Origin of the sequence: Pseudomonas sp. Root401 (assembly GCF_001425105.1) — a bacterium.
Lineage (GTDB): Bacteria > Pseudomonadota > Gammaproteobacteria > Pseudomonadales > Pseudomonadaceae > Aquipseudomonas > Aquipseudomonas brassicacearum.
This window is the reverse complement of sequence record NZ_LMDO01000018.1, coordinates 32,124-136,384: the sequence shown is the minus strand read 5'-3', so window position 1 is coordinate 136,384 and position 104,261 is coordinate 32,124. Positions and strand designations below refer to the sequence as shown.

General features: G+C 62.6%; 55 protein-coding genes and 6 pseudogenes. 20 read left to right on the top strand and 41 right to left on the bottom strand.

Annotated features, from left to right (window positions below; genetic code table 11):
* Window positions 1-481: 481 nt before the first annotated feature.
* The 6 genes from ASC85_RS15745 to ASC85_RS15720 all read right to left on the bottom strand — a co-directional run bounded on the left by ASC85_RS15745 (window position 482) and on the right by ASC85_RS15720 (window position 9,553).
* On the bottom strand, window positions 482-2,902 hold the full coding sequence (locus ASC85_RS15745; protein WP_057450311.1) for an efflux RND transporter permease subunit: 2,421 nt from the start codon (window positions 2,900-2,902) through the stop codon (window positions 482-484).
* Between the two features lie 52 nt (window positions 2,903-2,954).
* Complete coding sequence (locus tag ASC85_RS15740; protein ID WP_057450304.1) at window positions 2,955-4,058, bottom strand: WD40/YVTN/BNR-like repeat-containing protein; 1,104 nt, start codon at window positions 4,056-4,058, stop codon at window positions 2,955-2,957.
* A gap of 69 nt (window positions 4,059-4,127) precedes the next feature.
* Window positions 4,128-5,489, bottom strand: a complete 1,362-nt coding sequence (locus ASC85_RS15735) for a DUF1329 domain-containing protein (RefSeq protein WP_057450302.1) — start codon at window positions 5,487-5,489, stop codon at window positions 4,128-4,130.
* Between the two features lie 15 nt (window positions 5,490-5,504).
* Window positions 5,505-7,154, bottom strand: coding sequence for a DUF1302 domain-containing protein (locus ASC85_RS15730; protein ID WP_057450300.1), 1,650 nt, complete (start codon window positions 7,152-7,154; stop codon window positions 5,505-5,507).
* Between the two features lie 89 nt (window positions 7,155-7,243).
* The gene (locus tag ASC85_RS15725; RefSeq protein ID WP_013693262.1) at window positions 7,244-8,011 is read right to left on the bottom strand and encodes a coniferyl-alcohol dehydrogenase; all 768 of its coding nucleotides are present in this window, start codon (window positions 8,009-8,011) and stop codon (window positions 7,244-7,246) included.
* Between the two features lie 69 nt (window positions 8,012-8,080).
* Window positions 8,081-9,553 carry a benzaldehyde dehydrogenase gene (locus ASC85_RS15720; RefSeq protein WP_057450299.1) on the bottom strand — a complete coding sequence of 491 codons (1,473 nt, stop codon included), beginning with the start codon at window positions 9,551-9,553 and terminating at the stop codon, window positions 8,081-8,083.
* A gap of 284 nt (window positions 9,554-9,837) precedes the next feature.
* Between ASC85_RS15720 and ASC85_RS15715 the strand changes: the two genes are divergently transcribed.
* Window positions 9,838-11,613: a sigma-54-dependent Fis family transcriptional regulator gene (locus ASC85_RS15715; protein WP_024618520.1), complete on the top strand. Its 1,776-nt coding sequence runs from the start codon at window positions 9,838-9,840 to the stop codon at window positions 11,611-11,613.
* A gap of 53 nt (window positions 11,614-11,666) precedes the next feature.
* Here ASC85_RS15715 and ASC85_RS15710 read toward each other — a convergent pair whose 3' ends face one another.
* Complete coding sequence (locus ASC85_RS15710; protein ID WP_057450298.1) at window positions 11,667-12,296, bottom strand: hypothetical protein; 630 nt, start codon at window positions 12,294-12,296, stop codon at window positions 11,667-11,669.
* A gap of 11 nt (window positions 12,297-12,307) precedes the next feature.
* Entirely contained in the window at window positions 12,308-13,210 is a 903-nt protein-coding gene (locus ASC85_RS15705; RefSeq protein ID WP_057450295.1) for a helix-turn-helix domain-containing protein, read from the bottom strand.
* 273 nt (window positions 13,211-13,483) lie between these two features.
* Here ASC85_RS15705 and ASC85_RS15700 point away from each other — a divergent pair, with 273 nt between their 5' ends.
* The 3 genes from ASC85_RS15700 (at window position 13,484) to ASC85_RS15690 (ending at window position 16,774) form a co-directional block, all read left to right on the top strand.
* On the top strand, window positions 13,484-14,797 hold the full coding sequence (locus tag ASC85_RS15700) for an ABC transporter substrate-binding protein (protein ID WP_057450294.1): 1,314 nt from the start codon (window positions 13,484-13,486) through the stop codon (window positions 14,795-14,797).
* A gap of 157 nt (window positions 14,798-14,954) precedes the next feature.
* The gene (locus ASC85_RS15695; protein WP_057450291.1) at window positions 14,955-15,728 is read left to right on the top strand and encodes an L-iditol 2-dehydrogenase; all 774 of its coding nucleotides are present in this window, start codon (window positions 14,955-14,957) and stop codon (window positions 15,726-15,728) included.
* Between the two features lie 194 nt (window positions 15,729-15,922).
* Window positions 15,923-16,774 carry a CAP domain-containing protein gene (locus ASC85_RS15690; RefSeq protein ID WP_003201475.1) on the top strand — a complete coding sequence of 284 codons (852 nt, stop codon included), beginning with the start codon at window positions 15,923-15,925 and terminating at the stop codon, window positions 16,772-16,774.
* 131 nt (window positions 16,775-16,905) lie between these two features.
* Here ASC85_RS15690 and ASC85_RS15685 read toward each other — a convergent pair whose 3' ends face one another.
* Complete coding sequence (locus ASC85_RS15685; protein ID WP_057450290.1) at window positions 16,906-17,790, bottom strand: LysR family transcriptional regulator; 885 nt, start codon at window positions 17,788-17,790, stop codon at window positions 16,906-16,908.
* A gap of 100 nt (window positions 17,791-17,890) precedes the next feature.
* On the opposite strand from ASC85_RS15685, the gene ASC85_RS15680 reads away from it, so the two are divergent.
* The 3 genes from ASC85_RS15680 to ASC85_RS15670 are packed head-to-tail and all read left to right on the top strand — an operon-like array spanning window position 17,891 to window position 20,923.
* A complete protein-coding gene (locus ASC85_RS15680; RefSeq protein WP_057450289.1) occupies window positions 17,891-19,240 on the top strand; it encodes an acyclic terpene utilization AtuA family protein in 1,350 nt (449 codons plus the stop codon).
* On the top strand, window positions 19,240-19,563 hold the full coding sequence (locus ASC85_RS15675) for an AtuA-related protein (protein WP_003201468.1): 324 nt from the start codon (window positions 19,240-19,242) through the stop codon (window positions 19,561-19,563). Before ASC85_RS15680 ends, ASC85_RS15675 begins: the two co-directional genes overlap by 1 nt.
* Window positions 19,564-19,615: 52 nt before the next feature.
* Window positions 19,616-20,923, top strand: a complete 1,308-nt coding sequence (locus ASC85_RS15670; RefSeq protein WP_057450288.1) for a CitMHS family transporter — start codon at window positions 19,616-19,618, stop codon at window positions 20,921-20,923.
* 888 nt (window positions 20,924-21,811) lie between these two features.
* On the opposite strand, the gene mqo is transcribed toward ASC85_RS15670, so the two are convergent.
* The 10 genes from mqo to pedF all read right to left on the bottom strand — a co-directional run bounded on the left by mqo (window position 21,812) and on the right by pedF (window position 33,893).
* On the bottom strand, window positions 21,812-23,455 hold the full coding sequence (mqo, locus tag ASC85_RS15665) for a malate dehydrogenase (quinone) (RefSeq protein ID WP_057450287.1): 1,644 nt from the start codon (window positions 23,453-23,455) through the stop codon (window positions 21,812-21,814).
* A 520-nt stretch (window positions 23,456-23,975) separates the two neighbouring features.
* Complete coding sequence (locus tag ASC85_RS15660; protein ID WP_057450286.1) at window positions 23,976-25,346, bottom strand: hybrid sensor histidine kinase/response regulator; 1,371 nt, start codon at window positions 25,344-25,346, stop codon at window positions 23,976-23,978.
* Window positions 25,330-26,487, bottom strand: a complete 1,158-nt coding sequence (ercA, locus tag ASC85_RS15655) for an alcohol dehydrogenase-like regulatory protein ErcA (protein ID WP_085982611.1) — start codon at window positions 26,485-26,487, stop codon at window positions 25,330-25,332. Before ercA ends, ASC85_RS15660 begins: the two co-directional genes overlap by 17 nt.
* A 132-nt stretch (window positions 26,488-26,619) precedes the next feature.
* Complete coding sequence (pqqA, locus tag ASC85_RS31280) at window positions 26,620-26,691, bottom strand: pyrroloquinoline quinone precursor peptide PqqA (RefSeq protein ID WP_003243383.1); 72 nt, start codon at window positions 26,689-26,691, stop codon at window positions 26,620-26,622.
* Window positions 26,692-26,969: 278 nt separating this feature from the next.
* Window positions 26,970-28,490 carry an acetaldehyde dehydrogenase ExaC gene (exaC, locus tag ASC85_RS15650; RefSeq protein ID WP_057450285.1) on the bottom strand — a complete coding sequence of 507 codons (1,521 nt, stop codon included), beginning with the start codon at window positions 28,488-28,490 and terminating at the stop codon, window positions 26,970-26,972.
* 284 nt (window positions 28,491-28,774) lie between these two features.
* The gene (locus ASC85_RS15645; RefSeq protein ID WP_057450283.1) at window positions 28,775-30,550 is read right to left on the bottom strand and encodes a PQQ-dependent methanol/ethanol family dehydrogenase; all 1,776 of its coding nucleotides are present in this window, start codon (window positions 30,548-30,550) and stop codon (window positions 28,775-28,777) included.
* A gap of 285 nt (window positions 30,551-30,835) precedes the next feature.
* Complete coding sequence (locus tag ASC85_RS15640) at window positions 30,836-31,765, bottom strand: quinoprotein relay system zinc metallohydrolase 1 (RefSeq protein ID WP_057450282.1); 930 nt, start codon at window positions 31,763-31,765, stop codon at window positions 30,836-30,838.
* Between the two features lie 16 nt (window positions 31,766-31,781).
* Window positions 31,782-32,540 (bottom strand): quinoprotein dehydrogenase-associated SoxYZ-like carrier, encoded by a 759-nt coding sequence (locus tag ASC85_RS15635; protein WP_057450281.1) that lies wholly within the window; start codon window positions 32,538-32,540, stop codon window positions 31,782-31,784.
* A 10-nt stretch (window positions 32,541-32,550) separates the two neighbouring features.
* Entirely contained in the window at window positions 32,551-33,426 is an 876-nt protein-coding gene (locus ASC85_RS15630; RefSeq protein WP_057450280.1) for a substrate-binding periplasmic protein, read from the bottom strand.
* Between the two features lie 5 nt (window positions 33,427-33,431).
* Window positions 33,432-33,893, bottom strand: a complete 462-nt coding sequence (gene pedF, locus ASC85_RS15625; protein ID WP_018604055.1) for a cytochrome c-550 PedF — start codon at window positions 33,891-33,893, stop codon at window positions 33,432-33,434.
* A 253-nt stretch (window positions 33,894-34,146) separates the two neighbouring features.
* Here pedF and exaA point away from each other — a divergent pair, with 253 nt between their 5' ends.
* Complete coding sequence (exaA, locus tag ASC85_RS15620; protein WP_057450279.1) at window positions 34,147-36,012, top strand: quinoprotein ethanol dehydrogenase; 1,866 nt, start codon at window positions 34,147-34,149, stop codon at window positions 36,010-36,012.
* Between the two features lie 131 nt (window positions 36,013-36,143).
* The gene (locus ASC85_RS15615; protein WP_057450273.1) at window positions 36,144-36,788 is read left to right on the top strand and encodes a pentapeptide repeat-containing protein; all 645 of its coding nucleotides are present in this window, start codon (window positions 36,144-36,146) and stop codon (window positions 36,786-36,788) included.
* 173 nt (window positions 36,789-36,961) lie between these two features.
* On the opposite strand, the gene ASC85_RS15610 is transcribed toward ASC85_RS15615, so the two are convergent.
* Window positions 36,962-37,600, bottom strand: coding sequence for a response regulator (locus ASC85_RS15610; RefSeq protein WP_057450270.1), 639 nt, complete (start codon window positions 37,598-37,600; stop codon window positions 36,962-36,964).
* Window positions 37,600-38,853: a HAMP domain-containing sensor histidine kinase gene (locus ASC85_RS15605; protein WP_057450269.1), complete on the bottom strand. Its 1,254-nt coding sequence runs from the start codon at window positions 38,851-38,853 to the stop codon at window positions 37,600-37,602. The genes ASC85_RS15610 and ASC85_RS15605 overlap by 1 nt, the downstream gene beginning before the upstream one ends.
* 377 nt (window positions 38,854-39,230) lie before the next feature.
* Between ASC85_RS15605 and ASC85_RS15600 the strand changes: the two genes are divergently transcribed.
* From ASC85_RS15600 to ASC85_RS15575, 6 genes are all read left to right on the top strand, one after another.
* Window positions 39,231-40,397, top strand: coding sequence for an ABC transporter substrate-binding protein (locus ASC85_RS15600; protein WP_057450268.1), 1,167 nt, complete (start codon window positions 39,231-39,233; stop codon window positions 40,395-40,397).
* 27 nt (window positions 40,398-40,424) lie between these two features.
* Window positions 40,425-41,429: a YVTN family beta-propeller repeat protein gene (locus ASC85_RS15595; protein WP_057450263.1), complete on the top strand. Its 1,005-nt coding sequence runs from the start codon at window positions 40,425-40,427 to the stop codon at window positions 41,427-41,429.
* Entirely contained in the window at window positions 41,426-42,157 is a 732-nt protein-coding gene (locus ASC85_RS15590; RefSeq protein ID WP_057450262.1) for an ABC transporter ATP-binding protein, read from the top strand. The genes ASC85_RS15595 and ASC85_RS15590 overlap by 4 nt, the downstream gene beginning before the upstream one ends.
* Complete coding sequence (locus ASC85_RS15585) at window positions 42,154-42,948, top strand: ABC transporter permease (RefSeq protein WP_057450260.1); 795 nt, start codon at window positions 42,154-42,156, stop codon at window positions 42,946-42,948. Before ASC85_RS15590 ends, ASC85_RS15585 begins: the two co-directional genes overlap by 4 nt.
* Window positions 42,949-43,201: 253 nt before the next feature.
* Window positions 43,202-43,735 (top strand): PQQ-dependent catabolism-associated CXXCW motif protein, encoded by a 534-nt coding sequence (locus ASC85_RS15580; RefSeq protein WP_057450259.1) that lies wholly within the window; start codon window positions 43,202-43,204, stop codon window positions 43,733-43,735.
* Window positions 43,736-43,794: 59 nt separating this feature from the next.
* On the top strand, window positions 43,795-44,460 hold the full coding sequence (locus ASC85_RS15575; RefSeq protein ID WP_057450315.1) for a response regulator transcription factor: 666 nt from the start codon (window positions 43,795-43,797) through the stop codon (window positions 44,458-44,460).
* Between the two features lie 128 nt (window positions 44,461-44,588).
* On the opposite strand, the gene nahK is transcribed toward ASC85_RS15575, so the two are convergent.
* From nahK to nosR, 8 genes are all read right to left on the bottom strand, one after another.
* A complete protein-coding gene (nahK, locus tag ASC85_RS15570; protein WP_082534392.1) occupies window positions 44,589-47,231 on the bottom strand; it encodes a hybrid sensor histidine kinase/response regulator NahK/ErcS' in 2,643 nt (880 codons plus the stop codon).
* Window positions 47,161-48,324: a nitric oxide-sensing protein NosP gene (gene nosP / locus ASC85_RS15565; RefSeq protein WP_014338439.1), complete on the bottom strand. Its 1,164-nt coding sequence runs from the start codon at window positions 48,322-48,324 to the stop codon at window positions 47,161-47,163. The genes nahK and nosP overlap by 71 nt, the downstream gene beginning before the upstream one ends.
* A 347-nt stretch (window positions 48,325-48,671) precedes the next feature.
* Window positions 48,672-49,199 (bottom strand): nitrous oxide reductase accessory protein NosL, encoded by a 528-nt coding sequence (locus tag ASC85_RS15560; protein WP_057450255.1) that lies wholly within the window; start codon window positions 49,197-49,199, stop codon window positions 48,672-48,674.
* Window positions 49,200-49,229: 30 nt separating this feature from the next.
* A complete protein-coding gene (locus tag ASC85_RS15555; RefSeq protein WP_057450253.1) occupies window positions 49,230-50,060 on the bottom strand; it encodes an ABC transporter permease in 831 nt (276 codons plus the stop codon).
* A complete protein-coding gene (locus ASC85_RS15550) occupies window positions 50,057-50,974 on the bottom strand; it encodes an ABC transporter ATP-binding protein (protein ID WP_057450251.1) in 918 nt (305 codons plus the stop codon). The genes ASC85_RS15555 and ASC85_RS15550 overlap by 4 nt, the downstream gene beginning before the upstream one ends.
* Window positions 50,971-52,284, bottom strand: coding sequence for a nitrous oxide reductase family maturation protein NosD (locus tag ASC85_RS15545; protein WP_057450249.1), 1,314 nt, complete (start codon window positions 52,282-52,284; stop codon window positions 50,971-50,973). Before ASC85_RS15545 ends, ASC85_RS15550 begins: the two co-directional genes overlap by 4 nt.
* 25 nt (window positions 52,285-52,309) lie before the next feature.
* Entirely contained in the window at window positions 52,310-54,229 is a 1,920-nt protein-coding gene (gene nosZ, locus ASC85_RS15540) for a TAT-dependent nitrous-oxide reductase (protein ID WP_057450247.1), read from the bottom strand.
* A gap of 53 nt (window positions 54,230-54,282) precedes the next feature.
* Complete coding sequence (nosR, locus tag ASC85_RS15535) at window positions 54,283-56,451, bottom strand: transcriptional regulator NosR (RefSeq protein ID WP_236712363.1); 2,169 nt, start codon at window positions 56,449-56,451, stop codon at window positions 54,283-54,285.
* A gap of 630 nt (window positions 56,452-57,081) precedes the next feature.
* On the opposite strand from nosR, the gene ASC85_RS15525 reads away from it, so the two are divergent.
* Together ASC85_RS15525 and ASC85_RS15520 are read left to right on the top strand one after the other, a co-directional pair.
* Window positions 57,082-59,739 (top strand): excinuclease ABC subunit UvrA, encoded by a 2,658-nt coding sequence (locus ASC85_RS15525; RefSeq protein WP_057450243.1) that lies wholly within the window; start codon window positions 57,082-57,084, stop codon window positions 59,737-59,739.
* Between the two features lie 387 nt (window positions 59,740-60,126).
* Window positions 60,127-60,855: a helix-turn-helix transcriptional regulator gene (locus tag ASC85_RS15520; protein WP_057450240.1), complete on the top strand. Its 729-nt coding sequence runs from the start codon at window positions 60,127-60,129 to the stop codon at window positions 60,853-60,855.
* A 93-nt stretch (window positions 60,856-60,948) separates the two neighbouring features.
* On the opposite strand, the gene ASC85_RS15515 is transcribed toward ASC85_RS15520, so the two are convergent.
* On the bottom strand, window positions 60,949-61,548 hold the full coding sequence (locus ASC85_RS15515; protein ID WP_057450238.1) for a LysE family translocator: 600 nt from the start codon (window positions 61,546-61,548) through the stop codon (window positions 60,949-60,951).
* Between the two features lie 616 nt (window positions 61,549-62,164).
* Here ASC85_RS15515 and ASC85_RS15510 point away from each other — a divergent pair.
* Both ASC85_RS15510 and ASC85_RS15505 read left to right on the top strand, forming a co-directional pair.
* Window positions 62,165-62,938, top strand: a complete 774-nt coding sequence (locus tag ASC85_RS15510; protein WP_057450237.1) for an acyl-homoserine-lactone synthase — start codon at window positions 62,165-62,167, stop codon at window positions 62,936-62,938.
* 29 nt (window positions 62,939-62,967) lie between these two features.
* Window positions 62,968-63,834, top strand: coding sequence for a helix-turn-helix domain-containing protein (locus ASC85_RS15505; RefSeq protein ID WP_057450236.1), 867 nt, complete (start codon window positions 62,968-62,970; stop codon window positions 63,832-63,834).
* Between the two features lie 69 nt (window positions 63,835-63,903).
* On the opposite strand, the gene ASC85_RS15500 is transcribed toward ASC85_RS15505, so the two are convergent.
* From ASC85_RS15500 to ASC85_RS15490, 3 genes are read right to left on the bottom strand one after another with little or no spacing between them, the layout of a single operon-like run.
* A complete protein-coding gene (locus ASC85_RS15500) occupies window positions 63,904-66,978 on the bottom strand; it encodes an efflux RND transporter permease subunit (RefSeq protein ID WP_057450234.1) in 3,075 nt (1,024 codons plus the stop codon).
* A complete protein-coding gene (locus tag ASC85_RS15495) occupies window positions 66,975-68,078 on the bottom strand; it encodes an efflux RND transporter periplasmic adaptor subunit (RefSeq protein ID WP_430458895.1) in 1,104 nt (367 codons plus the stop codon). The genes ASC85_RS15500 and ASC85_RS15495 overlap by 4 nt, the downstream gene beginning before the upstream one ends.
* A complete protein-coding gene (locus ASC85_RS15490; RefSeq protein ID WP_057450233.1) occupies window positions 68,075-69,505 on the bottom strand; it encodes an efflux transporter outer membrane subunit in 1,431 nt (476 codons plus the stop codon). The genes ASC85_RS15495 and ASC85_RS15490 overlap by 4 nt, the downstream gene beginning before the upstream one ends.
* Before the next feature lie 294 nt (window positions 69,506-69,799).
* On the opposite strand from ASC85_RS15490, the gene ASC85_RS15485 reads away from it, so the two are divergent.
* Entirely contained in the window at window positions 69,800-71,140 is a 1,341-nt protein-coding gene (locus ASC85_RS15485; protein ID WP_057450231.1) for a diaminobutyrate--2-oxoglutarate transaminase family protein, read from the top strand.
* Window positions 71,141-71,900: 760 nt separating this feature from the next.
* Here ASC85_RS15485 and ASC85_RS15475 read toward each other — a convergent pair.
* From ASC85_RS15475 to ASC85_RS33135, 8 genes and pseudogenes are all read right to left on the bottom strand, one after another.
* Window positions 71,901-73,862, bottom strand: coding sequence for a MacB family efflux pump subunit (locus tag ASC85_RS15475; protein WP_057450228.1), 1,962 nt, complete (start codon window positions 73,860-73,862; stop codon window positions 71,901-71,903).
* 2 nt (window positions 73,863-73,864) lie between these two features.
* Window positions 73,865-75,016 carry a macrolide transporter subunit MacA gene (gene macA / locus ASC85_RS15470; protein WP_057450227.1) on the bottom strand — a complete coding sequence of 384 codons (1,152 nt, stop codon included), beginning with the start codon at window positions 75,014-75,016 and terminating at the stop codon, window positions 73,865-73,867.
* Window positions 75,017-75,094: 78 nt separating this feature from the next.
* Window positions 75,095-81,683: pseudogene (locus ASC85_RS32630) on the bottom strand (amino acid adenylation domain-containing protein); the annotation flags it as partial.
* A 1-nt stretch (window position 81,684) separates the two neighbouring features.
* Window positions 81,685-84,510: pseudogene (locus ASC85_RS33150) on the bottom strand (AMP-binding protein); the annotation flags it as partial.
* 1 nt (window position 84,511) lies between these two features.
* Window positions 84,512-90,244 (bottom strand): annotated as a pseudogene (locus tag ASC85_RS33845) (amino acid adenylation domain-containing protein); the annotation flags it as partial.
* Window positions 90,241-97,036: pseudogene (locus ASC85_RS33840) on the bottom strand (amino acid adenylation domain-containing protein); the annotation flags it as partial. The pseudogenes ASC85_RS33845 and ASC85_RS33840, both read right to left, overlap by 4 nt.
* A 1-nt stretch (window position 97,037) precedes the next feature.
* A pseudogene (locus ASC85_RS33140) lies at window positions 97,038-97,266 on the bottom strand (hypothetical protein); the annotation flags it as partial.
* Between the two features lies 1 nt (window position 97,267).
* Window positions 97,268-104,261: pseudogene (locus tag ASC85_RS33135) on the bottom strand (amino acid adenylation domain-containing protein); the annotation flags it as partial.

Here is a 104,261-nt window from a genome sequence, read left to right as displayed (position 1 = left end):
ATAGCTACTTTGTTCATGGCAATGGTCTCCGATAGGCCCCCTGCGAAAGCTTAGTGGGCAATCGCAGGGGGCGGCGGGGGTAGCCATTTCATTAGGGGAAACGCGGTCCCACCAAGAACTAGGTCGGCTATAAGGCCGCCTCGCGGTGGATGTTGATCTCGGCGCCCCGTTAACCACGCTGGCTGAACGAAGGTATTGCGCAGTGGCCACGGAGCAATGCCTTCGCTCAGGCATGCCGAGCCTAGGCGAGGCACCGAGTGGTGGGGCAAAAGCGCTTTGGTTACTTTCGACTGGGCCGGCTTCCGGGCTTTTCGAAAGTGACCCGNGCATGCCGAGCCTAGGCGAGGCACCGAGTGGTGGGGCAAAAGCGCTTTGGTTACTTTCGACTGGGCCGGCTTCCGGGCTTTTCGAAAGTGACCCGCCGTTGGGCGGAACCATAAGCCGCCGTTACCTAAATAACGGATATACCCCCCAAAAGCCGTCAGCCCCGAACCCACCACCCCTGCCGACTCAACTCAAGCTTTTTTAAAAACACCCTCTGCGGCAACAGCAACCAAGCCAACGCCGGCAGCAAGATCAAGGCCCCCAGCATGTTCACCAAAAACATGAAGGCCAGCAAAATCCCCATATCGGCCTGAAACTTGATCGGCGAGAACGCCCAGGTCGACACCGCCACAGCCAATGTCATGCCCGTCAACAACACCACTTTGCCGGTGAACAGCAGCGCCTGGTAATACGCCTGGGCCAGGGTGTCGCCGGCACGCATCCGCGCCAGGATCACGCTCAGCACATAGAGCGCATAATCGACCCCGATGCCCACGCCCAGTGCGATGACCGGCAGTGTCGCGACTTTCACCCCCATGCCCAGCCCCACCATCAGCGCCTCGCACAGGATCGAGGTGAGCATCAGCGGCAGCATCGCGCACAGGGTTGCGCGCCAGCTGCGGAAGGTCACCAGACACAGCAGACTGACTGCGCCATAGACCCAGAACAGCATCTCGCGCATGGACTTCTTCACCACGATATTGGTCGCCGCTTCGATCCCCGCGCTGCCGGCCGCGAGCATGAACTTGACCTCCGGCATCTGGTGCCCGGCAATAAACTGCTCACTGGCCTCCACCACCCGGTTCAAGGTGTCAGCCTTGTGATCGGCCAGGTAAACGTACAGCGACAGCATCGAGCAGCCCTGATTGAACAGCTCTCGCGGGGCGCGGGTTTGCACGGCACCCAGTGCGCCGTCATTGGGGATCAGTTCATACCATTTGAAGTTGCCTTCGTTATACCCGGCCGTGGCGATCTTGCTCAGCGCGGCCATCGAGGTGGTCGATTCCACGCCGGGCAATTGCTCCAGTTGCCAGGCCAGCGCGTCTACCGCGGACAGGCTGGCATAACGGGTGCATTGATCCTCGGGGGTCTTGATCATGACCACGAAAATATCCGAGCTGGCCGCATAGTTCTGGGTCATGAACAACGCATCGCGGTTGTAGCGCGAGTCGGCACGCAACTCTGGAGCACCGGGGTCCAGGTCGCCGATTTTCAGGTGCAGGCTCACGGCAAAACCAAACGCGGCCAACAGCAAGCCAGCCAACATGGCGACAGTGGCCCAGCGCCGTTGAGTGAACAGATCAAGTACACGCCACAGGGGATGCTTGATCTGCGCCTGCTGTTCGGAGGTTTCCGCACTCAGGCTGCGTTGCGCCGCCGCCGGGCTGACGCCGATATAGCTGAGCAGGATCGGCAGCAGGATCAGGTTGGTGAAAATCAGCACCGCCACCCCGAGGCTGGCGGTGATTGCCAGGTCCTGGATCACCCGAATGTTGATCAGCAGCAACACCGCGAAGCCCACCGCATCGCAGAGCAAAGCGGTGATGCCGGCGGCGAACAGTCGGCGGAAGGTATAGCGCGCGGCAACCACCCGGTGAGTACCGCGGCCGATGTCCTGCATGATGCCGTTCATCTTCTGCGCGCCATGGCTCATGCCAATGGCGAACACCAGGAACGGCACCAAGGCCGAGTAGGGATCGAGTTCATAACCGAGCAGGGCCAGCAGCCCCAGCTGCCAAAGCACCGCCGCCAGTGAACAGATCACCACCACCAAGGTGCTTCGCGCGCAACGGGTGTAGCCAAACAGCACCAATACCGTCACCAGTACCGCCACCACGAAGAACAGCAGTACCTGGGTCATGCCCTCGATCAGGTCGCCGACAATCTTGGTAAAGCCGGTGACATGAATCCGCAGGTCATCGGTCTGGTACTTGTCTCGCAGCGCCTCCAGTTGCCGGGAAAACTCGCCATAGTCCAGCGCCTTGCCCGTCTGCGGATTGATTTCCAGCAACGGCACGAAGATCACGCTGGACTTGAAGTTGCCGGCGACCAATTGCCCGACTTCCCCGGAGCGGGCCACGTTGGTCCGCACCTGCTCAATGCTGGTGGCCGAGCCATCGTAGTCGTCGGGGATCACCGTGCCGCCGTCGAGCCCGTCTTCGGTCACGGCGGTCCAGCGCGTGGTCGGGGTCCACAAGGATTTCATGTAGGGGCGGTCGACACCGGGCAGCAGATAGAGCTCATCGTTGAGCCTGGCCAGGGTGTCGAGGTAGTCCTTGGTGAAAATGCTCCCCTGCTTGACCTCCACGGCGATGCGCAGCGAGTTGCCCAGGCCGCTCAGTTCCTTGCGATTCTCCAGGAAATTGGCGACGTAGGGATGCCCCGTGGGGATGGTCTTCTCGTAGCTGGCATTGATGCCGATGCGCGTGGCTTGCCAACCGAGCACCAACGTCACCAACAGACACAGCAGGATCACCAGCGGTCGATGGTTGAAGATCGCCCGCTCAGCGAAGTTGCCTGACGCCCGGTCGAAGTCTTCCTGGCGGCCGATCACGGTTTGGGTTCTGTCGTCTTTCAAGTTTGACTCCTGTTGCACGAGCCGTGGCCCGATAGCGCTACACCGTGAAGTTTCAAGGTTGACCTGCGGCCCGCGGATCCTGGTCAGCGGCCACGCCGGTCAAGCCGACGCTGGTCAGGCTGCCGTCGACCGCCTGTTGCACGGCAGCGAGCGTCCCGCCGCTGCGGCTCTGACGCTTGTCAAAGCTTCGCCCCTGGTCATGACTGAATAGAAGTTCACCACTCTGGCTGGCCAGCAACAGGCCGCCGTCGCGCAGTTCGACGGCGCTCGCCAGTGTCGACTCGATACCGGTGTCAAGGCGTCGCCAAGTGTTGCCACGATCCCCGGACCACCAGGCGTTTCCGCGTAAGCCATAGACCACCAAGGCCCCGTCGCGGGTGCCGAGCAGGCCGAAGAAGCTGCCCTCATACGGTGACTTCAAGGCCTGGAATGACTGCCCGGCGTCGGTCGAACGCAACAGCAAACCGCGCTCCCCCACCAACCACAGATCGTTGCCCAAGGCGCGGATGCCATACAGGTTCAAGCCCTGCGGATTGTCCACATGCCGCATCCACGGCTGCCAGCTTCGCCCACCGTCGTCGGTACGGAAGATCTGGTTGTAGGCGCCCACGACGTAGCCGTGCAGGCGGTCACTGAAGTACAGGTCGAGAAACGGTTTATCCGGTCCGTCATCGAGCATGCGCCGTGCCTGCGCCAAGTGGCTGGCACCGTCGGGTTGATTGACATCGCGCTCAGCGAACTGCACCGCCGAGGCGATGGCACGCTGACCGTCGAGTTGCTTTTGCCAGGTTTCCCCGCCGTCCCGGGTGTGCAGCACCACGCCCAGATGACCGACCGCCCAGCCCTGCTCGGCATCGACGAATTGCACCGCCGTCAGGCTGACGCTGACCGGCACCTTGGCCTGGCGCCAATTGACTCCAGCGTCATCGGAGAGCAGCACGATTCCGCGCTCACCAACCGCCACCAGACGCTCGCCGGCCCGGGCCAGCCCGAGCAACACCGAGCGCTGGGCCTTGGCGGTCGGCAATGCCGGTTGTTGCAGCACGGCCAATGTCGTGGCCTGTGCAACCAAGGGCACGCTCACCAACAGGCTTCCCACCAAGGCGAAAACACCCCAAAGCGGACTGCAGCGCGCAAAGATTTTTTCAACGTTCATATCGTTATTCCGCCCGGAAAATCGTAAGCGACCGCGGCGAACCTCCTCCTCGCCACGGCCGCCACAGGTTCAACGCATGTTTTCGTTGGCCATGGCATCCGGCGTGTAATAGGACGCCGAAGGTCTCGCGATCTTCTGGTACTGAACCGCCAGGTCATTGCTCGATGCGTTGAGGAAGTAGGCCCCGGTGTCGAGGTTGTAGCTGCCCCACATGACCTGTGCGGTGAGGACCGGCATGTCCGGCGCCAGCAGCGTCAGCGAATACATCTGCCGGCCGAGCTTGCCCTGGGCGTCATAACCGTCGGCCATCAGGATCTGCCAGGAGTCTTCGTCGACGTAGTAGGTCCGACGCGGCACGACATGGCGCTTGCCGGATTTGAGCGTGGCCTCGACCACCCAGACCCGGTGCTTCTCCCAACGCACCAGATCAGGATTGAGGAAGTTCGCCTTGACCAGGTCGTCGCTCTTGGCCAGCGCGGCGCGGTTATTGTTGTAGCCGACGATCAGCTCTTTCTTGCCCACCAGCTTGAGGTCATAGCGATCGGTAGGCCCGAACAGCATGAACGCTTCGTCGAACAGGCCGACGCCGGAGGTCACGAAGTCCGGCGTGTCATAGGCAATGTTCGGCGCCCGGCGAACCCGGCGCTGGCCGACCAGATACTGCCAGGCCGCCCGATTGGCCGGGTCCATGTCCCAATGGGTCATCAGGCCTTCGCCGGCCTTGGATGACGGCAACTCGGTCAGCAACTTGCCCACCTGGTACTTGCCCGCATAGTTTTCCAGGCTGCCGCCTTCGAAGTAGTAGGGAAACTGATAGGAGAACTGGGCCCGGGTCGCCTGGACTTTCTTGCCACCGGCGGTCATCAGCCAGGTATCGAAAGGCGCGCTGATGGTGTCGCCACCCTGCCAGGACAACCGGTAATTCCACAGCACTTGCGCACCGTTTTCCGGGATCGGGAACGGGATACCACCATAGGCGTTGGAGACTTTCTCGCTGGCCACGTCCAGTGTGGCGCGGGTGGCATTTTTGCTGGTGTTGTCATACACCCATTGCGGAGCGGCGGCCGAGCGATGGGTCGGGTACACGTCCAGGCGATAGTCCGGGTATTTCTTCAGCAGCAGCTTGGTCCCTTCGGCCAATTCGCTGGCGTACTGCTCCATGTTCGAGGCTTTGATCGAATACAGCGGCTTTTCGCCAGCGAATGGATCGGGGCGCTTGTCACCCGGTTTGTAGCCAGGCGTGACTTGGGTATAACCGCCCTGCCAAGCCGGGATACTGCCATCGGCATTGCCGGCGCGCTCGCCACCCAAGGGGGTCAGATCGGTTTTCAAGCGTGCGGCCTGTTCAGGCGACACCGCCGCCTGCGCCAGCCCCATGCCAGCAAGGGCCAGGGTCAGGACGCATGTGTTGAGGAATGCTGTGTTCTGCATGGCGAATCCACCTTATTAGAATGAGGTTTTCACGTAGAGCGAGACGAAGTCGCGATCGGCCAACGACTGTCCGTAACTGAAATTGCCGTCCTCGCGCAGCCCGGCTTTCGGTGCGCCGAAGAAGTTCACGTAGTTGAGGCCGACATCCCAGCGTTGCAGGTAGGTGGCTTTGAGCCCGACACTCCAGTCACCGGAATGGGTGTTGCCGAAGCCGGATTTGTTGACCGCCGATGAACGCCCATCGAGCACTATCCCCATGCCGATCGGCACGGTCAGGTCGATTCCGTCGACAATCTGGAAGTACGCCGGCTCGATCAATACCCGCAGCGCGGTGGCATCGCGGGTGGTGTTGGAATCCAGCGCGGCAGCGTTCTTGGTTACGCTCAGGGTGCGGTTCCAGGCCAGTTCAGCCAGGGCCGAGCCGCCGTCCCAGAACGCGGTGGGCGACAGCAGGTAGATCGCCGACAAGTTGGCGTGGGCGGTCTTGCCCCTGGCGAACAACTCATTGTCGCCACCATCGGCCGCCATGCCGGGGGTCACTACTTGCAGATTACTCACCAGCGGCGCGTTCCAGCGCACCGACGTTTCACCGGCAAAGTTGAACGGACCGTAGGCAGTTGAGAAGCTGACGCCTGCGGTCTTGATGTCTTCGGCGTAGACCTGACGATAGGAACCCAGGATCGGCAAGCCGCTGGCCGCAGACGCCGGACCGTCCAGGTAGGCGTACAACCCGATCGGCGCTTTGTCGTGATACTGGGCTGCGTAGAAACCCAGCTCCAGCTCGGTGCCGGTCGGCTTGAAGCGGATCTGCATGCCGCCCTGCCCCGAATTGCGCGGTTTCAAATCGCCGCCATTCACCGTGTCGTTGCCGAACACTTCGCGCAGAGGGCCACTGCCGTAGCCGATGGCATCGACATCGCTCAGGTAGCTGCCGGCGCCGGGCAGATTGGAACGTTCCCACTCAAACTGATAGTAGGCGCCCACCGACAGTTGCGGGTTGATCTGCAACTGCCCGGAGATCTGATTGACCGGGCGCAGGATCTCCTTGAACTGAGTCCCCGGCACGCTGAGCAACTTGACCACATCCGTCGGGCCCTGGGCATTGGCAATGCCGTTGCCACCGTAGAACAGGCTTTCCCCATAGATCAGGCTGTGTCGGCCCAGGCGCGCCACGCCCTGGGAGTCTTCACCCAGATCCCCGCGCAAGAACACGAAGGCGTCGAGGATTTCCGCGTCACGACCATGGAGCTTGCGGGTTTCACTGAGGAAATGCGTTTGCTCGCTGCTGTCGGTGTCCTGGTTGTAGATATCGTCGTACCAGGCTGCGCCGCTCACGCGCAGCCCATAGTTTTGCCGGCTCAGGTCCATTTCGGAAAACAGGTCCAGGCGGTTGGAGACCAGGCCACGGCTGAAATTCTTGTCGCCCTGGCTCTGGATCGAGGGGTACAGGCCGTTGGCGGTTGGCGCGTTGACCAAGCGGCTGTCCTGTCCATGCAGGCGCCAGGCCTGGCTGTACTTGATGGTGTTGTCCCAGCGCAGTTTCCAGTCGGAGTCACCCAGGTCCATTTGCATGGCCTGGACCCTTTCGACCATCACACCGGTGCTGCATAACGCCAGGAACAGGGCGCAATGCTTGAAACCAAAGCAATCTTTGAGGTTATCCATGGACGCTTCTCATTATTGTTATTTTTTGGCATGGCTTTGCAGCCAACACGCTCGGGTAGCGGCTTGCGCCGCGTTCTACGGATGCGCATTCAGATGTAGGTAGAGGCCAATCCACCATCGACCGGCAGGTTGACGCCGTTGATCCAGCGCGACTCGTCGGCACACAGGAAAGCGATCACCGCCGCCACCTCATCGGCGTAAGCAGGACGTTTCATGCGATGGGCATCGGCCTGGGTCCGGGCCTCGCCGAGCATGCTCACGAAGTCGTCGAGGATGGGCGTGAACACCGGGCCTGGTGCAACGCTGTTCATGCGCACCGAATGCTCGAGAAACCAGGGTTGTGCCTGCAGATAGGTCCAGACGATCAAGGCTTCCTTGAAGTACTGGTAGCAGGTCTGGTCCGGCACCCGGTGGTCGGCCAGCCAGGCTTGCGCGGCGGTAAAATCTTCGATGCGCGCCAGCGCCTTGTGCTGTTCCAGGCGTAACGGCCATTCGGCGCCGAGGATCGAGGCGATATTGACGATGCTGCCGCCAGCGTTGATGCGCGGCAGCAGCGCACGGCTCAAGTGGCGCAACCCAAGGTAGTTGACCCGCGCCAGCAGTTGCGGGTTGGCAGTGCCCGGCACCCCGGCGATGTTGCACAGGCTGTCGAGCCGTGCGGGCAGCTGCGGCAGCAGCCGTTCGATGTTTTCGGCGCTACTCAAATCGCCTTGCACAAAACCGTCCAGAGTCATGTGCGGCGCCTTGAGGTCGACGCCAATCACCTGGGCGCCATGAGTGCGCAGCAGGCTTGCCGTGGCAGCACCAATGCCTGACGAGACACCGGTGACCAGCACAATCTTGTTGTCGAGTTTCATGTTGAGTCCTCTTATTATTTTTGTGTACTCGCAGGGCCCTCAGCTCATCGGGCCCTGTAAACCTGCCGGTCAGAAGGGGTAGACCGGCGCCTGGTCCTTGACCGTCACCCACTGCCATTGCGTGTATTCGTCCCAGTCCGCCGGGCCGCCGACGCTGCCGCCATTGCCCGAGGCGCCGCGTCCGCCGAACGGGTTGACGCACTCATCGGCGACGGTCTGGTCATTGATGTGCAACATGCCGCACTGCAACCGCTCACCGATGGCCATGGCCCGGCCCACCGACGGCGAAATGATCGCCGCCGCCAAACCGTACTCGGTGCGGTTGGCCAACTCGACAGCTTCATCATCGGTGGCGAAACTGACCACCGTTGCCACGGGCCCGAAGACCTCCTCATCGAAGGCCCGCATGCCCGGCTTCACGCCGCTGAGCACGGTGGCCTGGTAGAACAGCCGATCGTGCTCGCCGCCAGCCTCCAGCCGGGCGCCGGCGCGCACGGAGTCGCTGACGATATCGTGCACCCGTTTCAACTGCCGCTGATTGATCAGCGGCCCCAACGCGGCTTCGCCCTGGGCGGCGTTGCCGACGGTCAAGGCCCGGGCCTTTTCCACCAGTTTGCGGGTCAGTTCTTCGGCGATGGATTCATGGGCGAGGATCAACCCGGTGGCCATGCAGATCTGCCCTTGATGCAGCCAGGCGCCCCAGGCCGCGTTGCGGGCGGCGAGGTCGAGATCGGCGTCTTCCAGAATGATCAGCGGGTTCTTGCCACCCAACTCCAGCGCGACCTTCTTCAGGTTGCGCCCGGCCACTTCAGCGACCTTGCGACCGGCGCCGGTGGAACCGGTAAAGGCGATCATGCGCACGTTAGGGTCGCGGCACAGCGCCTCACCGGCATCCGCCGCGCCGGGCAACACTTGCAACAAGCCCTTGGGCAGCCCTGCCACCTCGAACAACCGGGCGATGAGGAAACCGCCGCTCACCGGGGTCTGCGGATCCGGCTTGAGCACCACCGCATTGCCCGCCGCCAGGGCTGGCGCGACGGAGCGCATGGACAACACCAGGGGAAAGTTGAAGGGCGAAATCACCCCGACCACGCCATGGGGCTGGCGCCGCGCGTAGGACAGGCGCCCCGCCTCGCTGGGCAGGACCACCCCATGGGCCTGGGACAGCAGGCCGGCGGCCTGATGCAACAGCACGATGGCTTCGCGCACTTCGTGTTGGCCCTTGAACAGCGCGGCGCCGGTCTCCCGGGCCACGTACAGCGCCAGTTCTTCGAAGGACTGCTCAGCCACGTCGGCGGCCTTGCGGAAGATCGCCGCGCGTTGCCGCGGGCCCAGCGCCGCCCATGCCGGCTGCGCCAGGGCTGCGTCACGACTGGCCTTGGCGATGTCGGCGCTGTCGGCCGTGGCAGAGCGCATCAGCCGCTCACCAGTGGCCGGTTCAATGATCCATTGCAGCAGACCCGACGCAGGCACCCAGTCACCGTTGAAGACACATTCCGACTCGATCACCTGGGACAACAGGTGGCTTTTGGATGCAGACATTTAACACTCCCGGCTCTTTGTTGTTGTCATCGTTTGCCGCACCTGGAAGGTATCGACGCAAACGCCGTGCAAGTGCTTGAGCAAGCGCTGTGCCGGTTTTGCCCGTAGACCTTGATAAACCTGACGCAGGGCTCTGGATCAACGCTCTGCATCGAGTGCAGGACTGATGACGCAACCGCCGACGTGGCCGTTGGCCAGCTGCCGCTTGTTCATTTGATAAAGTTATGCTTAATAACTATCTCGTCAGATGATCATTTCGATCACCCGCCATCAGGGGCATAACAATGAATAATCCCCACTGCCAGTTGCCGGATCACCGGATCGCCACCGAGCACTTCCGTCCACGGGGTGACAGCAACGAGCTGACCGACAGCAGTTCGCCTACAACGGCAGAACTCACCGCGTGCCTGTTTTTCTCCCCCGACGACGGCCGTATCTGGCTCAACGACCAGCGCATGTTGCTGCTGCACAGTTCATCCTTCGGTGCGTTGCGCCGGGAAATCATCGAACGTCAGGGGCTGGAGCAGGCCCGTGGCATGCTCACCCGCACCGGCTATTCCTCCGGCGCCCGGGACGCCCGGCTGATTCGCGAGCGCTGGCCCCACGCCGATGCCGCGGCGGTGTTTCGCGCCGGCACGCATCTGCACACCCTTGAAGGCATGACCAAGGTCGAGCCGCTGCATTTCAAGTTCGATGCCGATTCGGGGTTCTATGAAGGGGAATTTCTCTGGCACCACTCCTGTGAGGCCGACGAGCATGTCGCCGCCTATGGCACCGGGCAGGATCCGGTGTGCTGGACCGAATTGGGCTATGCCATCGGTTTCGTCAGTGGGCTGTTCGGGCAACTGGTGATCTTCCGCGAAGTGGAATGCCGAGGCATGGGGCACGAACGCTGCCGAGTCGTCGGCAAGACCGCCGAGCAATGGGGTGATGTCGAGCAGGACCTCAATTACCTCAACGCCTCACCGCCAGCGGTCGTCGCGCGCACCGACAGCCAGTCCGACAGCGTTGCCGGAACCGCCCCGCTGCCGGACAGCGAACAGCCGCTGATCGGTGCCAGCGCCGCCTTCAACGCCGCGACCCAGGCCTTGCAACGGGTGGCCTTGACCCCCGCCACCGTGCTGGTCAGCGGCGAATCCGGCGTCGGCAAGGAGATGTTCGCCCGCCAGCTGCACCAGCTGAGTCGCCGACGCGATGGTCCGTTCATCGCCCTCAACTGCGCGGCCATCCCCGACAACCTGATCGAGGCCGAACTGTTTGGCGTCGAACGCGGTGCCTATACCGGGGCCACCCATTCACGCCCCGGTCGTTTCGAGCGAGCCCATGGCGGCACGTTGTTCCTGGATGAGATCACCTGCCTGAGCCTGGCCGGGCAAAGCAAGTTGCTGCGCGCCTTGCAGGAACGGGAAATCGAACGGGTCGGTGGTGGTCACGGCATCAAGGTCGATGTGCGGGTCGTGGCGGCTACCAACATCGACCTGCGCAAGGCCGTGGCCGACGGCGCATTCCGTGAAGACCTGTTCTACCGACTCAACGTCTACCCCATCGCCCTGCCGCCCTTGCGCGAACGTCGCGATGACATCCCGCTGCTGATCAATGCCTTCCTCAAGCGCTTTTGCCAGGAATACGGCCGCACCCCGATGGGCCTGACCATGCGCGCCTTGAAGGTGCTACTGCGCTATGACTTTCCGGGCAACGTGCGGGAATTGCAGAACCTCATCGAGCGCGGCCTGATCGCCAGCGAAGAAGGCCAGGCGATTGACCTGGTCCACCTGTTTCGCAATGAACAACTGCCGGTGGATGCGTATTCCGTGGACCTGCACGGCGGTCTCTCACCGATGGGCCTGGCCGCCAACGACGCCGCGGAAAAACCGGCGCTGCTGCAGTCCCTCAGCCAACTGGACTCGGACTTCTCCATTGACGGCCTGGAGTCACGACTGATCAACGAAGCCCTGCAACTGAGCAGCGGCAACCTGGCAGCAGCCGCACGCTCGTTGGGACTGAGCCGGGCACAGTTCGCCTATCGGTTGAAAAAGCATCAGCGGGGCGTCCCGGACTAACCCCCGAACCTGGGGTCACCACAAATCCCCTATGGGAGCGAAGTGAGTGCAACTCAATCCGTCGTGCTCGCCGCCAGCACGGCAAGCGTTCGGCGCTTGGGGTTCCAGATGCTCAGGCACCAGACGCCCCACCACTCCAGGCCATCGTCGAAATAATCGCTCCAGGGGGCTAGTGCCGGATCGTACTCGTCGCTGGCCGTCCAGTTGAGGTTGAAGTTGTCGACCCAGCTCAACACCACCCCATCAGTACCGTCCTCGAGCCCAAGCAGGTCGAGCCATTCCCTGAACAGCGCTTGCGGGGTGTCGTCGCTGAAACGGGTGCCATAGGGCGGGTCGCAGAAGGCCGCGTACAAGGCATAAGTGTGCTGATCATCTTTGTCGATCCGCATGAGTCGAGCCCGTTCGTCCCGGTTCAGCGGCTTGGCGACGGCCTTGCTCAAATCCCAATCCATGGTGGGGGGCGCGGCCTCGGTATAGCGAGGGTCCAGAGTCAGTTGGCGATGACGCTCCAGCCATTGAGCCTTGAGATGCTGGAACAACAGGTCCACAGCCTGGCGATGAAGCACCTCATCGGCGGTATCACTCGCCTCGGGCACAAGCACCAGGAAATCGAAGGCGCAACCGGCCTTTTCCATCCTCTGGCGCAGGGATGCGCTGGCTTGCTGTTCCACGATGCGCAACATGACCGTCTCCATCAAGCGGGGGGAAAAGCGCCCCGCCGGTACTCGCTGGGGGTCTGGTTCATCTCTATCCGAAAATGCCGGTTGAAGTTGGACAAGTTGTTGTAGCCCACTTCAAAGCAGATATCGGTCACGGGCATTTCACTCTGCAACAGCAAGCGACAGGCACGCTGGACCCGCAGCTTGCGCATCAGGTCGATGAAGCCGTGCCCGGTGATGCGCTTGAAGAACCTCGAGAAACCCGGCTCGCTCATGTCCAATTGACGAGCGATCACCGACAGACGCAGGTCGCCGGTGAGTTCGGCTTGCAGGTACTCGAAGGCTTTATGGATGCGCTCGGAGCTGCGCGCATCGAGGGTCGGCGCGTAGCAAGGGCTAGCCAGGCTCAAGGCTTCGTCGCCAGGGGCTTGGTTGAGGGTGTGCAGCAGTTCCAGGAACAGCGCCAACCGCGCCAGTCCCTGGGCCGGGCCGATGGCTTCCAGCAGCTGCGCGGCCTGCCGCGCGGTGTTGCCGCCGAAGGCCAGGCCGCGGCGGGCGCGTTCGAACAGGCCCTGCAGATCGCCCAGTTCGGGCAGGGTTCGGCGCAAGGTCAGCAGCGTGGCACCATCGAATTGCAAGACCACGTCGCGCCCGGGCAGGTACTCGCCCGGTGCCAGGTCGCCCATCCAGTCGTGGGGCAAGTCCGGACCAATCATCGCTACATGGCCAGGGCCGAACGGGCCGATGTAATCGCCCGCCAGCAGTTTGCCGCTGCCCTGGCGGATCAGGTGGATTTCAAATTCAGGGTGATGGTTCCAGCGCGCCATCGGGTACGGGTAATCATGCTCGTACCAGCGAAAACTGTGTTCGGGCTCAGGCAGGATGACTTCCAGTTCGGCTGGTCGCTGCTCGAACAGGGGCGTTCGGTGATCAGGCATGTCGCGCCTCTTTTATCGTTATAGCGGGCACCTTACGCCGAGCGCGCAGCGGTTCGCCAGCCTCGGCCTGACCGGCCACTGATACTTTTTTAACACCCGCCTGCCGCACTCAAGGGCGTTAAAAAAGTATCAGCGCACGATCCTCCCTGCGTTTGTCGGCCTCCACGGGCGCTGCTGTAATCGGCTTGCCATTGGCGACGAACCGCTCAGCCCGACGCCACGGCCCCCACAACAATAATAATTCTGCGCCCAGGCGCAGCTCTGGAGAAGCTCATGAAAACAGTGCCCAAGGCGCTTGTCATGTTTGCGGGATTGTCGTTTGCCCTGGCCGGACAGGCCGCCGAGACCCTCACCATCGCTACGGTGAACAACGCCGACATGATCCGCATGCAAAAACTCTCGAAAACCTTCGAGAGCGAGCACCCGGACATCACGTTGAACTGGGTGGTACTCGAAGAAAATGTCCTGCGCCAGCGCCTGACCACCGACATCGCGACCCAGGGCGGGCAGTTCGACGTGCTGACCATCGGCACCTACGAAACCCCACTGTGGGGGGCCAAGCACTGGCTCGAGCCGATGACCAACCTGCCTGCCGAGTATGACCTGGAGGACATTTTCCCTGCCGTTCGCCAAGGCCTCTCGGTCAATGACACGCTCTACGCCCTGCCCTTTTACGGCGAAAGCACCGTCACCTATTACCGCACGGACCTGTTCAAACAGGCCGGCCTGAGCATGCCCGAGCAACCGACCTGGAGCCAGCTCGGTGAATTCGCTGCCAAGTTGCACCAACCTGACCAGGGCCAGTACGGCCTGTGCCTGCGGGGCAAGGCCGGTTGGGGCGAGAACATGGCGCTGCTCAGCACCCTGGCCAACACCTTCGGCGCCCGTTGGTTCGACGAACAATGGAAACCGCAGTTCGACAGCCCGCAATGGAAGGCCGCCGCGCAGTTCTACGTCGATACGCTGAAAAAATACGGCCCGCCGGGCCTGACCAGCAACGGGTTCAACGAAACCCTGGCGCTGTTCAACAGCGGCAAATGTGCGATCTGGGTCGATGCCAGCGTCGCCGGCTCCTTCATCACCGACACCAGCCAAAGCAAGGTCGCTGACCGTGTGGGTTTCGCTGCCGCCCCCATCGAAGTGACCCATAAAGGTGCTTCCTGGCTGTATGCCTGGTCACTGGCGATTCCCACCAGCTCCCGGCACAAGGACGCCGCCAAGGCGTTCGTGGCCTGGGCCACGTCCAAGGACTACATCCAGTTGGTCGCCCAGCAGGACGGCATCAGTAATGTCCCGCCGGGCACGCGCATGTCCACCTACAGCGACGCCTACCTGAACGCCGCACCGTTCGCCCGGATCACCTTGAAAATGATGCAGAACGCCGACCCGGCCCATCCCACCGCCGAATCGGTGCCGTACGTGGGCATCCAGTACGTGACGATTCCAGAGTTCCAGGCCATCGGCACTTCCGTCGGCAAGCTGTTTACCGCCGCCCTCACCGGGCAGATCACGGTGGAGCAGGCACTGGCCTCGGCGCAATCGAGTACCGAGCGGGAGATGAAGCGGGCCGGATATCCAAAGCAATAACGATTGGTACCCGCCCCGTGGCTAGAAAGTTCGCCCTCTGTGGGAGCAAAGCTTGCTCGCGATACAGGCACCTCGATTTCTGAGAGACCGCATTTGCTTCATCGCGGGCAAGCCTTGCTCCCACAGGATTTTTTCGTACTTCGAAAAGGACAACCCCATGAAACGACTGGAAGGAAAAAGTGCCCTGGTGACCGGTGCCGCCCGGGGTATCGGCAGGACGTTCGCCCAGGCCTATATCAACGAGGGCGCCACCGTGGCGATCGCCGATATCGACCTGGAGCGGGCCCAGGCCACCGCCGCCGAACTGGGCGACAGCGCCTACGCGGTCAAAATGGACGTGACGGACCAGGCTTCGATCGACCAGGCCATCGAGGCCGTGGTGGCCCGGGTGGGCAAGCTGGACATCCTGATCAACAACGCCGCGCTGTTCGACCTGGCGCCCATCGTGGAAATCACCCGCCAGAGCTACGAGCGGCTGTTTTCCATCAACGTCGCCGGCACGCTGTTCACCCTGCAAGCGGCGGCGCGGCAGATGATCCGCCAGGGCCATGGCGGCCGGATCATCAACATGGCCAGCCAGGCCGGTCGGCGTGGCGAAGCGCTGGTCGGTGTCTATTGCGCCACCAAGGCAGCGGTGATCAGCCTGACCCAGTCCGCCGGGCTGGATCTGATCAAGCATCGGATCAACGTCAACGCCATCGCCCCCGGCGTGGTGGATGGCGAGCATTGGGATGGCGTGGATGCGCTGTTCGCCCGCCACGAAAACCTGCCGTTGGGAGAAAAGAAGCGCCAGGTCGGGCAACAGGTGCCCTATGGCCGGATGGGCACCGCGGAGGACCTCACCGGGATGGCGATTTTCCTCGCCTCGGCGGAGAGCGAGTACGTGGTGGCGCAGACCTATAACGTCGATGGAGGGAACTGGATGAGCTGATAATCTGCGATTTTATGGCCTTGAAACGACGGAAATGGACTTATTCGCCTGAAAGTTGATCCCACTATTTGAGGATTATCCCGAACGCTACCCAACGGTGCGGTTCCAAGGGATTTCAAGAGAGCGTGAATACCGTTGCCCCAGCGGGGCAAAAATTGCGCATCATAGGCGCCGTCCGCTCAAGGGAGATTTACATGCGTGCCATTTCATCCGTCGTGGGTCTTGTCGTGCTGTCGCTGGGCCTGGTGTTCGCCACCAGTGCCGCGGCCACCGAAGAGACGCAACTGGTCGAGTCCATCAACCTTTACCGCAGCCAGTCCCAAAGCTGTGCCGGCCAGGCCTCGCTGGAGTTGCCACCGCTGGCGATGGATTCCCGGCTGATCCTGTCGGCTAACGGCATCGGTGACCTGCAGCAGGCGCTGGCGCGGGCGGCCTATCCAATGGTCAACGTGCAGGCCATCAGCCTGTCCGGGCCGCGCGATGCGCAATCGGCCATGAAAGCCGTCCAGGAAAGCTTCTGCCAGGTAGTACTCGACCCGCAGTTCGTCGACATCGGCGTCAGCCGCCTGGACCGCGAATGGCGCATCGTGCTGGCGCGCCCACTGTTGTCGGCACGCCTGGGTGATTGGCAAGCCGAGGGCCAGAAGCTGCTGAAGCTGATCAACAGTGCCCGCACCCAGCCACGTCGCTGCGGCACCGAAACCTTCGCCGCCACCACGCCGCTGGCCTGGAACGCCACCTTGGCCCTGGCCGCTGTGACCCACACCCGGGCCATGGCCAACAACAATTTCTTCGACCACAAGGACCGCGACAACCGCATGCCGGGCGACCGCGCCGAATTGGCCGGCTATCTGGGCCAGTTGATCGGCGAGAACATCGCCGCCGGACAGGACACCGCGCTCAAGGTGGTGGACGGCTGGCTGGCCAGCCCGGGGCACTGCGCCAACCTGATGAACCCGCAGTTCCGCGAATTGGGCGCCGGGTATGCGACCGATCCGAAAAGCGATGCTGGGATCTATTGGACGGCGATGTTTGGCACTCAATAGCGCGGTGGCCGGGCCAGCGCTATCGCGAGCAAGCTCGCTCCCACAGGGGCTTCTTTGGCCGCGAAATCAGCGTCAGGCACGAACCTCCTGTGGGAGCGAGCCTGCTCGCGATAGCCATTGCTCGATCAACCTCAGTGTCCGTGGCTGAGCAGCACCTGTCGTAAATGCTGCATGAACTGGCTCAACGAAGGTGATTGGGCCAGCGGCTTGCGTTGCAACAGGCCGATCGAGCGCCTCGCCGGCTGGTCGATGGCGGTGACAGCACACTGCTCACCGATGTTGAACACCGCCGTGCAACTGGCCGGCAACAGAGAAAAGCCCAATCCTTCGCGCACCAGGGCCGTGGCCGTGCTCATGTGCGCCACTTCCCAGGCCGGCACAGGATCGACGTTCAAATAGCGCAACGCAGCGTCTGCCAGGGGCCGGATGCTGGTGTCAGGCGTGAGGGCAATATAGGGTTGCCGCTTCCAGTCGTCCTGGTCGTCACGCTGCGGGTCTTTATGGCTCAACAACACCAGATTGTCATCCAACAGGCGCACAAAGCTCAGTCCGGACAGATCGTCCGGCAACGAACTGATGCCGGCGTCCACCTCTCCCCGCTGCACCCAGCCCATGATTTCCCCGGCGCGACCGTCCAACAAACTCACCATCACGCCGGGGTTTTCATGCTGGAAAGCAGCAATGGCAATCGGCAGGAATGACGCCGCAGCGGTGGGCAAGGCTGCCAGCCGGAGCGTGCCACGGCTCAGGCTCAGGGTGTCACGAGCGTCGCGCACGGCGTCGTTCATGTCCCGGAGCATACGCCGGGCCTGGGGCAGAAAATGCTCACCGGCCGGGGTCAGCTCGACGCTGCGGGTATTACGCGCGAGCAACTGCAGCCCCATGCTCTCTTCCAGTTTGCGGATGCTATAGCTCAGCGCCGGCTGGGACAGGTGCAACTGTTCGGCCGTGCGGGTAAAGCTCGAAGTCTCGGCAATAAGGATGAAGGCACGAAGCTGACGAAAAGAAACGTTCATGACCCACTCATAAAATTAATGAATCAATTGATTCTATCTTTAAAATTCACAGAATAATCCAGTCTCTCCACTATGGGGTCACCCCTCAGTGGAAAACGACATGACAAAAACAATTCTCGTCGGCTGCGGCGCAGGTTTCGCCAATGATCGACCCGACGCCGCCCTGCGCCTGGCCCAAGACCTGGCACAACGCAGCGGCCAGCGCTACATCATGCTGGAACTGTTGGCTGAACGGACCCTGGCCGAGGCGCAGCTACGCAAGCGCCTGGACCCGCAGGCGGGATACTCCGCCCGCCTGTTCGATTTCCTCGAGCCCATGCTGGACGTGTGCATCGAGGCCGGCATCCCGATCATCACCAACGGCGGCGCCGCCAACCCCAGGGCGGCCGCGCAACGGTTGCGCCAGACGCTGGCGGGCCGCTTCCCCGCGCTGAAAATCGCCTGCGTGCTGGGTGATGACCTGTTGGAAGAAACACCGCCCCGTTACGAACTATGGCTGTCCTCGGAGCCCTTGGAGCACCCCGTATCGGTGAACGTCTATACCGGAGCCGACGGTATCGCCCAGGCGTTGGCCGAGGGCGCTGGCATCGTGCTGTGTGGCCGGGTCGCGGATCCGTCGCTGGCCGTGGGGGCGATCCGCCATGGGTTGGGTTGGTCGGCCGACGATTGGCAGAAAATGGCCATCGCCACCACCGCAGGCCATCTGCTGGAGTGCTGCACCCAGGTCACCGGCGGATATTTTGCTCATCCTGGGATGAAAGACGTTCCGGACCCGGCCAATCTCGGCTGCCCCATTGCTGAGATCCATCAGGATGGCCGCCTGATCATCGGCAAAACCCGCAACTGCGGCGGACGGGTCAGCGAACAGACCGTCAAGGAACAACTCCTTTACGAAGTACACGACCCTCGACGCTATCTGACGCCGGACGTGGTGCTGGACCTGGGCCAGGCCCGTGTACAGGACTTGGACGATGACCGTGTTGAAATCAGTGGCCTGCTGGGTCACCCGCGTCCCGACACGCTCAAGGGCCTGGCGGGTGTGCGCGGCCTATGGTTCGGCGAGGCGGAGATATCCTACGCAGGCCCCGGTGCCGTGGCGCGTGCCGCGCTGGCGCGGGAAATCCTGCTACAGCGCTTCGACCAGTTGGCACCCGGGGTCCAGCCCTGGATCGACCTGTCCGGGATCGCCAGCCTTTTCAACGATCAGGGCGGCCGCTATCTGCAACAGCAACTGGCCCAGGCGCCCGCCCTGGAGGATGTGCGCGTGCGGATCGGCCTGACTCACACCGACCGACGGCTGGTGGAGGCCCTGCTGGCAGAGGTCGAGTCGCTCTACACCAACGGACCGGCGGGGGGCGGTGGCGTCCGGCGACACCTCGCCGAGACCGTTACCACCCGCAGCTTCCTGCTGCCGCGAGATGAAATCCATACAACCCTGGAGTGGTACTGATGAACCTGGTCACCCTCGCCGACTATGCCCATGCCCGTGCTGGCGACAAGGGCAACATTCTCAGCATCGCCCTGTTTCCCCACGATCCGGCCCACTATCCGTGGCTGCTACGGGAATTGACCTGCGCCCGAGTGGCCGAGCAATTCGCGACGCGACAACCCTCCAAGGTGCATCGCTATGAACTGCCGAACCTCAATGCGCTGAATTTCGTGCTCGAGGACGCCCTGGAGGGCGGTGTCAACCGCAGTTGCGGTCTTGATCGCCACGGCAAGAGCCTGAGTTACCTGCTTCTGGCCTTGCGCCTGCCCGGACCGCAAGGCTGATCGACTGACCGCCCGCGAACCTTCGACAACAATAAAAAAGAGAGGCTGCAACATGATTACAACCCTGGGTTTCCTGATGATGCTCGCCATCATCGGCTTGATATTGCTGCGCAGGATCAGCCCGGTGGTGGCGTTCACTACCCTTCCCGTGATCGTTTGCCTGCTGGCCGGCTTCAATCTCGGGCAGATCGGCGAATTCATCAAGGCCGGCCTGATCACGGTGGCCCCGACCGCAGCACTGTTTCTGTTTGCCATCCTGTTTTTCGGCATCATGCGTGACCGGGGCTTGTTCGACCCCTTGGTCAACCTGCTGATCCGCAGCACGGGCGGCAAGCCGCTGGCCGTGGCACTGGTGACGGTATTGGTGACGTCAGTGGTCCATCTCGACGGCGTCGGTGCCGCCACGTTCTTGCTGACCATCCCGGCCCTGCTGCCCTTGTATAAGCGCTTGAACATGAGCCCGGCGATGCTGTTGTGCCTGGTTGGCACCACGGCCGGCGTGATCAATATGGTCCCTTGGGGCGGAACGACCGCCCGCGCCGCCGCAGTGTCGGGGCTGGATGCCACCCAACTGTGGCTAGGCTTGCTGCCGGTGCAGATGGTGGGCCTGGCGTGCATGCTCGTTGTCGCGACAGTGTTGGGCTTGCGCGCCCAGCGTCGCCGACCGATGTCGCTGGGCGCGGCTGCAACCTGTGACATGGACAGCCTGCAACCCCAAGACCGTGAATTCGCCCTCTCCCCCCGGGAGCTGCGTTACTGGCTGAACGTGGCGCTGACCGGTGGGATCCTGGCGTGCCTGTTCACCGGCATTTTTCCCTTGTATGCCTGTTTCATGGTGGGACTGGGCATCGCCCTGCCCTTGAACTTCCCGTCCCTGGACGCCCAGGCCGAACGCCTCAAGGCCCATGCGGCCGATGCGCTGCAAATGGTCCTGGTGATGATGGCCGCCGCCGTCCTGCTGGGCGTGCTCTCCGGCGCGAAGATGTCCGACGGCATGGCATTGGCACTGATCGATATCATGCCTGCCGGTTCTGCCCAATACCTGCATGTGATCGTCGGCTTCTTCGGCGTCCCCCTGGGGATGATCTTCTCACCGGACGCCTACTACTTCGCCCTGCTGCCGGTGATCAGGGACGTGGCCGCTGCCGCGGGTGTGCCCCTCGAGGCCGTGGCCCGGGCCATGCTGATCGGTGAGAACACCGGCTTCTCCATCAGCCCGGTGGTGCCCAGCGTGTACCTGGCGCTGGCGTTGTCCGGCGTAGAGCTGCGCAAGCACATCGCCTATACGTTCTTCTGGGCCTGGGGCGTCAGCCTGGTGATGCTCGCCTTTGCCGTGATGACTGGAGCGGTACAGGTGTGACGGATGCGTTTGATGAGGCCCAGGCACTGCTGCTCAAGCGTTTGGGGGCGATTGTCCTTTGGGATCGGTGTGTATATCCGTTGTTGCGGTCACGGCCACTTAGGGTTCCGCCCTGACGGCGGGTCACTTTCGAAAAGCGCGAAAGTAACCAAAGCGCTTTTGCCCCACCACTTGGTGCCTCGCTTAGGCTCGGCATGCCCTCACTCCGGCATTGCTCCGTGGGCCCGCCGCGAAGGGCCATCCATGGCCCAGCGCGGCTAACCCGGCATCCATGCCGGGTTGCCCACTGCGCAATGCCTGCGTTCGGCCAGCGTGGTTAACGGGGCGCCGAGATCAACGTCCACCGCGAGGCGGCCTAACAGCCGACCTGGCTCTTGGTGAGACCGCGTTTCTCCTGTGGGAACTTCTCCTGTGGGAGCGAGCTTGCTCGCGATTGCAATTCATCATTCAATTCAAATATTGACTGACACACCGCTATCGCGAGCAAGCTCGCTCCCACAATAAGATCGGGTACGGCCGGAGAGATAGGCCGGCTGTTAGGCCGCCTCGCGAGCAAGCTTTGCTCCCACAGATCTGACGGGTGTACGACCGGGAGAACCAGGCCGGCTGTCAGGCCGCCTCGCTTTTGATCTTGATCTTGATCTTGATCTTGATCTGGGGCGCCCCGTCAACCATGTGTCCGGTCCGTACACGCTCTTCAAAAGTGACCCGCCGGGCGGAACCCTAAGCAGCCGTTACCGCAGCAAAGGATATGTACCCAATCCAACCCAACACCAACACCAAAGAAAACGGCGCCTTCCCCTCCCTCGGAAAAAGCGCCGTATCCTCAAGTGAACAGCATTACGCTCAATGCGCAGCGTTCTTGTACCTCACCAGACAACGTCCGGCTTACAGCGCTATGTCAGCTGCTGGGTTGGCTTCACGTGGAGCCGCCGGCTTGGCCGGTGCCGCGGTGGTGCCTGGCTTGCCGATTGCCGGTGGCGGGTCCAGTTGCAGAACCTCGCTGGTATACGCCCATTCCTGGGCTACACGCTCAGGGCTTTCGTTGAGCTTGGTGCCGTAGCTCGGCACGATCTGGCGCAGTTTTTCCTGCCAGGCCGGGCTGGCGACCTTGTCCTTGAAGACTTTCTCAAGCACGTTCAGCATGATCGGTGCGGCAGTCGAGGCGCCTGGCGAGGCACCCAGCAGGCCGGCGATGCTGCCGTCCTGGGACGCGACCACTTCGGTGCCGAGTTTCAGCACGCCGCCCTTCTCCTCGTCACGCTTGATGATCTGCACGCGCTGGCCAGCCTGCCACAGGCGCCAGTCTTCCTGCTTGGCCTCCGGGAAGTACTCTTTCAGGGCGTTGAAGCGATCTTCATCCGACAGCATCAGTTGACCGGCCAGGTACTCGACCAGTGGGTACTGTTCGATACCAACCTTGGTCATCGGCCACACGTTGTGAGTGGTGGTGCTGGTCAGCAGGTCGAAGTACGAACCGTTCTTCAGGAACTTGGTGGAGAAGGTTGCGAATGGGCCAAACAGGATCACGCGCTTGCCATCGAGCACGCGGGTGTCCAGGTGCGGAACCGACATCGGCGGTGCGCCCACCGAAGCCTTGCCGTAGGCCTTGGCCAGGTGCAACTGGGCGACGGTCGGGTTTTCGGTGACCAGGAACGAACCACCCACCGGGAAACCTGCGTATTCACGCGCTTCCGGGATGTCGGACTTCTGCAGCAGGTGCAAGGCACCACCGCCGGCGCCGATGAACACGAACTTGGCGTCGGTCTCGGTTTCGGTACCGTCTTTGAGGTTCTTGTACGAAACGCGCCAGGTGCCGTCTTCGTTGCGGGTGATCTCTTCCACTTCGCTGGACAGCTTGAGGGAGAAGTTCGGTTTGGTTTGCAGATAAGTGGCGAACTGACGGGTGATTTCGCCGAAGTTCACGTCGGTACCCAGCGGACTCCAGGTGGCCGCGACTTTCTGGCTCGGGTCACGCCCTTGCATCATCAGCGGTACCCACTTGCTGATCTGCTCGCGATCTTCGGAATACTGCATGCCGGCGAACAACGGGCTGGCCTGGAGGGCTTCGTAGCGCTTCTTCAGGAACGCGATGTTGTCATCACCCCATACGAAGCTCATGTGCGGCGTGGAGTTAATGAACGAACGCGGGTTCTTCAGCACACCGTTCTTGACCTGCCAGGACCAGAACTGACGGGAGATCTGGAAAGCTTCGTTGATTTCGACGGCCTTGACGATCTCGACCTTGCCGTTCTTGTCTTCCGGCGTGTAGTTCAGCTCGGCCAGCGCAGAGTGACCGGTACCGGCGTTGTTCCAGCCGTTGGAGCTCTCTTCGGCAACACCGTCCAGGCGCTCGACCATTTCCATGGTCCAGCCCGGCTCCAGCTCATTGAGCCAGACGCCGAGTGTCGAGCTCATGATGCCCCCACCAATGAGCAAGACGTCCACTTTTTTTGGCTCGGCGGCGTGCGTGGTCGCAAGACCCATCGCCATCGCCAGGCCCAGTAGCGCCGTTTGTGTTTTCTTCAACATGTGTGTATCCCTAGGATGAACGCCATTCCGTCCACCTGTCCTGATCAAGGATAGACCACGACCATGGCCGGCAACGCCAGCAGGGCGGCTATCGAGAAGGACCGGAGGATGGACCTACAGGGCCGAGCAATACGTCGGCCTCTCGTTTATGTCTCTCCGGCGCTGACTTCTTGTAGGTCTTGGCTTCAGCTGGGGTGAGGGACGCTGCAAACGGTGTTCATCGGGCCTGGCGTGGCCGTGCCCGATTGTCGCAGCGGGGGGAGTTTACATAAGGAAATAAACAGATCGAAGCGTCTTTTTACATTCCGGGCAAAAACGCCGACCAAATGACGGCATTTTAATGGCCATGGTAACCGATTCGCGTAGGAACTGTGCCGGCCCCGTGTAGGAGCTGACGAGTGAAACGAGGCTGCGATCTTGCCCTGGCCGCTTGAGTCTTAAGCGAATGAATTAAAAGATCGCAGCCTCGTTTCACTCGTCAGCTCCTACACAGCTCCTACAGGGTATCTACAGCGCCGATCTACCCGAGCATCTGACTCAACACCGCCCGCAACTTGCCAGGCTTGACCGGCTTGTTGAGCAGCGGTGCATCCAGCTTGCGCAAGGCGCGGCGGCACTGGTCGCTGCGGTCGGCGGTGATGATCACCGCCGGGATCGCCTGCTGGAAATGCTCGCGCAGATGCCTGACCACTTCACACCCCACGACCCCGTGATCCAGGTGGAAATCCGCCAGGATCAGCTCCGGCGCACGCCCTTGCAGCGCGTCAAGGGCGCCCGCTTCGTCGGTGGCGGTCAAGACTTCGCAGCCCCACTGCCCCAACAACGCCGCCATGCTCTGCAAGATGCTCAATTCATTGTCGATCACCAACAAACGTCGCCCCGGCAGCGGGTTGCCGGCGACCGCCTGTACGGGCATCTGAGCAATGGGCAGCGGTTTTTCGGCTGACAGTGGCACCTCGATGCTGAACACCGAGCCACGCCCCGGACGGGAACGCACCTGGACCCGGTAGCCAAGGATACGGGCGATACGTTCGACAATCGCCAGCCCCAGGCCCACGCCTTTGCGGTCCGCCGCCCGACCGACGTCCAGTTGATTGAACTCCAGGAATATCGACTCCAAGCAGTCGGCGGCAATGCCGCGACCGGTGTCCCAGACTTCCAGGCTCAACCGCTCGCCCCGACGCCGGGCAGCCAAGAGAACACCGCCCCTGGTGGTGTAGCGACAGGCGTTGCTGAGCAGGTTGCGCAGGATGCGGGTCATCAATCGCAGGTCAGTCAGCACGGCTTCATCGCCAAAACGCACCCGCAGCTCCAACCCGACGGCGCCTGCCACCGATTGGAATTCCGACACCAGCGGCGCCAGCAACTCATCCAGTCGATACGGAGCCAGGTCGGGCCTGACCTCCGCCTGGTCCAAACGGGAAATGTCCAGCAGGTCTGTGAGCAGATCTTCCGCGCCTTCCAGGGCCTGGTGGGTACGCTCAACCAGCACATGTTCGGCGGTGGGCAGTTGGCGTTCGCGCAACGTGGAAATCAACAGGCGGGCGGCGTTGAGCGGTTGCAACAGGTCGTGACTGGCCGCTGCCAGGTATTTGTCTTTGCTGCGGTTGGCAGCCTGTGCGGCGTCGCGCGCGTCGCGCAACTGCTGCTCAATCAGCTCGCGCTGAGCAATCTGTTGCTGCAGGTTGTGGTTGGCCTCCAGCAACGCGTCGGTGCGCTCGGCCACGCGCTGCTCCAATTGATCATTGAGCTGTTGCAGGTGTTGCCGGGCCTGCTCCAGCTCATCGAGGCGCGCCGCCAGTTCCGGGTAGTGACTCTTGCGCGTTGAGTGATTGCCCAGCCCCAGCAGCCCGGCCAGGGCTTTTTGCTGCTCGTCAGAGGGCTTCGCCATAGACGACCTCGACATCCCGCTGGCTCGACTCCCGAGGGTTGGTGAGGATGCACGGGTCGTGCATCGCATGCTGCGACAGGAACGGAATGTCCGAAGTGCTCACACCATGCAGGCCCAGGGTCTCGTGGAAACCGATGGTGCGCTTGAGGGCAATCAGGTGTTCCACCAGCCGAGTGCGGATCTGCCGGTGGTTGAGCCCCCGGCAGTCGATACCCAGCGTCTCGGCAATCACCTTGAAACGGTCCGGTGCCGAGTTGTAGTTGAACGCCACCACATGCTCCACCAGTACCGCATTGCACAAGCCATGGGGCAAGTCGAGGAAACCGCCCAGGCTGTGGGACATCGCGTGCACGGCGCCGAGGATTGCGTTGGAGAACGCCAGCCCGGCCTGCATGCTGCCCAGCATGATTTTTTCCCGCAGGGCGATGTCCGCCGGGTTGGCGATCATTTGCACCAGGTTGCCGTTGATCAGGCGCATCGCTTCCAGCGCATGGGGATCGGTCAGCGGGCCGTGACCGGTGGACACGAACGCCTCGATGGCATGCACCAGGGCGTCGATGCCGGTACAGGCGGACAGGAACGGGTCCATGCTCAGGGTGGTTTCCGGGTCGATCAACGATACGTCCGGCACCGCCGCCTTGCTGACAATGGAGAATTTCATCCGCTCTTGCTGGTTGGAAATGATCACGAATTGCGATACGTCAGCCGACGTCCCCGCCGTGGTGGGAATCAGGATCAGCGGCGGGCTGGGTACGTGCAGGGTGTCGACGCCTTCGAACTCGAGGATGTTGCGACCGTGGGCAACGACAATGCCGATGCCTTTGCCGCAATCCATGGGGCTGCCACCGCCCACCGCGACGATGACATCGCAATGGTTTTCCCGGTAAAGGTCGGCGCCGAGCATCACTTCCTCGACCCGCGGATTGGGCGAGACCGCGCTGTAGACACAGTAATCGATGCCTTGGGCCTGGAGACTGGCTTCGACGTCAGCCACCCAACCGGCGGCGATGACCCCGGGATCGGTGACGATCAGCACCTTGCGTGCACCGAAAGTCTTGGCGTAATTGCCGACATTGTGCCGACAACCGGCACCGAACATGATTTCAGGTGAAACGAACTTGCGCAGCGGGCTGAGACTCATCTTTTCAGGTACGTGGCTCATCGGTAAGCCTGTTGTTATTGTCTTGGGATACCTTGAGCCTAAAGCATCCCACCGCGATTGCAATCAGACCAATAGGTAGCCCGGCCTGAACGCATCAGGCCGGGCCGGCACTTATCGGTTGGCGAAGTACATCGTCACTTCAAAGCCAATACGCAGGTCGGTGTACGCGGGTTTAGTCCACATGGGTCTTTCCTCTTCTTGTACCGGGCGATTCCGGCAAGGTCATTAATGCACGCCACGCCTGGGGGTCGAATGCTACTTTCGAAGCGGTGGGTGGGGTGCGTTGGTAGCAATTCAGGAGAGCTACAAAACCCATTGTGAGAGCAAGGCTTACTGTGGGAGCAAAGCTTGCTCGCGATGAGTCGCCTCGGCCTGACGGGAGACCGAGTCGCCTGTATCGCGGGCAAGCCTTGCTCCCACAGCAAGCTCGCTCCCACAGGGTGTCGTATTGTGTTATCGGGTTAGAAGAACCCCAACGGATTGATGTCGTAGCTCACCAGCAGGTTCTTGGTCTGCTGGTAATGATCGAGCATCATTTTGTGGGTTTCACGCCCCACGCCGGACTTCTTGTAGCCACCGAACGCGGCGTGCGCCGGGTACAGGTGGTAGCAGTTGGTCCACACGCGGCCGGCCTTGATCGCCCGGCCCATGCGGTAGGCGCGGTTGATGTCGCGGGTCCAGAGGCCGGCGCCGAGGCCGAACTCGGTGTCGTTGGCGATCGCCAGGGCTTCGGCTTCGTCCTTGAAGGTGGTGATGCTCACCACTGGGCCGAAGATTTCTTCCTGGAACACGCGCATTTTGTTGTGGCCCTTGAGCAGGGTCGGCTGGATGTAATAACCGCTCGACAAATCCCCCTCGAGTCGCTCGGCAGCACCGCCAGTGAGCAGTTCGGCGCCCTCTTGCTGGGCGATTTCAAGGTACGAGAGGATCTTGTCGAATTGCTGCTCGGACGCCTGGGCGCCGACCATGGTCTCGGTGTCCAGCGGGTCGCCACGCTTGATCTTGGCGATCTTCTTCATGACCACGGCCATGAACGATTCGTAGATCGACTCCTGCACCAGCGCCCGGGACGGGCAGGTGCAGACTTCGCCCTGGTTGAAGAACGCCAGCACCAGGCCTTCGGCAGCTTTTTCGATGAAGGCCGGCTCAGCCTGCATGATGTCTTCGAAGAAGATGTTCGGCGACTTGCCGCCCAATTCCACGGTGGACGGGATGATGTTCTCGGCGGCGCATTTCATGATGTGCGAGCCGACCGGGGTGGAACCGGTGAAGGCGATCTTGGCGATGCGCTTGCTGGTGGCCAGGGCTTCACCGGCTTCGCGACCGAAACCATGGACGATGTTCAACACCCCTGGCGGCAGCAGGTCAGCGACCAGCTCGATGAAGACCATGATCGACAGCGGCGTCTGTTCAGCCGGCTTGAGCACGATGCAGTTACCCGTGGCCAGGGCTGGGGCGAGTTTCCAGGCGGCCATCAGCAGCGGGAAGTTCCACGGGATGATCTGCCCGACCACGCCCAGCGGCTCGTGGAAATGATAGGCCGTGGTCAGTTCATTGATCTCGGCCGCCCCACCCTCTTGGGCGCGGATGCAGCCGGCGTAATAACGGAAATGGTCGGCCGCCAGCGGCACGTCGGCATTGAGGGTTTCGCGCACGGCCTTGCCGTTGTCCCAGGTTTCGCTGACCGCGAGGATTTCCAGGTTCTGCTCGATGCGGTCGGCGATTTTCAACAGCACCAGGGAACGGTCCTGCACCGAGGTCTTGCCCCAGGCATCGGCTGCGGCGTGGGCGGCATCCAGTGCCTTGTCGATGTCGGCGGCGCTGGAGCGCGGGAATTCGGCAATGACTTCGCCATTGACCGGTGAGGTGTTCGTGAAGTATTCGCCGTTGACCGGCGCGACGAATTCGCCGCCGATGAAGTTGCCATAGCGCGGCTTGAAGGAAACGACGGCGCCTGGGGTTCCGGGTTGTGCGTAGATCATGATGGGGCCTCTGCCTGGTCGATGCCTGTCACGGGACAGGCGATAGGCCGATGGTAGAGAGCCCCGGCTGCCGGACGAATGCGTCGTTGGCAGGGGGGACTCTCGTTATTTGGTCGTAGATTTCAAGCATTGGGACGAGGCTATTTGGCGAAACGTCTGTGGGAGCAAGGCTTGCCCGCGATGAAGGCGATGCGGTCTCCCAGGAAACCGAGGCGACTGCATCGCGAGCAAGCTTTGCTCCCACAGAGCAGTCGCCACAAGGGCAACGCTCGGCTCATTATTTACTAGCGCTTGACCACCAAGTCCTTCGGCAACTTGAAGGTCCAGAGCATGCCGCCCTGGTTGAAGTCCTTCACGCGCTTGGCCACCTCGCCGCCCCACAGCGGCACCGCGCCGCCCCAGCCGGAAACCACGGAGACGTATTGCTCGCCGTCCATTTCCCAGGTGATGGGTGAACCGAGCACACCGGAGCCGGTCTGGAATTCCCAGACCTTTTCCCCGGTCTTGGCGTTGAACGCCTGCAGGAACCCTTCAGGCGTGCCGGTGAACACCAGGTTGCCCTTGGTGGTCAGGACCCCGCCCCACAGTGGCGCGTAGTTCTTGTGGCGCCAGACTTCCTTGCCAGTCTTGGGGTCGATGGCCCGCAGCACGCCGATGTACTCCTCGTTCAGCGGCTTGATGGTGAAACCTGCCCCGAGGAACGCCGCGCCTTTCTTGTAGGCGATGCCTTCGTTCCAGATGTCCATGCCCCATTCGTTGGACGGCACGTAGAACAACCCGGTGTCTTGGTTATACGCCATCGGCATCCAGTTTTTCGCGCCGAGGAAGGCCGGTGCGACGAACACCGAACTGCCCTTGGCTTCGCTGCCCGGCGCTCCCGGGCGGCTGGCCTCGTTGTAGATCGGCCGCCCATCCTTGTCCAGGCCAGTGGCCCAGGTGATCTTGTCGACAAACGGGAAGCCACGGATGAACTTACCGTTGGTGCGGTCGAGCACGTAGAAGAAGCCGTTACGGTCCGCGGTCGCCGCGGCCTTGATGTCCTTGCCGCCTTCCTTGTAGTTGAACGAGATCAGTTCATTGACGCCGTCATAGTCCCAGCCGTCGTGTGGCGTGCTCTGGAAGTGCCACTTGATGGTCCCGTCGTCGGGATTCAAGGCCAGGCGCGACGACGAATAGAGGTTGTCGCCAGGACGCAGGTGGGAGTTCCACGGGGCCGGGTTGCCGGTGCCGAACAGCAGCAGGTTGGTTTCCGGGTCGTAGTAGCCGCCCAGCCAAGGCGCGGCACCGCCGGTTTTCCAGAGATCGCCCGGCCAGGTCTTGCCGGCCTCGCCGCCGGAGATGCCGTTCTCGACCGCCTTGCCGTCCTTGTAGACGTAGCCCATGTGGCCTTCCACCGTCGGGCGGGTCCACAGCAGTTCGCCATTTTTCGGGTCGTAGGCGCTGATCTGGCCCACCACGCCGAACTCGCCCCCGGCCACGCCGGTGATCAGCTTGCCGTTCACCACCATGGGCGCGGCGCTGATGGAATAACCTTCCTTGTGGTCGGCCACCTTCTTGCTCCACACCACCTTGCCGGTGTCCTTGTTCAAGGCCACCAGCTTGGCGTCGAGGGTGCCGAAGAACACCAGGTCGCCATACAACGCCACGCCACGGTTGATCACGTCGCAGCAAGGACGGATATCATCGGGCAGGCGCGCATCGTATTGCCACAGCTTCTTGCCGGTGCGTGCATCCACTGCGAATACCCGCGAATAGGAACCGGTGAGGTACATCACCCCGTCCTTGATCATCGGCTGGGCCTGCTGGCCGCGCTGCTTTTCGCCACCGAAGGAGAACGCCCAGACCGGGCGCAGGTCCTTGACGTTATTGACATTGAGGGTATCGAGCGGGCTGTAGCGCTGGCCCTGGACACCCAGGCCGTTGGTCACGACCTGTTGCGGGTTTTTCGGGTCCTGGAGAATTTCCTGATCGGTCACGGCTGCAAGGGCCGAACCGGACAGCAGCATGGCACTGAGCAGCAGGCTCACGGCGAAGGGTTGGCGACGTGCGGGATGACTCATGACGGCTACCTCTGCGGTTATTGTTATACCCGGGAATTTTTCCCGGTCTGCCACAGATTCTTGGGCTCGGAGCCGTTGCCAACAATTGCCCGCTGTGTTGAGTTTTCTAGTTCCTTGGTACATACGAGAGACAAGATGGGCCCATTGTGGCGAGGATATCTATCCCCGCTGGAATGCAGGAGCTGTAGAAGCTGACGAGCGCAGCGAGGCTGCGATCTTTCCCCAAACACTTGAATCTCAAGCGAAAGATCAAAAGATCGCAGCCTTCGGCAGCTCCTACAAGGATCAGTGGTTGTCGACCCGCCTCATCTGGGTTCGCTCATAGCGCGGATAGAGATGGCTGACGCTGCGAATCAACTCATACCGACTCAGGCTGATCCCGGCAAAGCGCTCGGGAATGGGGCTGCGGATCATCTCGGCCATGTCGTCGCCCCGGGCCGCGCCGTCGCGCATCAGTTGGTCGAGCCAGCCCAGGTAGTCGCGCATCTGCGCGAAGGGCCGGGCGTCGCTCGCGACCGGGCCATGGCCGGGCACGATCTGCTTCCAGGGCAAGGCCTGCAAGGTGTCCAGGTCCTGGAGCCAGACCTCCAGCCCCGGGCTGTTTGGGGTGGTCAGGGCGCGTTCGTAAAACACCAGGTCGCCGGCAAACAGCACGCCGGTGGTTTCATCGAGAATCGCCAGGTCGGCCCCGGTGTGCCCGGCCAGTGGCAGCAAGCGCAACGAATGGTCGCCGACGGTCAGCGTCCCGGCAGCCAGCTCCCGGGTCGGTAACACGACCTCGGTGCCGCGCATCCAGTCGCCCACCAGCCGGTACATGTTTTCCGCCAGCGCATCACCCTGTTGCCGAAGCAGGTCGGTGGTGCCCGCCAAGGCACCAATGGGCACGTCGCTAAAGGCCTGGTTGCCCAAGACGTGATCGGGGTGATGATGGGTCAGCAAGACCTGGATCACCGGTTTATCGGTGGTCGCGGCAATGGCCTGGCGCAGCGCCTCGCCGTAGCGCTTCGACGGCCCGGTGTCGATCACCACCACGCCGGCATCCGTGACGATGAACGCGGTGTTGACGATGTTGCCGCCGTTGGCCTTGGCAAAATTCTCGGTGCTGCCTTCCAGCAGCCAGGTGCCTTCGGCGATCTGCCGGGGCTTGAGTGCGTAGTCCATGCCGGCCCACGTCGGCCAGCACAGGCTCAGGAACATCAGCAACAACCAGCGCATGGCGCGCTCCTTGTGGTCAGGGGATCGCCGCCTCGAACGTATTGCCGCTGTTGTCGCGCAGCAGCAGGCGGGTCTGGCCCAGGCCTCGGATGTCGAAGCCCAGGTTGGGGTTTTCGCTGACCGCCGGGAACAGTTCCAGGCGCGCCAGCACCTGGCCATCAGCGTCCAGCAGTTGCGCCTGGTTGAGGAAAAACTCCGGGATGCCGCTCACCAGGCCGTTATCCATCGGATGAGCCACCTGCAGGCGCAGGCGGCTCGAATCGCCCCGGGGATAGCGGGCGCCCAGCACCTCGCCCAAGTGTTCCTCCCAACCCGGCTGGGTGCGCACGACGCTGGGCGCAGTACAGCCGCCCCCGGCCGCGTCGATCAGGGTCGAGCCGACGTGCCACAGGCCATCGCGGGTCTGCACGGCAGCGCGCAACGGCGTGGCTTGCTCGATGCGAATGCGGATCGACAGCCAGGGCAGCACTCGCTCCCCTGGTTGAAAGTCGACGATTTTCGGCAACGGATTCAGTTCGGCCCAGGCCAACACCCGCACGACGTCGCCGGTAAAGGCCCGGGCATCGATTTCCAGTGGCACCTGGCGTGCGTCTTCGGCAAAGGGTGGCGCCAGCAGCCGCACCCGATCGTCGAACACGAACGGCGCGTCCCCCAGCAATTGCTTGTGATAAAAGGCCCACATCACCGACGGCACCGGGTCCTTCCCTGGCTCGACCGCCGCCCACGCGGTCATTGGCAGACCACACCACAGCAGGCACCACACGACCCATTTCATCCCGGCGCTCCTATTGATACATCTCCGGCACTTCATAACGCAGGCCGTAATGGGCATAGACCGTCTTGACGCTGCCGTCGCGGATCAAGCCTTCCAGAGCCTCTTCCACCGCATAGGCCAGCTGACGGTTGCTTTCATGCACCGCCATGCCGATTTCCCAACGTTGCTTGCCCATATTCGGGTAGGCGTTTTCCGCCAGCGCCAGTTGCGGATCGGCCGCCTCGTGCACTTGCCAATCGACCTCACCGCGCATGGCCATGACGGCGTCCACCTCCCCGGCCTGCATGGCCTTGAAGGCCTGGCTGACACCGGGGTAATGGTGGGTCTTGGCCCGGAGCATGCCGTTGAACACCGACGTCAGGTAGAACGACGGCACGCTGTCGACTTCAACGCCAATGGGGTGCTGCTGGAACACCGCGACACTGCCCACCGAATCCAACCGGCTCCGGTCGTATGCCACCTGCCAGCACTCCTGCTGATAAGGTCCGAACATCACCACCTGGGCGTTTGCCAGTTCGCCGATGTCGTTGCGCTTTTGCGCATAGTCGTGGTCGTAAGGCACGCGCATCATCAGGTCGGCCAATTGCCGCTCGTGCAACGGGCTGCTGCGCCAGATGTAATCGCGCAGGTCGTCATCGAGTTTTTCGCCCGGCGGTGCCCACATCAATTGCAGGCGCACGCCGAGCGCCTTGGCCAGGGCCTGGGCCAGCTCCACGTCCACGCCCCTGGGTTGGCCGTGGTCCTCGAAACTGTAGGGCGCGAAGTCCTTGTAGACCGCGACCTTCAACTCCCCGGCGGCAATCATCTGGTCGTAGCTGCGCACCTGCGCCTGCACCGCCTGGCCACACAGGAGCAGGCTGCACATTACCCACGCGAACAGGCGCATGACGATCACTCCTCGACGTGCACGCTGTCGAGATAGGTGCGCACCGCCCACAAGGCTTCCTGGCTCAGGTAGTCGGCCATTTTCGGCATGTAGACCCGGCCGTCGCGTACCGCGCCGTGACGTACGCGTTCGACAAACCACTCATCGCCGACTTCGGCGGCGTCGAGCATGCGCAGGTCCGGGGCGATGCCGCCGGACTTGGCTTCCAGGCCATGGCAGGCCGCGCAGTTCTGGTTGTAGGCCGAGGCACCGATTTCCACGGCTTTTTCACGCTCGGGAGAGTTGCGATACGGGTTCTGGGCAGCCCACCCATCAGCGTCCAACGGCAAGTTGGCGTCCTTGATCGGGGTCAGTCCCTTGGTTTCCACTGCCTGGGGCACTACGTTGCCATGGGCCCATGCGGAGCCTGCGCCGGTCAGCCCCATCAGCAGTGCGGTAGCGATGATGGCGTTGCGTTTTGTTGTCATTGTTATGCCCTCTGGATTGCACGCAAGACCTCTTTGCGGAGGCCGTGCCGTCATCTTAGGAACCCTGCGGCACCAGCCGAATGCTGCTTTGGTGGCCGGGGTCTAGTTCCTTGGTAGCAAGCCATCCGACGCAGGTCGTAAAGACAGGCGGTTCGGGAAGTCTTCCCGGCAAGGGCGGGACTTTTTCCGTATCGGCGGGCCCTGGCGCGACTCACCCTAGTCAGGCCAAAACCTTTCACTGGGAACTGCCACCATGAGAATAAAAACGCTACCCGCCCTCTCCTCCCTGACCGTCGCCTTGCTGCTCGCTGGCAGTCTGTCGCTGAGCCCCTTGGCCCGCGCCGCCGCACCAGGAGTCAGTTGGGAAGACATCGCCAACGACCACCTGACTACCAAGGACGTGCTGCAATACGGCATGGGCACCAACGCCCAGCGCTGGAGCCCGCTGGCCCAGGTCAACGACAAGAACGTGTTCAAGCTGACCCCGGCCTGGTCCTACTCATTCGGCGACGAGAAACAGCGCGGCCAGGAGTCACAGGCCATCGTCAGCGACGGCGTGGTGTACGTCACCGGCTCGTACTCGCGGGTATTCGCCCTCGATGCCAAGACCGGCAAGCGCCTGTGGACCTACAACCACCGGCTGCCGGACAACATTCGCCCGTGCTGCGACGTGGTCAACCGCGGCGCGGCCATCTACGGCGACAAGATCTACTTCGGCACCCTGGACGCGCGAGTCATCGCCCTGGATAAAAACACCGGCAAAGTGGTGTGGAACAAGAAGTTCGGCGACCACGCCGGCGGCTACACCATGACCGGCGCCCCGGTGCTGATCAAGGACAAGACCAGTGGCAAGGTCCTGCTGATCCATGGCAGCTCCGGCGACGAGTTCGGTGTGGTCGGGCAACTGTTCGCCCGCGACCCGGACACCGGCGAAGAAGTCTGGATGCGCCCGTTCGTCGAAGGCCACATGGGCCGTCTCAACGGCAAGGACAGCACGCCGACCGGCGACGTCAAGGCGCCCTCCTGGCCCGACGACAAGACCACTGAAACCGGCAAGGTCGAAGCCTGGAGCCACGGCGGCGGCGCACCTTGGCAGAGCGCCAGTTTCGACGCCGAGACCAACACCATCATCGTCGGCGCGGGCAACCCTGGCCCGTGGAACACCTGGGCGCGCACGGCCAAGGATGGCAACCCTCATGATTACGACAGCCTCTACACCTCCGGCCAGGTCGGTGTCGACCCGAGCACTGGCGAAGTGAAGTGGTTCTACCAACACACGCCCAACGACGCCTGGGACTTCTCCGGCAACAACGAGCTGGTGCTGTTCGACTACAAGGACAAGGACGGCAAGGTTATCAAGGCCACCGCCCACGCCGACCGCAACGGTTTCTTCTACGTGGTGGACCGCAACAACGGCAAGCTGCAGAACGCCTTCCCGTTCGTCGACAACATCACCTGGGCCAGCCACATCGACCTCAAGACCGGTCGCCCGGTGGAAAACCCCGGCCAGCGTCCGGCCAAGCCATTGCCGGGTGAAACCAAGGGCAAGCCGGTGGAAGTCTCGCCGCCCTTCCTCGGCGGCAAGAACTGGAACCCAATGGCCTACAGCCAGGACACCGGCCTGTTCTACGTCCCCGGCAACCAGTGGAAAGAGGAATACTGGACCGAGGAAGTGAACTACAAGAAGGGCTCGGCCTACCTGGGCATGGGCTTTCGCATCAAGCGCATGTACGACGATCACGTCGGCAGCCTGCGGGCGATGAACCCCACCACCGGCAAGGTGGTATGGGAACACAAGGAACCACTGCCACTGTGGGCCGGTGTGCTGGCGACCAAGGGCAACCTGGTGTTCACCGGCACTGGCGACGGCTTCTTCAAGGCCTTCGACGCCAAGACCGGCCAGGAACTGTGGAAATTCCAGACCGGCAGCGGCATCGTCTCCCCGCCCATCACGTGGGAGCAGGACGGCGAGCAGTACATCGGCGTGACCGTCGGCTACGGTGGCGCCGTACCGTTGTGGGGTGGCGACATGGCCGAACTGACCAAGCCAGTGGCCCAGGGTGGGTCGTTCTGGGTGTTCAAGATTCCGAGTTGGGATAAGGCGACGGCGCAGAAATAACCCCTGACCTGTACCCCATCCCCTGTGGGAGCGAGCTTGCTCGCGATAGCGCAGTATCAGTCAACATGAATGCCGGCTGAACCACCGCCATCGCGAGCAAGCTCGCTCCCACAGATCAGCGAGTTCGAGACATGAAATTCTTGCCATTGCTGCTTCTGTTCATCGGCGCCCTTGCCCATGCCGACGACCCCGATACCCCACTGACAATCAACGGCTGCCTCATCGCCGAATCCAGCCAATGCCCCGGCGCCAACCTGCGCGGTGCAAAACTGGCGAACCAGGACTTGCGCAAGATGAACCTCAGCGGCGCCGATCTGCGCGATGCCGACCTGCGGCACGCGCGGCTGGACCTGGCCAACCTTGAGAAGGCCCAGCTACAGGGCGCCAACCTGACCCGTGCCAGCCTGCAACAAAGCAACCTGCGCCTGGCGGACTTCAGCGGCGCCACGCTCAAGGCAATCCAGGGTTGGGGCCTGTTCGGCCAGGGTGCGCAGTTCCAGCGCGCCGACCTGACGGCGGCCTACCTGCAATTCGCCCGTTTGTCCGGCGCCCGTCTGCACGAGGCCAACCTGCAGGCGGCGGACCTGGAAATGGCCTGGCTGAGCAAGGCCGACCTCAAGGGCGCCGACTTGCGCGACGCCAACCTGCAGGAAGCCAAGCTCGGCGAAAGCAACCTGGAACAGGCCAACCTGAGCGGTTCTCGCCAGCATTACGGGAATTTCCAGGATGCCAATATGCAAGGCTGTACCGGGTGCCCGATGTCCTGGGATCAGTGAAGACCCTGGATCACAAACCCCTGTGGCGAGGGGATTTATCCCCGCTGGGCTGCGAAGCGGCCCTAAAACCAGACAACTCGGTATGCGAAATAGATCTAGGGGGCCGCTTCGCGCCCCAGCGGGGATAAATCCCCTCGCCACAGTGGATTGTCATCGCCTGGGAATGGGAATTTTCACCCCGCCACCCGCACTACCCCCATATCGATCCCCAGGTGCACCAGCTCGGCATGGGAGCTGACCTGCAACTTGCTCTTGAGCAGCGTCAGGTGGTTGGACACGGTCTTGGCGCTGATGCACAGCTGTTCGGCAATGGTGCGAGCGGGGGTGCCCTTGGCGAGCATGACGAAAATCTCCAACTCCCGTTGGGTCATACTCTGCAGGCGCGGGTCGACATCCTGGCGCGAGCTGGTGCAGGCCAGTTGCGTGGCCAGGGATTGCTCGATGTAGACATGCCCGGCCAACACCCGGCGTACCGCTTCCATCAGCACCTGGGGTGCCGAATTCTTGGTCAGGTAGCCCGCAGCGCCGGCGTCCAATGCCTGGCGCACCAAGGGCAATTCATCGTGCATGCTGAAGAACAACACCCGCAGTTGCGGTAGACGCTGGCGTAGCCGGCGGGTGGTTTCCAAGCCACTGATACCGGGCAGGCCGAAGTCCATGATCACCAGATGCGGCACCTGCTCCTGCACCTGGCTCAACGCCTCCTCGCCGGTGGCCGCTTCGCGCACCTGCAGGTCCGGCATCAGCACCCGCAAAAGGCTGGCATAGCCCTGCCGAACCACCGCATGGTCGTCCACCAACAAAATGTTCATCACGCCTCCAGGGCAATATTCAAGGCCAGCGCCCAACCGGCGCCAGGCTGGCTGATGATGCGCAGCTCACCGCCCAGGCTGCGCGCCCGCTCGGACATCGAGTGCAAGCCAACACCGGCGCGCGATGGTTGCGTCGCTCCGCAACCGTTGTCGCGCACCAGCAACCGCAGGCGCCCGGCGCGGCGTTGCAGGCGAATCCGCACCTGCGTGGCGCCGGCATGCCGGGCAACGTTGGTCAACGCTTCCTGCAACAAACGATACAAGTGGGTCTTGTCCGGACCGGACAAGGGCGGCAGTGTTTTGTCGATCCACACCTGACAGGCGATACCTTGGTTGGCCTGCCATTGCCCGGCCAACAGCCTGATGGCCTCGCACAACGGCAGGTGCTGCAACACCACTGGGTACAAGTCATGCACCAGCGCCCGGAAACCCAATTGCAAATGCTCGCAATGCTCTTCGAGCTGGCTGACGGTCTGCTCCAGCGCCGGCGGTTGATCCATCACCAACCTCAGCAGGCAGGCGCGGGCACGAATGCCGGCCACGTATTGGCCCAGGTCGTCGTGCAGGGTCTGGGCCAGCCGGGTGCGCTCCTGTTCCTGCACGGCCAGCAAGGCCTGGGTAAGCCGGGCGTTATCGGCCTGGGCCTCGGCCAGGGCGGCGGTCATGCGATTGAAATGCCCCGCCAGTTGCTGCGCCTCCGGGACACCCCCAGTGCCCAGGCGCACCTGCAGGTTCCCGGCTGACACCTGACGCAATGCATCCAGCAACTCATCGAGCAAACGCATGCCCCGGCGTACACCCCAGCGAATCACCAACAAGCTGAGCGACAGCGCCAGGGCGCAGACGTATAACAGTTGCACCAAGGAATCGAGAATTTCGTCGATTTCATCGCGGGGGTCGACGGCAATCCAGGCCCGCCGACCGTCCGGCAAATCCACCACCTGAGCCGCAGGGCCGTCATCCAGTAACCGGCGGCCGAGCCTGGCCTTCATCCCGTCTTCATCCGCCGGGAACAGTTCTCCAGGGGCCAGCCAACGCACCCGCACGTGACGCAGGCTGCCGGTCAATCGCGGCTGGAGACTGGCCGGATCGCGCTCGACGGTTTCGCGCAGGTAATGCACCACCGACTCGGCCGATTGCAGCTCGCGTTTCACATCGGCCGTGGCCTGGTGCAACAACAGGACTGCACAGGCCAGGGTGACCAGGGCGAAAAAGGCACAAACCCAGAGATTGATGCGCCAGAGGGCTGACATGGTTAGCGCTCCGACCCTGAATTGACACCCATCCCCTGTGGGAGCGAGCTTGCTCGCGATGACGGCGGCACATCCAATACTGAGGTTGACTGAACCACCGCTATCGCGAGCAAGCTCGCTCCCACAGAGGGGCTTGGAGGTTTCCAGGTTTTGGGACGGTCAACCCCAATCAAACTCAGGATCAGCAGAAACGGCAGCAGCAGCGCTTTGAGAATCCGCATGGTCTGTCCCTTCCTGGTCAATGACGATGCCTTGCATGCTAAAACCCCGGCCTCCAAGGTGAGTTACTACCTTGGTACTGCACCGGCGGTACTTTCTGCATATTTCCCCATGGCCGCAGGCTTCCTATGCTGGCGCTACCTGCAATGGAGGACGTCATGCGCCGGCTCGTCAGTTACGCCCTGGTTTCTCTGCTGGCAGCGGCAACCGCTCACGCGGGCGATGCCACGCCGCTGCAAGTGCGCATCGGCTACCTGGGTTATCGTCCCGATCCGGGCCCGCTGCTGTCCAACGTCATTGCCGAACCGGCCGATGCCGGGTTGCGCGGCGCCGAACTGGCGATCGTCGACAGCAACAGCACCGGGCGTTTCCTCAAGCACGACTACCGCCTGGAAAGCGCCAGCGTCGACACGCCCGAAGCGCTGCTCCAGGCCGCCCGGGCCCAACACGACCAGGGCCTGCGGTTGTTCGTGGTCAACGCACCGGCCGCCAGCCTGCGCCAGCTCAGCGCCGCCCTGCCCGACAGCCTGCTGTTCAACGCCGGTAGCGCCGACGACAGCCTGCGCACCACCGACTGCCTCGGTAACGTGCTGCACAGCCTGCCCGACCGCGCCATGCTCGCCGATGCCCTGGTGCAGTTCAGCGTCGTGCGTAAATGGCAGCGGGCCTTGCTGATTGTCGGCCAGACGCCCGAGGACCAGGCCTATGCCGCCGCATTGCGCCGGGCCATGAAACGCTTCGGCATGAAGATCGTCGCCGAGAAGGCCTGGCAGTTCGACAACGACCAGCGCCGCAGCGCCCAGGCCGACATGCCGCTGTTCACCCAGACCGCCGAGTACGACGTGGTGCTGGTGGCCGACGAACGCGGTGATTTCGGTGAATACCTGCCCTACCAGACCTGGTACCCACGCCCGGTGGCCGGCACCCAAGGGCTGACGCCCACCGGCTGGCACAAGACCGTGGAAACCTACGGCGCGGCGCAACTGCAAAAACGTTTTGAAGCCCTGGCCGGACGCTGGATGAACGACCGCGATTTCGCCGCCTGGATCGCCGTGCGCAGCATCGCCAGCGCCGTGAGCAAGTTGCGTCAGGACGACCCGCTCGCCATCCACCAATTGGCCCTCAGCGACCAGTTGCCCCTGGACGGGTTCAAGGGCCGCAAGCTCAGCTACCGGCCCTGGAACGGCCAGTTGCGCCAACCGATTCCCCTGGTCCAACCCCGGGCGCTGGTCAGCACCTCGCCCCAGGACGGTTTTCTGCACCCTGCCAATGAAATGGACAGCCTGGGCTATGACCGGCCCGAAGTGAGCTGCCGTTACCCCTGATCGATAACAACAATAAGGAAAACCGCCATGCGCCGCTCCCTGATTTACCCGGCCCGGCTTTGCCCGACCCGGTTATGCAAAGCCCTCGCCCTGGGCGCAGTGTTGCTTGCCGCCGGTCCCGCCGCCGCCAGCATCGCCTGGGTCTCCAACGAGAAAGACAACAGCCTGAGCCTGATCGACATGCAGAGCCTGGAAGTCATCGAGACCCTGCCGGTCGGCCAGCGTCCCCGAGGCCTGTTGCTGTCCCACGACTATCGCCTGCTGTACATCTGCGCCAGCGACTCGGACCGGGTCCAGGTGATGGACGTCGCCACCCGCAAGATCATCAAGGAACTGCCCTCCGGCAAGGACCCGGAGCAGTTCGCCCTGCACCCCAACGACCGCTGGCTGTATGTCTCCAACGAAGACGATGCGCTGGTCACGGTGATCGACACCCAGACCTCCGAAGTGCTCGGCCAGATCGGCGTCGGTGTCGAGCCCGAAGGCATGGCCGTCAGCCCTGACGGCAAGTGGGCGGTCAACACCAGTGAAACCACGAACATGCTGCACTGGATCGACACCAGCACCCAGACCCTGGCCGACAACACCCTGGTGGACCAGCGGCCACGTTTCGTCGAATTCAATCGTGACGGTACGCAGCTCTGGGCCTCGGCCGAGATCGGCGGCACGTTGACCGTGCTCGACGTGGCGACGCGCAAGATCCTCAAGACCCTGACGTTCCAGATCAAGGGCGTGCACCCGGACAAGGTCCAACCGGTGGGCATCAAGCTCAGCGCCGACGGCAAGCTGGCGTTTGTCGCCCTGGGCCCGGCCAACCATGTGGCGGTGATCGACGCCAAGACCTTCGAAGTGCTGGATTACCTGCTGGTGGGCCGGCGGGTCTGGCAACTGGCGTTCACCCCGGACCAGAAACAGCTGCTGGCGACCAACGGCGTCAGTGGCGATGTCTCGGTGATCGATGTAGAGAGCCGCAAGGTGCTCAAGTCAGTGAAAGTCGGACGCTACCCCTGGGGCGTGGTGGTCACGCCATGAACGCCCTGGAGGTCAGCGACCTGAGCTTTGCCTATGGCGCGCGCGAAGCCCTCAAGCAGATGAGTTTCAGCCTGCCCGCCGGGCGTTTCGCCGCGCTGCTGGGGCCCAACGGTGCCGGCAAGTCGACGCTGATCGCCCTGCTCACGCGTTTGTACGACCTGCAACGTGGCGAGATCCGCATCGGCGGTCATTCCCTGCAAAAATCACCAAGATCGGCCTTGCGCCAATTGGGCGTGGTGTTCCAACAGAGCACCCTGGACCTGGACCTGAGCATTGAACAGAACCTGCGCTATCACCTGGCGTTGCACGGGTTTTCGCGGCGCCAGGGCAGCGCCCGCATCGACGCCGAACTGACCCGCCAGCACTTGACGGAGCGCCGCCACGAGCGGGTGCGCGACCTCAATGGTGGCCATCGGCGCCGGGTCGAAATCGCCCGCGCCCTGCTCCACGAACCGCGCCTGTTGCTGCTCGACGAACCCAGCGTCGGCCTTGATCCGGCCAGCCGCCTAGCCCTGGGCCTGCACATCCGGCAACTGTGCTGCGAGCAAGGTATCAGCGTGCTCTGGACCACTCACTTGCTCGACGAAGTGCAGCCCAGCGACGATCTGTTGATCGTGCATCAGGGCCGCCTGGTCGCCAGCGGGCAGGCCGACGCGGTGAGCCTGGAACACGGCGGCACCCTCGGCTCGGCCTTCACTCGCTTGACCGCCTCGGGAGTCCGGCCATGAATGCGTACTGGCAATGTTTCAGCGGCATCGTGACGCGCGAATGGCTGCGCTTCGTGCTGCAACGCACCCGGCTGCTCAGCGCCCTGGTCCGGCCCCTGCTGTGGCTGCTGGTGTTCGCCGCCGGTTTTCGCGCGGCACTGGGCATCGCCATCATCGCGCCCTACGACACCTACATCCCCTACGAGGTGTACATCGTGCCCGGGCTGGCCTGCATGATCCTGTTGTTCAACGGCATGCAGGGCTCGCTGTCGATGGTCTACGACCGGGAAATGGGCAGCATGCGCGTGCTGCTGACCAGTCCCCTGCCCCGGGCTTTCCTGCTGGCGAGCAAGTTGTTGGCGACGTCGCTGATCTCGCTGTTGCAGGTCTATGCCTTTCTCGCCATCGCCTGGCTGTACGGCATCCAGCCACCGACCATGGGCCTGCTGCTGGCCCTGCCGGCCCTGTTGCTGGTGGCCCTGATGCTCAGCGCCCTGGGCTTGTTGCTGTCCAATGCCATCCGGCAACTGGAGAACTTCGCCGGGGTGATGAATTTCGTGATCTTCCCGATGTTCTTCCTGTCTTCGGCACTGTACCCGCTATGGAAAATGCAGGAAGCCAGCCCTTGGCTGTACTGGCTCTGCTCGGTCAGCCCGTTCACCCACGGCGTGGAGTTGGTGCGTTTTGCGCTGTACGAGCAGTTCAACTTGCTGGCGATGGTGGTGTGCGTGGGGTTGACCCTGGTGTTCGCGCTGTTGGCGGTGTGGACGTTCAATCCGCAGCATGCGGCGTTGCGCAAGGCCGGCAGCTAACCCTTAATTGCACAGACAAAATCTGTGGGAGCAAAGCTTGCTCGCGATGGCGGCTCATCCAGAGTTGATGCTGACTGGCACACCGTTATCGCGAGCAAGCTTTGCTCCCACAGGGCTCGGTGCATGTTCTCCATGTCGCGCGGGTCTTTAACACTCAAATTACTACTTTAGTACTGGTTTTCCTGTCCATGGTCGCATTCACAAGACCTCGACCCTGGCATGTAATGGGCGCATAACAAAAAGGATAAATCCTATGCCCCGTTTGCTGGCGATCCTCCTGCTGGGCCTGGCGCTGAATGTCGCGCAGGCCGATACCGCGCTGTTTTCCGCGCAGGGCTATCGCATCGCCCAATACCGCAGCCCGACGCCCGCCACCGTCGACGGCGCCCAGACCCTCGACACCCAGGCCCTGCAACAGCTGCTCGGCCAAGCCTCGCCCCCAGTGCTGATCGACGTTTATCGTCGACCGTGGGTCCAAGGGCGTTTCATCGACAACGAACCCCACGCCAACCTCCCCGGCAGCCTGTGGCTGGCCAATACCGGCGACGGCGACCTCGACTCGACCTGGCAGGACTACTTCAGCCATCACCTGCGCGCGGCAACCGGCGGGCGGTTGGATTTGCCGTTGGTCTTTTATTGCCGCGCCGATTGCTGGCTGAGCTGGAACGCGGTAAAACGCGCCGCTGCCATGGGCTATAACCATGTGTACTGGTATCGCGATGGCCTCGATGCCTGGGAGGCGGCCAACCTGCCCCTGCAAGCGGCCCGGCCCGAACCGTTTCCCTGATCTTGCAAGAAGTGCGTGCAACTGCTCTGCCCCACACGACAATAACGAGGTGAATGGCCATGTATAAAATCCTGATAGCCGACGATCACCCACTGTTTCGCGAAGCCATCCACAACGTCATCAGCGACGGATTTCCTGGCAGCGAGGTCATGGAGACCGCCGACCTGGACAGTGCCCTGGCCTTGACCGCCGAGCACGACGACCTGGACCTGATCCTGCTGGACCTGAACATGCCCGGCATGCACGGGCTCAATGGCCTGATCAACCTGCGCAACGAGGCGCCGACCATCCCCGTGGTGATTGTCTCCGCCGAGCAGGACAAGCAAGTGGTGCTGCAGGCGATCACCTATGGCGCGGTGGGCTTCATCACCAAATCCTCGCCACGCTCGCAGATGACCGACGCCATCGAGCAGATCCTCAACGGCAACGTGTATCTGCCGCCCGACATCATTCGCACGCAAAAAAGCCCGCTGGGCCGGCGCCTGAACGAAAACCCGAGCTTCCCGCCGGAACTGCTCCAGGCCTTGACTCGCAAGCAATTGCTGGTGCTCGAACGCATGACCAAGGGCGAGTCGAACAAACAGATCGCCTACACCCTGGACATCGCCGAAACCACGGTCAAGGCCCACGTCTCGGCGATCCTGCGCAAACTCAACGTGCACAACCGGGTACAGGCGATCCTCAGTGCCGGGGATATCGATTTCGGGGCTTACCTGCGGCGTTGAACGGCTGGACACTACCGATCGTTCCCACGCTCCTGCGTGGGAATGCCGCCAGGGACGCTCCGCGTTCCGCTTCTGGAAGGTGACGCAGAGCGTCACGGGATGCATTCCCACGCAGAGCGTGGGAACGATCAATGTCCCTGGGCCTGCCCCAACAGATGACTCATCGCAATCTTCAGCTTCATCGGCCGCACCGGCTTGTGCATCAGGGTGTGCCCGCGTTCGCGGATCTGCTGCTTGAGTTCGTTGCTGTAGTTGGCGGTGATCATCATGGCCGGGATCGCTGAGGCCCGGCGGGCATTGATCCGGGCCACCGCATCGACGCCGTTCTGATCGTGGTCCAGATGATAATCAGCGATCAGCAAGTCGGCCTCAGCGTGGTAGTTGTCCACCTGGCGAGCCAGGTCCTGCTCCGACAACGCTGTCACCACCTGGCAACCCCAACCCTCCAGCAAAGTACGCATGCCAGCGCAGATCGCCGCATCGTTATCCAGCACCCAGACCCGCGCCCCACGCAGGCGTTCGAGCATCGGCTCGCTCATGTCCAGGCACGGCAGCGGCTTGGGCGCGGTGGCGCTCAGCGGCACGTCGATAGAGAACATCGAGCCCTTGCCCGGCCAGGAGCGCACCTGGATCCGGTGCCCGAGGATCCCGGCGATTTTCTCGACAATCGCCAGGCCCAGGCCCAACCCACGGTCCTGGTTCGGGCGTTGCACGTCGCCACGCTTGAACTCCTGGAATATTTCCTCCAGGCGGTTCTCGGCAATGCCGATGCCGCTGTCCCAGACCTGGATCGACACGCGCTGGCGGTGTCGCCGACAACCCAGCACCACCCGGCCGCTGGGGGTGTAGCGAATGGCATTGCTCAGCAGGTTGCGCAGGATCCGCGCTAGCAATTGCATGTCGCTGCGCACCAGCACCGAACAGCCGACAAAGTGCAGCGCCAGCCCTTCGCTGCGGGCGACCTGGGCGTATTCGGCGGCCAGGTTGTCGAGCAGCTCGCTGAGGGCGAACGGCGCGACATCGGCCTTGATCACCCCGGCGTCCAACTTGGAGATGTCCACCAGGGTGCCCAGCAGGTTCTCCACGTCCTGCAGCGAATTGCTGACGTTGCGCACCAGTTGCGCGTTGGCGACCGGCTCGCGGCGCTCAAGCAAGGCACTGGTGAACAGCCGGGCGGCGTTGAGTGGTTGCAGCAGGTCATGGCTGACCGCTGCGAGGAATTTGGTCTTCGACAGATTGGCCTGCTCGGCCTCGCGCTTGGCCTCCCGCAGACGCAACTCCACCCGGCTGCGCTCGTCGATCTCGCGCAGCAACTGCTCGTTGAGGGTGGTCAGTTCGGCCGTGCGCTCCTGGACCCGCTGTTCCAGGTTCTGGTAGGCCTGGTGCAGCGCTTCAGCAGTGCGCCGGCGTTCGGTGATGTCGCGGATCAGCACGAAGATCCCCACCACTTCGCCGTTGGCCAGGCGGTTGGGTACGTAGGAGCGCAGCATGTAGCGTTCCTGGTTGTTGATGTTGGTCTCGGCGAATTCGAAGGTGACGCTCTCACCCGCCAACGCCCGCGCCACGTAGGCTTCCAGACGCTGGTAATGCTGCTCGCTATGGGCTTCGCGCAGGCTCTGGCCAAGCATCACGCCACGGGGCCAGCAATACCATTGTTCGTAGACCTTGTTGGTGAATTCGTAGACCAGGTCGGCGTTGAGGTAGGCGATCAGCGCCGGCACATGGTCGGTGATCAGGCGAATCCAGCGTTCGCTTTCGCTCAGCGCCTCGGCGTGCTGGTAGCGTTCGGTGATGTCGGTGAAGGTGTTGACGTAGCCGCCAGTGGGCAAGGGATGCGTACGGATCTCCAGGACCCGGCCATCCGACAGGCGCTGCTCGGATTCGTGGATCAGCCGGCCGTTGCTGTCGCGACTGGCCGGGGTCAGCAGTTGCAATTCACTGTCGGCAATCACTTCGTTGAACGGCCGGTGGGCCGCTACCGGTGCCAGGCCGCTGAGTTCGAGGAAGCGTCGGTTCCACAACTCCAGCACGCCTTGGGCGTTGACCATCGCCACACCCTGGGACAAGTTGTCCACCGCCCGCTGCAACAGGTGGGATTTCTGCGCGATGGCCTGCTCGCGGCGCACGGTTTCACTGAGCTTGACGTCGGTGATGTCGGTGAACAGGATGACCCGGCCGCCCTCCTGGGTCGGCCGCTCGCTGACTTGCAACCAGCGCCCGTTCTGCAAGCGATACAGCACGTGCTCGTCGGCCTGGCCCCGGGGCTCTTCGCTGAACAGTCCGTTGGCGGTCATCAAGCGCTTGACCTCGGAAAGGCGCATACCGGCGATGATGCGCACCCGGCTGTTGGCCCAGAAGGCCTTGAAGCGGCTGTTGAACAGGACAATGCGTTGCTGCTCATCGAACAGCACAAACGCATCGGAGATGCTTTCGATGGCGTCGATCAGATGCCGGTGGGCGGTTTCCGCCCGCAGCCGCGCCTCGCCCAGCAAGTGATTGCCGGCCTTGAGTTCAGCCATGGCCTGGTTCAGCGCATCGGTGCGCTCGCGCACCTGCTCGGCCAGCACCACCGAGTGCTGGAACGCCGCATACGGGTCGTTGCCCCGGGTTACACCGGACTCCACCCGTTCGATCAGCGCCTCGTTGATGCGCCGCAACTTGCGATTTTCATGCTGCAGGGCAGCGAGCTGGGCCTGCAGCTCAGCGATGGCCGGGGACGCGATGTCGGGCAATGGCAACTCCGGTGAACGTCTGGTTGATGTGCATGCCATTGAACTGTTCTCCATAGGTGTTGAACCCCATCACCCGTTGTTCGCGCAGGAACTGGCCGATCTGCTCCAGGCCGCCGCGATCTTCCAGCTCCAGGCGCCTGAGGAAACAATCGCAGCCGATGGTCAGCAACAGGTCACCGAGACGGGCCTGCAAACCGTCGAACAGCGTTTGCAGGTTGTGCAGCAAGGGCCCGGGGGTCATCGCAGTGAGAACGATGCCGTTCTCCACCGCACAGTAGAAACTCAGGCTCAGGTCCGAGTGCACCTGCTGAATGGCCCGCACGTAGTACTGGTCGTTGATGCGCACCGCCAGTGGATGGGCAGCGAAGACCCGGTAGTCGAGAGCGCTCACCGGCACGCCGATGTGCCGGGCGTATTCTTCGGCGGCGGGTTCGGCGTTGAGCTCGTAGACCCGTCGTGAGGCGCTGTCGGCGCCGGTCACCACCAGTTTCTCCTCCCGGGGCAGGATGTGATGGGTGGTGAAGACTTCGAACTCCAGCCAGGTATTGATCAACACCACCACCGCCGCGCCGCTGTGGAACTGGCCTTCGAAGTACACGTGGGTGTGGGTCAGGTAGTTGTCATCGCCGGCCGACCCGCCGAAATGCGGGATGTCCCCCAGCGCGGCGCTCAAGGCCGCCAGCACCATTTCCTCGCGGCTGGACAGGCCATCAAGCAGGGTCAAGGCGAAACTGTGGCCCTTGATCGGCGCCAGGGCGTTGCTGCGACAGCCGCTGGCCAGGCGTTCGACCATTTGCTGGGCGTCGATCAGGCTGAAGTGCTCCATTTCGCCGATCAGCTCGGCGGCGATGGAAAAGTGCCGGTGATCGAACCCCACCGCCGTCACACAGTTGCGACCATAACCTTGGGCGGTGATTTCACCGGCGCTGGTACAGCCCACCAGGCGAATCCCACCGAAACTCTGGGACAACGCCTGGCCCAGGGCCGGCAGATCGTATTCGGCGGAACAGAAAAACAGCACGAAGCCCAGGTGTGGGTGCAACAACTGCCGCGCCAACTCTTGGGCCACCTGCTGGACGTCCGTCGCCTGGGACATGGCGCTCACCACACCTTCGCTCTGGGCCTGCTGCATCTTCGCCTCCGACGGGTGCGTGATAGGAGCCCTGAGTGTACGAAGCCGCGGCGGGTCGACGAATGCTACTTGGGTAGCGGGTGGACGCTTCCATGGGATGAGATTGATGCACAACGTGGCGAGGGAGCTTGCTCCCGCAGGGGTCTGTAGGAGCTGGCGAAGCCTGCGATCTTTTGATCTTGATCTTGATCTTGATCTTGATCTTTCGCTTGAGACTCAACTGTCTGGGACAAGATCGCAGCCTCGTTGCACTCGACAGCTCCTACACAGCTCCTACACAGCTGCTACAGACCTCAGCAGGAGCAAGTTTCCCTCACCACAAAGAGCTATTCGGTGCCCAGACCATATCAGTGACTCATCGGCGCCATGGCAGTCGCCTGCCCCAGCAGTTTCTGGTCGATGTCTTCCAGGCGCAGCACCCGGCCGCCGGTGTCGCTGGCGAGCTTTTGTGCCGCCTGGGGGTCGGAGAACGAGGCCAGGACCACGCCCATGGCGCCTTTAAGCCCGCTGCCGATGACGAAGTAGGCGGTCCGGGCGTCGATCAGGTGGGCGTCATCCGGTGTGTCCCAATGGCTGCGGCCCATGTCGTGGACATATAGCTTGACGTCGGCCCGATGGTTTTCCGGCTGCAACCACCAGCCCAGCATCTCCGCCGGCGAGCAGAATTTCTTCACGCCCCCTGCCCCGACCGCCGCGCCCTTGGGCCCGGGGAAGTCAGTGATGACCATGCCGCACACATGGCACTCGTCACTGGGATGAAACGCCAGCGCCGCCTCGCTGGCCGCAGGTGGTTCGGCCTTGCCGCACGCCGCCAGCGCCAGGCACACCAACACCCCGGCCAAGAGGCGGCCCCCCTTGAGGTACACCTTGTTCATCGTTGCATGCTCCCTTATCAAGATTGAAATTCACGGGCACCGGCGATTGAACAGCCGATAGGCCAGCCACAACGGCAGCGCCATCCACAGGCCCAGGCACAGCCAGAACAAAGGCGCCGACACCGGCAGGTCGCTGCCCAAGGTCAGCACCGCGGCGCCGCTGGACGCCACATCGAACCCGGACAGGTTGATCAGCCGATACACGTCGGTAGGGTTGAACAGCAGCAGCCATGGCAACAGTTCCGGGCTGAAGCGCCCCTCGCTCAGCACCAGCAACGCCAGCAAGGCCAGGTCAAACACCAGCACGAAGAAAAACCACACCCCCAGCGCCAACCCGGCCGCGGTGGATTTCTCTGCCGACAAACTGCTCAGCACATAGGCCAACCCGAGGAACACCCAGCCCAGCAGCGTGCTGGACACCATGAAGCGACCGAAGGCCCAGAGCAGCAGGCTCAACTGGACATCGTCCACCCACAGGGCGATGGCCAGCATCGCGCAGCCAAAACCGATGAAAGTGGCCAGGGCCAGGATCAAGCCGTGCCCGACAAACTTGCCCAGCAGCAATTGGCCGCGACCCAACGGATAGGTCAGCAACAGCAGCAAGGTGCCGCTCTCGTCCTCGCCGACAATCGCGTCATAGGCCAGCAGCAAGGCAATCAGCGGCATCAGGAAGGTCGCCAGGCTGGACAGGCTCGCCACCGTGGCCGGTACCGAGGTGAACCCCAGTTGACCGGACGCCGCCGCGCCGAGCCAGGCGATGCCGATCGCCAGCACCGCGAACAACAGGCTGATCGCCAACAACCAGCGATTGCGCAGGCCATCGCTGAATTCCTTGCGGGCCATGTTCCAGACCGGATTCATAGGCTGGTCTCCTCGGCCGCGGCACGGACCATGTAATGACGGTACAAATCCTCCAGCGACGGCGGCTTGATCTCGACATCCGACGGGTCATCCTGGGCCAGTAGCTGGCGCAGCAATCTAAGCTTGCTGCCATCCGGCGCGGACACCTGCACCCCTTCGGCGCCCCAGCCCTGGGTGGCGTGCCCTTCACTGCGCCAATGCTGGCGAAGCCAGTCGGCCCGCGACAGGCCCGAGGCGCGGATCAGCGTCGGCAACCCGGCGTCCTCGCGCAGCCGGGCCAGGCTGCCCAGGGCCAACAGGCGCCCGCGGGTGAGAATCGCGGCGCGGTTGATGTGAGCTTCCACGCCAGGCAAGACGTGAGAACAGAGAATGATGCTGGTGCCCTGCCAACGCAGGCGGTCGAGCAACTGATAGAGGTCCTGGGTGGCGATGGGGTCCAGGCCCACGGTCGGCTCATCCAGCAATAACAGGCGCGGTTGGCCGAGCAGCGCCTGGGCCAGACCGAGACGCTGGCGCATGCCCTTGGAATACGTCTTCACGCGCCGTGTCGCGGCACCCGCCAGCCCGACCTCTTCCAGCAAACGCTGCACTTGCTCCGGTGCAGCACCTTTGAGCCGGGCAAAATGGCGCAAGGTTTCCAGTCCGCTCAGCTGCGGATAGAACATCACGTTCTCGGGCAGATAACCGAGCATCTGCCGCACGCTCGGGTCGCTGGGCGCGCGGCCGAAGACACGCACCTGCCCCTCGCTGGCCCGCAGCAAACCGAGGATCAGCTTCATCGTGGTGGTCTTGCCCGCACCGTTATGCCCGAACAGGCCGAGCACTTCGCCCTGGGCCAGGTTCAAGTCCAGCCCGCGCAGCACGGCGACATCGCCATAGTACTGGCTGACGCCTTCGATCTCGACGACGTTCAAGACGCGTCCTCCTGGGCACTGTTGCGTGGCGGGGGTTGGACAGGCGTTTCCATCAGCGGATGACTGTCCATCACCCCGGGGGATTTCATCACCGGGAAGGCTCGCTGCACCCAACGCAGCAGTTCGATCCCCGGGCTGTTCATCAACAAGCGCACCTGGGGATACAGCCACAGCAGGCGATCGACGTTGTCGTTGGGTTCATAGGCGACATCGCCCAAGCCATCGCCGTTGCGATCCCAGCCCAGGTAGTCGCTCCAGTAATTGCCGCGGCCATCCACCGACCATTCCTGCAACCGCGTGGCAACGTATTTGACCTGGCGCTGGTTGTGGACGAAGGCATTGCCGGCGATGCGGTTATCCTCCGAGCCGGCCGTCAGGTGGATGCCCACGGCGCTGCGCTCGAAATGGTTGCCTTCGATGCGGTTGAACAATGAGTTGTAGATGAACAGGGCCTTGCCCTCGGCGCCGGTGATCATGGTGTCGCCGGTGGACCCGTCGCGCACGTCGGTGACGAAGTTGTCGCGCAGGGTCGAATAGGTGATGTAGTTCATCAGGATCCCGTAGTTCTGATCCTGTTCGGAGCGATTGCCGATGACCGTCAGCTGGCGGCTTTGCATCAGGGCATAACCGGTGCGGGTACGCCGGGTGACGTTATCCAGCAGGCGGTTATCGTTGGCGAACATGTAATGTACGCCGTAGCGCAGGTCCTCCAGGACATTGCCCTGGAGCAGGTTGCCGCTGGAGGTGTCGATGTAGATGCCGTCGCGGGTTTCGCGCACCTGGTTACCGATGACCCGGGCGCCGTGTACGGCATACAAATGGATGCCATTGCCACGGTCCTGGGAGCGCAGGCTGGGGTCGCCCTGGATGCGGTTATCGATCAGGCTGACGTCCCGCGTGCCATCGACCCAGATACCGAAGCCCTGGCCCTGCATCCGGTTGCCACGCACCACCGCTCCTTGGGCAACCGGCTGGATGAACACGGCGGCATTCATGGCCGTCAGGTCGTGGCCCCAGTCCAGGAATGTACAGCCCTGGATCCGCACGTTCGGGGCGCGAATGATCACGCCATTGCCCTCGCCCTGGCCCTGGAATACCGCCTCCGGCGCACAGGTGAGGGTCATCGGCTGGTCGATGCTGAACGAGCCCCGGTACTGGCCCGCAGGCAGGCGCCATTGCTGGTCGCCCTCGGCCTGCAAAGGCAAATCGGTGATCGGCTGCGGCGCGCCGAGCGCGCCGCCCGACAGCAGGCAGAACACCAGGGCAATGACCGGCCGACGAACGTTTGAATGCTGCATATTCCCGGTCATTGCGCCTGTCTCCCTAGTGAATGACTCAGGCCTTTTCAACCAGCATGCGCCCGACCATTTCCATGTGCAGGGCGTGGCAGAACCAGCTGCAGTAGTACCAATGCAAACCGGCCTTGTCGGCGATGAAGGTGATCGATGAGGTCTGTTGCGGGCTGATCTCCATACTCGCACCGTGGTTGGTCATGACAAAGCCGTGGGACACGTCTTCGATCTGGTCGATGTTGGTAATGGTCACCGTCACCTCGTTGCCTTGCTTGACGGTGAACTCGGTCAGGCCATAGGCCGGCGCCATCGACGTCATGTACACCCGCACCTTGTTGCCGTCGCGGATGACCTTGTTGTCGGTTTCCAGGTTAATGCCGTCCTTCTTCGCCAGCTCCACGGTGCCGGCGAAGAACGGATCGTTGCGGTTCCAGATTTTCTGGGTCTTGATCTGGTCGCGCCGGGCGAGAATGCAGTCATGGGGTTCGGCGAACGCCGGCCCGTCGTGCACCAGCTTCATTTCTTCACCGGAAATGTCGATCAACTGATCGTTCTCCGGGTGCAATGGGCCGGTGGGCAGGAAGCGGTCCTTGGAGAATTTGCACAACACTACCAGCCACTTGCCGTCCGCCTCGCTGGTTTCGGTGAGGGACGCATGGTTGTGGCCAGGCTGGTACTGGACATCGAGCTTTTGCTTGATGTAGTTGACCTTCTCGCCCTTGTAGGCGCGGATGGCCTCGTCCATGTTCCACTTCACCACCTGGCTGTCGATGAACAGGGTCGTGTAGGCATTGCCGCGCCCGTCGAACGTGGTGTGCAGCGGCCCGAGCCCCAGTTCCGGCTCGGCGACGATCACTTCGCGTGGGTCCTTGAAGCGGTCGGCGAACAAATCGTCCAGGCGGTCGATGGCGATCATCGAGACCGTGGGCGACAGCTTGCCGTTGGCGATGAAGTATTTGCCGTCCGACGAGGTATTGAGCCCGTGGGGGTTCTTCGGCACGGGAATGTAGCGGGTGAATTCGGAGTCCTTGCCATCGGTCTTGCGGCCATCGACCACCGGCACCTTGGAGCCGTCCAGGTTGATGAACTTGCCGGCCTTGATCGCCGCCTCGATACGCGGGATGTTGAACACCACCACCCAGTCGCGCTCGTTGCGCATCATGCCGCCCAGGTCGTAGGCCTTCTCGGAGTTGTAGCAGGTGCTGGCGGCGTATTTGCCGGTGTAGTCAGCGTCGGAGTTGTCCAGGTTGCCGTCGACGATCACCTGGAACGCCATTTCCATTTTCTCGGCATCGATGGCGTTGAACATCGTGAAGCTGTTTTTGTCCTGCAGGTCGAAGGTATGGCCGTCGTTGGGGTGCGGGATCACGAACTCAGCGTTGGCGAACACGTACTTGGTGTACGGCACCTTTTGCAGGCGCAGGCCGTGGATGGCTTGCACGTTGGGCACGGTGAGGATCTTGTCGCACTTCATGATGTCCAGGCGAATGCGCGCGACCCGCGAGTTGGCCTTGTCGTTGATGAACAGGTATTTGCCGTCGTACTTGCCGTCGGTCATGGAGATGTGCGGGTGGTGGCAATCGCCGTTCTGGTACTTGGCGCTGTCGCCCAGGATGCGCTTGCTTTCGTTGGTCAGGCCCCAACCAGTGGCCGAGTCGACGTTGAACACCGGGATACGCATCAGCTCACGCATCGATGGCACCCCCAGCACCCGCACCTCGCCCTGGTGGCCGCCGCTCCAGAAACCGTAGTATTCGTCCAGCTCCCCGGGCCCGACGTGGATCTTGGACTTGGCCTCCTTGGCCGCCGCAGCCCAGGACTCACGGGTGAACGTCCCGGCCCCCAGCGCCGTCGCGCCGGCCAGTACGGCACCGGTTACCGCGCCAGTGCCGAGAAAACTGCGCCGGCTGACACCCCTGGGTTCTCCCACCGAGCCCGGGGTTTGGTTTTTTTTATCGCTCATGCTGTGTGCTCCATGAAGAATGAAACGGTCAAGGGACAGGCCATTGGGGTGCCTCAAGGCGCCGGGTTCACCTGCACCACGGGAATCAGTTGCGGATCGCTCACGGTCGCCTTGCCGCGCTTCTTGCGCTTGTTGATCAGCGGCGGGCACTTGTTTTCGTTGTGCCAGGTCATCTGGCAGTCGAGGCAGTAATGGCATTCGTTGGCATTGATCCGGCCATCGGGATGAATCGCCTGGATCTCGCATTCCTTGGCGCACAGTTGGCAGGGGTTGCCACATTCCTTGCGGCGCTTGAGCCAGTCGAACAGCCGCAGCCGGGTCGGCATCGCCAGGGCCGCGCCCAGCGGGCAGACGTAGCGGCAATAGACCTTGCGGGTAAACAGGTTGATCACCAGCAGGCCCACGGCGTAGGCCACGAACCACCATTGGCGATCAAACCTGAGGGTGATGGCGGTCTTGAAGGGTTCCACTTCGGCCAGCCGTTCGGCGGTGGCCATCGACTCCAGCGAGACGCCGAAGAGCACCAGCAGAATGATGTACTTGATCGCCCACAGGCGCTCATGCACCGCGAACGGCAACTCGTATTGGGGCACCTTGAGCTTGCGCGCCAGTTCGTTGATCAACTCCTGCAACGCGCCGAACGGACACAGCCAGCCGCAGAACACCCCACGCCCCCACAGCAGGATGCTGCCGGCGGTGAACACCCAGAGGATGAAGATCAGTGGATCGGTGAGGAACAGCTCCCAGCGAAAGCCTTCGAACAAGGCGTGGACGAAGGTCAGCACATTGACCACCGACAACTGGGCCAAGGCGTAGCCGCCGAGAAACACCACGGTGAAGACCAGGTAGCCGCGGCGCAGCCAATGCAACAGCGTCGGCCGTCGGGCCAGTGAGTCCTGGAAAAACAGGATCGCCGTCAGCACCAGCAACGCGGCCCCAAGCACGCTGATTTCGATACTTTTCTGATACCAGAGCGTCAGCCACATCGGCCGGCTGGCTTCTTCGGCCGCCGCCAATTGCTCGGCGGTGGGCAATGGCCGTTCCAGGTAAGGTTCGGGCAGTTGATAGGCCAACTCGAAACTGCTGAAGGTGCCGCTGACCGGTCCGGTCTGGCGGCGCACCAGCAGCTCCAGGTTCCAGGGCGAGCCGGGGTCGAAACGGTGGGAGGCACGGATGATGAAAATCGCCATTTCATCGAAGTCCGGCATGTCGTCGAGGGCCACATCATTCAGGCGCTGAAAATCCAGGTCGCGAAAGCTGATGGTGTCGCCGGACTGACGCAGTTGCACCCGGTCGAAGATGCCGCCACGCACGTATCCCGAACCCTTGAAGGAATAACGACCGCTGCCCATCACCGCGATGGCTTGCTCGCCCGGCTTGAGCTCGGCCATCAGTGTGCGGTATTGCGCCTCGCCCAGCAGGTTGCGACCGATGGTGGGCGGGTTGAGGTGGGTGGCATAGAGGTCGATGAAGGTGTCGTTCACCTGCTCGCCGCTGGCGGTTTCGACCTGTTCGGCCTCAGTGCCTTTGAAGGAAGCGTCGACCTGGCCACGGGTCAGGAGCAGACGGCGGATAGCGCCGTTGCCGGTCAGGGTCTTCCAGTCGGCGGGCTGGTAGATGTCCTCGCGCACACGCGCCGGCGCCACGGCCAACCCCACATCGCCCTTGACCAGGCCCAGGGACACCGCGACATCGTGGGCGGCGCGCATGATGACTTCGTTGACCACCATCGCCGTCACGGTAGCCCCGGCGATGGCATCCACGGTCACGGCATTCGGATCGCTGGAATGCCCCACCACCACCCGTTGGTTGACCTTGATGCCGCTGTAGCGCGCGCTGAACGCGTGGAGTTTTTCTTCGGCGATGCCGATAAGCAGGATCGGCTCATGGTGTTCGAGTACGTAGGCATCGAGGATCACCCCCGCAGGGTCGAGAATGACCTGGACGTTGATCGGCTTGCCGGAATAGGCGGGAATGTCCACCACGTCCAGGCTCTGGAACACATAGCCCACGACCTTGCCGGCAGCGGACAGCGTGCGCACCTTGAACCGCCCTTCGGGCTCGGAGATCGAGTCGGTTTGATTCAGGACATGGTGGATGCGCTGTTGCGGGAGGTCACCGTAGTCCTTGGCCTGGGCCAGGCCCGTGAACAACAGCAGGAAAACGAACAGCCCGGGGAGCCAGAGGCGGGATAGGTGCAGCATCACAAAGGGAGGGGTCATGGACGCCAGGGCTTAAAGACAGGATCTTGGCGCTCATGGTAGGGGCCGGCCCCTTCTTCGGCCCTTGATTGAAATCAACTTGGGAAAAACTTAAGCCCGAATCCATGCACCGACGCCCGTCCACTTTAGCGGCAAGCGCGCTCCCGCTGGAGCCGTGGGCCCTACGGCAACTGTGAGCCGTATAAGAGCCGTATAGAAGCCGTGTAGAAGCTGTGTAGAAGCCGTGTAGAAGCCGTGTAGAAGCCGTATAGGAGCTGTGTAGGAGCTGTCGAGTGCAACGAGGCTGCGATCTTTCCCCAGACACTTGCAAGWKMAAGATCAAGATCAAGATCAAGATCAAGATCAAGATCAAGATCAAGATCAAGATCAAGATCAAAAGATCGCAGGCTTCGCCAGCTCCTACAGCGCCCGGCGCGAGCAAGCGCCCTCGTCCGTTTTCGGCGGACGGATCCATGGGAAAAACCGGCCGAGCTTTCTCATCTCATTCGCTCAGGGTAAGTTTTATGGCACGCGAGCGGTTGAACCCGGTCGCATAATTGTCAGCGCTGTGATCCAGTCCACTCTGCCATCGCCATAATGCAACGCCATAACGCCCTCAAGCGTTGCACCAACGTTCACAAGGAATGCCCGATGCCCCCACGCTCCGCCCCCGCTTCAACCGCTGACTTGCCGCAAGGCACCGGTTTCGTCCGGGTGCGCGGCGCCCGTGAACACAATCTCAAGAATGTCGACGTGGACATCCCCCGCGATGCCCTGGTGGTGTTTACCGGCGTGTCGGGCTCCGGCAAGTCGTCGCTGGCCTTCTCCACGCTCTACGCCGAAGCCCAGCGTCGTTATTTCGAGTCCGTCGCACCCTATGCGCGGCGCCTGATCGACCAGGTCGGCGTGCCGGACGTGGACAGCATCGAGGGCCTGCCGCCGGCAGTCGCCTTGCAGCAACAGCGCGGCACCCCCAGCGCACGCTCATCGGTGGGCAGCGTCACCACCCTGTCGAGCCTGATTCGCATGCTCTACTCCCGTGCCGGCAGCTACCCGGCCGAGCAACCGATGCTCTATGCCGAAGACTTCTCGCCCAACACGCCACAGGGTGCCTGCCAGGAATGTCATGGCCTGGGCCGGGTCTATGAGGTGACCGAAGCGTCCATGGTGCCGGACCCGTCGCTGACCATCCGCGAGCGCGCCGTGGCCGCCTGGCCCATGGCTTGGCAGGGCCAGAACCTGCGGGACATCCTCGTGACCCTGGGCTATGACGTCGACATCCCCTGGCGCGACCTGCCGAAGAAGCAGCGGGACTGGATTCTCTTCACCGAAGAAACCCCGACCGTTCCCGTCTATGCGGGACTGACGCCGGCCCAGACCCGCGCCGCCCTCAAACGCAAGCTGGAACCGAGTTACCAAGGTACCTTCAGCGGCGCGCGGCGCTACCTGTTGCACACCTTCATGCACTCCCAAAGCGCGCAGATGCGCAAACGCGTGGCGCAATACATGCGCGCCAGCCCCTGCCCCGTGTGCGAGGGCAAGCGCCTCAAACGCCAGGCGCTGACCGTGACCTTTGCCGGCCTGGACATCGCCGAGCTGTCGCACCTGCCGTTGCTTGAGCTGGCCGAAGTACTCAAGGGCGTCCTGGCGCCCGACTACCTGGAACAGGCCGAAGAAACCGGAGACGTCCTCAGCCACCGGCAAACCCGAGAGGCCCGCGAGCAACGCGCCTCCAGGGGCGACAACCCGCACGCGGGTGGACCCGACGCGCGCCACACCCCCAACCTCTCCCTGGAGAAACGCCTGGCCGCCCAACGCATCGCCGCCGAGCTGCTGGAACGGATCGTCACCCTGATCGACCTCGGCCTGGGCTACCTCGCCCTCGAACGCAGCACGCCAACACTTTCGTCCGGCGAACTGCAACGCCTGCGCCTGGCGACCCAGCTCAATTCCCAGTTGTTCGGGGTGATCTACGTGCTGGACGAACCCTCCGCCGGCCTGCACCCGGCCGACAGCGAAGCGCTGTTCGGTGCCCTGCAACGCCTCAAGGCAGCGGGCAACTCGGTGTTTGTGGTCGAACATGACCTCGATACCATGCGCCGCGCCGACTGGCTCATCGACGTCGGCCCGGACGCCGGCGAACAAGGCGGGAAAGTCCTCTACAGCGGTCCGCCGGCAGGCCTTGGCCAGGTGTCGGAATCACGCACCCGCGCCTACCTCTTTGCCGAAGAATCCCCCGCGCCGCGCAGCCCCCGAGCGCCCAAGGATTGGCTGCGCCTGGAAGACATCACCCGCAACAACCTCGACAACTTGAGCGCCGCCTTCCCCTTGGGTTGCTTCACCGCCGTGACCGGCATCTCCGGCTCAGGCAAATCCAGCCTCGTCAGCCAGGCCCTGCTGGATCTGGTCGGCGCCCACCTGGGCCAGGCCAGCCCCAACGCCGAACCCGATGAACAAAGCCTGGAAGACGAACCCTTGCAAACCAGCGCCGGGCACGTTACCGCTGGGCTTGAAGCGGTCAAGCGGCTGGTGCAGGTGGACCAGAAACCCATCGGCCGCACCCCGCGCTCCAACCTCGCCACCTACACCGGGCTGTTCGATCACGTGCGCAAACTGTTCGCCGCAACCGAGCAGGCGCAAGCACTGGGATTCGATGCCGGACGGTTTTCCTTCAACGTCGCCAAGGGCCGTTGCGAGACCTGCGAAGGTGAAGGTTTCGTCAGCGTGGAATTGTTGTTCATGCCCAGCGTGTACGCGCCCTGCCCCACCTGCCACGGCGCGCGCTACAACCCGCAGACCCTAGAGGTTCGCTGGCAGGGCCTGGACATCTCCCAGGTATTGCAACTGACCGTGAACCAGGCGATCGAGGTGTTTGCCGAGCATGCGGCGGCCAAGCGTTCGTTACAAGTACTGCAGGATATCGGACTGGGCTACCTGCGTCTGGGCCAACCGGCCACGGAACTGTCCGGCGGCGAAGCCCAGCGGATCAAGCTGGCGACGGAACTGCAGCGCAAGGCCCGGGGCGCAACGTTATATGTGTTGGACGAGCCAACCAATGGGTTGCATCCCCAGGACGTGGACCGTTTGCTGGTGCAGTTGAATCGACTGGTGGAAGAAGGTCATACGGTGGTTGTGGTGGAGCATGACATGCGGGTGGTGGCGCAGAGTGACTGGGTCATCGATATCGGCCCGGGGGCTGGCACCCAAGGCGGAAAGGTAGTCGTGTGCGGGGATCCGCAGACCGTGACGAAATGCCGGGAGAGTCGAACGGCAGGGTTCCTGAAAAAAGCTATGCAGCAGGAGAATTAAAGGCTTTTTTTAATGTTTCTCGCTGTTGCTAAAAGCTGTCTATACTGCCCTCCAGTTAAACGTTTCAGTAGTCGTATAACTACAACCTCAGGAGCAAAGGGCTGAGGTTGCACAGGCAAGGACGCAAAATGACATCACCCCTGTTGAGAGAACAAGCATTGCACGGCGGCATGAGGGGTCATTATCGCGCCCTGAAACGACCCCCTATGAACTGGAAAAATCCATTCGATACTCCAGCCCCCTTCGCAGCCCCGATGGCGCTCAAAAAACGGCGAGCGGGTGTTGATGCTAACGCTATAAAACTACCCTCCTCCGCTTGGCGAATATCAAGGTGAAACCTCTGCTAAATACAGGTATTCACACTAATAGTTTGCGAGCGCGGCCACTATGCTCAAACCCATTTCAAGCCACCTGCTCAATTTAATTCAAGAGGTGGAGCATAACATTCCAGGAAAAAGCCACGACGAGTATACCGAGATACTAGGCTGGATGTTCTCGAAACTAGGGCTTGAAAAATTTGCTTATGTTCATCTGGAATCCACCCCCTTCGATAACTCAAAAGTCTCCATCCACAGCAATTATCCCGCCGAATGGGTGGACACCTACCGTAAGAACTCACTTCATAAATCAGACCCTGTCATGGCCAACACAGCCATTACCGCCACGCCCTTTTTCTGGGATGAAATCCCACAAGAGATAGGCAACAATCCGGAAATATTTGATCAGTCCGCATCCTATGGCATCAAGCAAGGGTTCACCATTCCGATTCATGAGCCGGGCAGATCATTCGGCTCCATTCATTTATCCTCAGAAGAAAATGACCCCGACTTCCCTACCATCGTCCGGGAGAATATGGTCATCATCCAAACACTCAGCGTTATCGCCAACCAACACCGTCCGGTTGAAATCAGTGCAGAGAGCACGCTCAAGCTATCGCCCAGGGAAGTTGAATTCTTGCGTTGGCTTGCGCTTGGGAAAAACTATAAAGAAATCGGCTTGATCATGAACATCACTGAACGAACAGTGAAGTTTCATGCCAAGCAAATGACTGAAAAAATGGAGTGCACCAATGTCAAGCAAGCCATGTTCAAAGCAGCGCAGTTGAACCTCATCTAAATAACGCCTAGTGTTAAAATTTGCTTACCCAGCCAACCAAGATCCCGCCCCCCTTCGCACCCGACGCCACTCAAGTTCAATATCAGAGCACACTCAGGTGAAACTCACTTGGGATGCGATATTGAAAAGCATGCCGCAGGCAAACAACCCAATCACCAGAGAGATGGCTCGATTTAGAAATCGCCCGGATACAATCGCGTGAAATTTTCGACCACAAAAAGCGCCGGCCGCGATCCACACCAATCCCACCGGAAAAATTATGACTGAAAATAGCAGCATGAATGACAGCCAGTTATCCAGCGACAGGAATGTTCCCGCCGGCGCAACGAAGGAAACAAAAAACAAACCTTTGGGGTTTGTCAGTGTTGCCACAAATAAATCCGGCACAGTAATACCCTTCATGGCGCCAGGCGCGTGATCTTTTACCGAGAACCAAAGTTTCAAGGATATATAAAAAAGAAAACACACGGCAAAAATCTTGGTAGCGATCACCACCCACGAGTGATCCGCCATCAGCAAGTCAATGAATACCCCCCACATCGTCATCTGAATAACGTATGCCAGCCATTCGGCGACGATGAAGCGCATCGAATGCGAACTGAGTCCTCTACTTACACCCGTCTGCAACAATAATGAATTCGTCGGCCCCGGAACCAACAACACGGTCAACAACGAAAGCGCAATATAATTCATAACATCCATCCATATCAGCAGCCTGTACGGCTAATTTTCAGGGCCAGATCAATCCATCATCTTTCCACATGACTTCAAGCCGAGTCGCATCAAGCCAGCCACCTCAGTCATACGAGGTCGGACAACCGCCTTAAATAGAGCAATCACACTAGACCACCATCAATGTGCCACCCGCCTAAATCCGTTCGCCAATCGATATCCTTCAGACTCACTGCCCGTAAGTCTGCCTGCGAAAGAAGTCAGCGTGCCCACAACTAGATGACCCTTTGCTTACAGGTACTGGCGCCATATCTCAAGGCGTCAATTTTTTGATCAAAACAAGATCAGTTGCTTACGAGAGTTTTTTTAGGATCGTCAAAAAAACAATAGATCACTCCTACATCAACTCTCTTCAATCAGCACCAGTCCGCCACCATGCCTCACCTATACTATTTTGGATTCCCAGCAATACCATTTCAAAACTAACGAGCTCCCCAGTAGTTATAATTCAACCCCAAAATCCCCGCCCACTAATTAGGCTGCACACTCTATAAATCAAAGACTGTACTTTAGGACAGTTGAAATACCTTAGTGCAGAGTCAACAGTAGCTTCACCTGTAGCCAAGAAGTCGCAGTCATGAACTACTCCCCATGCACCTATGGATTTTCCGGCGTTTCCACCCGCATCGTAAGCTACTCCAAAATCCCCCTCAGAACCCTCGAGCAAATATTGTCCATTCGTAAACTCGCCTTCATCGATCGAAAGAAGTGGGACATAGGAAGTTATCAAGGTAGCGATTATGAGTGGGATGAATACGACGACCCCGACGCGATGTATATCTACGCCCATGAAAACGATCGCGTTACCGGCTGTGTTCGACTACGCCCCTCCAGCAAACCCACACTGATGAGTGGCGCCCTGAGCTTTATCCTTCCAACCGAAAAAAACAGACCGAACTTGGATCACTGTTGGGAAGCCACGAGGTTTGCACTTTCGACTGATCGTTCTTCCACGGGAAAACTCACCCGAGCCAATGTAGACATTCGCACGGCGGCACTTTTCCTGTCAATGATTAAGTTCGCCCAACAACAAAAGATTCACACCTATGAAATCGTCATTGACACCCTGATGGAAAAAATCCTGAAACGTTCTGGATGGGCGATTGAAAGACTCAATACAGCATCAGGTTCGAAGGGAGAACATGTAATTTACGGCACATTGCCATGCACTTTGAAAACTTATGAGGAGGTCCTCAGCAAAAACGCCATCGACCGAGCAACCGTACTTACCCACCCACTAATTACCGACCGCTCATCAGATACACTCCATAAATCCCTGGACACGACCAAGAGACTCCCCGACCGAAATATTCTGGCAAAGAGAGCCCTGCACACTGAACTGCAGCTTTAATCAAATAATTGGATGATTTTGGAGAAAGGATGAACCTACAACGATTATTCCCGCACGTTGGCAAAGTCATTGCCAGTACAGGCAGCCGCCATTTCCCGCGCATGTTGCACGACCTGATACTTACGGAAATACCCGTAGACGCAACACATATTACCGAGCAACGGATCGGTACAAGTAATATGTCGGAACCCAGCACCTCCAGCATAGGTTGCGTCGGCATGGACAACGCTTGCGTGGGTGCGCTCATGGACACGCACACCGCCAAACCCTTTTTCCTCGCCGACGACATTCTCTTTGAAGACGCGACGCCACAGAAAATACCTAACTTTTCTCGGTGCCTGCTTAAATGCGAGCGTTCGGACAAAGTCCCCGCCTATAGCACGACGACGCAATTACACCTGACGACCCGCAAGAATGGTCATCGTTATGTGCTGTCCATCTACCGTTCGCCTCTTTCAAAGGGATTTACCGCACAAGAACATGCACTGTTAAAAGATTTTTCCTGTCTCTTATTACCTATGGTCGAAGAGCACGTCGCGGCCCTTGTTCCACCGGAGTCGACACGACAGGACCCTTTCCTGGCATTGGACGCATCGGAAAATGGCGGCATGGAAGCACTGCGCCAAAGGTTCGCTGATCGACTGCAACTGTCGGGATTGAGTCTGTCCTCTCGCGAAACGGAAGTGTGCGTAGGTCTGCTGGCCGGGCGCACCGCCCCCGAACTTGCCGAACAACTGAACCTGAAGGTCAATACAGTCGAAAGTTATCTCAAGCGCGCCGCCATAAAGATGGGGATTGGCGGGCGTCGTTCGCTGATCCGCTGGATGCATTCAATGGATGCCGCACCGGCTCACATGGAATGGAATGGCAGTAACCCGATTCAACAAGCCGTATAACCTATCCCCCCAACGATTGCTCGCTCACTGACCGGGTCGAGTACTTGTTGGGGGAATATTGCTTGCCCTTCATGCCTCCTCCAGCGAACCTTTCTCCTTGGGTGATCGAATGCGACGCTTCAGCCAGCCCAGCGCATCGTCGACGTAAGTGAAAATCACCGGTACCACCAGTAGGCTCAACAGCGTCGATGTCAGCAAGCCACCCATGACCACCACCGCCATCGGTTGCCTGAAACTCGGGTCCTCGCCCATTCCCATCGCCGTCGGCAACATCCCGGCCCCCATCGCAATGGTGGTCATCAGGATTGGACGGGCCCGTTTGTGGCAGGCATCCACCAACGCATCATATCGACCCAGACCATAATCGCGGCGAGCCATGATGGCGTACTCCACCAAGAGAATGGAGTTCTTGGTCACGATGCCCATCAGCATCAACAAGCCAATGACCGATGGCAGGGAAAAACTGAAGTTGCACACCAACAAGGCCAACAACGCGCCACCCAGCGAGAGCGGCAGTGCCGACAGAATCGTGGCCGGTTGCAAGAAGTCGTGAAACAACAACACCAGGACTGAATAAATACAAAACACACCGATGGCCATGGCCAGGCCGAAGCTGGCGAACAACTCCGTCATCAATTGCAGTTCGCCCTGCTCCACCAGTTTGACTTCGGCTGGCAAGTTGCGCATCACCGGCAGTTGGCGGGCCTCAGCCATGACCTCACCCAGGTTACGACCGTTGAGTTCGATAGACAGGGTGACGTTGCGCAAGCGGTCCAGTCGGCTGATTTGCGCCGGCCCACTGCCCATGCTGAGTTCCCCCAACGAAGCCAGGGCGACCTGGCCGTCTCGCCCGGTTACCCGCAATTGGCTGATCGCCTGCAAATCGTCGCGCAACAGCGAATCCATGCGCACCCGCACGTCCACCTGGCGCTGGGACAAATTTATCTTACCCAGTTGCGAGGAATATTCGCCATAAGTCGCCATGCGCAAGGTATCGGCGATGTCCTGGCTGGTGATGCCCAATTCCGCTGCCCGGGCAACATCCGGCCGCATCTGGATTTCCGGTCGTTGCAAGGCGCTGCTGGACGAGACATTGCCGATCCCGTGCAGCTCACGTAGCTGGGGCTCAAGGGCACTTGCCGTGCGCTCCAGTAGATCGCCATCATCGCTGGCAAGCACGATATTGAGTTTCTCTCCACTGCCATCGCCGCCAACGTTGATGCGTACCCCCGCCAGGGTGCGCAACGCCTGGCGCATCTGCGCTTCGACCTCCACCTGCTTGCGATCACGAGCATCTCGGGGCGCAAGCTCCACCGTCAGGACCGCATCGCCGGCGCCGGTGATATCGGCAGGCCCGGCGCCCGTACTGCTGGCGGTCCCCACCGAACTGAACACGTGCTTGACGTCCGGTAGCTCGCGCAACCGCTCACTGGCCTGCAAGGCCACCGCGGTGGTTTGCGCCAATGTCGTTCCCGGCGGCAGTTCCAAGGTCACTTTGCTGCGACCGGTGTCCTGCGCGGGGAGGAAACTGGTGGGCAGCAAAGGAACCAATCCCAGGGCGCCGACGAAGCACAGGCCGGCCAGGCCCATTGTCGTCTTGCGCCGAGTCAGGCTGGTGTGGATCCAGCCCAGGTAGCGGGTCATCAACGGCCCGTCATGGTCGGTTTCGTTCCTTGTCTTGAGGAAATAAGCCGCCATCATCGGCGTCAGCAGCCGCGCCACCAGCAGTGAAAACAACAGCGCGACCGAAGCCGTCACGCCGAACTGGCGAAACAGCTTCCCAGCGATGCCGCCCATGAACGCCGTGGGCAGGAACACCGCGACCAGGGTAACGGTCGTGGCAAGCACCGCCAGACCGATTTCGTCGGCAGCCTCGGTGGCGGCCTGGAGCGGAGTCTTGCCCATGCGCAGGTGCCGCGCGATGTTCTCGATCTCGACGATGGCATCGTCCACCAGCACACCGATGACCAGTGCCAGGGCGAGCAGGGAAACGGAGTTAAGGGTAAAACCGGCCAGGTACATCACCCCAAAAGTGGGAATGATCGACAGCGGCAGCGCCGTGGCGACAATGAGCGTGGCGCGCCAGTCCCGCAGGAACCACCAGACCACCAGTACCGCCAACAGCATGCCTTCGTACAGCAAATTCATCGAGTCGTGATAATTGGCGAGCACGGCCTTGACCGTGTCGCTGGCTTCAACGATTTGCACGTTCGGATGTTGTTCGCCAAAGGTGGCCATGGCCTTGCGCACATCATTCGCGACGCCGACATCAGAGAACCCCAGGGAACGGGTGACCTGGAAGCCGATCACCGGCCTGCCATCGTGAAATGCCCGGGTGCTGCGCTCGGCGTGGGTGTCACGAATGTCGGCCAACTGCCCCAGGGCAAGCAGGCGACCATCGCCGCTGGGAATATCAATGGCACCGAGTACCGCCGGATCGTCAATGGCGCCCAAGGTACGCATGGCTTGTTGGCCACTGCCCAGATTGCCCTGGCCACCGGAATTGTCCTTCTGCATGGCCCGCAACTGGTTGGCGACATCCGCCACACGAATGCCCAGGCCCGCCATCAGCGCCGGGTCGAGATTGACCTGGACTTCCCGGTCCACGCCGCCCATGCGCGAGATCATTGCTACCCCGGGCACCGCCAGCAGTTGCTTGCTCAACTCATTGTCGACGAACCAGGACAAGCCCTCTTCGTCCAGGTTGTCGGAATCGATGACATAGGTGAGCAATGCCGAGGCACTGGTGGTCAGCCGCGAAACCGACGGTGTGTCCAGGCTCGCCGGCAGTTGCGCCATGGCACTGTCCACTGCGTTGCGCACTTCGTTGAGTGCCTCGTTGCCATCCTTGTCGATGTCAAAGCTGACGCTGATGTTGACGGCACCGTCGGTGATGCTTGTCGTCACGTGCTTGAGCAGGCGCAGCGACGTCAGCTTGTCCTCGATCTTGCGCGCCACTTCGGTTTCCAGTTGCTCCGGGGCCGCACCTTCCAGCGAGGCGCTGATCACCACCACTGGCAAATCCATGTCCGGAAAATCCTGGATCGCGAGCTTCTTAAAACCCAACAAGCCAAATAGCGTCAGCAGAATGAACAGCATGACGGCCGGGACCGGATGGCGGATCGACAAGGCCGAAACGTTCATGGCTGGGCGACCTGGGATTGAACGAGGGTCACACTCGCACCGTCATTGAGGAACGCACCGCCGGCGCGCACGATGCGGGCAGGCTCATCGAGACCGCTGAGGATCTCCACGGCCTGATGCAAGCGTCGGCCGACCACCACCGGTCGCTGGACAACGTGCATATCGTCATTGAGTGTGAACACATAGGAACGCCCATCCCGCAGGATGACGGCGGTGTCCGGCACAGTGAGGGCCTCGCGCGGCGCCAACTCGATCTGGCCACTGGCATACATGCCAGCCTGGGCGGCGCTGTCAGTTGGCAGGGAGACGTAGATCAATCCCCGGCTGGTCTTGGTATTCAACGTGGGCGATACCAGCCGCACTCGCCCTTCCAGGCTCTGGCCGCCGGGCAACGTCATGCGGGCAACTTGGCCAGGCTGCACCTGGGCCAGTTGGCGGGCATCCAGCTCGGCCTGCCATTCGATGCGACCATCGCGCACCATGCGAAACAACTCGTCGCCGGCGGAGAGCACTTTGCCGAGCAACGCAGTGCGCGCCGAAATGACGCCATCGTCCACGGCGACGATGCGTGTCTGTCCGAGCCTGATCCGAGTGCTCTGCAATTCGGCACGAGCGCTGGCGAGATCAGCTTCGGCGAGCGCGACCTTGATCCGGTAGTCCTCGCGTTGTTGCTCCGACAGTGCGCCGCCCTGCCCGACGACCCGGGCCCGACGGTCATTGGAACGGGCCTGCTCCAGGTTGGCGTTGGCTTGAGCGACGAGCGCCTTCTGTTTGTTTTCTTCGGCAACCACCGTTTCGCTGGCCAGCGTGGCGAGCAATTGGCCCTTCTTGACACGGCTGCCCACATCAGCCTCGATGCTGGCGATGCGCAAATTGCTGGTCTCGGCGTTGATCACCGCTTCCTGCCAGGGGGCGAGCGCGCCATTGGCAAACAGCAATTGCGGCCAGATCTGGCGTTGCGCCTGGACGACCTCCACGCTCAAGCTGCTGACCTGGGGAGCAGCCTCGACTGGCTCGGCGCCCCGGCGAAAATAGACCAGCGCGACGATGAGTGCGCACACGACGATGACCAACGTGAACTTGCCTGGCCTGGACCTCACGCGCCGTCTCCGTTCGATGCCCGGCTCCGCGCCAGGGGCTGGTCGGCTTGCCAGCCGCCTCCCAGCGCCTTGTACAGGGCGATCCAGTAACGCACTTGATTCTGCTGCAAGGTAATCAATTCAATCTCGGCGGTCAGCGCCTGGCGGCGCGCGGTTTCCCGGTCCAGCAGGCTGACGTTGCCGGCCTGCCAACTGCGGTCGATGGCCTCGAAGGACTCCCGGAAGCCGGCGGTGGAGCGCTCCACGTCCGATTCCCGGCGACGTGCCGCATCAAGTCGCACCAGCGCCTGCTCCACTTCCATCACACTGGTGCGCAGCGTTTGGCGATAGGCCGCGAGGGCCGCGTCATACGAGGCCTTGGCGCCGTCCACAGCAGCACGACGCTTGCCACCGTCGAACAGCGGAACCGACAGCACCGGGCCCAAGGACCAGGAGCGGTTACGCTGGCCCACCATGGTGCCCACGGAAATCGTTCCAGAAAGACTCAGGCTCGGCAGGCGATCGGCCTGGGCTACGCCGATTTCGGCATTTGCCGCGGCCAGCTCACGCTCGCGGGAAGCGATGTCCGGGCGCTGGCGCAGCAGGTCGGCCGGCACTTGCCGAACGTTGAGTTCGGCCGGCTGCGGCAGTTGTGCCGGGGTGTGGCCAAGCATTTCCAGCAGTCGCCCTTCGTCACTGCCGGTCAGCGTCACCAGGCTTTTGAGCAGCACCTGGCATTCACTCTGCTGTTGGACCAGAGTCGCGGCGCTGCTGGCGGCACTGGCATCGGCCAGCGCCGCGTCGGCCGACGACGTGAAGCCCGCCCCGTACGACTGGCGCGTCATGCGCGCTGTCTCTTGCTGCGACTGGGCCTGGTCGCGGTAGGCCAGTACCAATTTCTGACAACCCCGGTATTGCACGTAGTCATCACCGACCTGGGCCGCCAGGGAAACCCTCGCGTCATGCCAGTCATCGACCCGGGCTTCGACGCGGGAGCTGGCCGCTTCATTGTTGCGGCGCAACTTGCCAAACAGATCGAGTTCCCAGGCGGCATCCATCGTTGCCGAAGAGCCTGATCCCCCCAGGCGCTCCGAACCGGTCTGCTGCCCGCCTCGACCACCGGACAGCCTGCCGTCGAACTTGGGCAAGGCATCGGCGGCGTCGCTGTTGGCGGTCGCACGGGCCAGCGAAATATTGGCCCAGGCCTGGTCCATGGAGGGGCTGTCAGCTTCAGCCAGGCGCAACAGCTCGGCCAATGTCGGGTCATCGAATTGCCGCCACCAGTCGGCCAACGCGGCCACGGACGCGCCATGGGGCACCGGGGCCTGCCATTTAGCGGCGATCGGGACGTCTGGCACCCGATAGTCAGGGCCCAGTACGCAGCCGCTCAAGGCTACCGCACACAGTGTCACCAGCAATACGCTCTCTGGGGGCTTGAAGACATGCATAGTGTTCTCTAGGGGTGTCAACGATGAAAACAGCAAGGCACCCGGCATCGGCGCAACTCAGGGAGGTGGCAGATCATTAACGATGGCTTGGTGAGGCTCGTGTGGCAGGTATTTAACCCCGCGCCCGTTCCAATGTCTGGCGTGGAAATTGGGGACAGCTGCCGGCTGGAAAACTCGCGATAAAAACGGGGGCCTGTTGAAATGAGCTCGACCTGCCCAGTAATGGCTGCACTTGCTGTCGAGCATGAATGGCCCCCGCTCGGTTCACGTTCCATCGCCAATGGATGATCGAATATGGAAGCACTCACTTACCTTGGAAACATCGAGTCGAACGCACGTACCTACGCGCAGACTTTCCAGCGACTGTTCGTCAGCGGCAAGGGCATGCGTATCAAGGATGCGAGCGGCCAGGAGTTCCTCGATTGCCTGTCCAACGCCGGGACTCTGGCCCTGGGGCACAACCCGCCGCAAGTTCGGGATGCGGTGATGCACTTTCTCGACAGCGATCACTTGCAGCAGGCATTGGACCTGGCGACGCCGGCCAAGCATGCCTTCGTGCAGGAGCTGTTCTCGATGCTGCCGGCGCGTATGCGTGACACCAGCAAGATCCTCTTCTGCGGGCCCAGCGGCTCGGATGCCGTCGAGGCGGCCATCAAGTTGGCCCGCCACTACACCAAACGCTCGCCATTGATGGCGTTCCACGGCGGCTACCACGGGATGACGGCCGGCGCACTGTCGGCGATGGGCAAGCTGTCGCCCAAGACCGGCGATGGCCTGATCGCCCAAGGCACACACTTTCTGCCCTTCCCCTATCGGTTTCGATGCCCGTTCGGCACGAATGGCGAGCACACCGATCAGCTGTCCATCGACTACATCCGTACCGTCCTCTCGGATCCCGAAGGCGGCGTCGCCAAACCGGCGGCGGTCATCGTCGAGGTGGTGCAAGGCGAAGGCGGTTGCATCCCGGCCTCGGCCAGCTGGTTGCGGGCCCTGCGGGAGATCACCCTCGAGCAGGACATCTTGCTGATCGTCGACGAAGTCCAGACCGGCCTGGGTCGTACCGGCAGCACATTCGCCATCGAGCACGCCGGCATCGTTCCCGACATCCTGGTGCTGTCCAAAGCCATCGGCGGTGGCTACCCACTGGCGGTGATCGTGTATGCCGAGCATTTGGATACCTGGGGCCCTGGCATGCATGCGGGGACCTTCCGCGGCAATCAAGTGGCGATGGTCGCTGGCGCGGCCACAATGCAGCAAATCCGCAAAGACCATCTCGTCGCCCATGCCGCCCGGATGGGCGAACGCTTGGAGAGCGGCCTGCAGGACATCGCACAGCGTTTTCCATTCATCGGCGACATCCGCGGTCGTGGATTGATGCTCGGCGTGGAAATCACCAAGCCGGCCGACAATCAGCGCGCCGGCCAGGCTGACGGCGCCCGGGCACACGCCATCAAGCTCAACTGTTTCGACAACGGCTTGATGATGGAAACCGGTGGGCGCCATGGCGCAGTGCTCAGGTTCCTGCCGCCCCTGACCATCACCGAGACCGAGGTCGGCATGGTGCTCGACCGCTTCGAGCAGGCGGTGAGGAAGGTTGGCGAAATGCGCCCACAGGCGGCACGCGCARCGGTATARGGCGCCCATGTGGCGAGAGAGCTTACTCCCGCCGGGTCTGTAGCAGCTGTGTAGGAGCTGTCGAGCGGAGCGAGGCTGCGATCTTTCCCTATTCACTTGAGTCCCAAGTGAAAGATCAAAAGATCGCAGGCTTCGCCAGCTCCTACACAGCCCAGCGGGGCTCCCTCGCCACAAGGTTCCATGCCTGGCTTCAAGCCNGAGTCCCAAGTGAAAGATCAAAAGATCGCAGGCTTCGCCAGCTCCTACACAGCCCAGCGGGGCTCCCTCGCCACAAGGTTCCATGCCTGGCTTCAAGCCAGGCCATCACCGAGACCGAGGTCGGCATGGTGCTCGACCGCTTCGAGCAGGCGGTGAGGAAGGTYGGCGARATGCGYCCACAGGCGGCACGCGCAGCGGTATAGGGCGCCCATGTGGCGAGAGAGCTTACTCCCGCCGGGTCTGTAGCAGCTGTGTAGGAGCTGTCGAGCGGAGCGAGGCTGCGATCTTTCCCTATTCACTTGAGTCCCAAGTGAAAGATCAAAAGATCGCAGGCTTCGCCAGCTCCTACACAGCCCAGCGGGGCTCCCTCGCCACAAGGTTCCATGCCTGGCTTCAAGCCTGACCATCACCGAGACCGAGGTCGGCATGGTGCTCGACCGCTTCGAGCAGGCGGTGAGGAAGGTTGGCGAAATGCGCCCACAGGCGGCACGCGCAGCGGTATAAGGCGCCAGCCCCCCCTGTGGCGAGGGGGGATGTCTGGGTTCAAGTAATGGAGCCCGGCTCAGTCCCGCGCCAATGCATTGATCGGATCGAGCCGTGCGGCGTTGCGTGCGGGCACGAAGCCGAACACGATCCCGATGAGGGTCGAACAGACGACCGCGGTGACGATCGATCCCATCGAGAACACCATCTGCCATTCCTTGACGAAGATCGAAAAGACGTAGCCGATACCAAACGACAAAGCGATGCCGATCGTGCCACCCAGCAGGCAGACCATCACCGCCTCCACCAGGAACTGCTGGCGAATGTCGGACTGGCGTGCGCCGACGGCCATGCGGATACCGATCTCCCGGGTACGCTCGGTCACCGAGACCAGCATGATGTTCATCACTCCGATGCCACCGACCACCAGTGAGATGATCGCAATCAACGAGAGCAGCAGCGCCAGCGATTGGCTGGTCTTCTGCACCGTTTGCATCACACTGTCGAGGTTGTAGGTGAAAAAATCCTTGAGACCATGACGCTGCTCCAGGAGCTTGACGACGTTGTCCTCCACTAGTTTGCTCGGTTGCCCGTCCTTGATACGCACCGTAATGCTGTCCAGGAAACGCTGGCCCAGCAACCGACCCGCCGCGGTTTCATAGGGCATCCAGATATTCAGGTTCTTGCTGGTGTTGAACACGCTTTTGCGGTCTTCGGTCACGCCGATGACCGTGCAAGGCAGGTTGTCGACGAGAATCACCTTGCCCAGCGGGTCTGTGTGCGAGCCAAACAATCTGTGGCTTGTGTTGTGGTCGATGACCACCACTTGCGATTGCCGCCGGGCATCGTCGTTGCTGAACGCCACACCCGAGCCGATCTTGATTCCGCGAACCTGGAAGTAACTCGCGCTCACACCGTTGACGGTCGCATTGACGTCGATATTTTCATAACGCAATAGCAGGTTGCGACCCAGGTTGGGCGTCGCACTGTCGATGTAGTACTGGTCGCCCAGGGCGGTTACGTCGGACAGCACCAACGTTTCGATAGCCGTCGAGCGACTGTCCCCCCAGTCGGACCCAGGCATGATTTCGATCGTATTGCTGCCGATCGCTTGGATGTCCTTGAGGACATATTGCTTGACTCCTTCGCCAATCGCCACGATCGATACCACGGAGGTGATACCGATAATGATGCCCAACATGGTCAGCAGGGTTCGCATCCGATGCGAGACCAGCGCCACCCAGGCCATGTTGAACGCTTCGCTGAACAGGCCGAAGCTGGCGAGCAGACCGTTCGTGGGCTTGACCTTGGCCGGGCGCATGTCTTGTGCCGGCAGGTCTTGCAGCGGCCTCTGCGGATTCGGACGATCACTGACGATCTCGCCGTCGCGGATCTCGATGATGCGTTGGGCATGGGCCGCCACTTTCTCATCGTGAGTCACGATGATGACCGTATGCCCCGCCGCATTGAGCTCCAGCAGGATCTTCATGACCTCCTTGCCGCTGGTGGTGTCCAGCGCACCGGTGGGTTCGTCCGCCAGAATGATCTCGCCACCATTCATCAGTGCCCGAGCGATACTCACCCGCTGCTGCTGGCCCCCCGAGAGTTGACTCGGCCGATTGGCCAAGTGCCCCACCAACCCCAAGCGCTTCAATAGGTCCCCGGCACGGTTGTGGCGTTGCGACTCTGCGGCACCGGCGTAAATGGCCGGCATCTCGACGTTGTGCAAGGCGCTCAGATGCGGCAGCAAATGGTAGCGCTGGAAAATGAAACCGAAGTGGTCGCGCCGCAGCCTGGCCAGCTCACGGTCGTCCATCGAACCGGTTTCGCGCCCGTCCACCTTGTAGCTTCCGGCGTCCGGATGGTCGAGGCAGCCGAGTACATTCATCAGGGTCGACTTGCCGGAACCGGAAGCACCGGTGATCGCGACCACCTCGCCCGCATTGATCGTCAGGTTGATGTCCTTGAGCGCTATGAAGGCCTTTTCGCCCGCGAGAAAACTGCGGGTGATGCCCTCGAGTTCCAACAGTGGTCGCGTCATAGTCAGGCTCCCGCCACGGCTGGGGTCGGCTCACCGATGACGACCTTGTCACCTTCAGCCAGGCCATCCTTGATCTCAGCCCTGACGTTGTTGTTGATGCCCGTCTGCACGTTACGCGGCTGGGCCTTGCCTTCGGCGTCCAGTACGCGGACCACGAAGCTGCCATCCTGGTTTTTCGCACCCAGGGCGGCGACGGGAACCGTCAGCACATCCTTGGCCTTGTCCAGGACGATACGAACCTGGGCGGTCATGGAGATACGCAAGCGATGATCGGGGTTCGGCACATCGAAGAGGCTGTTGTAGAACACCGCCGTGTTTTGCTTGGGCGTCCCGGCCGCCTGGGTCTCGAGGAAGTTTTGCGGCGCCGGCTCGGTGCCTCGCAGTGTGGCGTAATAGCGCTTTTCCGACTCCCCCAGGATGGTGAAATACACCTCCTGGCCGGGAACGATGTGAATCACATCGGCCTCCGATACCTGGGCCTTGACCGTCATGGTGTCCAGGTCGGCGAGCTTGAGCAGGACCGGCGCCAACTGCTCGGCGATCACGGTCTGGCCCTCCTGCGTGACGATCCCCACCACATAGCCATCGATCGGCGCGACGATGTGGGTGTAGGCCAGGTTGACCCGTGCGGTTTCCACTTGGATGCGCGCGTCCTTGATCTGCGCATTGAGGGAGAGCAGGTTCGCCTCTTCCACCCTGTAGTTGGACTCCGCGGTCTCGTATTCCTGCTTGGAAATCGCGTCGTCCGGTTGCAGCTTTTTGTAGCGATCATAGGTGGCCTTGGCGTCCTTGAGTTGCGCCGCCGTGGCCTGCCGCTTGGCCACCAGGTTCTCTTCGTTAACCAGGGCCTGGCGCAATGAATTCTGCGCCAGCATCGGGTCGATTTCCGCCAGCCACTGGCCCTTCTTGACCTTGTCGCCCAACTTGACCTTGAGCGATTTCAGCTGGCCCGACACCTGGGCACCGACGTCGACCTGCTTGATCCCCTGGAGCGTCCCGCTCGCCAGCACCGAATTCTCGATGTCAGCCCGCTCGACCGTGGCGGTCAGGTACTCCGGCGGTTTGCCCGGTGATTGTGCGCTGTAGAAAATCAGACCGGCCACCACGACCAGAACGAGCACGATAGCGATTTTTCGAAACTTCGACTTTTCCATAAATAACCATGAGTGCGTTGATTTCAGACCCGGCCAGCGTGGCGCCGAGTTCCATGGATGGGCGTCGAGGAAGGACAGTCATACGCAATCACTGGCGGCCTCCTCGTCGAGCATGGGAAGGCCGTCCTGCCACCAGGCTGCCAGGTTATGTACGTGAGGGGCCTTGAGGATCGTGAAGTGGTTACCCGGACCGTACCAGATACTGAGGTCAGGGATATGCTTGCGCCATCCTTCGATCATTTGTTCCTGTTCGCGTTTGTTACCGGCCGTGTCCAGGGTCGGATCATTGGCCAGCACCAACCGCACCGGTCCGGTGTAGCGGTGTTGTGGTTGATAAACCGTGCGCAGTGCCGTACCGAAGGCTCGCGCCGGACCGCGCATGGCATCCACCGCCGAGCGCTGCGGCAACATGCCGGCGCGGACCATGCCGGCATGCAGCAAGCGCATCTGCGCGGTATCGTCCTGGGTCCCGAAGACCGTGGCATCGATCCCCAAGGACTTGCCGGAAGCCAACTGCATCGCCTCGATCAACCGATTCAGCACCCCCGTCGCGGTGTAGGGCTTGCCCACCACGCCGTTGCCGCCCGGCGACTCACTGTCGATCAAGGTCAGCGAAGCCACCTTACGTCCGCGGGCGTGCAGGCGGGCCGCCATTTCGAACACGATCCAGCCGCCGAAGGAATGGCCGAGCAGATGCACCGGCCCCTCCGGTTGTACCTTGTCGATCGCGTCGAGGTACGCCTGGGCAGCGGTCTCCACGAGGCTGAAAGGCTCTGTGCTGCCGTCCAGCCCACGATGTTGCAGCCCATGGATAGGCCATTCCGGTCCAAAGGCATCGGTCAGCCCGATAAAGCCGGTCACGCTGTCGCCGGCCCCCGGGACACAGAATATCGGTGCCCGGTCGGCGCGTCCGCCCTGAATCGTCAGCAGTGGTTGGTAACGGTTCTTCGGCGCAGGTGCCGGACGGGCTGCGACGGTATCCAGTACATCGCTGATGGCTTGGCCCAGTGCCCTGACCTGTGGGGCCTGCATCATCGTCTGGTGGTTACCAGGCACCTTGACGCAGTGCATCTGCGTCTTCGGCAGGACAGCGTCCCACCCCAGGTAACCGGAATGTTCGGGCGCGTCGTCCTTGCGTTCCTCGGCCACCAGCAGATGTACCGGTACAGAGATCGGATACACCAGGTAATGGGCCAATGCATGACCGTGGGCGACCTCGCGATCCAGGTACTGCCAGAGTTGGGCCGCGCTGTACTCCGCCAGCTCGGGCGGGAGCAGGCCGTCGTCGTAGCAGTGTTGCACCAGGCCTTCGAACGCGAAGTCGCTCAGGCGAATCTGCAGGAGGGCCAGTTTTTCGAGCACCAAGGCGAGCTCCGCCTCCCCCAGGACACCGGCCTTCCAGAACACCTCGCAGCGATCCAGCAAATGCCGTGCGTGGGCTTCAGCCGGTGACCAGCGTTCCCTGCCCTGGTCCACCAGCCGTGGCAGGTAGCTGTCGATCAGGCCGAGGAACTCGACCTCTTCGTCCAGGCCAATGAGCTGGATGGCGATCTCGTAGGCCAGCACGCCGCCGAACGACCAGCCGGCCAGGCGATAAGGGCCCTGTGGCTGTACCGAGCGGATGACGCCCACCAACCGTGAGGCCAGGCACTCCATCGTCTGCAACTGCGGTTCGCCCCACGGGATGGCAGGCAGGCCATAGACCGGAATATCCGGATCGATGTGTTTGCCCAGCATCGGGAAGTAAAGATCCAGGCCGCTGAACTCGTGCACCAGGAACAGCGGGTTCTGCTGGCCGGTGGTGCGCACCGGTACAAAAGCCTCCTGCACCTGGATTTCGGTGCTACGGGTCTGCAGCAACAAGGCCATGGCCGCGACGCTGTCGTGCTGGAACAACTCGGCCAGCGACATCGGCAGGTTGGCTTGGGCCAGCACTCCCAGCAAACGAATCGCCAGCAGCGAATGCCCCCCCAATTCGAAGAAATTGTCGTGGCGGCCGACCTGTTGCAGGCCCAGTACCTCCTGCCAGATCTGCGCGAGCAGGGTTTCGACTTCGCCTTGGGGAGCCTCGTAGACACGGCTGACGACAGCCTCCTGGTCCGGTGCCGGCAGCGCCTTGCGATCGAGCTTGCCGTTGGCGGTCAGCGGCAGCGCATCGAGTCGCACGTAGGCCGCCGGCACCATGTAGTCGGGTAACTGTGCGTGCAGATGCCCGCGCAGGTCTTCGATTGGCAGCGCCTCATCCGCCGCGTGCTGGGTGAAATAAGCCACCAGGCGCTTCTCACCCGGGGCGTCTTCGCGCACCAGCACCACGGCGTCCTTGACGTCGTCATGCAGGGCCAACCGGGCTTCGATCTCGCCCAGCTCGATACGGAAGCCACGGATCTTCACCTGATCGTCGTTTCGTCCCAGGCATTCCAGGCTACCCTCCGGCAACCACCGACCGAGGTCGCCAGTGCGGTACAGCAACGCGTCGGGTTCATGGCTGAACGGGTCGGCGATGAACTTTTCCGCAGTCAGGTCCGGTCGGTTCAGGTACCCCTTCGCCACGCCCTTGCCGCCGATGTATATCTCACCGACAACCCCCATTGGCGCCAGGTGTTGGCGGGCATCGAGCACATAGACCTGGGTGTTGGAAATCGGTCCGCCAATGGGCACGCATTCGGCCTCCGGCGCCACGGACTTCACCTCATAGGTAGTGGCGTAGGTGGTGGTTTCGGTCGGACCGTAGCAATGCACCACGCGCAACTCCGGAGCCAGTTCCAGCAAACGCCGGAACGAAGCCACATCGGCCCGTTCACCACCGCACAACAGGATCCGCAGGCCGCCGATGGCCTGGGGAATCAGTTGCACGTATTGGTTGAAGATCGCGGTGGTCACGAACAGTACCGTGACCCCCGAGTCCTCCAGCACTTGGGCGAACCTTGACGGCTCAAGCAGGGTTTCATGATCGATCACCACCACTTGCCCACCATTGAGCAAGGCGCCCCAGACGTCCATGGTGCTGGCGTCGAACGCCGGGTTGGAGGCGAACGCGATACGGTCGTGTTCGTTGAAATCAGCATAACCGTTGTTTATCACCAGGCGACTGATCGCCCGGTGTGGCACCAGTACGCCTTTCGGCGTGCCGGTGGAACCAGAGGTGTACATTACGTAGGCGACCGATTCAGAGCTTTGCATCATGTCGAGGTTATTGGACACTTCGTCCAGCACGACGGTGTCCAGGTCCACGCGCAATGTGTCTTCAGGAACAGTCCTAACGCTCAGGGTCAGTACGACCCGTGTCCCACTGTCCCGCGCCATGAAGCCTTGACGCTCGAGCGGCGCGTTGACGTCCAGTGGCACGTAGACAGCGGCACACTTGAGAATCGCCAGCTGGCTGACCAGCAGTTCGATCGAGCGCTCCAACTGCATCGCCACGCAATCGCCCGGTTGTACGCCCAGGCCGATCAGATGACGGGCCAGGCGGTTGGCCCGGACATTAAGCTCGCTGTAGGTCAGGGTTTGTGCGTTGTGCACGACCGCAATAGCCTCCGGACGCTCGTTGGCCTGCGCCTCGAACAGGCCATGGACGGTCCTGTCCTGGGGATAGCGACGGGTAGTGGCGTTGAAATCCACCAGCAATTGCCGACGCTCGCCCGACGGCAGGATCGACGCGCTGTTCAAAGGTGTTTGCGGCGCTAGCTCCAACGCCTCCACCAACTGCTCCAAGGCAATGTTCATGTAGACACAGATCCGCTGCGCACCGATCTGCGGCACCGCCAGCGCCGACACGCTGAAACCTTCGCCCAGGTCATCCACCGACAAGGTCAGCGGGTAATTGGTGCGTTCCTCACTGCCCAGGGCCTCGATGCCTTCCCAAGCGGCGAACGCTTCGCTCGAAGCCGTGCCCATGGCGCTGTGCCGATAATTGAGCAAGGCGCTGAACAGCGGCAGCGGCGCGACCACGCCGCTGCAACGCTGGGCCAAGGCCAGCGAGGCGTGTTCGTGCCCCAGCAGATCGGTCAGGCGGGCGTGGGTAGCTTTCACCCCATCACGCACGCCTTGGGTATCGACATCCACCCGCAATGGCAGGGTGTTGATGAACATGCCCAGTGCCCGGTCGGCGCCCTCGCCGCCCTGCATCCGGCCCATCAACACCGTGCCAAAGACCACATCCTGCTTGCCGGACACTTTGCTCAGGACCTGCGCCCACGCCAAGTGATGCAGGCTCGCAGCGCTCACCCCCAGCTGACGGGCCTGGGCCCGCAGGCGCCGGCTGAGGTCGGCGGCGAGGTTGAGCCCGGCCGCTTCGATATCGCTGCCGTCGCCACGGACATCCAGCAAGCCGAACGGCAACGTGGGTTCCTCGATGTCGCCGAGCATGTCGCGGAAGAACCCTTCATGTTCCTCACGGCTCACGCCCAAGCGCGCCTGGGCCACGTAGTTGCGGAACGGTACAGCTTCGCCCAACTGATCAGCGTGGCCCAGCAGGTGCGCCTGCATCTCGTGTTGCACCACTTCCAGCGCCGTGTGATCGAGGGCCATGTGGTGGAACAGCAGCATGGCGATCCACCGCTGGTTGGCGGCGTCATGGGTGAACGCCAGACGCATCAACGGTGCCTGGCGTACATCGAGGCGCACGTGTTGCCGGTCGAAACGTTCGAGCAGTTGCGCGGTGACGTCGTGGCCCGGCTCGAAAACACACTCGTCCAGAATCAATTGCGCCTGGCGAACGACCACTTGCACCGGCTCGCACAGGCCTTCCCAGAGTACAGCGGTGCGCAAGATGTCATGCCGGTCGATGACGCCTTGCAATGCGTCGACAAAGGCGTCCAGCCGGGCGCGGTCCTTGAAGTGGAAGGTGGCCTGCTGCACGTAGAGATCACCCTGCTGCGAAGCCAGGTGGTGATACAGGATGCCTTCCTGCAGCGGCGCCAGGGCATAGATGTCCTGGACGTTGCTTACGCCGCCCGGCACCGCCGCGACGATCTGCTCGATCTCCGCTTGGGACAGATCGGCCAGCGGCAGCATGTCCGGCGTGATGCGGGCGCAGCCGCGGGTAATGCCGTTGACCGGCACCATGACCTCCGTCACGCCCCCCACCGCCGCCGCCAATGCCGCCAGCGTCGGCTGGCCGAACAGCACGCGCACATCGGCGCTCAGGCCCACCTGACGCATGCGTTCGATCAGCGTGACCGCCAGCAGCGAGTGGCCGCCCAGTTCGAAGAAGTGATCGTGTCGTCCGACCCGCTCGACCTGGAGCAACTCGGCCCACAACTGTGCCAGGGTCGTTTCGACGGTGCCCTGCGGGGCCTCGTATTCGCGGGTAATCACCGCGTCCAGGTCCGGGGCCGGCAGCGCCTTGCGGTCAAGTTTGCCGTTGGGGGTCAGCGGCAGCACATCGAGCCGGATGTAGGCGGTTGGCACCATGTATTCCGGCAGTTGCCCTAGTAGATAAGCGCGCAGGGCTTCGATGTCAGCGACCGCTTCTGGCGCATGCGGGGTGAAATAGGCCACCAGGCGTTTCTCGCCCGGTACATCTTCACGGGCCAGCACCACGGCTTCTTTCACCGCATCATGCTGCGCCAACCGCGCTTCGATCTCGCCCAACTCAATACGGAAACCGCGGACCTTCACCTGGTCATCATTACGCCCCAGGTACTCGATGTTGCCGTCCGGCAGGTAACGACCCAGGTCGCCGGTGCGGTACATCCGCGCATTTGCCGCGGTGCTGAACGGATCCCCCAGGAAACGCTCGACGGTCAATTCCGGACGGTTCAGGTAACCCCGCGCCACCTGTACACCGCCGATGTAAATCTCACCGGCCACGCCCAGGGGCACCGGTTGTCGATGGGCATCAAGCAGGTAGATCCGCGTATTGGCAATCGGCTTGCCAATGGGCGTGCTGTCCGGGGTTTCTGCACCCGTGCAATCCCACGCCGTCACGTCCACCGCCGCTTCGGTCGGGCCATACAGGTTGTACAGGCCGCTGTGCGGCAATTGCGCCTTGAAGCGCCGCACCAGGTGCCCCGGCAACGCCTCGCCGCTGCACATCACCCGCACCAAACCTTCGCACTGTCCCGCCTCGCCATGGGCCAGGAATACATCGAGCATCGACGGCACAAAGTGCAGCGTGGTGATGCCCTGGGCCTGGATCACTTCGCGCAGGTAGGCAGGACCCGCCTCGCCATGGGCCAGGAATACATCGAGCATCGACGGCACAAAGTGCAGCGTGGTGATGCCCTGGGCCTGGATCACTTCGCGCAGGTAGGCAGGATCACGATGCCCGCCCGGACGGGCCATCACCAGCCGCGCACCGCTGAACAGCGGCCAGAAGAAYTCCCACACCGACACGTCGAAGCTGAACGGGGTCTTTTGCAGCACTGCGTCTGTGGCGCTCAAGGCGTATTCGTCCTGCATCCACAACAGCCGGTTGACCACCGCGCCGTGCTCGTTCATCACGCCTTTGGGCAGGCCCGTGGAGCCCGAGGTGTAGATGACATARGCCAGGTGATGGGCATGCAAGCCTTYAACCTGCGGATTGTCGGTTGGCTGCATCGAGAACCCTTGCGCCTCATCCAGCAGCAAGGTCCGCGCCTGCGTAGCCGGCAGGCTGGCCTGCAAGGCGCGCTGGGTCAGCACCACCCTCGGCGCGCTGTTCTCCAGCATGTAGGCCAGGCGCTCGNAGGTCCGCGCCTGCGTAGCCGGCAGGCTGGCCTGCAAGGCGCGCTGGGTCAGCACCACCCTCGGCGCGCTGTTCTCCAGCATGTAGGCCAGGCGCTCGTGCGGATAATCCGGGTCCAGTGGCACATACGCCGCGCCGGCCTTGAGAATGCCCAGCAGGCCCGCCACCATGTCCAGGCTGCGATCGGCACAGATCGCCACGCGGTCATCCGGGCGAATGCCCAGTTCCAATAGGCGATGGGCGACCTGGTTGGCGCGCGCATTCAATTGCGAGTAGCTCAACTCTGCCTCACCAGAGACAACCGCGACGGCATCCGGGCAGGCCGCAACCCGTGCCTCGAACAGACCGTGCAAGGTCAGGCCTTGCGGATAATCGACCGCAGTGCTGTTGAGCGTTTCCAACAGATGCAGACGTTCGGCCGCCGGCAGACTCGTGAGGGCCTGCTGTGGCGTATCCGGCGCCTGCTCCAGTGCGCTGACCAGACTTTCGAGCGTGGTCTGCACGTACTCGCCGATACGCTGCGCACCGGTCCCGACCAGCGCCTGTACCACCAAGCTGAAGCCCTCGCCTTCATCATCCACGGCCAGCACCAAGGGGTAATTGGTCCGTTCTTCACCACCAATCGACTCGATGCCTTGCCACGCCGTCAGCGCCTGCGCGGTCACCTCGACCCCGCAATGACGATAGTTGAGCATCGAACTGAACAACGGCGTTGGCGCAACCACACCACTGCAACGCTGGGCCAGTGCCAACGGAGCATGCTCATGGCCCAGCAGGCCGCTGAGTCGCTTGTGGGTCGCTTTCACCGCTGCGTATACACCTTGTCCAGCCAGGCTCACCCGCAATGGCAGGGTGTTGATGAACATGCCCAGGGCACGGTCGGCTCCATCACCGGCCTGCATGCGCCCCAACAGCACGGTGCCGAAGACCACGTCGTCGCGACCGCTGACACGGCCCAGGACGTGCGCCCAGGCCAAGTGCATCAGGCTGGCCGCGCTGACGCCCAACTGGCGAGCCTGGGTGCGCAGACGACGGCACAGGCCCGCCTCCACGGCCAGCTTCACCTCTTCCACGCCATTGCCATCGCCTTGCACGTCCCGCAGGCCGAACGGCAACGTAGGCTCGTCGACGTCGCCAAGCATGTCGCGGAAAAACGCTTCGTGCGCCTGCTGATCGACACCCAGGCGCGCCTGGGCCACGTAATTGCGATAAGGCACCGATTCGCCCAGTTCATGGACCTTGCCCAACAACTGCGCCTGCATTTCACGTTCCAGCACTTCCAGGCCGGTATGGTCCAGGACCATATGGTGGAACAGCAGCATGGCGACCCAGCGCTGGTTGGCGACGTCCTCGGCGATGGCCAGGCGCAGCATCGGTGCCTGCCGCACGTCCAGCCGGTAATGCCGGGCATCGAAACGCTCATACAGCCGGGCAACGGCATCGCCGCCGCTCGGGTCCGAGTCCAACTCGTCAACGCTGAGCCGAGCCTGTCGCCACACGACCTGCATCGGTTCGTCGAGGTTTTCCCAGACCATCGAAGTCCTGAGAATGTCATGCCGGTCAATCACCCCCTGCAAAGCCTGGGCAAAGTCATCCAGCCGGGCCCGGCTGTCAAACCCGAACAGCGTTTGCAGCACGTACGGATCACCCATTTCCGCCGTCAAATGGTGATACAGGATGCCTTCCTGCAACGGCGCCAGTGGGTAGATCTCCTGCACGTTGCGCGCACCTCCCGGCACGCTCGCCACGATCCGATCGATGGCCTCCTGGCTCAATACGGCCAGCGGCAACATGTCCGGTGTGATGCGCTCACAGCCTTCGACGACGGCGCAGGCCGGCACCACCACATCCCGGTGCCCGCCCACCGCAGCGGCCAGCGCCTGCAGCGTTGGCTGGCTGAACAGCACGCGCACATCCACCGATAGTTCGACCTGGCGCATGCGCTCGATCAGCCTCATCGCCAGCAGCGAATGGCCGCCCAGTTCGAAGAAATTGTCGTGGCGACCGACCCGCTCCACTTTCAACAGCTCGGCCCACAGGTCGGCCAAGGCCTGTTCGATCTCGCCCTGCGGTGCCTCGTAGGCCTGGCTGGCGTACGCCTCGGCATCCGGTGCCGGCAGCGCCTTGCGGTCCACCTTGCCGTTGAGCCCGCCGGCACCATGTAGTCCGACAGGGTCGCGGACAATTGCTCGCGCAACCCGGCCACGCCCAGCGTCACCTGCGGTTGGGCAATGACATAGGCCACCAGGCGTTTCTCGCCCGTTTCATCGGCCCGCACCAGCACCACCGCGTCCCTCACACCCTCACAGGCCACCAGCTTGGCTTCGATCTCGCCCAGCTCGATGCGAAAACCGCGGATTTTCACTTGGTCGTCGTTACGCCCCAGGCATTCCAGGCTGCCGTCCGGCAACCAGCGGCCGAGGTCGCCGGTGCGGTACAGCAGCGCGTCGGGTTCATGGCTGAACGGGTTGGCGATGAATTTTTCCGCGGTCAGGTCCGGCCGGTTCAGGTAACCCTTGGCCACGCCCTTGCCACCGATGTACATCTCGCCGACGACGCCCAACGGTGCCAACTGCTGGCGCGCATCGAGCACATACACCTGGGTGTTGCCGATCGGCCCGCCGATGGGCACGCACTCGGCATCCGCCGCCACGGCCTTCACTTCAAGGGTGGTGGCGTAGGTGGTGGTTTCAGTCGGACCATAGCAGTGCACCAGACGCAAACTCGGCGCCAGCTCCAGCAAACGCCGGAACGATGCCACATCGGCCCGCTCGCCGCCGCACAACAGGATGCGCAAGCCGCCGATGGCCTGCGGAATGAGCTGCACNGCCAGCTCCAGCAAACGCCGGAACGATGCCACATCGGCCCGCTCGCCGCCGCACAACAGGATGCGCAAGCCGCCGATGGCCTGCGGAATGAGCTGCACGTACTGGTTGAAGATCGCCGTGGTCACGAACAGCACCGTGACGCCCGAATCCTCCAGCACCTGGGCAAACCGCGCAGGCTCGAGCAGGGTTTCATGGTCGATCACCACCACTTGCCCGCCATTGAGCAAGGCACCCCAGACGTCCATGGTGCTGGCGTCGAACGCCGGGTTGGAGGCGAAGGCGATGCGGTCGTGTTCGTTGAAGTCGGCGTAACCGTTGTTGATCACCAGGCGGTTGATCGCCCGATGGGGAACCAGCACGCCTTTCGGGGTGCCGGTGGAACCCGAGGTGTACATGATGTAGGCGATCGATTCACTGGACTGCGCCAATGCCGGGTTGTGCAGCGGCCCCTGGCTGTCCAGCGTGTCCAGGTCGATGCGCCGGCACGGCCTCGGTACTGAACGTCAGCAGGCACTTGGCCTGGCAATCGTCGAGCATGAAGCCCTGGCGCTCCAGGGAGGCGTTGCGGTCCAGCGGCACGTAGGCCGCCGCGCACTTGAGGATTGCCAGTTGACTGGCCAGCAGCTCGATGGAGCGCGGCAACAGGATCGCGACGCAGTCGTCCGGCTGCACACCGAGGCCGATCAGGTGATGGGCCAGGCGATTGGCCTGCTCGTTCAGCTGCGCGTAAGTCACTTGCCGCTGCCCGTGCACCACCGCAATCGCCTGCGGCAGGTGCGCGGCCTGGGCTTCGAACAGCGCCAGGACGGTTTGCTCGTGTGGATAGACGCGCTTGGTGGCGTTGAAGTCCACCAGCAACTGGTGGCGTTCGCTTTCCGGCAGGATCTCCAGGCGGTTGAGTGGCGTCTGGGGCACGTGTTCGAGGGCCCGCACCAGGCTTTCCAGGGCCGTGTGCATGTAGGCGCAGATGCGCGCCGCACCGATCCCTTGCACCACCAGGGCACTCAGCATGAAACCGTCGCCCAGGTCATCCACCGACAGGGTCAGCGGGTAGTTGGTCCGTTCTTCGTTGCTCAGGATCTCCATGCCCTGCCAGGCGCTCATGGCCTCGGCTGAAGCGGAGCCGGTCGCGCTGTGCCGGTAGTTCAGCAGCGCACTGAACAACGGGGCCGGTGCGGCCACGCGGCTGCAACGTTGCGCCAGGGCCAGCGAAGCATGTTCATGACCGAGCAATGCGGTCAGCCGCCCATGGATGGTCTTGACCCCGGCGCGCGCGCCCTGCTCATCCAGGCTGACCCGCAGCGGCAAGGTGTTGATGAACATGCCAAGGACCCGGTCGGCGCCCTCGCCGCCCTGCATCCGCCCCATCAGGACCGTGCCGAACACCACGTCCTCCCGCGCGGACAAACGTCCCAGTACCTGTGCCCAAGCCAAATGGTGCAGGCTGGCCGCACTCACCCCGAGCTGCCGCGCCTGCGCCCGCAAGCGGCGGCTCAAAGCGGCGTCCACTTCCAGCTTGGCCTCCTCGATGCCGCGCCCGTCACCCTGCACCTGTTGCAACCCCAACGGCAGGGTCGGCTCGTCGACATCACCGAGCATCTCGCGGAAAAACGCCTCGTGCTCTTGCTCGCTGACGCCCAGGCGCGCCTGAGCCACATAGTTGCGGTACGGCAGCGCGGCGGCCAATTGACCGGCCTGGCCCAGCAAGTGTGCCTGCATTTCCTGCTGCACCACCTCCAGCGCGGTATGGTCCAGGGCAATGTGGTGGAACAGCAGCATCGCCACCCAGCGCTGGTTGACCGGATCATGGGCATAACGCAAGCACATCAGCGGGGCCTGGCGAATGTCCAGGCGATGATGACGGGAGTCGTAACGTGCATGCAATTGGGCCACCGCATCGGCGTCCGACGCGTCCAGTTGCAGGCGCTCGACACTCAACAGCGCCTTGCGCCAGACCACCTGTATCGGCTGCTCCAGCCCCTCCCACATGATCGAGGTGCGCAGGATGTCGTGCCGGTCGATGACCCCTTGCAATGCCTGGGCGAATGCCTCGAGGCGCACCTCGTCCTGGAAAGCGAACAGCGCCTGCAACACGTAGGGATCGCCCTGCTGCGCCGAGACATGGTGATAGAGAATACCTTCCTGCAACGGCGCCAGCGGGTAGATGTCCTGCACGTTGTGCACGCCACCCGGCACCGTGGTGACGATTCGGTCGATCGCCGCCTGGGTCAATGTCGCCAGCGGCAGCATGGCCGGGGTGATCCGCTCACAATCGGGGGTGATGCCATTGGCCGGCACCTCAATCTCATTGCCGCCGCCCACCGCCGCGGCCAGTGCCGCGAGGGTCGGCTGGCCGAACAGCACGCGGACATCGGCACTCAAGCCGACCTGGCGCATCTGCTCGATCAGATTGACCGCCAGCAAGGAATGGCCACCCAGTTCGAAGAAATGATCGTGGCGTCCCACCCGCTCGACGTTAAGGACTTGCCGCCACAGGCGAGCCAGGGTGATTTCGGTGTCGCCCAGCGGCGCTTCGTAGCCCCGGGTAATGATTGACGCCTGGTCCGGCACCGGCAGGGCCTTGCGGTCGAGCTTGCCGTTGGGGGTCAGCGGCAAGGCATCCAGGCGCACGTAGGCGGCCGGCACCATATAGTCCGGCAAGCGGCTTTGCAGGTGCGCGCGCAGGGCTTCGATGTCCGTGCTGTCATCCGTTGGATGCAAGGTGAAATAAGCCACCAGGCGTTTTTCGCCGGGAACGTCTTCACGCACCAGCACCGTCGCCTCTTTCACCGCAGCGTGTTGCGCCAGGCGGGCTTCGATCTCCCCCGGTTCGATGCGGAAACCACGGATCTTCACTTGGCCGTCGTTGCGGCCCAGGTACTCGATATTGCCGTCCTCCCGGAAGCGTCCGAGGTCCCCGGTGCGGTACATCAGGGCCTGGGCGTCCTGGCTGAACGGGTCGAGGAGGAATTTCTCGGCGGTCAGGTCCGGCCGGTTCAAGTAGCCTATGGCGACCCCCAGGCCGCCAATGTACAGCTCGCCGGTCACGCCTTGGGGCACGGGTCGCTGCTGCGCATCGAGGATGTAGACCCGGGTGTTGCCCAAGGGCCGGCCAATCGGGACGCTGCCCTCGCCACCGGCCTTGATTTCGTAGGTGGTCGAGAACGTCGTCGCTTCCGTAGGGCCGTAGCCGTTGAGCAGATGGGCCGGCGCGCCGTCCTTGAGGACGCGGGCGATCACCGCCGGATCCAGCACGTCGCCGCCGACAATCAAGTAGCGCAACTGGGCGAACACGTCCATCAGACGGTCGGCATATTGGTGAAACAGCCCCGCCGTCATCCACAACACATTCACCGCTTGCTCAAGCAACAGCCCGTGCAAGCGTTCCTGGGACAACAGCACATCCTGCTCGACCACAACGACGCAACCGCCGTTGAGCAACGGTGCCCAGACTTCCAGGGTGCTGGCGTCGAAAGCCGGATTGGAGGCGAAGGCCACCCGGTCCTGCTCGTTGAAGTCGGCATAACCATTATTGATCACCAGCCGGCTGATGGCCCGATGTGGCACCAGCACGCCCTTGGGCGTCCCCGTGGAACCTGAGGTGTACATGATGTAGGCCGGCGCTTCGCTCGATGCGGGTCGCTGGCCGTAATGGGCCGCTGGCTCGGGAAGGTCGACGCTGTCCAGGTCCACCCGACGCACGCCCGGCGCCAAGGCTTCGTGGCGGTGGGTCAAGGCCAGCACGGCATGGCTGTCCTCGATCATGAACTGCTGGCGCTCGGCGGGCGCGTTGACGTCCAGCGGCAGGTACACCGCCGCGCACTTGAGGACAGCCAACTGGCTGACCAGTAGATCGAGCGAGCGCGGCAGCAGGATCGCCACGGTTTGACCCGCTTGCAGGCCAAGGTCGAGCAGATGCCTGGCCAGACGCCCGGCTTTGCTGTCCAGTTCGCGGTAAGTCAGGACTTGCTCGCCCTGCACCGCTGCCGGCGCGTCCGGACGCGCCTCGGCCTGGGCCTCGAACAAGGCATGGATTGGCTGCTCCCGCGGATAATCACGGTCGGTGTCGTTGAACGACAGCAGCACCCGTTCGCGCTCCGATTCTGGCAGGAACGATAGGTCGTTAAGCATTACTTCGGGCGCAGACTCCAAGGCGGTGACCAGGCTTTCAACGGCGGCCTGCATATAATCGCCAATGCGTTGCGCGCCAATCAGCGCAGTGGCTTGCACCGACAAGGCGAAGTCATCGGAGAAATCGTCCACCGAGAGGATCAGCGGGTAGTTGGTGCGTTCTTCCGCCCCCAGGGCTTCCATCCCGTCCCAGGCCAGGCTGACCTCAGCCGCGGGGACTTGCGCCGCGCTGGCGCTGTGACGGTAATTCAGCAGCGCGCTGAACAGCGGTGCCGGCGCGGCCACGCCGCTGCAACGCTGGGCCAGGGCCAGGGACGCATATTCGTGACTGAGCAGGCTGCTCAACCCGGCGTGGGTGCTTTTCACCCCATCGCGCACGCTCTGTGCACCGACCCCCACGCGCAACGGCAAGGTATTGATAAACATGCCCAGGGCCCGGGTCATGCTTTCGCCGGCCTGCATGCGCCCGAGCATCACCGTGCCAAACACCACGTCCTCACGACCCGATACGCCGCCAAGCACCTGCGCCCAGGCCAGGTGAAAAATGCTCGCCGCGCTCACGCCGAGTTGACGTGCCTGCACGCGCAGGCGGCGACTGAGGTCTGAGGCCAGTGTCAGATGGCTTTCTTCGATGGCACTGCCGTCGCCCAGCACATCCTGTTGGCCAAAGGGTAAGGTCGGCTCCTCGACGTCGCCCAGCATCTCGCGGAAGAACGTCTCGTCAGCCTGGCGCTGGCCGGCCTGGCGGGTCCGAACGACATAGTCGCGGTAAGGCGCGGCGGGCTGCAATTGCCCACTCTGCCCCATCAGCCAGGCTTGCATTTCACTCTGCACCACCATCAGGGCCGCGTGGTCGAGGGCCATGTGATGGAACAGCAGCATGGCGGCCCAGCGCTGGTTGGCCGGGTCCTCGGCGACCACCAGCAGCAACAGCGGCGCCTGGCTGACGTCCAGGCGATAGTGACGAGGATCGAAGCGCGCCTGCAATTGCGCCATGACGTCGCCCTCGGCGAGGTCGGCGCTGATGTCCTTGACCCCCAGCTGAGCCTCGCGCCAGACCACCTGCACCGCCTCCTGCAAGCCCTCGCGGACGATGGCCGTGCGCAAAATGTCGTGGCGATCGATCACGCTTTGCAAGGCGTCGACAAAATCCGTCAGGCGCTCCTGCCGGGCGATGCTGAAGTGCGCCTGCAACACGTAGGGATCGCCCTGGGTGGCCGTCAGGTGGTGATAAAGAATCCCCTCCTGCAACGGCGCCAGCGGGTAGATGTCCTGCACATTGGCCGCGCCACCTGGCACGGTGGCCACGATGCGGTCGATGGCCGACTGGTCGAGGGTCACCAGTGGCAACATCTGCGGCGTGATATGCCTGCAACCGAGGGCAATGACATTGGCGGGGATGTCGATTTCGCCGGCCTTGCTGTCATCGTATTCCCCAGCCTGGATCAACGCGATCAGCGCAGCCTTGTGCTCGCGTAGCAAAGCCAGCACCGCCGGCTCGCTCAGGGACTGTTTGCGGCCGCGTACCACGAGCTGATCGCCCTTGACGGAAAGCTGTACGTCTTTTTCTTTTAGTGTCGCCAACAGTTCGATCACACTCACAGGACAATCTCCATTTTTTCTGTCGTCGCCGCGTATTCCGAGAGCGTGGGCTGCTCGAACAACGTCCGCACATCCGCTTCCATACCCTCTTGGCGCATCCGCTCCATCAGGCTGACGGCAAGCAAGGAATGCCCGCCCAGTTCGAAGAAGTGATCGTGACGGCCAACGCGCTCTACGTTGAGGACTTCGGCCCATAGCTGGGCCAGTGTGATTTCGGTTTCGCCGATGGGGGCTTCGTAGCCCCGGGTGATGAACGCCTCCAGGGCCGGTGCCGGCAGCACCTTGCGGTTGAGCTTGCCGTTGGGTGTCAGCGGCATGGCGTCGAGGCGTACATAGGCCACCGGCACCATGAAGGCCGGCAGTTGCGCCAGTAGCCAGGTACGCAACGCTTCGAGGTCCGCCATTGCGTGCGGCGCGTATTGGGTGAAATAGGCCACCAGGCGTTTTTCCCCCGGCACGTCTTCACGAACCAGCACTGCGGCCTCCTTCACTTCATCGTGCTGGGCGAGCTTGGCTTCGATCTCGCCCAGTTCGATACGGAACCCGCGGATCTTCACCTGATCGTCATTGCGCCCCAGGTACTGCAACGTACCGTCCGGCAACCAGCAACCGATGTCCCCGGTCTTGTACAAGCGCGCGTCAGCCTTGCCATAGAACGGGTCGGCGATGAAGCGCTCGCCGCTGAGTTGCGGCAGGTTGAGGTAACCGCGGGCCACACCGACACCGCCGATATGGATCTCACCGGGTACGCCCACTGGCAGCAGTTGCCCGTGAGCGTCCAGCACATGCAATTGCATGTTGCGGATCGGCCGGCCAATGGGGATCGACCGGTGCCGGTAGGTCTCAAGGTCGCTGTCGGCGGTGTACCAGGCGACCACGTCGCTGCACTCGGTCGGCCCGTAGCTGTTGATCACCGCTGGCCGTGGCTGGGCGAGTTTTTCCAGCATGGCGACCTGGATCGGCTCGCCCCCCAGCACTACGCGTTTCAGGCAGGCCAGGGCTTGCTGTTGGTCGGCGTCCACCAGCGCGTGGAAGGCGCTGGGCGATATGTTGAGGTGGGTAATCCCGGCCTCGGCGACCTGGGCGACGATGGCGCCGGGGTTGAACGGTTCGGCGGCCAGGTGCAGCGTGGCCCCGACCATCAGCGGCGCGAGGATGTTCTTCTGGGTCAGGTCGAAGTTGTAGGAGGACGCCAGCAGCACCGCAGCCAGGTCCTCGAGGTACCAGTCCAGCAGGTTGCGCAGGCCGCGATGTTCGACCATCACGCCTTTGGGCAAGCCGGTGGAGCCGGAGGTGTAGATCACGTAGGCCAGGTGGGCCGGCGTCAGGCCAGAGACCTGCGGGGTATGCTCCGGCTCGTCTTGCCACGGGCCGGCGTCCAGGTCGATCAATGGCACCTGAACCTGCGACAAGAGCCCTCGGGTCGCGGCCTGGGCCAGCACCGCAGCCGGCTCGCTGTCGGCCAGCATGTAGGCAATCCGCTCGGCAGGATACGCCGGATCCAACGGCACATAACCACCGCCCGCCTTGAGGATCGCCAACAGCCCGATCACCATTTCAGCGCTGCGCTGGACACAGATCGCGACGCGTGAATCCGGTTGCACGCCCTGCTTGCGCAGGTAATGGGCCAACTGATTGGCTCGCGCATCCAACTGCCGATAGCTCAACGCGTGCTCGCCATGCAGGACGGCCACGTTGTCCGGCGTGCGCTGTACCTGGGCTTCGAACAGCCCGAGAACGGTCCGCTCCTGGGGCTCATCGGTACCGCCGGTATTGAACTCGGCCAACAGTTTCAGGCGCTCGCTCGGCGGCAGGATCGACAACTGGTGCAACGGCGCCTCAGGCGTCTGCTCCAGCATCCGGATCAGGCCCTCCAGTGCCTGCCGCACATACCCGCACAGCCGCTGGGCACCGATGCGCGCCGGGGTCATGACGGTGAAACTGAACGCCTCGCCCTGGTCATCCACCGACAACGTCAGCGGGTAGTTGGTCCGCTCTTCGCCACCCAGCACCCGGATACCGTCCCAGGCGGACAAGGCTTCGGCGGAAGCGGCCGCGCCGGTGTGGCGATAGTTGAGCAAGGCACTGAACAATGGCGTCGGCGCCTCTACGCCGCTGCAACGTTGCGCCAGCACCAGCGAGGCGTGCTCATGGCCGAGCAAGGCGGTCAGTCGGGCATGGGTCGCTTTCACACCGGCACGGACACCGGTCTGCCCCAGGTTCACCCGCAACGGCAACGTATTGATGAACATCCCCAGTGCCCGATCGGCGCCCTCGCCGCCCTGCATCCGGCCCACCAACACGGTGCCGAACACCACGTCGTCGCGACCCGACACCGTGCCCAGGACCTGGGCCCAGACCAGGTGATACAAGCTCGCCGCGCTCACCCCGAGCTGACGCGCCTGGACCCGCAGCCGACGACTGAGGTCTGCCTCGACCTCCTGGCGCACCTCTTCGATACCGCTGCCGTCACCTTGCACATCCTGCAAATCGAACGGCAACGTCGGCTCGTCGACATCTCCGAGCATGTCGCGGAAGAACCGTTCATGGGCTTCGCGACTCACGCCCAACCGAGCCTGGGCCACGTAGTTGCGGTACGGCACCGATGCCGGCAAGCGTTGTGCCTGGCCGAGCATGTGCGCCTCGATCTCCACCGACAGCACGGCCAGCGAGGTGGCGTCATCCACCAGGTGATGGAACAACAGCATGCCCACCCAGCGCTGGTTGGCCGGGTCTTGCGCATAAGCGACCCGCATCAGCGGCGCCTGGCGGATGTCCAGACGATAGTGCCGGGGGTCGAAACGCTGATGCAGTTGCGTGGCAACGTCCCCGGCCACAGGATCCAGTTCAACCGACTCGACCACCAGCCGCGCCTCACGCCAGACCACCTGCATGGGCTCGGCCAGGCCTTCCCAGAGCACCCCGGTGCGCAGGATATCGTGACGGGAGACAACGGCTTGCAACGCCTGGGTGAAATGCTCCACGTGGGCAAAGCTGTCGAACGCGAACATCACGTATTGCAAGTAGGGATCGCCCTGGGCGGCAGCGATGTGGTGATACAGGATCCCCTCCTGTAACGGCGCCAGGGGGTAGATATCCTGCACATTCGCCACGCCACCCGGCACCATGGCCACGATCCGGTCGATACCGTCCTGGTCCAGGTCAGCCAGGGGCAGCATCTGCGGGGTAATCCGCGTGCAACCGTCCGGGATCGCGTTGCCCGGCACCACGACTTCCGTGTGCCCGCCCACCGCGGCGGCCAACGCGGCCAGCGTCGGTTGGCCGAACAGCACTCGCACATCGGCACTTAGGCCGACGTGGCGCATGCGCTCGATCAGCTTCACCGCCAGCAGCGAATGGCCGCCCAGCTCGAAGAAGTTGTCGTGACGGCCGATCCGCTCAAGGTCCAGCAGGTCTTGCCAGATCGCGGCGATAACCGTCTCGGCCTCGCCTTGCGGCGCTTCGTATTCGCGGGTCGCCACCGCCGACTGGTCCGGCACCGGCAAGGCCTTGCGGTCGAGCTTGCCGTTGGTGGTCAGCGGGAACGTCTCGAGAACCACGAAGGCGCTGGGCACCATGTAGTCCGCCAGCGAAGCCTGCAATTGTGCGCGCAACTCAGCGGCTGACGGTTGCGCCCCGTCTGCGGCAATCACGTATCCCACCAGGCGCTTGTCGCCCGGCGCGTCTTCACGGGCGATGACCACCGCCTCGCTGACACCCTCGCAGGCCGCCAGCGTCGCTTCGATCTCGCCCAATTCGATACGGAAACCACGGATTTTCACCTGGTCGTCGTTACGGCCCAGGTATTCGATGCTGCCGTCGGCCAGCCAGCGGCCGAGGTCACCGGTCCGGTACAAGCGCGCCCCTTCACGCCCGCTAAAGGTATCGTCGATAAAGCGTTCCTGGGTCAATTCCGGACGGTTCAGATAACCCCGGGCCACGCCCGCACCGCCCACGTACATTTCACCCACCACCCCCACCGGCACCGGCTCGCGCCGGGCGTCGAGTACGTACAGTTGCAGGTCGGGAATGCGCTTGCCAATCGGGCTGACGCCCGTCAACTGCGCGTCGGCCGCGTCAAGTGGACGATAGGTCACGTGCACCGTCGTTTCGGTGATGCCGTACATGTTGACCAGTTGCGTGCCGGCATTGGCGACACGGGCATACCAGGGCTTGAGCATCCCGGTTTCCAGCGCTTCACCGCCAAAGATCACCTGGCGCAGGCTGTGACGCAGGTCACTGTCACCCTGGGCTGCGATCAATTGCCGGAAGGCGCTTGGCGTCTGGTTCAGCACGGTCACACCGGCCTCGCACAGCATCGCGTAGCAGTCTTGCGGGGAGCGACTGACCAGTTGCGGCACCACCAGCAGGCGACCGCCATGGATCAACGCGCCCCAGATTTCCCAGACCGAGAAATCGAACGCGAAGGAATGGAACAGCGCCCAGACGTCTTGCGGACCAAACTCGAACCACGCTTGGGTCGCCGAGAACAGCCGTGCGACGTTGCGGTGTTCGACCATCACCCCTTTGGGCAGGCCGGTGGACCCCGACGTGTAGATCACGTAAGCCAACTGCGACGACGTCAGGCCAGGCACTTGCGGGTTGACGGTGGACTGGTTGCGCAACGCCGGGCTATCGAGTTCGATCACCCGTACGGACTCTTCGGCCAGCAGCGCCTGGGTGGCGGCATGCACCACGATCGCCACAGGGGAACTGTCCTCGAGCATGTAGGCGATGCGTTCCGCCGGGGAAGCCGGGTCCAGCGGTACGTAGCCAGCGCCCGACTTCAAGATGCCCAGCAGGCCGACGATCATGTCCAGACCGCGCTCGACACAGATCGCCACCCGGTCATCCGGGCAAATGCCCAACGACAGCAGGCGATGGGCGAGCTGGTTGGCCTGGGCGTTGAGTTCGCCATAGGTCAGTGCCTGCTCCTCGAACACCACCGCCACCGCGTCGGGTTGCACCGCGACCTGGGCCTCGAACTGGCGATGGATCAGCGCGTCATGGGCATAGCTCGCCTCTGGCGCATTCCAGGTTTCCAGCAGTTGCTTGCGTTCGGCCGCCGGCAACACCGCGAGGTTGCGCACCGCCGTTTGCGGCGCGTGTTCCAGGGTATCGACCAGGCTCTGCAGGGCCTCCTGCACATAATCACAGATACGTTGCGCACCGATCAGGGACTCGACCTGCACCGTCAGGCTGAAGCCTTCGCCCAGGTCGTCGACGTTGAGCGTCAACGGGTAGTTGGTGCGCTCCTCACTGGACAACATTTGCATGCCGCTCCAGGCGGACAAGCCCTCATCGGTCACCTGCAACGAACTGTGGCGGAAGTTCAGCAGCGCACTGAACAGCGGCGCTGGAGAGGCCACGCCGCTGCAGCGTTGGGCCAAGGCCAGGGAAGCATGCTCATGCCCCAGTAATCCGGTCAGGCGCGCATGGGTGGCCTTCACCGCGTCCCGCACGCTTTGCTCATTCACGGGCACGCAGATCGGCAAGGTGTTGATGAACATGCCCAAGGCCCGGTCGGCCCCGTCGCCGCCTTGCATCCGGCCCAGCAAGACCGTACCGAACACCACGCTTTCCTGGCCCGACGCCACCGCCAGGACCTGAGCCCAGGCCAAATGGACCAGGCTGGCCGCACTGACGCCCAGCTGGCGGGCCTGAGCCCGCAGGCGCAGGCTCAAGGCGTCATCGACAAACACTTTCGCTTCCTCGATGCCGTGCCCGTCGCCCTGGACCTGGGCCAGGCCGAATGGCAGCGTCGGCTCGTCGATATCGCCGAGCATGTCGCGGAAGAATGTTTCGTGTTCCTGTTCACTCGTCCCCAGGCGAGCCTGGGCCACGTAGTTGCGGTACGGCACCGATGCGGTCAAGTGTTCGTCCTGGCCCAACAGGTGCATTTGCATCTCGTGCTGCATCACGTCCAGGGCGGTGTGGTCCAGGGCCAGGTGATGGAACAACAAAATCGCGACCCAGCGATCCTGGGCTTCATCCCGTGCGTAAGCCAGGTGCAGCAGCGGAGCCCGACCCAAATCCAGGCGACTGTGCCGCGCATCGAAACGGCTGGCCAATTGCGTGACAACGTCGCCAGCCGTGGTATCGGCAACAATGCACTGCGGCTCCAGCACCACTTGACGCCAAACCACCTGCACCGGCTCATCCAACCCTTCCCAGACCACACTGGTGCGCAAGATGTCGTGGCGATCGATCACCACTTGCAGCGCCCCGATGAACGCGTCGAGGCGTTCCCGGTTATCGAAGGCGAACTGTGACTGCAACACATAGGGGTCACCCTGTTCGGCGGCCAGGTGGTGATAAAGAATCCCTTCCTGCAACGGTGCCAGCGGATAGATATCCTGCACGTTGCGCGCACCTCCCGGCACCGTGGCGACGATCTGGTCGAGGGTGTCCCGGGACAGGTTGACCAGCGGCAACAGCTCGGGAGTGATGCGGTCGCAATCCAAGGGAATCAGGTTCGCCGGCACGCTGACTTCCCTGCCGCTGCCAATCGCCGCCGCCAGTGCGACCAGAGTCGGTTGGCTGAACAGCACCCGCACGTCGGCGCTCAAGCCAGCCTGGCGCATGCGTTCGATCAGCGTCACCGCCAGCAGCGAATGGCCGCCCAGTTCGAAGAAATTGTCGTGGCGACCGACCCGCTCCACTTTCAACAGCTCGGCCCACAGGTCGGCCAAGACCTGTTCGATCTCGCCCTGCGGTGCCTCGTAGGCCTGGCTGGCGTACGCCTCGGCATCCGGTGCCGGCAGCGCCTTGCGGTCCACCTTGCCGTTGAGCNCCTGTTCGATCTCGCCCTGCGGTGCCTCGTAGGCCTGGCTGGCGTACGCCTCGGCATCCGGTGCCGGCAGCGCCTTGCGGTCCACCTTGCCGTTGAGCGTCAGCGGGAACGCCGGCAGCATCACGAACGCCGCCGGCACCATGTAGTCCGACAGGGTCGCGGACAATTGCTCGCGCAACCCGGCCACGCCCAGCGTCACCTGCGGTTGGGCAATGACATAGGCCACCAGNGCCGGCACCATGTAGTCCGACAGGGTCGCGGACAATTGCTCGCGCAACCCGGCCACGCCCAGCGTCACCTGCGGTTGGGCAATGACATAGGCCACCAGACGCTTCTCGCCCGACTCATCGGCCCGCACCAGCACCACCGCGTCCCTCACACCCTCACAGGCCACCAGCTTGGCTTCGATCTCGCCCAGCTCGATGCGGAAACCGCGAATTTTCACTTGGTCGTCGTTACGCCCCAGGCATTCCAGGCTGCCGTCCGGCAACCAGCGGCCGAGGTCACCGGTGCGGTATAGCAACGCATCAGGTTCATGGCTGAACGGGTCGGCGATGAATTTTTCCGCGGTCAGGTCCGGCCGGTTCAGGTAACCCTTGGCCACGCCTTTGCCGCCGATGTACATCTCGCCGACGACACCCAGCGGTGCCAACTGCTGGCGCGCATCGAGCACGTACACCTGGGTGTTGCCGATCGGTCCGCCGATGGGCACGCATTCGGCATCCACCGCCACGGCCTTCACCTCAAGGGTGGTGGCGTAGGTGGTGGTTTCGGTCGGGCCATAGCAGTGCACCAGGCGTAGATCCGGGGCCAGCTCCAGCAAACGCCGGAACGATGCCACATCGGCCCGCTCGCCGCCGCACAACAGGATGCGCAAGCCGCCGATGGCCTGCGGAATGAGCTGCACGTACTGGTTGAAGATCGCCGTGGTCACGAACAGCACCGTGACGCCCGAATCCTCCAGCACCTGGGCAAACTGCGCAGGCTCGAGCAGGGTTTCATGGTCGATCACCACCACTTGCCCGCCATTGAGCAAGGCGCCCCAGACGTCCATGGTGCTGGCGTCGAACGCCGGGTTGGAGGCGAAGGCGATGCGGTCGTGTTCGTTGAAGTCGGCGTAACCGTTGTTGATCACCAGGCGGTTGATCGCCCGATGGGGAACCAGCACGCCTTTCGGGGTGCCAGTGGAACCCGAGGTGTACATGATGTAGGCGATCGATTCACTGGACTGCGCCAATGCCGGGTTGTGCAGCGGCCCCTGGCTGTCCAGCGTGTCCAGGTCGATGCGCGAAGCGCCGTCGGGCACGGCCTCGGTACTGAACGTCAGCAGGCACTTGGCCTGGCAATCGGCGAGCATGAAGCCCTGGCGCTCCAGGGAGGCGTTGCGGTCCAGCGGCACGTAGGCCGCCGCGCACTTGAGGATCGCCAGTTGACTGGCCAGCAGCTCGATGGAGCGTGGCAACAGGATCGCCACGCAGTCATCCGGCTGCACGCCGAGGCCGATCAGGTGATGGGCCAGGCGGTTGGCCCGCTCGTTCAGCTGCGCGTAAGTCACTTGGCGCTGCCCGTGCACCACCGCAATCGTGTGCGGCAGGTGCGCGGCCTGGGCCTCGAACAGCGCCAGGACGGTTTGCTCGTGGGGATAGGCGCGTTTGGTGGCGTTGAAATCCTCCAATAGCTGGTTACGTTCGCTGTCTGGCAGGATCTCCAGGCGGTTGAGTGGCGTCTGGGGCGCGTGTTCGAGGGCTTGCGCCAGGCTTTCCAGGGCCGTGTGCATGTAGGCGCAGATGCGCGCCGCACCGATTCCCTGCGACACCAGGGCGCTCAACATGAAGCCGTCGCCCAGGTCATCCACCGACAGGGTCAGCGGGTAGTTGGTCCGTTCCTCGTTGCCCAGGAACTCGATACCCGCCCACGCGGCCAGGGTTTCATTCGAGACCTCGGCCGATGCGCTGGCGCTGTGCCGATAATTGAGCAACGCGCTGAACAGCGGCAGCGGCGCAACCACGCCACTGCAACGCTGGGCCAAGGCCAGCGAAGCGTGTTCATGGCCCAACAACCCAGTCAGCCGTGCGTGAGTGGCTTTCACCCCGTCGCGCACGCCTTGGCTGCTCACTTCGACCCGCAACGGCAAGGTATTGATGAACATGCCCAGCGCCCGGTCAGCGCCATCGCCACCCTGCATCCGGCCCAGCAGGACCGTACCGAACACCACATCGTCCTTGCCTGATACACGTCCCAGTACCTGCGCCCAGGCCAGGTGGACCAGGCTCGCGGCACTCACGCCCAGCTGCCGGGCTTGTGCCCGCAGACGCTGGCTCAACGTCGCCTCGACAACCTGCCGGACATGCTCAATGTCTTGTCCGCCGCCGCTCACGTCCTGCAAGCCGAACGGCAAGGTCGGCTCGTCGACATTGCCGAGCATCTCGCGGAAGAACCCTTCGTGCTCTTGTTGACTCACGCCCAGGCGCGCTTGCGCCACATAGTTGCGGTACGGCATCGCCACGGGCAGTTGGTCGGCCTGGCCCAGCAGGTGCGCCTGCATCTCGTGCTGCACGACTTCCAGCGCCGTGTGGTCGAGGGCCATATGGTGGAACAACAACACCGCGACCCAGCGCTGGTTAATCGTGTCTTCGGCAAAGACCAGGCGCATCAACGGGGCCTGGGTGATGTCCAGCCGGTAGTGTTGCGGGTCGAAACGCGCCTGCAACTGCGCCGCGATCTCGCCCTCGGCAATGTCCAGGGCGATCTCTTCCAGATGCAGTCTCGCTTCGCGCCATACCACTTGGATCGGCGCGTCGAAGCCTTGCCACACCACGCTGGTGCGCAGGATGTCGTGCCGGTCGATGACGTATTGCAGCGCATCCACAAACGCCGCCAACCGGTCGCGGCTTTGCAGTTCGAACACGGTTTTCAGCACATAGGGGTCGCCCTGCTCGGCGGCCAGGTGATGGTAGAGAATACCGTCCTGCAGCGGCGCCAGCGGGTAGATGTCCTGCACGTTCGGCGCCCCTCCCGGCACCGTTGCCACGACCCGGTCAATGGCCGCCTGATCAAGCTGAATCAGCGTAAGCATGTCCGGGGTGATCCGTTCACAGTCCGGGACAATCCGGTTTACCGGGACCGCCACCTCCCGACCACTGCCGATGGCCGCGCCCAGTGCGGCCAGGGTCGGCTGGCTGAACAACACCCGCACGTCGGCGCTCAAGCCGACCTGGCGCATGCGTTCGATCAACGTCACCGCCAGCAGCGAATGGCCGCCCAGTTCGAAGAAATTGTCGTGGCGACCCACTTGGTCAACCCTGAGCAGCTCGGCCCAGAGTTGTGCCAATAGCTGCTCGACCTCGCCTTGCGGAGCTTCATATTCACGGCTGACGTAGGCGTCGCTGTCCGGCGCCGGCAGCGCCTTGCGATCGAGCTTGCCGTTGGCGGTCAACGGCAGCGCGTCGAGGCGCACATAGGCCACCGGAATCATGTAGTCCGGCAATTGCCCCTGCAAATGAGTACGCAAGGTCTCGATGTGTGGCGCAACGTCCAGGGTATGCGGGGTGAAGTACGCCACCAGGCGTTTCTCACCCGAGGCGTCTTCGCGCAACAGCACCACAGCGTCCTGGACCTCGTCATGCAGGGTCAACCTAGCTTCGATCTCGCCCAGTTCGATACGGAAACCACGGATCTTCACCTGGTCGTCGTTACGCCCCAGGTAATCCACCGTGCCGTCCGCGCGCCAGCGGGCCAGGTCGCCAGTGCGGTACAGCAACGCACCGGGACCGGCATTGAACGGATCGCTGACGAACTTCTCGGCGCTCAGCTCGGGGCGATTCAAATACCCTTTCGCCACACCATCGCCACCGATGTACAGCTCGCCGGCCACGCCGATGGGCACCGGCTGTTGGTTGGCGTCCAGCACATAGACGCGGGTATTGCCATCGCCACCGATGTACAGCTCGCCGGCCACGCCGATGGGCACCGGCTGTTGGTTGGCGTCCAGCACATAGACGCGGGTATTGCCAATCGGACGACCAATCGGGATTCCACCCTCGCCTACGGCTTTGATTTCGTGGGTGGTGGTGAAGGTGGTGGCTTCGGTCGGGCCATAGCCGTTGAGCAGGTGCAGCGGCGCGCCGTCTTTCAGGACCCGGCCGATCACTGCTGGGTCGAGCACGTCGCCACCGACGATCAGGTAGCGCAACTCCATAGCCGTTGAGCAGGTGCAGCGGCGCGCCGTCTTTCAGGACCCGGCCGATCACTGCTGGGTCGAGCACGTCGCCACCGACGATCAGGTAGCGCAACTGAGCGAAGACCGGCATCAGTCCGGCGGCGTATTGATGGAACAGGCCGGCCGTCATCCACAATACGCTGACCGACTGTTCTTGCAGCAACGCCGCAAAACGGTCTTGTGTCAGCAGCACGTCCTGGTCGACCACCACCACGCAACCGCCATTGAGCAACGGCGCCCAGACGTCAAGGGTACTGGCGTCAAACGCCGGGTTGGAGGCAAAGGCCACCCGGTCCTCGGCATTGAACTCGGCGTAACCGTTATTGATCACCAGCCGGTTGATCGCCCGGTGCGGCACCAGCACGCCTTTCGGGGTGCCTGTGGAACCGGAGGTGTACATGATGTAGGCCACCGACTCGCTGCTTTGCGTCAGGTCGAGGTTATCGGTAGTTTCATTGAAGACAAGCGTATCCAGATCCACCCGTTGCGAAGCTTCAGGCGCTACCGCCATGCTCAACGTCAGCACGACCTGCGCCCCGCTGTCCTGCACCATGAACTGTTGACGCTCCAGAGGCGCGCTGACATCCAACGGTACATAGACGCCAGCACATTTGAGAATCGCCAATTGGCTGACCAACAGCTCGATGGAACGCTCCAGGGCAATCGCCACCCGATCGCCCGGTTGCACACCCAGGTCGACCAGATGACGGGCCAGGCCATTGGCCCGGTGGTTCAACTCGGTGTACGTCAGGCTTTGGGCATTGTGTACGGCGGCAATGGCTTCCGGACGTTCCTTGGCCTGTGCCTCAAACAGGCCATGGACGGTCCTGTCCTGGGGGTAGCGTCGAGTGGTGGCGTTAAAATCGATCAGCACCTGTTGGTGCTCGGCTTGCGGCAGTACCGCCAGCGTGTGCAAGCGCGATGCAGAGTTGGATTCCAATGCTGTGGCCAGGCTTTGCAGCGCGGTTGCCATGTAGGCACAGACTCGCTGCGCACCGACACCGCTCGTGGCCAGGACAGTCAGGGCGAAATCTTCACCCAAGTCGTCGATACACAGCGTCAAGGGGTAGTGGGTACGTGCTTCGCCTCCCAGTGTCTCGATGCCCTGCCAGGCCGACAATGCCGCCTCGGTATCGGTCTGTTCGCTGGAGTTGCGGTAGTTCAACAACGCGCTGAACAGCGGCAGCGGCGCAGCCACGCCGCTGCAACGCTGGGCCAGTGCCAACGAGGCGTGCTCATGACCCAACAGTGCGGTCAATTGCCCGTGGACCGCCTTGATGCCGGTCTTGACGGCCTGGTCGCCCACGCTCACACGAAGGGGCAAGGTGTTGATGAACATGCCCAAGGCGCGGTCAGCCCCCTGGCCGCCCTGCATCCGGCCCATCAGTACGGTACCGAACACCACGTCCTGCTTGCCGGACGCCTGTCCCAGCACGCGTGCCCAGGCCAAGTGATGCAAGCTGGCGACGCCCACGCCTGACTGGCGTGCCAGGCGCCGCAGCCGACGACTCAAGTCGCTGTCGAGCACCAGGCTCGCATCCTCGATGTCATCGCTGTCACCCTGCACCTGCTGCAAGCCGAACGGCAGCGTGGGTTCGTCGACATCGCCAAGCATCTCGCGGAAGAACCCTTCCTGCGCTTCACGATCCCCCCTCAAGCAAGCCTGGGCCACGTAGTTTCGATACGGTACCGGGACGTCCAATTGACCGGCCTGCCCCAGCAAATGCGCCTGCATTTCAGCCTGTACCACTTTCAGCGCCGCATGATCGAGGGCGATGTGATGGAACAACAGCATCGCGACCCAGCGCTGGTTCGGCTTGTCTTGTGCAAAGGCCAGGCGCATCAGCGGTGCCTGGGTCATGTCCAGGGCATAGTGCCGGGCGTCGAATCGGTGCTGCAGCTGTTGGGTGATCGCTCCGGCCTGTGGGTCCAGCAGCAGTTCTTCAAGGCCCAGCCGCGCTTCGCGCCAGACCACTTGTCGAGGCGCGTCGAGACCTTCCCAGAGGATGGCGGTGCGCAAGATGTCGTGGCGGTCAATGACGCTTTGCAAGGCCTGGATGAACGCGTCGAGGCGCTCGCGGCTGTCAAAGGCAAACTGCGCGTGCAAGACATAGGGATCGCCCTGCTCGGCCGCCAGGTGATGGTAAAGAATGCCTTCCTGCAGCGGTGCCACCGGGTAAATCTCTTGCACGTTGCGCGCCCCACCCGGCACGGTCGACACGATGAGGTTGATGGCGTCCTGGTCGAGATTGGTCAGCGTCAGCATGTCAGGCGTGATCCGCTCGCAGCCGAACGGGATGCCGTTGGCCGGCACGTCGATTTCATTGCCGCCACCCACTGCCGCCGCTAACGCGGCGAGGGTTGGCTGGCCGAACAGGATACGCACGTCGGCGCTCAAGCCGGCCTGGCGCATCCGCTCGATCAGCGTAACCGCCAGCAGGGAATGGCCGCCCAGTTCGAAGAAATGATCGTGACGACCGACGCGCTCGACCTTGAGCAGGTCTTGCCAGAGCTGCGCCAGGGTGGTTTCGGTTTCACCTTGCGGGGCTTCATAACCACGGGTGATCAGCGCGTCGAGCTCAGGCGCTGGCAGGGCCTTGCGGTCGAGCTTGCCGTTCGGTGTCAGGGGCAAGGCCTCCAGGTGCACGTAGGCCACTGGCACCATGTAGGCCGGCAACAATGCCTGAAGGTGGGCGCGCAGGGTTTCGATTTCTAGCGCTTCGCCTGGCGAATGCTGAGTGAAATAGGCCACCAGGCGCTTGTCTCCCGGCACGTCTTCACGGGCCAGGACCACGGTTTCGTTCAAGGCAGCGTGTTGCGCGAGCTTGGCTTCGATCTCCCCCAGCTCGATGCGGAAACCACGGATCTTGACTTGGTCGTCGTTGCGGCCCAGGTATTCGATGTTGCCGTCCGGCAGGTAGCGGCCCAGGTCGCCGGTTTTGTACATGCGGGCATCGGGAACATTGCTGAATGGATCGTTCAGGAAACGCTCGGCCGTCAGGTCG

Excerpts from the sequence above, each read along its gene's own strand:
- pedF (WP_018604055.1), bottom strand. The coding sequence starts at position 33,893 with ATGACAACAAAACGCAACGCCATCATCGCTACCGCACTGCTGATGGGG.
- ASC85_RS15700 (WP_057450294.1), top strand. The coding sequence starts at position 13,484 with ATGAAAACAGTGCCCAAGGCGCTTGTCATGTTTGCGGGATTGTCGTTT.
- ASC85_RS15715 (WP_024618520.1), top strand. The coding sequence starts at position 9,838 with ATGAATAATCCCCACTGCCAGTTGCCGGATCACCGGATCGCCACCGAG.
- ASC85_RS15500 (WP_057450234.1), bottom strand. The coding sequence starts at position 66,978 with ATGAACGTTTCGGCCTTGTCGATCCGCCATCCGGTCCCGGCCGTCATG.
- ASC85_RS15645 (WP_057450283.1), bottom strand. The coding sequence starts at position 30,550 with ATGAGTCATCCCGCACGTCGCCAACCCTTCGCCGTGAGCCTGCTGCTC.
- ASC85_RS15670 (WP_057450288.1), top strand. The coding sequence starts at position 19,616 with ATGATTACAACCCTGGGTTTCCTGATGATGCTCGCCATCATCGGCTTG.
- ASC85_RS15515 (WP_057450238.1), bottom strand. The coding sequence starts at position 61,548 with ATGAATTATATTGCGCTTTCGTTGTTGACCGTGTTGTTGGTTCCGGGG.
- ASC85_RS15590 (WP_057450262.1), top strand. The coding sequence starts at position 41,426 with ATGAACGCCCTGGAGGTCAGCGACCTGAGCTTTGCCTATGGCGCGCGC.
- ASC85_RS15555 (WP_057450253.1), bottom strand. The coding sequence starts at position 50,060 with ATGAATCCGGTCTGGAACATGGCCCGCAAGGAATTCAGCGATGGCCTG.
- ASC85_RS15585 (WP_057450260.1), top strand. The coding sequence starts at position 42,154 with ATGAATGCGTACTGGCAATGTTTCAGCGGCATCGTGACGCGCGAATGG.
- ASC85_RS15580 (WP_057450259.1), top strand. The coding sequence starts at position 43,202 with ATGCCCCGTTTGCTGGCGATCCTCCTGCTGGGCCTGGCGCTGAATGTC.
- nosR (WP_236712363.1), bottom strand. The coding sequence starts at position 56,451 with ATGACCCCTCCCTTTGTGATGCTGCACCTATCCCGCCTCTGGCTCCCC.
- ASC85_RS15525 (WP_057450243.1), top strand. The coding sequence starts at position 57,082 with ATGCCCCCACGCTCCGCCCCCGCTTCAACCGCTGACTTGCCGCAAGGC.
- ercA (WP_085982611.1), bottom strand. The coding sequence starts at position 26,487 with ATGAGTCTCAGCCCGCTGCGCAAGTTCGTTTCACCTGAAATCATGTTC.
- ASC85_RS15630 (WP_057450280.1), bottom strand. The coding sequence starts at position 33,426 with ATGCGCCTGTTCGCGTGGGTAATGTGCAGCCTGCTCCTGTGTGGCCAG.
- ASC85_RS15680 (WP_057450289.1), top strand. The coding sequence starts at position 17,891 with ATGACAAAAACAATTCTCGTCGGCTGCGGCGCAGGTTTCGCCAATGAT.
- ASC85_RS15490 (WP_057450233.1), bottom strand. The coding sequence starts at position 69,505 with ATGCATGTCTTCAAGCCCCCAGAGAGCGTATTGCTGGTGACACTGTGT.
- nosZ (WP_057450247.1), bottom strand. The coding sequence starts at position 54,229 with ATGAGCGATAAAAAAAACCAAACCCCGGGCTCGGTGGGAGAACCCAGG.
- ASC85_RS15740 (WP_057450304.1), bottom strand. The coding sequence starts at position 4,058 with ATGAACGTTGAAAAAATCTTTGCGCGCTGCAGTCCGCTTTGGGGTGTT.
- ASC85_RS15690 (WP_003201475.1), top strand. The coding sequence starts at position 15,923 with ATGCGTGCCATTTCATCCGTCGTGGGTCTTGTCGTGCTGTCGCTGGGC.
- ASC85_RS15710 (WP_057450298.1), bottom strand. The coding sequence starts at position 12,296 with ATGTTGCGCATCGTGGAACAGCAAGCCAGCGCATCCCTGCGCCAGAGG.
- ASC85_RS15695 (WP_057450291.1), top strand. The coding sequence starts at position 14,955 with ATGAAACGACTGGAAGGAAAAAGTGCCCTGGTGACCGGTGCCGCCCGG.
- ASC85_RS15600 (WP_057450268.1), top strand. The coding sequence starts at position 39,231 with ATGCGCCGGCTCGTCAGTTACGCCCTGGTTTCTCTGCTGGCAGCGGCA.
- ASC85_RS15605 (WP_057450269.1), bottom strand. The coding sequence starts at position 38,853 with ATGTCAGCCCTCTGGCGCATCAATCTCTGGGTTTGTGCCTTTTTCGCC.
- mqo (WP_057450287.1), bottom strand. The coding sequence starts at position 23,455 with ATGTTGAAGAAAACACAAACGGCGCTACTGGGCCTGGCGATGGCGATG.
- ASC85_RS15575 (WP_057450315.1), top strand. The coding sequence starts at position 43,795 with ATGTATAAAATCCTGATAGCCGACGATCACCCACTGTTTCGCGAAGCC.
- nosP (WP_014338439.1), bottom strand. The coding sequence starts at position 48,324 with ATGCAGCAGGCCCAGAGCGAAGGTGTGGTGAGCGCCATGTCCCAGGCG.
- ASC85_RS15545 (WP_057450249.1), bottom strand. The coding sequence starts at position 52,284 with ATGACCGGGAATATGCAGCATTCAAACGTTCGTCGGCCGGTCATTGCC.
- ASC85_RS15510 (WP_057450237.1), top strand. The coding sequence starts at position 62,165 with ATGAACTACTCCCCATGCACCTATGGATTTTCCGGCGTTTCCACCCGC.
- ASC85_RS15685 (WP_057450290.1), bottom strand. The coding sequence starts at position 17,790 with ATGAACGTTTCTTTTCGTCAGCTTCGTGCCTTCATCCTTATTGCCGAG.
- ASC85_RS15610 (WP_057450270.1), bottom strand. The coding sequence starts at position 37,600 with ATGAACATTTTGTTGGTGGACGACCATGCGGTGGTTCGGCAGGGCTAT.
- ASC85_RS15615 (WP_057450273.1), top strand. The coding sequence starts at position 36,144 with ATGAAATTCTTGCCATTGCTGCTTCTGTTCATCGGCGCCCTTGCCCAT.
- ASC85_RS15520 (WP_057450240.1), top strand. The coding sequence starts at position 60,127 with ATGCTCAAACCCATTTCAAGCCACCTGCTCAATTTAATTCAAGAGGTG.
- ASC85_RS15705 (WP_057450295.1), bottom strand. The coding sequence starts at position 13,210 with ATGCCTGATCACCGAACGCCCCTGTTCGAGCAGCGACCAGCCGAACTG.
- ASC85_RS15730 (WP_057450300.1), bottom strand. The coding sequence starts at position 7,154 with ATGGATAACCTCAAAGATTGCTTTGGTTTCAAGCATTGCGCCCTGTTC.
- exaA (WP_057450279.1), top strand. The coding sequence starts at position 34,147 with ATGAGAATAAAAACGCTACCCGCCCTCTCCTCCCTGACCGTCGCCTTG.
- ASC85_RS15635 (WP_057450281.1), bottom strand. The coding sequence starts at position 32,540 with ATGAAATGGGTCGTGTGGTGCCTGCTGTGGTGTGGTCTGCCAATGACC.
- exaC (WP_057450285.1), bottom strand. The coding sequence starts at position 28,490 with ATGATCTACGCACAACCCGGAACCCCAGGCGCCGTCGTTTCCTTCAAG.
- ASC85_RS15640 (WP_057450282.1), bottom strand. The coding sequence starts at position 31,765 with ATGCGCTGGTTGTTGCTGATGTTCCTGAGCCTGTGCTGGCCGACGTGG.
- macA (WP_057450227.1), bottom strand. The coding sequence starts at position 75,016 with ATGGAAAAGTCGAAGTTTCGAAAAATCGCTATCGTGCTCGTTCTGGTC.
- ASC85_RS15720 (WP_057450299.1), bottom strand. The coding sequence starts at position 9,553 with ATGTCTGCATCCAAAAGCCACCTGTTGTCCCAGGTGATCGAGTCGGAA.
- ASC85_RS15660 (WP_057450286.1), bottom strand. The coding sequence starts at position 25,346 with ATGGCGAAGCCCTCTGACGAGCAGCAAAAAGCCCTGGCCGGGCTGCTG.
- ASC85_RS15675 (WP_003201468.1), top strand. The coding sequence starts at position 19,240 with ATGAACCTGGTCACCCTCGCCGACTATGCCCATGCCCGTGCTGGCGAC.
- ASC85_RS15505 (WP_057450236.1), top strand. The coding sequence starts at position 62,968 with ATGAACCTACAACGATTATTCCCGCACGTTGGCAAAGTCATTGCCAGT.
- ASC85_RS15595 (WP_057450263.1), top strand. The coding sequence starts at position 40,425 with ATGCGCCGCTCCCTGATTTACCCGGCCCGGCTTTGCCCGACCCGGTTA.
- nahK (WP_082534392.1), bottom strand. The coding sequence starts at position 47,231 with ATGGCATGCACATCAACCAGACGTTCACCGGAGTTGCCATTGCCCGAC.
- ASC85_RS15475 (WP_057450228.1), bottom strand. The coding sequence starts at position 73,862 with ATGACGCGACCACTGTTGGAACTCGAGGGCATCACCCGCAGTTTTCTC.
- ASC85_RS15735 (WP_057450302.1), bottom strand. The coding sequence starts at position 5,489 with ATGCAGAACACAGCATTCCTCAACACATGCGTCCTGACCCTGGCCCTT.
- ASC85_RS15725 (WP_013693262.1), bottom strand. The coding sequence starts at position 8,011 with ATGAAACTCGACAACAAGATTGTGCTGGTCACCGGTGTCTCGTCAGGC.
- ASC85_RS15560 (WP_057450255.1), bottom strand. The coding sequence starts at position 49,199 with ATGAACAAGGTGTACCTCAAGGGGGGCCGCCTCTTGGCCGGGGTGTTG.